Here is a 115,343-nt window from a genome sequence, read left to right as displayed (position 1 = left end):
GCGATGTTCGAAACAAACACGTTGCCCGTAAATACAAGGATAAGGAAAGCGCCAATGGACGCAGTCTTTCTCGATAATAAAAGTAAACCAAACGTTGTTTCGACAAGGCCGAGGAAAAATTCATAGGAAGGAACAATGCCGAGGCTTAGGGAGAACAATTTCCACCTGTTGAAATCTCCGTAAGCCGTGTTCAAATTACTGAGTGAAGGATAAGGAGACTGCAGATTGAAAACTTTCAGTAGCCCGTAAGCGACAAGGGCTATGGCCAAACGATAGCGCACAACGGTTCGTATCCAGTAGTAAAGACGATCATAATTTGTTGTACGATTCTTATCGGTGATGGTCCACGCCGTTGCGCCTATAACGGCAAGAAGAAAAATGAACAACCAGTTGCCAAATCCATCGCCTGTAAATTGTGGCGAATAGTGGGCGAGTGTGAAGATGTCCCCGTAATGAAGCGACGCCCAGTTGATGGAAAAAAGTTGTTGATAAAACTTCCAGTCAACAGGAATGGCTTGTATGAAAAAATAGATGAAGAAGATGCGGAACACGATCTTTTCAACATTCGTCCATACAGGTGAATCAGCAGAAGTGGAGGCTGTAGTCATAATGATGAACTTTTAGCAATTGTTAAGAATATTTGTTTAGTTATAGCCGGGATTTTGTTTGAGTGCAGGATCGAGTAGTACTTGCTGACTTGGCAGTGGCAGAATGTATTTAGTGGTATCTGTCACGCCCAGCACAGCAGCGGCTCTGTTTGTTCTCACAAGATCGAACCAGCGATGAGGTTCAAATGCAAATTCCACACGACGCTCATTCTCTATCGCTAATAATACATCTGCCTGAGTTGTAGCCGTGCTTGCATCAAGGCCAGCCCTTGCACGTACTGCATTCAAGTCGAACAATGCACCGCTTGCTCCGGTAAGAAGATTTTGTTGCGCCCTTGCTTCAGCTCTGATAAGAAAGAGTTCCGCGATCCTTATCACGTATGAAGCGGAGGAAGTAGTGCTCGGGTACAATGTGCCATACCAGCGGTTCTGGTTATCTTTTGCAACAAGCGCACTGCGATTGCCTCCGATGGTAGCATTGTTTGCCAGAGCAACGAATGCATCGTTTGGTGCCCATTGTCTTGTGCCGCCTAAAGTTTGAGGCAACCACTGACCGCCATGGCCGTTGGTTTCTGTGGTTCCATTATAATAGATCTCAAATACTGATTCTACCGTGCCTCTTGCGCCATTCGCAAAAAAAGAATTGTAAGGCGACTTCAATTGATAGTTCGTTACATCGCTGATTACTTTGGTTGCATATGACTCCGCTTTTGCCCAATCTCCCTGGTACAGATAGTAGCGGGATTTCAATGCCCACACAGTTTTTGCCGTAGCACGGTAGCGATTGGTAGAAGCCGGGAGCAATGCTTCTGCTTTGTTTAGGTCATTCAAAACCTGTGCATAGGTTTCCTGTTTAGTGCTTCTTGCAACGCCTGAATTGTCTGTAGCTGTTAATGTCGGTTTCAGGATAAGTGGCACGCCACCCCATGTACGTACGAGGTCGAAGTAAGCGAGAGCTCTTAGAAAATAAGCTTCGCCCAGTAATTGATTTTTATTGTCTTCACTAAAATGAGGGTCTTGCAGTGTAGGCACTTTATCAATCACATTATTTGCACGGTTAATGGCAACATATATTTGGCCCCATGCCGCACTGATTGTGGAGTTATCAGATCTCACATTGTGATTGATGAATTCCTGTACTTGTGATTGTGAACCTGTCCATTGCACATTGTCGCCGGACAGATAGCCGATTGACTGGAAGCTGGTGCCGTAATAACTGCCATTTGCGAATGCGTTGTAAATGCCGCGCACAGCTTCTGTTGCAGAGGTAACATCAAATATTGTCTGTTCATCGGAAACGGATTCTTTTGGCTGTACTTCCAAAAATTTCTGGCAGGAAGCAAGGGAAAGTGAAACAGTTGCCGATAGTATATAATTGCGAAATTTCATGGTCATATTTTTTTACTGGCATGTGCCAGGTGGATATTCTGTTTTAGATGCCTACATTGATACCGAATTGTACGCTGCGTGGTTGAGGTGGCGTACCAAGGTCTATGCCCGGCTGGTTTTGGTTGCTGTTCGCAGCCGATTCAGGATCGGGGCCGCTGTATTTGGTGATGAGGAATAGGTTGCTACCGGTAACGTATACACGAATATTTCTTAAGCCGATGTTCTTAACGAGCGTTTTAGGAAATGAATAGCCAAGTGTAACATTGCGCAGGCGAACGAAGCTGCCATCTTCCAGCCAGCGGCTGCCCGCATCCAGGTAGTTGTTTACGTTTACACCATCAGCTTTAGGAACATCTGTGATGTCGCCCGGTTTTTGCCAGCGAGCAAGATCACTCGCGAAGATTACCCTTGCTGCATCTCTTGCACCGCCGCCTTCACCAAAGAAGCGGTTGTGGTTGTATGTTTTGTTGCCGTATTGGAAGGAGAAGAAGATATTAAAGTCGAAGTTGCCCAGTGTAATATCATTGCCCAAACCTCCGAAGAATTTTGGCCACACACTTCCCATGATCTGTTTGTCACTTGCTTTAGGATTCATACCCTGTGTGCCATCTGCCTTCTGATAAATAGCGTTACCAGTTTGCGGATCAACATACAATTGTTTGTAGAGATAGAAGGAATACATTGGAGTACCCTGCTGCAACAGAATAAGGTTGCGGCTTCCGTATTGCAATGGCGTTGCCAGCTTCTCGATCTTATTGATATTCTGCGCTACGTTAAAGTTGGTGGACCATGTGAAATTCTTTTTCTGGATGTTGATGCTGTTGATCGTAAGTTCAAATCCTTTGTTGCTGATCTCTGCGGCATTGCTCCAGTAAGTGCTGAAACCTGTAGTGGCAGGTCTTGCCAATTGCAGCAATCCGTCGCTGGTGTATTTGTAATAATAGTTTGCTTCCAGTGAAAGTCTTCCGTTGAAAAAAGAAACATCAGTACCAATGTTGAACTGGCTTGTTTTTTCCCACTGCAAATTGTCATTTGCCAATTGTTGAGGTGCAATACCAGCAGTGTCTTTGTAAGAAGAACCGCCTGTCCACAAACCTTGCGAAGCAAAATCACCAATGCCGTTTTGGTTTCCTGTAATACCATAGCTGGCTCTCAATTTGAGGTCGCTGATCACAGCAACATCTCTAAGAAATTTTTCCTGCTTCACGCGCCACGCTGCGCCAACAGAAGGGAAGTATCCCCATTTTCTTTGCGGGCCAAACTTTGACGAACCATCGGCGCGAAGGCTGGCGTTGATGATATACTTGTCATCAAAAGTGTAATCAATTTTTCCAAAAAAAGATGCGAGCGTATTCTGGCTCCAGTTTTGTGTTCCTGTGATTACAGAGGCAGCCGAAATTTTTGTGAACGAGTTATTCGCGAAACCTTTTCCATCGAGGAACGTTCTTTCGAAAGTATTGCTTTGCAATGTATTCCCAACAAGTACACCAAAGTTGTGCTTGCCCAGTTTTTTGCGATAGGTAAGTGTTTGTTCATTCAACCAGCTCGCATTGGCAGATATGCTGGAAGTGGCGTCACCAGAAGGGCTTCCGGCAATCAGCAAACTGTTCCAGTATTCAGATTCTTTGTAGTTGTCATAGTCCACGCCCCAGCTTGTGCGGAATTTCAGATCAGGAAGAATTTGTACATCGGCATATACGTTACCAATATATCGCAAGCTCACAGCATTCACGTCATAGTATTGCAATAACAGCGTGAGGTTATCAAATCCCGCACGTCCCACCAGTACACCCTGGTCATTGGTAGGAGGCAGGTAAGTAGGTGTATGCAAGGCAGCTTGCAGAATACCACCTGCAGGGCCGTCGCCGGCTCTTCCCTGGTTCCTGTGTGTGCGTGTAAGCGTGTTGCTGCTACCTATTTGCACGATAGAACTTATCTTATGATCAATGTTGAATTTGAATGTGGCACGATCAAAACTTATGGGTTTGAGAATGGATTCCTGCTTGTCGTAACCTGCGCCAAGATAGAACCTCGTCGCTTTGTTGCCTGATGCAACAGAGAGGTTGTAGTTGCTAAGGTTGGCAGTCTGGAAAGCTTCATCCAGTCTGTCATAAGTTTTTTGCAAATCGGGAGTGCCGCGACCACTTGATGCCGCAGGATTAAGCACATCGCCGGTGAAAGGTAGTTTTCCTCCAATGTTTGTAAAATATTCATTTACCAGCGTTGCGTGTTCTGGGCCCGTGGTTAATTTCCATAAAGGAGGAGCCCATGCATAGCCATGTGAAGCCTGCGCGTTGATGCGTGTGCCATCGCTGAAATTACCGCGTTTGGTAGTAACAATGATAACGCCATTTGCACCCCGTGAGCCGTACAATGCTGTCGCCTCCGCATCTTTCAGCACTTCAACGCTTTCTATGTCCGAAGGATTGATGTCTGAAATAGGCGACGTTGATTTACCGCCTGTACTTACCGTTTGTAAACTCGTGCTGTTTACAAACACGCCGTCAATTACATATAGTGGCGTGTTGTCTGCATTGATAGACGTTGCACCGCGAAGACGAACTGTTACACTTTCGCCTGGTACGCCCGAAGTGGTGGTTGTTTGCAGGCCCGCTGCTTTACCTTGCAGCTGTGCATCGAAGCCGCCTGCAGGAATGTCTTTGAGTTCACTTGCATTTACTTTGGTTACGGCACCTACCAGGTTCTTTCTTTTTGATGTGCCATAACCCACTACAACAACTTCTTCAAGACCTTTGGATGTTTCTTTAAGCTGGATCTCTATTGTGCTGGAGGTTACGGTAATTTCCTGTGTTTCATATCCTACGTGTGAAACAATAAGTATGTAAGGAAATTTTTGACCCGTTCTGAAATTGAAGCGGCCCTCATTGTCGGCTACCACTTCATGCGTTGTGCCTTTTATTTGAACGTCTGCGCCGCTTAAAGGTAGATTTGTTTTGCGATCCAGTACTCTTCCGTTAAGAGTAGAATTAATAAGAGGTTCAATTTTTTGGGCGAAAATTACCGATAGGACGGACAGGAGCAATAGCCCCGTCAGTACATATTTTTTCATTATGTTTGCTTTGGTTATTAGTAATGAGGCCGCGAAGCCTTGTTATTTCCGGGCCAGGACTGCGCGAACAGTTCCTGGCTTTTTTGTGCGCCTGTCTTTTATGGTCCCGCGCGATATCTTTTATAAGAGAACTCGCATATCCAAAAGCTTTCCGATGATAACCCGCGAATGTTACGCATCGTTAGAGCCCATGAATATTGGTTATATTCCTGGTTCAGCATATTTATGGTGATAATTATTTACCGTTAAAAATAAGAGTGACAATTATTACGGTATAGTATAATCAAGGGTGATAAAGTGCAGCATTAACAGCACGTGCAATCGCAACAGTAGCATGTTGTTACGATTGCCACGGAGTGGGATGGCAATTGATAAAAGTAGCTGGTTAAAATCCTCTTATTGTAGGAACTATTGTGTTTCATAATATAGTTCAGATGACTAATGAATCACAATATTATCTTAAATTGTATAGTCCACCAAATAAATAGACTATTATTTTATTTATCTTTTTTTAAGCACCCGGAAAATTATAAGAAGTACTCTTTGTGCGCTTTTGCATAAGGTTTTATTTACAGTAAATGCCAATCAGGCTCGTTAGAAACTTTTCCTAATGAATTAATCACTATACATACAGGCACTGATGTTGATATCAACGGCCATCTACACACGAGAAGTGTAGTTGGCATTTTCATCAAAAATTGTATAAATTGGCTTATGATCAATTCGATTGTGTCAAAACAATCCAAACAAGGCCGCTTATCCAAGGCAGGTGGTCGTTTCAATAATCTTAAAAATGACTTTTACAGAATACAATTTACTCGGACAGGAAATGATTTACTCCGTTTATACTTTTCCGATTAAGCCAGTGGCTTTCACCGACATTTTCCTGAATCCGGAAAAGTTTAGTAAGATACAACCCTGGTTGGGTGAAATTTTTTCCATTGCCAGTCAGAAACCTTCTATTAATACTTTCCAGTCCAGCAAGGGTTCAAAGGGATATTTGTCGTTTGGGAAAATGGCCATGGATGGGAAAAAAGATTTCCTCTGGCTTGAGAAGTATGTTGGAACAGAGGGCTGGAATCATTGCCATACTGATTTTTGGGTACCACAGAAAACAACTGCGATCAAGAATTATGTTTTTCCGGAGATCGTGGTTTGCATCTATGGTGATGGAAAATTGAGGAGTAATCCCAGCAATGAAAACTTCTACTGCAATAATTTTTCAATCATTATTAAAGATGAGTTATTGCAAGACGAAGCGCGGGAAAAAATAACCGGTGCCGTTGGAAAAATAAAGGAGCAGCTGCATGATTGCTATTACTTCCATTTCAAGGCGCCCTGGGTGAAATGTGATAACGTAATGATATCAGAAACCGGCGCTGCAACATTCATTTTGCGCTACACGTTGGCAAATGTGGATGGTGCATTTTTATCATTGGGTTGCATCGATTATTTTACTGATTGTAAATGGAAAAGCATTTACTGCGACGAGAGCGAGATAATTGAAAAGGCGCTGCTGTAAATAATTTTTGTTAGCTAACTATTTGTTTGGTAGGAAATTGCAACAATAGGTAAATTATAAATATTCAATATTTTGTGTGAGTTTTCGCTTAAACTATTAGTTTCGCGTGTAATGAAATTGTTAACCTTCATAATGGCAATTCTTGTCCTGACGCTAAGCTGCCTGCCTTGCGCTGACTGTGATGCTATTACGAAGGATGGTAAGGCGAAAACGGAGCTCACGAAAACTTCAGACAAAACACATAATGACCACGAGGATTCCTGTTCACCTTTTTGTCATTGCTCATGTTGCTCCATTCATTTAGTAACACAGAGTATTCCTTTCTTTTCTTTCAATACCTTTTCTTCATTTACACATTTTCAATCGTTGATTGAAGACAATTTACTTGAGAGATCAAATCCTGTTTGGCAACCTCCTCAATTGGTGTAGTTACTTCCCGATTTAATTTATTGATTCTTTGTATGCTTAATGCTGAACGCCTAACGCTTAACGCGGGTGGCCTCACATGATGGTATATCTCGCGTTCGGGGCCTCGCGTTAGGCGTTAGGCGTTGGGCGTTCAGCATTTAGCATACTGTTTTCTCTCACAAATCACAACAACAATGCTCAGTAAAATCATTCAATTTAGTATAAAGAATAAATTGGTCATTGGTATTATGACAGTGGCGCTCATCATTTGGGGAATATGGAGTGCTACAAAATTGCCGGTTGATGCAGTACCTGATATTACGAACAACCAGGTTCAGATAATTACTCAAACGCCCACGCTTGCCGCACAGGAAGCAGAACAATTGGTTACATATCCAATTGAGCAGAGCCTTGCTAATTTGCCGGATCTTGTTGAGATGCGCTCTATTTCAAGGTTTGGACTATCTGTGATAACCGTTGTTTTCGACGATGCGGTGGATATTTATTTTGCGCGTCAACTCATTAATGAGAAATTGAAAGAGGCGGAGGAAAAGATTCCGAAAGGTATTGGAAAGCCTGAGCTTGCGCCCGTGAGCACAGGGCTTGGAGAGGTGTATCAGTATATTTTACATCCCAAGGAAGGTGCTGAGAATAAATACACGGCGATGGATCTGCGCACTATGCAGGATTGGATCGTTGCCCGTCAATTATATGGAACACCCGGAGTTGCGGAGGTAAACAGTTTTGGCGGATTGCTTAAGCAATATGAGGTAGCCGTTAATCCGGCGCGACTCAAAGCGATGAATGTTACCATTGCCGAGATATTTTCTGCGCTTGAAAAGAATAACGAAAACACTGGAGGAGCCTACATAGATAAGAAACCAAATGCCTATTTTATCAGGGGTATCGGATTGGTCTCTTCATTAGACGACATCAAGAGTATTGTAATTAAAACAGTCAATGGCATTCCGGTTCTTGTGCGGGATGTTGCAGTTGTTCAGCTGGGCAGTGCGGTGCGATATGGTTCTGTTACGTATAATGGAGAGAAAGAAGTAGTAGGCGGAATCGTAATGATGTTGAAAGGTGCGAATAGCGCAGCCGTGGTAAATAGAGTGAAAGATAAAATGGTAACCATCAAGAAAGCGCTTCCGGCAGATGTGGTGATAGAACCTTTTCTGGACAGAACAGATTTAGTAAGCCACGCTGTTAACACGGTAAAGAAAAATCTGATTGAAGGTGCGTTGATCGTCATATTCGTGCTTGTTTTGTTTTTGGGAAATTTTCGCGCAGGGTTAATCGTGGCTTCTGCTATTCCGCTGGCGATGCTATTTGCGCTTGGTATGATGAATGCGTTTGGCGTGAGTGCCAACCTTATGAGTCTTGGTGCCATTGACTTTGGGTTGATCGTAGATGGAGCGGTGATCATTGTAGAGGCAACCTTGCATCATCTTGCTATAAGGAAATCGAGGCACAGACTTTCGCAGGCCGAGATGGATGAAGAGGTGTATGAATCTGCCTCTAAGATCCGCACCAGTGCCGCTTTTGGTGAGATCATTATTTTGATCGTTTATATTCCCATTCTTACACTTGCCGGTATAGAGGGAAAAATGTTCAGGCCGATGGCGCAGACTGTAAGCTTCGCTATTCTTGGTGCATTGATCCTTTCGCTTACTTACATACCTATGATGTCTGCTCTTTTTCTCCCAAAAAGTTATTCAGATAAAAAGACTTTTTCCGACAAGATGATGGATGTCTTTCTTCGTTGGTATCAACCTTTGCTTAACAAGAGTATTAAATTCAGAAAGTTAATAGTCGCCATTACAGCCATTCTTTTTGGTGTTGCCATTTTCATTTTTACACGAATGGGAAGTGAGTTTATTCCACAACTACAAGAAGGAGATTATGCGTTTCACTGCATTCTTCCGCAGGGGACTTCGCTTTCCCAAAGTGTTGAAACTTCCATGCAGGCGAGCCGGATCGTCAAGACGTTTCCTGAAGTAAAAATGGTAGTGGGCAAAACAGGCTCTGCAGAAGTTCCTACGGACCCAATGCCGCCTGAAGCGACAGATCTGGTCATTGTATTAAAACCAAAGAAAGAATGGAAATCTACCAAGGATTACAATGAGCTCGCAAGCATGATCGAAGAAAAACTGCAGATTATTCCGGGTGTATTTTTTGAAATAAATCAGCCGATACAAATGCGGTTTAATGAATTGATGACAGGGGTTCGTCAGGATGTTGCTGTTAAAATTTTCGGAGAGAATATTGATACGCTTGCAGCGCTGGCGCCGAAAGTTGCAGAAATTGTAAAGTCTGTAAAAGGAGCATCTGAGCCGCAGATTGAACGCACCGTAGGGCTTCCTCAGATTACCATACAATATGACCGGGCAAGAATTGCAGCGTACGGAATGAATATACAAGATATCAATCGCACGGTAAGGGCAGCGTTCGCAGGAGAGTCGGCAGGAGTAGTATTTGAAAACGAAAGAAAATTTGATCTTGTTGTTCGTTTAGATAGTGCCAGTCGTTCCTCCATTCAGGATGTATCTGATTTGTTTGTATCAACGCCCGATGGTACGCAAATTCCACTGTCGCAGGTAGCGGTCGTATCTTTTAAAGAAGGTCCTGCGCAAATTAGCCGTGAAGAAGGCAAACGAAGAATAGTAGTTGGATTCAACATAAAGGAACGGGATGTCGCAAGCATTGTAGAAGAAATACAAACAAAATTATCAAAAGCCAACTTGCTTCCATCGGGTTATTACTACACCTATGGTGGCACATTTGAAAATTTGCAAAAAGCATCGGCTCGTTTACAAATAGCTGTGCCCGTTGCATTGGCACTTATCTTCTTGTTGCTGTTCTTCACATTCGGTTCGCTGAAAGAATCGCTACTAATTTTTACCGCTATTCCAATGAGTGCAATTGGCGGCGTTTTCGCATTGTTGCTGAGGGACATGCCTTTCAGCATTTCCGCGGGTGTTGGTTTTATTGCTTTGTTCGGCGTAGCAGTGCTTAACGGTATTGTGTTGATCAGTACATTCAACCAACTTGAAAAGGAAGGAGTAAGCGATGTTTTGGAACGTGTGAAACAAGGAGCCAGCCTGCGGCTAAGACCAGTGTTGATGACAGCGCTGGTAGCCTCCCTGGGCTTTATACCCATGGCGCTTTCTAACAGTGCAGGGGCAGAAGTGCAAAAGCCATTAGCAACAGTAGTGATCGGTGGTCTTATAACCGCAACGTTTCTCACGTTGATCGTGCTGCCTCTGTTATACATTCTTTTTTCAACCAAGACCAAAATTAAGATGAAGCCGGTTGTAACAATTATTCTTCTGTTGGTATCTACTTTCTCTTTCAATTCAACGTGGGCGCAACAGCCTGTGAGCAAGCGTTTGAGCATTGATGAAGTACTGACTTCTTCAAAAGCAAATCTGCAGTATGAAGTAAATAAGCAGCAGATAAACAAAGGGCAGTTGCTTATTAAAAGTTCCGGCATGCTGCCAAAAACAGGCGTGTTTGCCGAGAATGAAGACCTGAGGCCGAGTGATAAAAGCGGCATATTGAAAATAGGATTATCACAAAGTGTAGCATGGCCTGGACTGTACAAAGCACAAAAGAATTACTACACGGAGCAGCTAAAATATTTTCAAACAAGAACTTCCGCGATTGATGCAGAACTCAAAAAGAATGTGAGGGATGTGTACTATCAGCTTTGGTATTTAGAAGATAAACAAAAACTGTTTTTATCGCTCGATAGTATTTACAGATCGCTTTTGGATGCCGCCGTTTTAAAAGCAAGAACGGGTGATAGTCCGGGTTTGGACAGCATTGCAGCAAATGTTCGGTTAAGAGAATTGCAGGCAATGTTACAACAGAGTTATAGTGAGCAAAAAATACAGCAACAACTTTTAATGCAGTTGCTGAATAGCGAACAGGCTATACTTCCACAAAACAAAGCATTGGAGAAATTGGTTTTGCACGCTGCAGCGAACGATTCAACGCACCCGGTCATTCAATTGCAAAATCAAAATATAAAAATTGCGCAAGCCGCAGTGAATGTTACCAGGAATGAAAACAGGCCGGAGTTTTCGGGGCGTTTCTTTAGTCAAAGATTGTATGGACTAAGCGATCCGTACTCAGGATTTTCTGTGAGCGCAACTTTTCCCTTGTTTGGCATGAAGGCTTATGGTAATAAACTGAAAGCATCTCAAGCAGAAGCAAACGTACAGCAAACACAATATGAGCTGGACTCGCAGCTATTTGCTACGGAAAGATCGCAGGCAGAAAAAGAGGTGGAAAAGAACAATGCGCTTCTGGATTTCTATGAGTCAACAGGTCTCAAACAGGCAAGTGAAATCATCAAAGCTTCAACGTTGGCATATCGTTCGGGAGAAATCAGCTTTGCTGAGCTATCGCAATTTTTAACACAGGCCATCGATATCCGGCGCAATTATCTCGAAAACCTGAATTCATATAATCATTCAGTTATTCAATATTATTATTTCATCAATCAATAAATAAATCAAAGGGATGAAAAAGTTTTTATTCATTATACAAGGGGTGTTCATAGCGGCAGCGTTTGCTTCTTGCGGCAACAATAGAAATGAGGAGGCAAAGCAAACCGAAGCAGATACTCACATTGAAGCAGGGAAGGAAAATACCGCAACGCTCACGGAGGCGCAGATAAAAGCAATTGGCATAGAAACAGGAACAATAGAAAACAAACAATTGACATCGTCACTGAAAGCAAATGGAGTACTGCAAGTGCCCAATCAAAACAAGGCAAGTATTAGTTCAGTGTATAGCGGTGTTGTAAAATCGTTGCTCGTTCAGCCGGGTAATTCGGTTACGAAAGATCAGATCATCGCAACCATTGCCAACCCGGAATTCATACAATCACAGGAAGAATACCTGAGCCTTGCACCAAAGATTGTATTGGCAGAGCAGGAGTACAGCAGGCAAAAGGAATTGAATGAAGGTAATGCCGGTGCATTAAAAAACCTGCAGGCCGCAGACGCACAGCTTAAAGCATTAAAGACACGTAAAGCCGCACTTGCCAGCCAGATCCAGTTAATGGGCATTAATCCCCAGAGCTTAACCAGTGATAAGTTGAATTCTGTTTTAGCAATCAGAAGCCCAATTGCCGGCGTGGTAAGCGATGTAGTGGTTAAGATTGGCAGCTTCGTTAGCAACGGCACAAGCATTGCTGATATTGTGGACAACAGTCACTTACATGTTGACCTGTTCGTGTATGAAAAAGATCTTTCGAAGTTGCGCGAAAACCAGGTCATTCATTTTACGCTAACCAACAATCCCGGTAAAGAATATGATGCAGAGATATATTCACTGGGTTCATCTTTTGAAGGAGAAAGCAAAGCCGTTACCGTTCACGCTCAGGTGAATGGCAATAAAACAGGACTAATTGACGGTATGAATATTACTGCGGTGATTAGTCTTGACAAGAACACTGCGCCTGCCGTGCCTTCAGACGCAATAGTTACGCAACAAGGGCAGGATTACATTTTCATTGTTACGGGTGAAAGTGAAAAGCCGGAGAAAATGGTGACTTTTGAAAAAGTACCTGTAGCTAAAGGAACGACTGATGTAGGATATACAGCGATTACGCTTTTAAAACAAATTCCGGTGGAGACAAAAGTGGTAACCAAAGGTGCGTTTTTTGTTTTGGCAAAAATGACAAACACTGGTGAGCACGAGGAGTGATTGTAAGGTATGACAACAAACGCAAATAAGTGATAGTGGATTTCTATTATCACTTATTTGCAGTACAATCGATGAACAACTGAAATGGATTTCCTGGCAAAAGTTTTATCGGTCATACTAAGCCTTATTGTTTACTTAGTTTCAAAGCATTCCCAGACAACACAATTGCAGAAGTGTCTTGAATCTGCAACTGCAGGTTTTGAATTTGTGCATGTCCAATATCGAGGATTGAATGTCCCTTTATGTCGGCAGTCACTGAACGAATCGTCATGCCTCCGTTATAATCAGTGGGAGGTGCAGTAATTTCAGCAGATCGGACACCAGCTATATTATGAACAACAACTTTGCCTTTGGGTTGAGCATCTGGCGATGATTTCCTGTAATCAGTCGACATTTCAAATACGACTTTGGTTGAATCCCTTTGTGTAATGTTGATTGAATCCATGTCGGGCCAAAGGCTTTCAACTTCAAACCTGGAGTGGCCACTCATATTTACGGTAAGGGTTTTCTGCCTGAGCTTTTGCATCTCAAAATTTGTATTGTTGCCTGTAACTGATAGAAGTTCCGGAGAAAAAATTCGCACCGGTTCTGCATTTTGCAGCCAAAACTTTTCGAATCCGTTTGCGGGTGACTGGTCGAAACTCAAAAACAAAGTGTCGTTTTTTACTTCTGCTTTTATATGGCCGCCATGATAGTTGACCCAATCACGAGAAACGCGCACGGAAGGTTTTTCGCTTTGCTCGTAGTAGATATTAGTGCTGTTTCCTCCTGTTATTTTTAGATGCCTGAAAGGACTCTCAAGTATTTTATCGTAGGTCCAGTAGATGTCCGATTTGTCAATCTGGTCATATTGTTTTTTTAAAATCATGTTTGAGGAAAGAACGGCGGCGATCATTAATAAAAAAGTTGCCAGCAATATTTTTGACGAAAGTTTCATGAGCTATTTTTTAAAATTATCTTTTACAAATTGGTCGTAGATTTTTTTGATTTCAGTGAAGTCGAGCTTTAATAGAAAAATGTTACGCATGAAAACCGGCAATTCGTTTTCTATAAACTGTTCTCTTCTGAAATCAAGGATACGCTCCATCGCGTCATCATCTGTGAAATAACCAATGCCTCTCTTGTTAACAATGATGTTTTGTTGCTGCAAAAGATCGTAGGCCCTTTGAACAGTATTGTGGTTTACTTCCATTTGCACCGCCAGATCCCGGATACTAACAATCTTTTCGCCGAGCTTCCATTTCTTCAACAGAATTTGTTCGCAGACGTATTCTGCTATTTGTATGTAAATCGCCGGATTATCTTTAAACTCCATCTGAATGATTTAAAATTCTTTTTCTCTCAATCTAAGTAGTGGTGAAAGCCATAACACAGCCGGCAGAAAATAGGCAATACCGGTTCGAAAAAAATGCTCTATGCCGGCAGGTAACAATATCACACCTTCGGCTTTGCCAACCTCAAGTGTTACATGATCATAGATTCCCGCCTCTTTGATTGGGCCAAAAAACATTATGCCTGTGAACCAGTTTAATCCTAATAGAATAGCCAGGAAAATGCAAATGGCAATAGCTGTTTTTACCAACGCAGTTTTGTTAAAATACAAGCCACCTATCAGCATGAAGCCGGTTAACATTGCAAACATGAAATACACTTTCCATGCAAGTATGCCGTCCAGGTCAAACGTAAACACGCTATCATATTGTTGCCGGTAAAATAAAGAATTTGGGTCGAGGCTGCTGTGATAGGCTGCCACAAAAAGCACGTCCATCAAATGATAGAAGAGCAGGAAAATAACCGGATAAAAGACGCCAGCAATCAAAACACCGCAAAGCCATTTTTCGAAATATGAAGCGGGTAAAGTAAGGTAAGAGGAGCCACTGGCATTGCTATTAAAATAGTTGAAAACAAATGAAGCCAGGAAAAAGCCGCCTCCCGCCAAACCCCAGACGAAAGTGAGATTCTGTGCCGCATTGAAGCCGATTATATTTTTAGCAACAATGTACAATGTGAGTGAAAGAATGAGTAAAAGCGCTGTCACGCCTATTGTTTGGGTTGGCCGCTCTGTGATTGTTTTTTTCAACAATAACCCAAACCTTTTCAGGTTGAATGTATCGCTCATAAAATTTATTTTGTCTTGAAGATTACTTTTGATTTTTCAGGATTGCCTGTTATGGCATTGAACAGAAATTCAAGATTGACTTTTGATTCATCGCCTGTTGTATTTTCGGTTACAATCGCGTGTCCTTTCAGTGACGGCTCACTATATAGTACCGCACTTTCATTATCAATGGTATCAACCATCTTAAAAGATAGTTTTTGCGCAATTTCAGTAAGTGACGCTTGCATTAACAATTCGCCATTATCAACTATAATTACATTATCAATTAAGTTTTCCAAATCACGTATCTGATGTGTTGAAATGAAAATCATTTTGTCATCTGTAAAAACAGATGATATAAGTTTCCGGAATTTTATTTTGGAAGGAATGTCCAGGCCATTGGTTGGTTCATCGAGCAATAAAATCTTTGTGTTACAAGCCAGGGCAAAAGCGATTACGAATTTTTTTTGCTGGCCGAATGATAGCGTGCTTAGCTTGCCTTTATCATGTACATCGAGAAAATCCAGATAATGATAAAACTGTTCCTCGTTAAATAAAGGATAGAATGGAGCGAATAATTTTTTGTATCCTTCCGCTGTTAAGGAGGGTACATATACTTCTTCAGGAATGAAATAGATTGTTTGCAAAAACGAGGGTAGTCGTTTCTTTGGATCAAATCCGTTTACTTGCAGGGTTCCGCTTTTCGGAAACAGCAAGCCGGTAAAATTTTTGAGCAGCGTCGATTTACCTGCTCCGTTTTTTCCAAGTAAGCCATAAATACTTCCCACCGGTAGTTGCAGAGTGAGGTTGTTATACAACGGCTTTCTTTTTTTATATCCGAAGGATAAATTAGTTACTTCGATCATTAGTGTACTAGTTGTGTGGTACACTGTAAAAGTAGCACTAATATTTACAAAGTCAAATATTGCCGAATATTTTTTTATCGACAGCCTGCATTAACAAAAGGAGTGTGCGGTTATTATGGTAATCCCTGTTTTGGCCCGCGCGAAATAATACAGGAAAAAATATGTGTCGTGTAACTTGCACGAAAGATTATTGTATTTATTTTTATTGCTAGGTGAAAGTAAGCTCTGGGGGATGCTTCCATGACTGTATTTTAAAATCTCCACGGGAAAATCATTCTCGGTATAAAGTATTACTTTTAGCGCCAGGAATTTTTTGCCAATTCTATTTTGCTATGAGACGTTTTGCTTTGATCATATTGTGTACTTGCTTTGTTATTAGTTCGTTTGCCCAAACTTATGGGCTTAAGTTTAACAGCCACGAAACCTCTCTCGAAAAAAGAACAAGTTTACAACTTTCGGATTCCTTAAAATTTTCAAATAATCTTAAGGTAGATTTTGACATGGCCTTCGTCAAAGGATACCATGTTTATTTCGGTTACATACTCCGGGTAATTAACGGAAAGCAAAATATCGATTTGCTGTACGATCAAAAGACGTTAAATTTTACAGTCATAATAGGCGAAAAATTATCAGGCATATCATTTACGCTTGATTCTTCCGCGCTATTTGACAATTGGAACACGATCAGCCTGCAAATTGCGCCGCAGAAAAAGCAGCTGCAAGTGTTTGTGAACCATAAACAAATTGGGAGCGCCCCAATCAGTTTTAACAGCAGTTATTATCAATTCTTATGGGGTGCCAACGATCTTGAGCGTTATCAAACCAGGGACCTGCCTCCAATGCGCATAAAAGATATAAAGCTCTTTGATGATAATAACCTGGCGTACTACTGGCCCCTGGATGAAATTAAGGGCGACATAGCAACTGACAGGATAAAAAGAGAGACCGCTTTGGTTAAAAATCCAAAATGGGTGAAGCCGGCATACCAGGACTGGACGCTTGAGAAGACATTTGTTACAAAGGGAAATGCCATTTGTTCTTTCGATAAAAAAGCTGAGATATTATATATAGTTAGCCCTGACTCTGTCACGGAATTCAACGTAAAGAATATTGACTCACGCTGGAAGCAATATGCTTTCAATCGCACCAATATTATTATAGGAACGCAGGGTATTTTTGACCCCTTTACCAATAAGATATACAATATTCTGGTTGACAAAAAGAAGGCTATATCATACGCGCCCGGCAACAAAGCATGGGATGGTGAGTTTAGAGACACCGTTCTTACTGAATATTGGCACTCCAATAAGTTTTTATCGCCGGTTGATACATCTATATATATAATAGGAGGGTATGGCCAGTTAAAATATAAAAATTCGGTTGAGCGCTACTCAATACCGACTGCAACATGGGATTCTGTTCACACGGGAGGAGATTTTTTCCCGCCAAGATACCTTGCTGCTTCGGGTGTGAACGAAACGGGGGACACTGCATTTATAATAGGAGGTTACGGAAGCTCTACGGGAAACCAGATACTAGACCCGGTAAGCTACTCGGATATGTACGCTTTTTCTGTACGCTCGAAAACTTTCAAAAAGCTATTTGATTTTAAAGACAGCCATACAAAATTCACGTTTGCCAACAACCTTATTGTTGATTCAAAGAACCAGGTATATTATGGTTTGCTTTTTTCAAATGATAGTTTTAATTCAAGCCTTCAGTTGGTTCAGGGTTCTTTAAAAGATCCATCCATCAAATTGTTGGGAAATAAAATTGCCTACCCGTTTTATGACATCCAATCATACAGCGATTTGTACTATTCACCAAAGGCGGGCAAATTAATTGCAGTTACCTTCTTTTATTCCAATTTCGATTCGCCTGAAAAATTTACGACCGTAAAGGTTTATTCAATTGATTTTCCGCCGCAGGCCATTTCTCCGGGCGGTGAAATGGATGCACCCGAACCTTTGCCGTATAAAAAATATGTGTGGATGGCATTAGCGGTCGCTGTTTTGGCAGCTATTGTATTTTTCATTTCAAAGCGCCGTTTGCCTCAAGCTGAAAAGCAACTCAGTGCCCGGGAAAATAATAACGGAAGAGAAATCACAGTGACCAGCCCTGTAATCAACGGCGAAGAGCACACAAAAGAAACTTCGTTATTGGCAAGGCTTGCGGAAGAAAAGAAACCGGAAAAATCGGCCATATTTCTTTTTGGTCAATTCCAGGTTTTTGATAACGAAGGGAAGGACATTACCGGTCTGTTTACCCCGTTAACGAAAGAACTGTTCCTTTTAATTATAACCCACACTTTTAAAAACGGACGGGGAATAACTGCCGATAGCCTGAATGAAATATTATGGACAGGCAAATCGTCGAAAATTGCTAAAAACAATTTGTCGGTAAACCTGACCAAGATTAAAAGCATTGTGGAGAAAATCGGTAATTGCACTATTGAAAAGAACCGGGACTTTTTACAGTTTGTTATTCACGACGACAACACGGCTTATGTTGATTACGATCGCTTTATGAAACTGGTCGGCTCCAAGCACTCTATGACGAAGAGTTATATGGAAGAATTCCTGGGCCTTGTTTTTAAGGGAGCTTTTCTAAATCAAACTGAATATAGCTGGCTCGACGATATCAAGGCGCAAATATCCAACCAGGTAATTGACATTTGCCTGGACTACCTTAACCAGCTGAAGGATATTACCGATGACCCTGAAATTGTGATTGAGATTGCCAACTGCATTTTCTATTTCGACCGCCTGAACGAAGATGCGCTTGAATACAAATGCAAAACCCTGATTTACCTGAAAAGGCATGCACTCGCCAACCAGACCTATACCAAATTTATAAAGGAGTATAAGGAAATATACGGCGAGGATTTCAGCCGCTCCTTTCCGGAAATCAGCAAAAATGATCCTCACACTCACCTAAAAATATAATTGTTCTTAAATTATTCTTTTTTTTCGTGGAGTGCCATTGTCTGGCAATTATTAGCAAATTAATGGTTTTCGAAGGGGATTGTTAGCGCTAAAGAGCGCTCAATTTTACCTGTTGTACGCCGTTCTGACAAAAAAAAGGATGACTGAAATCCTCCTTTTACCGCGTACACACCAGCTTTATTACCGTCTGGGTACTCTTCGGCACAACTTACTTTCCTTCTTACACTTACGAATTAGGGTCGGCGATTTTACCGCCAAAAATCCCCAACTTTTTTTGGTCATGAGGCCACTTTTTTTGCAATTATTAGCAAATTAAGATTTTTCGAAGGCTATTATTAGCACCCCAACGCTTTATTGCGCTTGTATAAAACACCATGAACATGAAAGCGCATCAATCAAAAAGTCCCCATCCCGAGTAATGCCTTCCCATCCGGAAGCTAACTAATCTCGATTCTAAAACTATTTATTTAAACTAAAGCTTGTGATATGAAAAGACACTGTTTTACAGGCCAATTGACCTTGTACAAAACACCAAAAACAAAAACTTTACTACCATTACTGCTACTTATTTCTTTGACCTTATTATTATTTACACCGGCGCATAGCCAGAACACCCAAACAAAAAAGACTATCAGGGGCCAGGTGCTGGACTCGCTGAATAACAAACCCATCGAAGGCGTTAGTGTTACAGTTGAGGGCTCCAATAAAGGCGTTGCAACTGATAAGCAGGGAAGATTTACTATTGAATCCCAGTCCGACAGCAACAATATTGTGTTCAGCTACGTGGGTTACGAAGACGTGCGCATGAGAGCCGGCCAAAATGGAAATGTAACAGTACGGCTGCAAACTTCCTCCAGCAATTTGAACCAGGTGGTGGTTATAGGTTATGGCACCCAGAAAAGAGCAACCCTTACAGGGGCTGTGGCGGTGGTAACAGGCGGCCAGTTGGTGAAAACAAAAAATGAAAACCTTGTAAACTCATTGGCAGGTAAAGTACCGGGGCTAAGAGTTGTGCAAAAAAGCGGTGAACCCGGCGCATTTAATACCAGCTTTGACATCAGGGGTTTTGGAAATCCACTTGTTATTATTGATGGTATTCCAAGGGATAATATTACTAGGCTCGATCCGTATGAGATCGAAGATATTTCTGTAGTGAAGGACGCTACGGCTGCGGTATATGGGTTCAGGGGTGCAAACGGTGTGATATTGATCACTACAAAAAATGGTAAACGAGGAAAATCCCAGATCACTTATTCGGGCTCTTACGGAGCGCAAAAATATCTCGGGTTCCCGGACCTGGTAAACGCCGTTGATTTCATGAAATTGACCAACGAACACGTGGGCCATAATGTGGATGCTCCCGGCGTTGTGCGTTATTCCGATGCTGAAATTGCCGCGTATGAAAATGGCACCAAAACTTCCACCGATTGGTTCAATCCGGTAATAAAAAAATACACGCCCCAATATCAAAATAATATCAGCGCTGCAGGTGGCAACGACAGAATGAATTATTTTATCAGCATTGGCAATTTATACCAGAACGGTATCTGGAAAACAAATGATCTTAATTATAAGAAGTACAATTTCCGTTCAAATGTTTCTGCAAAAATTTCCAACAGCCTTACAGCTGAAATGCGGTTGTCCGGTATCTCTGATACACGCAATGCGCCGTACACAGATTCATGGGCAATTATAAGAGGTATGTGGCGCGAATTGCCGCTCGATCCTTTATACGCGAACAACAATCCTGCATACCCATACAAAAGCACGGATGTGGCCAATCCATTGGTGACTACCAATTCCGACCTGAGCGGTTATAAAATAAACAAAGGAACATGGCTGCAAGGTTCTGTAAGTCTTGCATGGGACATGCCATTTTTAACCGGGCTGCAACTTAAAGGATTGTTCAGCTACGATTACAATGGTAACGAATACAAAGAGTACAGGAAGACCTATTATGTGTACACCTATGATGCAGCCACCAATACATACCCGGCAACTGCTGCCAACTCACCAACTTCGCTGCAAAGAAATTTTGGAAAAAATACACAAAGCCTGACGCAATTACAGCTTTCGTATAATCACACATTCAGAGCAGAGCACAATGTTAGTTTACTCGCATTGTATGAAGAAAGCGATCGCTACAGCGATAACTTCAATTCTTCCCGCCAGGGTGGATTGCTGGATGCTTTGGATGAGCTTTTTGCAGGCGGTGGTGTAAACCAGGTCGGCTACATGGATGTGAACGGCCTTACACACTACGCAAATAAGGCGTTGGTAGGAAGAGCCGATTACAACTATCTTCAAAAATATCTTTTGGGATTTAGCTTTCGTTACGATGGATCTTCTCTTTTTGCGCCCGGTCATCAGTGGGATTTTTTCCCGGTGCTTTCCGGCGGATGGCGCATGTCTGAAGAAGATTTCTTCAAAAACACCAGAGCACTTTCATTTATCAACAACCTGAAGTTGAGAGCGACTTACGGTAAGACGGGCCAGACTGATTTTGCCGCTTATCAGTTTGTTAGCGGTTACAATTATCCTTCTGGCGGAGCAGGGTTTAATGGCAACTGGGTTAGCGGTCTTGCACCAAAAGGCGCAAATCCAAACCTTACATGGGGTACGGCCAAAACACTAAATATTGGCGCTGATGTGGACATGTGGAAAGGCTTGCTTGGTTTGCAGTTTGATGCCTTTAGCCGCAAGCGTGAAGGTTTGCCTGCAACGAGAACGTTGACGTTACCCGGTACGGTAGGAACAAATCTTCCGCAGGAAAATTTAAACAGCGATCAAACTGCAGGGTTTGAGTTTGTTGTCAACCACCGAAACAGGCTTGGGCAGGTTAACTATAATGTAAGTGCAAACATAGCCTACACCCGCACCAAATGGAAATACGTAGAAAGGGCACAGGCAGGAAACTCTTACGACAACTGGTTAAACAATCTTAATGGCCGATACAATGATATTCAGTGGGGATTGGGATATACGGGCCAGGTGCAGGATTACGGACAGATATATGGCAGCAACATTAACTACGGCGGTGGAAACAGGGGGTTGTTACCCGGAGACTTTTTGTATGAAGACTGGAACCACGATGGCATCATAGATGGCAACGATAACCATCCTCTTGCCGGTTCAAGACTTCCAAACATTAACGACGTTACTACCAACGTTACGCCGCAAATAACTTACGGCGGCAGTATCAACGTTGAATACAAAGGCGTAGACTTTAACGTTCTGATACAAGGTGCAGGCAGATACAATGTTCAATACATTGAAGCATTAAAAGAACCAGGCGCACTGGGCGGAAATATTCTTTCTCAATTTAATGACCGCTGGCATCCTGTTGATCCAAAGGCAGATCCGTATGATCCGCATACACAGTGGGTTTCCGGTTACTATGCTTATACAGGAACAGTTGCCGCAGACAATACAGAACGTTCCATTCAGAATGCAGCTTATGTAAGAATAAAAAGCCTTGAGCTAGGTTATACACTTCCTGTACGCTGGACGAAGAAAGTGGGCATTTCCAACTGCCGCTTTTACGTAAACGGTTACAACGTGGCAACCTTCACAAAACTCAAGTTCCTTGATCCGGAGCATCCGGCTGATTTGTATGGCTACATGTATCCTTTAACTAAAACCTACAATGCCGGATTGAACCTCACCTTTTAAAGATTACACCATGAAACGAATACTATTTTATATACTACCATTATACCTGTTAACTGCCTGCAACAAGCTGGACATTCCGCCTACCAATATCATACAGGATAAAGATGTGTTTTCATCCCCATCCGGTATTGAATCTTACATGGCAACCTTGTATTCAGCACTGCCAATACAGGATTTTAATTCGAATTACCAGACAGGTTTCAACGATTTTCCTTGTTTTCATAGTTACGGATTATTTACTGCCGAATGCTTACAGTCAGACTATGTAGGCGCACGCGGCATAGGCAATGGCAGCTTTGGTTATTGGCCATATGTGAACATAAGAAACGTAAACTATTTCATTGAGACGTTTCCAAAATATGCGGGTTCATTTACAGAAGACAAGGCAAAAGCATGGTTGGGTGAAGCGCATTTTATAAGAGCCTTCTTCTACTTTGCTTTGGTTGAAAGATATGGAGGTGTGCCTATTGTTAGAACGCCGCAATCTTATCCTGAACAAAGCCTTGACGAATTACAAATACCTCGTAACAAGGAAGAAGAAGTGTATAATTTTATCGGCGCAGATCTGGATACAGCCATCAATTATATGCCTGATATCGCAGAGTCCAAATCTGGCAGAGCAAATAAATATGTAGCCGCGGCTTTAAAATCAAGAGCCATGTTGTTTGCCGGAAGTATTGCGAAATATGGAACAGTGCAACTGGATGGTGTAGTGGGCATTCCTGCAGACAAAGCAACAAGCTATTTTCAGCAAAGTTTTGATGCAGCAAAAATGCTCGAAGGCAAATATTCTCTATACCGCGCCAATCCTGATAAATACCAGAATTATGTGAACCTGTTCTTAGACGGAAACAGCCCCGAGAACATCCTGGTAAAACAATATCATTATCCGGAAAAAACACACTCATGGGATGCGTTAAATATTCCTCGTCAACTACAGGGAGGAAATGGTTATTCTTCTGTAATTGATCCAACACTCGACTATGTGGAATTGTACGGCAGCCTGCAAGTGTATAATCCTGACGGAACGCCGATCCGCTTTAGCGATCGGATGGACCTGTTTAAAAATGTAGAACCTCGTTTAAGGGCCACCGTTACATTACCGGGAGATGTTTTCAGAGGTGCGGTAATGGACATGCAAAGAGGCTTGTATGAATCTTACTCAGGAAAACCCAATTCTCCTGAAGCGCCTGAGCACGACGATCCAAACGACAGCAAGCTGCACCTTGCAAGCGACCCGACAGTACAATACAGTGGTAAAAATGTAGTGGGCTTTGCTGGCCCCGGCAGAAGTGAATCTACTTCAACAGGTTTCTACATCAGAAAGTACATGGACCCAACCAAACCCAATTCTGAAATTTTGTTGTGGCAATCATATCAAAACTGGATCGCCATCCGCTATGCAGAAGTGTTGCTGAACAAAGCAGAAGCAGCGTATGAGTTAGGCAAACCTGCAGATGCGTTAACGGCTATCAATGATATTCGCGACAGAGCCGGTGCTTCTGCATTGGGCAATTTGAATATGGATTCCATAAGAAATGAACGCAAAAAAGAGTTGGCCTTTGAAAACTTTACATGGTGGGATTTAAGAAGATGGAGAGTTGCCGACAAGGAATTCAACAACAGGATCTATCGTGTATTGTATCCTTACTATGTATTTGACGAGAAGAAATACATCTACAGAAAAGAGCCTGATATCCAGAACGCAAGATTTACATTTCAACAGGCTTTTTATTATGAGCCTATTCCTGCCGGCGAGATTAACAAGAACCCAAAACTTATTCAAAACCCATTGTACTAAAATCATTATAAAATGAAAAAGATAATAATAGCAATAGCGCTTCTTGGTTTTTTAGTGCTGGGAAATTCTTGCAGCAAAGAAAATGATTCTTACCCGGCACCTTCAGAAACATTAACAGGCAATGTGATTGATTCTGTAACAGGCAAGCCAATTCAAACGGAACAGCCTGATGGCATTCGCCTGCAAATGCTTGAAACAAGCTGGAGCGATAATCCCATTCCATGGTACTTCTGGATAAAACCAGATGGCACTTTCAACAACGACAAAATTTTTGCGGCAACGTACAAAATTACGCCTGTGGATGGACCATTCTTTCCGGTAGAAGGCAAATCAGTTGTGCTGAAAGGCAAAGTAAATGTTGACTTTATCGTAACGCCTTTTTTGAATGTGGAGATTGTTGGAAAGGTTCAGCAAAACGGCAACGACGTTAATTTGAGTTATAAAATTTCGAGAGCAAAAGCTGCTTATAAAATTACAGATGCGAGAGTGTTTGTTTCCAACACACCGTATGTAAGCAACGGCAGCAACGACAATGTATTTTCAACACAAAATAATAATGACTTGAACGGCACGCCGGATGAGACTGTATTGACGACCGTTTACAACGCAAAAATCACAGGATTAAAAAGCGGAAGGACCTATTACGTAAGAGTTGGCGCCAGAACGAATGACAACGTTTCAAAGCGTTATAATTATTCAGAAGAACAGGCTGTGACCATGCCATAACCATGTCGGTTCCTTAAAACTGGAGCTCAGATATTAATGCCCTACGGGCAACATAGCTCCACGGTGCAAATTTCTATTGATATTTTTTCCCTACGGGAAACCAATGCCCGTAGGGCATCAACGTCAATAGAAAATGTAACGCCACGCAAGACATTGTCCGTAGGACATTAATGTGGCAAACGCATGCAACTTAAGGAAACGACATTGATGCCATAACAATAACCTTAGTTTTTATACTTCAAGCAAAAGCACCAGCCGGAAAAGAATTCATTCTATTCTTCATGGTGCTTTTTTTAGAAAATTATCCCGGTACAAATCCATAAAGGATGAAAAAAAACACGAACCGGCGAACGTTCATTTTCCATATAAACAACTAAAATGAAGATTTTTAAATTGCTCACTTTTGTGCTGTTGGCAACAAGTGCACAGGCACAGAAAATTACTTTTACACACGAGTTTGCGCCATCAGAACACTATACCAAATCATCAGAACAACCCTACCGCGATGATATTTGCTTAAATGGTTCCTGGAAATTTTTGCCAATTGAAAACGCAACTGCGCTTACGAAAGAACAGCTTCAGCAGCCATCCGTTCCACAAAACCCGCAATGGGAAACCACTCCTGTGAAAGTGCCTTCGCCGTGGAATGTAAACAGTTTTGCCAAAGAAGAAGGCGGTGGCGATTTCATCACTTATCCATCTTATCCGCAGAAATGGAATGACACAAGAGCAGGCTGGCTGATGCGTTCCTTCTCCGTAAAAAAACAATGGAAAGGCAAACGCCTGATACTGCATTTTGATGCTGTGGCAGGCTATACACAGGTGTTTGTAAATGGCAAAAAAGCCGCGCAAAATTATGAAGTGTTTCTTCCCTTTGAAGCAGATATAACTGACCTGGTAAAACAGGATGGAGAAAATGAATTGATGGTGTATGTAGCAGACGCGGACCTTTTTAACCAGCCGGGTAAATACGGCAACCGTTTATATATTGGTGGTTCATTTTGGGGCCAGCATATAAACGGCATATGGCAGGATGTTTATCTTTTGGTAAAACCGGAAGTCTATGTGAAGAATGCCTACATAAAACCATTTGTTGACAAAGATTTGTTGCAGGTATCTGCTGTTATAAAAAACAATTCCGCAAAAAATCAAAGCATAAATATTGGCGGCGATATTTCTCCGTGGATAAACGTTGCAGGCAAATCAACTGAAGAAGCGCCGGAGCCAAAATGGAAGTTGAACAATGTTGTACTGCAAGTTCCCCGTCAAAACCTGGCGCTTAAGCCGGGTGAAGAAAAAACAGTAACCATTGCCGTTAGTCCTAAACAAAAACTGAAACTCTGGTCGAATGATGATCCTGCACTGTACGCACTGGTGCTGAACATAAAGAAAGGGAAGGACACTCTGGATAAACAATACAACCGTTTTGGCTGGCGTGAGTTTAAAGTGGTTGGCAATAAGTTCTACCTGAATGGCAACAGAGTTATTCTCAATGGCGACTCCTGGCATTTCATGGGCGTGCCGCAAATGACGCGGCGCTATGCATGGGCCTGGTACTCTATGCTGAAAGATGCGCATGCCAATGCAGTGCGCTTACATGCACAGCCTTATCCATCTTTTTATCTTGACATGGCAGATGAAATGGGCATGTTTGTATTGGATGAAACAGGGCTATGGGCAAGTGATGGCGGCCCAAAAGAAGATGCAGAAGAATATTGGACAAATGCAGCAGACCATTTGAGAAGGCTCATTCTTCGTGATAGAAACCATCCTTCAGTTTTTGGCTGGAGCGTTTGCAACGAGAACATTCCTGTTACTGCATACGTACATCAGTCACCCGAAAATCTTGTGAAAAAACAACTCGACGAAATAAACAACTGGGTTGATATTGCGAAACAACTTGATTCAACACGCAACTGGATATCCGGCGATGGCGAAACAGGCAAGCCTACAAACCTACCACTGATCATAGGCCACTATGGCGATGAATACGCTTATAAAGAATGGTCCTCACAAGGAAAGCTATGGGGTGTTGGTGAATGCGGCATGGCATATTACGGCACACCTAAACAAACCTCGGCATACAACGACAACCGATCCTATCAATCGCAGCAAGGCAGAATGGAAGGCGTTGCCGCAGAGGCCACACGTTTGGTAAACGGCATGAAAAAATACGATGCTTCTTATCGTTCCGTTTTTAATATCGTGTGGTATGGATTAAAGCCACTTCCTTTTGGTTTAAAAGATACAACCAAAGCCCCGTCACCGGCTAGTGGTGTATTCTTCGCAGCTTTCCGGGAAAACCAGCCGGGCATGCAGCCGGAAAGATTAGGGCCTTACACCAGCACACTTAATCCCGGTTATGATGCGTCATTGCCTGTATATGAAACATGGCCTTTGTTTGATGCTATAAAAAAATCCTTCGCTGCTAAAGACAGTGTTGCGGAAATACCTAAGCCAGAGGTTGCATTTAATAATGACCCGGTTTCATCGAAATACAACAATCTCCTGTTTTTATCTGCCGATCCTTCCGGAAAGATGGACAGTTTGTTTAAAAATCTTGGATTGAATTTTTCGGCAGGAACGTCCGTCAACAAAAATACTTTGCTGATCATTGATGGTATGTATCCTCCGGTTGACGATGCTTCTGTATCCTTGTGCAAAGCTGTTGCTCAAAATGGCGGTACTGTTTTTATTGCCGGTGCAAATGCTTCATCAAACAATGTCATTAATAAATACCTGCCCTACAGCGCAACGATTGTAAACCGAAGCGCTACATCTTTTACCACAAACGCAAATGATGCGGCTATCACAAACTTGCACAATAGTGACTTCTATTTCAGCGAACTGACCAATGAGTCCATTAGCAAGTATGCGATTGATGGCGATATCATCCAGCATTCCAAAGTTTTACTTACTGCCAGCAATACAAACTGGAAAATGTGGAACAATAAACCGGAATATTCAAAAACGGTTTCTGTTGTAAGAAGCGAACGCGAAAGTAAGGAGGCCGGCAACTCATTTATCAGCCTGCCTTACAACAATGGCAGTTTGTATTTTCTATCTGTCAACCCGTTCAATTTATACAATGCGTCGCCTAATATTTTGTATAAAATGCTCCTTAACATGGGCGTTGAATTTACCGGGCATTTTACCGGAAGGATGCCCGCAATTAATACGGCAGGATTGTTACAAAATGCAATGCTGATAGATTCTGCAAATGGAGGAAAAAATTCCGAAAAGATAATTACAGCAACGAACGACGTCTTGAACTTTAGTGCTGCTAATAATAGTGGTCTCCATTTCTGGCTGTATAGTCCGAGGTCCCTATCGAATTTGCTAGTGGAACCGGATATGCCTGTATTAAATATGAATATAAAAGCTGACCAGGAAACTACAGTTTTTCTTAACAATAGTTTGCTTGGCGCTAAATCATTCAACCAGTTTAATGGGGTGCCGCTTGAAAAGGGTTGGAACCACATTGTGATCAAAACAAAAAGTGGCGATAACAAAATAGGAGTGAGGTTTGAAAGCAGCGACAGGTCATTTTTAAGAAAACTAGAGTCTAAGGTTTCCAACAGGTAAGCTGGTGATCTTAACAAGCCAGGCTGTATCAAAACTTCGATACAGCCTGCTTTTTAAGCTGATCCTGCCATTAATTTTTCGCTTAGGTTCAAATTAATGAATTATTAGCGCCCCTGTTAATGGGTGAAACATATTTTGCCTGTATGCAACATTAAGCATTGCAATCCCTCAACGCATGAATAATTCCACAATTAACAACAAGCTCAAAAGATGATGAAGGCTACAAAAAAAGTATATGCTATTGCAATATCATGGTGCATGTTTTCCTGTGGTTTGTCTCCCAGCGATTCGTTGGCGCCCCGTTCATCTAACGTTCAATATATTAACCCGCTTATCGGGAATGTTGGTATCATGCTGGAGCCCACAAGGCCAACCGTTCAGCTTCCCAATCAAATGATACGCTTTACGCCGCAGCGAAAAGATTATCTTGATGACCAGGTATCAAGCTTCCCGTTAACGGTCGTTTCGCATCGTCTCGGGCAGGTGTTTGCTTTAATGCCAACTGTGCAACCTATACATGCCGGTTCATGGCAAAATAAACTTGCTTACGACCATGACCTTGAAATAAATCAACCATGGTACTATTCAAATTATTTTATTGAAGATGATATAAAAACAGAATTTACGCCTTCTTCCAAATCAGGCATTTTTAAATTCACATTTCCTTCGCACGGCGATGCGGCCCTTCTTTTCAGCACCTATAGTCGTGATAGTGCCGCCTTTCAATTTACCAACGGAAATATTATTGAAGGTTTCGAAACTTATCATGACAGCATCAAAGTTTATGCATACGGCATGTTCAGTGAAAAAGGAACAACTGGTTTTGTAAACAACAATGCCATTCAACAGGGAAACAATACTGCGGGGAAAAATGTCAAAGCGTTTATTCGTTTTGAAAACAATACTAAAAACGTTGAGTTTAAGTATGCCATCAGTTTTGTAAGCCAGGCACAGGCAAAGAAAAACTTTGATGACGAAGTTGCCGGCAAATCGTTTGATGAAACAAAAGAACTGGCAAGAAATGCATGGGACAAAACAATGTCGCAAATTGAAGTGGAAGGCGGGTCCGATGAACAAAGAAAGGTATTTTATACCGCTTTGTACAGATGCTACGAGCGCATGGTAAACATAAGCGAAGGCTCAAATTATTACAGCGGATTTGATGGAAAAGTTCATGCAGATAGCCGACCATTTTATACAGATGACTGGAGTTGGGATACCTACCTCGCATTGCATCCTTTACGAACCATCCTGCATCCGCAGCAGGAAGAAGATATGGTTCAGTCATATGTGCGCATGTACCAGCAAAGCGGCTGGCTGCCTACATTTCCTGTGCTGTTTGGCGATCATGCATGTATGAATGGTTTTCATTCTTCAGAAATTATTTTAGACGCTTACAACAAGGGGTTAAGAAATTTTGACGTTGATGCTGCTTATGAAGGCATGAAGAAAAATTCATTAAGCGCAACAATGTTACCCTGGCGCAATGGCAAGGCAACAAGTCTTGACGATTTTTATTATAACCACGGTTATTTTCCTGCATTGTATAAAGATGAAAAAGAAACGGTGGCTGATGTGCATCCGTTTGAAAAGCGACAGGCTGTTGCCGTTACGCTTGGTGCGAGCTATGATAGCTGGGCGGCGTATAAAATGGCGGTGGCTTTGCACAAATATGATGACACGGCTTTGCTGAAACAGAGAAGCAACGACTACAAAAATCTATGGAACAAAGAGCGCGGGTTCTTTTTGCCAAAAGATGAGAAAGGGAATTGGATAAACATAGACGCAAAATACGATGGCGGCCCCGGTGGGCGCGATTACTATGACGAGAACAATGGCTGGACCTACGTATGGCAGGTACAGCAGGATATTCCGTCGCTAATCAATTTAATGGGTGGCAAACAAAAATTTCAAGAGAGGTTAGATCAACTGTTTCGCGAGGGGATTGATATGGGTAAAAATGTTTTCTGGTATAAATTTCCCGATGCCACTTCACTCGTTGGGCAATATTCAATGGCCAATGAGCCCAGCTTTCATATCCCTTATTTATACAACTATACTGATGCGCCGTGGAAAACGCAGCGGATAATAAGGGCGTTATTAAAAACATGGTTTAGAAACGATGTGTTTGGTATTCCGGGTGATGAAGACGGCGGAGGAATGTCTGCCTTTGTTGTTCTTTCTTCAATGGGTTTTTATCCTGTTACACCAGGCATACCGGTTTATACAATCGGAAGCCCGGTGTTTAGCAAAGTCGTTATCCATCTTGAAAACGGGAAAGATTTTACAGTCGTTGCACACAATTGTTCTGATGTAAATAAATACATACAAAGTGCAAGAATGAACGGAAAAGAATTGAATACTCCATGGTTTACACACGAGCAAATAATGAACGGTGGAACGCTTGAGCTGGAAATGGATTCAAAACCCAATAAGCAATGGGGGCATTAAAATTATCAATTCAATTAAGGTAAACGCAATAAAGTTTTTAAAAAATAAACCACCACTTATGCAAACTATGAAACGATTGATTGCGACAATGTTGCTTTTCTGTTTTTTTATTAAAGTGCATGCGGCCGATAATCCGCTAATGGCCGGCACTTCTAAAATTAACATCACTCCAAAAACGGACGAGCCTGTTCATGACTCGTTGTTTGCGCGTTGCGTTGTTTTGGAAGCGAATGGTAAACGCGTTGCATTTGTTTCTGTCGATCTTGCCATATTTACCAGTGATCGCATAGTCAACGCATGTAAGCAGCAATACGGTATTACGCAGCTTATGTTGTGTTCATCCCATACCCATTCGGAACCTTTATTGTTTGAAAAAATGTCGCCTCAAAAGAAGGCCTTTGCTGCTTTTTATGAGGACCAGATTATTAAGGCAGTTGGCGAATCGGTTAAGAACATGTTTAAAGCAAAAGTTTCCGCCGGACATAAAAGTTTTCCGCAATTGGGATTTAACAGGTTAATAGAAAGAGAAGATGGCCATGCGAGAGAGTCGTGGTTCTCAGACAGTGAGTACACATCCGAGAATCCGGAAAGAATTCCTTTTGGTCCTGTTGATCCTGAAGTGGGTGTAATCAAAATTGAAGACGAGCAGGGACAGCCCCTGGCGATTTTAATGAACTACGCTATGCATGCGGATATCGTTTGCTTTAATTACGCAGTCTCCGCAGACTATCCCGGTGTTGCAAGCAGAAAGGTTGAAGAAGCTTTTGACAATAAAGTAAACTGCCTTTTTATCCAGGGTGCAGGAGGCAATATAGAATCATTGCAAATCAGCTCGCGGCGCAAGGGACCGAACGATACCTTTCAAACCGACTATCTACCGATGGAAAGAACGGGTGAACTACTTGCGAGCCAGGTTATAAAACTCGCAAGATCACTAAAGCCTTCTGAGGAGACGGGCAGCCTTCTTCTGATGACTGACTCACTTCAGTTTACCGGAAGATTTAATAAACAACTGAATATTGATGTGCATATTTCTACCATCATTATCAATAAGGACATTGTTATCGCGGCTTGTCCCGGAGAATTGTTTATCCAGTTGCAGCTTTTGTGGAAGAGCCAGATGTCTTTAGCCGCCGTTAAGCCTTTTCTCTTTGGCTATAGCTGGAGTAGAGGGAAATGGCCAGGTTATGTTGCAGATGTACGTTCCGCCGCATTGGGTGGCTATGGGGCAGATCAAGGCGGGGACTTGATTCAGGTAGGTGCCGGTGAAGCGATAATGACGCGTCATTTGGAAAATTTTTACAAACTAAATGGCCTTATGCGAGCCACACCGGGACCCACAGGTTTTAAGGCCGGATCCCAGTGGAAAGTAATCGCCGTTCCTCCCGCTAAGTAGAATGAGGAAATGTTTTTGATTGGTTAAAATGCGTCCTAAACGTGCTGAATAATCTGTGATTCGTCATTTTGGATACAACGAAACTCTTTTTGGAAACATTGCGTTAACAGTTTCTGAAGACCTTTGTGTTGTAAAATTTAAACAAAGTATGCAAAAGACAATCTTTATTACAGGCGCATCAGCAGGTTTGGGAAAGGCAACTGCTAAATTATTTCAAAGCAAAGGATGGAACGTTATCGCAACGTTGAGAAATCCTGCGAATGAAACGGAACTGACGCAGTTAGAAAATGTTACCGTTTTACCACTTGACGTTACTAATCTGGATCAAATCAAATCGACCGTTGCAAAAGCTATTTCATTACACAATATTGATGTGGTTTTTAATAACGCAGGTTATGGATTGATGGGCGCATTAGAAGGGATTAGCGACGAAAAAATAGTTAAGCAAATCGATACGAATCTATTGGGTGTTTTACGAGTTACGCAAGCATTTATTCCACATTTCAGGGAAAGAAGAAGCGGCGTTTTTATTGCTACTACTTCCATTGGTGGGCTATGGGGCTTTCCTATAAGTTCGGTTTATCATGCTACCAAGTTCGCTTTGGAAGGCTGGTCCGAGAGCATGTCGCATGAATTAGGGACGTTCAACATCAGTATCAAAACCGTAGCTCCAGGCGGAATCGTGACCGATTTTGCGGGCAGGTCACTTGATATGAATTCGGTTTCGGAATACCAGGCAATCGAGAAGAAAATGTTTGATACTTTCGGAGAAGCAATGAAAAACGCTTCGACTGCGGAGCAAATTGCGGACGTGGTATACGAAGCGGCCACTGATGGCAAGGACCAGGTGCGTTACGTGGCAGGTGCAGACGCAAACATGATGTATGCAAGACGTTTAGAGGTGGGTAACGAAGAATTCAGAAAAGAAATCAGAAAGCAATTTGTAGGGTAATTAAAACAGGCAACTGCCTTTCACGAGGCAGTTGCATTTTGTACATTTGAACAGGAAAAACTTGTAATGAATAGCATCAGATCCATATCGGCGTTTCACAAATTATTGTCATTGCCTGAACCATTGCACCCACTGGTAAGCGTAATTAACGTTGCCAACATGCGACTGGCAGAAAATGAAGTTTGGAAAAAGTTTTCAGTGGAGTTCTACAGCATTTCAATGAAAAGAGATGTCCGGGCGAAAGTGAAGTATGGGCAGCAGTACTATGATTTTGACAAGGGAACCATGAACTTTCTGGCGCCAAAACAAATTCAGTCACTTGAAGTGGCCGAAGTAAACAAGATAAACCAGGAATGCGGAGTGGGCTATATGCTGATGGTTCACCCAGATTTTTTGCATGGCCATCCACTGGCAACCTCTATTAAAAATTATGGTTTTTTTTCGTACGCGGTAAATGAGGCCCTGCATCTTTCGGAACGGGAGGAAAAGAACATCATAGAAATTCTCCAGAAAATCGATAGTGAATATCAGCACATCGACCGCCACACGCAGGATATTATTTTGTCGCAAATTGACTTGCTGCTCAATTACAGCAACCGTTTTTACGAACGGCAATTTATAACCCGAAGAGCGGTGAATAATGATCTGCTTTCGAAAATGGCACAATTGCTGAACGACTACTTTGGCCATGACGAACCGCTGAAACACGGGTTGCCAACCGTGGAGTTGGTGGCGGGCAAACTCAATTTGTCGCCCCGCTATTTAAGCGACATGCTTCGTTCGCTTACAGGGCAAAATGCGCAACAGCACATTCATGAAAGATTAATAGAAAGGGCCAAGGAATATTTGTCAGAAACTACTTTGTCAGTATCTGAGATTGCCTATCAATTAGGATTTGAACACTCGCAATCGTTCAATAAATTATTTAAAAAGAAAACTGCTGTTTCTCCATTAGAGTTCAGACAGTCGTTCAACTAAGTTTAGTAACATTTATTCTGACGTTTTGGGTAAAAAAAACAGAATGGTGGGTTGCTGTGAGGGGCCATTAAATTAGGAGTTTACACCTAGTGTAGTGCTGGAAATAGTTCGTTATTTTACGAACTATTCTAAACCGGTAAAAATAGTCACATGCTGCTGTAGCAACATGTGTAAACGCTTTTCTGTTACTATGAAAAAGTTTCTTTTAGCTCTCTTCTTTTTGAGTACTTGTGCACGTCTTTTTTCCCAGGATATTCCTGTATTTATTTTGAAAGATACAACTGTAGTCACTTCCGGATGCTATCTACTTGATCCCGGAGGTCAAAAAAACGGGTATACAAACGGGACCTACACAATTGTGATCAATTCAGCAACATCTTCTCCGTTGGGTATTGCATTTGAGTCATCTTACCTGACAAGTGACGGCGACAGGGTAAATATTTACGACGGTAATTCAACCAGTGCTCCACTAATCACAACAATCATGAACCAATCGGGATCATGGTATGTAAAATCTTCAGGTTCCAGCATGACGATTTCGCTGCAGGTTTGGGGACCAGGTGCAAGTGGCCCTGCTTATGGCTTCAAGGCTCATATATATCCTATTAATCCCAATCCGAAAGCAGCGCAATTTGCAACGGCATTCACCGGGTTTACAGGGGCTAATTTTGATCTTGCCGACTATGATCGTGATGGCGATTCAGATGTCATAAATGGAGGCGTTGTTTACCGGAACGATTCTAAACTTGATTCCAGCTATGTGTTTCTAAAACAATCCACAAATCCCATTGGCCAATGGCAGGACGATGATATGGCAAGTGGAGATTTCGATGGTGATGGCTATAAGGATATTTTCATAATAGGTCGGGACGCTGCGATTCTTGGAAGTCCTGTTTCGGCGCGACTTTATATCAATGACAAAAAAGGTGGTTTTAAACCTTCCTCTCAAGCCTTTACCGGCGCCTTTTACGGACGATGCAAGGTGATAGATTATAACAAAGATGGAAAGCCTGATATTTCCTATGTTGGTGCAGGAAATAATTTTGCCACAACATTTGTTTTTAAATTGTACATCAATAATGGCGACGGCACATTTACAGAGCAAACGACAAATGTTCCAGGCCTTTCAAACGCTTCATTGGACTGGGCCGATGCAGACGGCGATGGCGATCTTGATCTGGTAATGAATGGTGAGCAGGGAGCCAACGCTTACGCAAAATTACTGATCAACGATAAAAACGTATTTACTGAGAAACAGATTGGCCTGTGGACTACTACGACCGGCCAGATTTGTTTTGCAGATATTAATAAGGATGGCAAACCTGACATCTTTAATACCGGCGTTGAAACAGCTATGCACGATAATAGCATTCCCCCGCAAATATTGTTGAATGATGGTAGTGCAAATTTTACCCGGTTTGATAATGATATTCCCTGGATGCGGAAAACATACGCAGAATGGGCTGACTATGATAAAGACGGAGACCTGGATTTACTAATGAGCGGCACTGACCGTTCTTATGCAAGTGGCGCTTACGTTTATAAAAACAATGGAAACGGAACTTTTAAAAGAATAAATCTGGGAGGGATAGAAAGTTTTTCACCTGTTCATTGGGTTGATATTAATAAAGATGGCGTTCTGGATGCTTTTGTTACTGCAAAATCAAACCACAGTTATATTGCCAAAACCATTAACAGCGATTCGTTCGCCGTTGTTACGCTGCCAATGCCTGCCATTTCAAGCCAGGGAGGCGCGGTAATCGACGACTTTAATGGCGACAACACTTTAGACATCATGCTCGCCGGTACAATATCGGATTATGACTGCCTGAGCGGCAATTCATCTGTTTTTATGAAAGGACTGGGCTGGCAATTTTCGCTGGTACCTAAACTCACAAAAGCGATCGATATAAATGCAAGTTTTGGAAATGTACCGGGAGCGCCAATGTGGACCTGGGGAGATTTTGACAGCGACGGTCTGCCGGATATTGCGGCAACGAGCAGCGGGGGTGTTGTGAGACTGTACAAAAATATGGGTGGCAATGTTTTTAAGCCGGTGTTTAACGGCAATCTCGGTTCAGGAGCAAATTCGAAAGTGCGGTTTGTAGATCTTGATAGGGATGGCAAAAACGAAATGGTGATGCCTCCCAATTTGGTTTATAAATGGAATGGCCAATCATTTGACCTTATGTATCCCGGCGACCCTTACTGCTGTGACGTTTTTAATATGGACCTGGGCGATTATAACAACGACGGTTATATAGATATGGTGCTGAGTTTTGGGCAAAAACTTAGAATTTACAAGAATGATAAAACGGGTAAGCTCGTAGATATAAATCCCTATGCGCCGGTTCAAAGTGGTGGCGGGTTTGTAAAGTTTGCTGATATGGACAAAGATGGGGACCTCGATATTGTTGCGACCAATTTTATTCTTGAAAATGCAGGCAATGACAAGTTCATTTACAAGGCTGACTACCATCCTCCCTTTGCTGTGGCTGCCATTGCTGACTTTAACAATGATACTTACCCGGACATATTTGGTCTGCCAACGGGCAACACCGTAAGCCCTTCACATTTATTGTATAGCCAGGGTCCCAATTTTTTTTACAAAGAAAATACGCCTCCGGGATTTCCAAACAGTGCATATGATTCCAACCAGGATGCAGTTGCGTTCGATATAGAAGGGGATGGGGATATGGACATTTTACAATCATCCGGGATCTGTTCAAGCGGATTACTGCTAAACAATAGCAACTTTTTAATGGATGCCTTAAGTTTAGTAACGCCGAAAGGAGGAGAGAAATTATACGCGGGGAATGCTTATGATATAAAATGGACGGGTAATAATATTGGAAATGCCATTTCCATAATGTTCTCTTCGGACAATGGAAAGACTTTCCAACCCTTGCAAGCGGCGGCACCATCCGGAGATCTGAGTGGCAGCTATACATGGACGGTACCAAAAATCAAGTCGGATAGCTGTCTTTTGAAGATTACTTCAACCAACCAGCTTAGCAGGATATCCGGTACAGTGTTTTCTATTACAGACTCATTACCGGAGCCGGTGATAGTGATGACAGATTCTATTTGTAAAAATGCCAGCGTTCAAAATGTTGTTGTTAAGAATAGTCCGGAAAACAATAGTGGCGTCTCAGTTTCTGCAATGATAGACGCGAAACCTGTTTCAGTTACAGCAAATCAAAATATTCAGTTTTTGCCAGATACACTGGCGGAGGGCTCGCATACTTTGACCATAACGTTTACAGGAGCTCTACTGAAATCCGTAAAATCTGCAACCTTTACCATCCGTAAACCTGCGGCTCCGGAAGTAAAACTAGGCGCAAGTACAAACAATGTAGCAGCAACGGCCACAACAATGATTGTTCTGACTGCTACGAACAAAGGCGGCGGAGGTTCTATCCCCAAATTTACTTTTGCGACAGATAGAAATTTCGTGGGAATCGTTCAACAGGAAGGCACGGGCAACTCGGCAAACCTGGATCCCGTTTCCTTAAATTTTGGAACCAACCTGTTGTACGTACGCATGAGAACGAGCGATAGCTGTTATGCTTACCAGACAGCGATGGATAGCGTTGTTATTACAAAATCACAACCATCTCCACAACTAGGCGATCTTCCTTCGCCGATCTGTAAAAATGCACAAACACAGTATTTAACGATTACAAATTTTCCTGAGGCAAACAAAGGCCTGAATGTACAGGTAACAATAGACACAATACGGACTACTGTTTTGCCAGATCATCGTATTGCGTTTTCTCCTGACACACTTAAAGAAGGTGCGCATACTTTAACTGTGAAATTTATTAGTAACTCAACAACGACATCAGCCGAACTGACATTTGCAATTACCAAACCTGTGCTGCCAGCGGTTTCCTTAAGTGCAAGTCAGATTAGTGTAATAAATCTGTCGGCACCGGTTGTACTTACTGCAGTGAATGAAAATGGTGGCGGCGCTTCGCCCACATACACTTTTGCAAAAGACAGCAGTTTCTCGCAAATCATTCAACAGGAAAGTTCCAGCAATAAAACAGAAATCAACGCATCGTCTTTAGTATTTGGAAACAACAAATTCTTTGTTATGATGAAAACAAGTGATGGTTGTTTCGTTCGTCCAACCGCTATTGCTGGAGTGACGGTGACAAGAACTTCGGCAACAGGTATTATCGATCCGGATTATCCTGGCGATGTTATTGGTGTTTACCCTAATCCTGTTGGAGATCAGTTAAACATCAATTCATTAAAAGATCAAAAAACTTATCGGATTGATTTAATCAATTCAAACGGTCAGATCGTATATTCAAAAGAACTCGGCAATTCAACGGGTCTGAATATACCAACTGCAATTTTGCCTTCTGGTATTTACGAGTTGAAGATTTACGACAAAACAAAGAATCATTTGTTAGGAGTCATGAAATTATACAAACGATAGGTTCGTTTGATACTAGCACTAAAAAGCCCGCCATTTCCTGATGGCGGGCTTTTTTAATAATGATATCTATCTATCCTTCTACATCTTAAAAAAAATATCGGTATTTGAACCCTCTGCGTGATTTCTTGTTAGAGCAATATTCAGCTAAGATTGCATTAACCGCAAAGCTGACATAAAACTGATCGATATGAAAAAAGTGTTTTTTCTTTTTGTCATTGCCTGTTTCTTCACACATTGTAACCAGCCCGCCACAAATAATGCGCCTGCATCTTTACCAGATTCGGTGAAAGCTGTTAGCAGCGAGCCTGTACAAAAGCTGCCGCCGGGCCCTGATCTAAACATGAAAATTACACCAGAGTATGCTGCATCTGTTGCCAGGGACGCCTATTTCTGGACATGGCCGATGGTGAATATATACAACCGCCGCCTCGCTTTTGAGCAGGTGCCTGAACCCGGGCGTACAGGTGGACTGGTTCCCGCCGCCCCTTTAAACAGGCTTTCAATGATGAGCAACTATATAGAACCCATGGAACGTATAGTGGCATGCCCCAACCAGGATGTAGTGTATGGAGGCGGCATTGCTGCTTTCGACAAAAGCCCTGTGGTGCTGCAGGTGCCTGAGTTTGGCAACCGTTTCTGGGTGTATCAGGTAGTGGATTTACGCACAGATGGCTTTGCCCCACTGGGTGCCATGTACAATTCAAAACCTGGCTTCTATCTTTTGGTAGGGCCGGATTGGAACGGTAAAGTGCCCGATGGCATTAATGAAGTCTTTCACTGTCCAACCAGTACAGCATTCATTGTTCCCCGTGTTTTTCTCTCCGATGCTCCGGGAGATTTGGACGAAGTGCAAAAGCTCACGCAAGGTATTAATATGTATCCGCTTGCTGAATACGATGGTAAAATGAAAATAAAGGACTGGAAAACCTTGCCGAATTTCCCCGCTCCAGCAGGAAGCAGCGAAGAGGTTCGTTGGGTATTTCCTGAAAAAATTTTTGATGAGTTACCGGTCGTATTGAAAGATGCACCTCCGCTCCGCGGTGAAGAGGCTCGTTATGCCGAATTGCTTGCTGTAATAGATGCGGCAAACAAGGATCCTAAAATAAAAGAAGCCATGGTAAAAGCGGCTAAAGAAGCGGAAGAGCAAATTGTGAAACCTGTATTTGAGTTTCGTAACTGGGGTGTGCAACTGCCATATCACTGGAGTACAATGCTTAACGGCGCTGCTTTCGGAACCGATTATTTTACCCGCACAGCTGTTGCCAAATCAAACATACTTGTTAACGCACCTAAGGAAACAAGATATTTTTACCAGGACCTCGATTCTGCGGGCAGCCGCCTCAACGGAGCAAATAAATACACAGTAACTTTTGCAAAGGGGCAAACGCCACCGGTAAATGGTTTTTGGTCGCTCACCCTTTACAATCGCTTCCACTTTTTCGATGCCAATGAAATCAAACGATATTCTTTGGGCACAAAAAATCAATCCATGAAATATAATGCGGATGGCTCGCTTACACTATATGTTCAGTCAACGCCTCCGGCAGAAGAATGGAGGAATAACTGGCTGCCTTCTCCAAAGAAGGGAGAGTTCTCGCTCTACATTCGCGCTTATGGACCAAAAGATGAAACAATAAATGGCACCTGGACACCGCCTGCTGTTGTGAAGGTGAAGTGATTGCTCTACTTCTTAATCAACCAGGCTTCCACTGCCCGCGAAAAATCTGCTACATCAATCGGATGCCTGCTGGTAATAAGATTGCCATCGGTTACCACGGCTTCATCTGAAACCGTGCCACCTGCATTCTTTAAATCCGTTTGAATGTTCCAATAGCCGGTTAATTTTTTCCCTTTTAAAATATCTGCAGAAGCCAGTACAACCGGCGCATGGCAAATAGCCGCAATTAATTTACCCGTTTGATTAAAGTCACGGATAAATTTGATCACATCTTTATCAAAGCGCAGGTTGTCCGGGTTCCAGGCACCACCGGGAATGAAGACTGCATCGTAATCACTTACTTTAACCTGGTCTGCTGTCCGGTCAAATTTCAACCAGCCAACAGGCTGCAAATACTGTATCGCCATGATATGTGTCTTCGCCATTTCAGGATACACCAGGCCATATCTTTCCGGTGCAGGATTGTATTTCGGTGCAACAATATCAACTGTAGCGCCCAGTTTTCTAAAATACCATACAGGGCCTAAAAGCTCAATCTCTTCAAAACCATCGGCGACAAATGCTGCTATTCTTTTACCTTTTAAAACAGTGGTATCTTTTACAGGTGTAAAAAAGAAAGCTCTCAAAGCTTCATTTCCCGGAGCATTTAGTAATTGCGATACCGGCATATTCACTACTACGGAAGGAGAGCCCAGCTGGTTCAATACAGAAAGTTCATAACTGTTCATTTCTTTTGTTTTTATGGTCACCTGGCTTGTTGCATTCCATACACTAAGTATGCTTAATGCACCTGCCAGGATTAGTTGCTTGGTTGGTTTCATTTTATAAGTTTTATTATTAAAAAGCTTTGATGATGCTGTTTGATAAATTTCATTTTACAGGAGCAAATTCTATCAATCTATGAAGCCCAGCCTGGAAAGGTTGTTGTTTGATGCTGGTGTTCAGGTAATCTATTACCGGTTGTATTGGAGGAAACTTGAGGTGATATTGAAACGCATCTTCATTTCTGAATTTTTCGTACGTAACAAACTGCGTACTGTCATTTTCCAGTTGCGAAAGCTGGTAATTAATGACACCGGCTTCACTGCGGAACTGTGGCATCGCGGTGTGATAAACGTCTTTGAACCGATTCTCTGTTCCCGGCTTTGCATTCACAAACAACATAATGGTAAGTGGATTGTCTTTCTTGTCAGGCAGCCGGCGCCACTGTTGTTTATTAAGAGGCTCCAGGTCTTGTATATATATGATCGTTGACGGCTGTACCAATGCATTTGCAGCTAAAGACTGTATGGCTTTGTATGAAGTGCTTTCTGCAACTTTATTTAAGTCATCTTTATCGGTCCATCTTTCCATGAGCCATAAAACAGCAGTAGTGTCCTGCTCAATATATGCCTCAGACATGATGTTGGCCTCACTGTGAAGTGACTGCAGCACATAGTCGCTCAGTACTTTCTGGAAAGCTGTATTGTAGGCCGGTTTCACTTCATAGCGGGTTAATCTTGCAACGTTTCTTTTTTCATCTGACGCATTGTTTTGCGCTTTGCCATAATCAGTAAGCATGAATAATCCGGTAACAGAAAGAAAAAGGATTTTAGATATCATGATCATTTGTTGCATTGTCATTTACTGTTTATAGATTATTGACTTTTCCTACTCCGCAATTTTTAGCAACAAATCAGAAACTGCCTGCGGCTGAGATAGGAAAGGAGAATGACTTGTATTCAACTCATACACTTTTTTTATACCTGCGGCTGCAATCATGCGGTCTTGCAGGGCCGGGCTGATTACAATATCCTGCAACGTTTTGATGTACACTTTATCAACGGTACCAAAGTTTTTATTGGTTAGTGTAACCTTGTTGCCAAAAGGTATAGCCGGTTCTGCACGATAGTTATTCAACACGCTTTGTTTGACTGCGTCTGAACCATCGTTGATGAAGAGATGAGTAAGGTTTTCGTGTTTTACATCAAGCGTAAGATGATCGGCTGATTCTATTAATGAAGGTCCTAGTTGAGAAGCTGCATCCTGAATGGCAAGGTCCGCAATCGCCTGTCCCGATGCAGGAAGGAATGCACCTATGTATACCAGTTTGCTGATCTTAGATGGAATTTTTTCAGCCACACTCGTTACTACCATGCCACCCATGCTATGGCCGACAAGTATCACTTTGCCATCAACTTTTGAAATGGGATCTGCTACTTTATCGCGGTACACATCCAGCGATAACAAATAGGGCGCTGTAGTGTCACTTCCATGACCAGGAAGTTCAACCACAATAACTTTGTTGCCTTTTGCTTTAAGATTTGATGCCACTGCATCCCATACATAAGGCGCTTGCCAGGCGCCATGTACCAGTACATAGGTATTGGTTACAGTCGGTTTTTCTTCATCATCTGAACATGCTGCAAATGCAGCAAAAGCAACTGCTGCAGACAGCAGTAGGGAGACTATTTTTTTCATTATTAAATATTTAGTAGTTGATGTTTATTAAATCGAGCCGTTTGGAAATGCGCACGGCGCAGGCATATCAAATCCATTTAAAATGATTGCAATCATACAATAGCCTGCAATCAGAAAGTATAATTCCGCCACACCGTCTTTTCCCAAAATTTCTATTGCCTGGTGATATGTTGAATCGTGTATTGTATGGCCAGATACCAACGCATGGGCAATAATGTGAGCAATGTTTTCCTGCTCATTTAAGTTATGTGGATGTCCACCTGCGACAAGTGTCGCGATAGTGTTTGCGGGTAAGCCAACGGCACTTGCCGTAATCTGGTGCGCATACAATTCGAAGCGGGCGTCGTAAGCTGCGCCAACGGTAAGGATGACCACTTCCCGCACACGTTTATCCAATGTTGCCCTTGTGTCCAATGTTCTTAAAAAACTTAATGCCGGTATGCCGAAATGAGGGTAGTGCAGCATGGGGGCAAATGGCCCTAACAGTGCGCCATTTTCGTCCATCATTTTCACGAGGCTTTGGCTACTGCCAACAAGCTTTGCGATTTCTTCATGCACATAGCGGACTTCGTCATTCATGCTCTCCGGCGGTAATGGTTTAATACGCATGTTCAGGTGTTTTAAGCGTGATTAAATTCATTGGAAAACTCGCCGTCAATCAATATAAAGGCCATGCGGCAGGCCTTGCCGGATCGGTTTGCCCAAGCATGATTGGTGCCGCTTTGAACCACGATATCACCTGCGTAAATCGTTGTTTCGGCGCGATCAAGTACGAGGGTTATTTCGCCTTCCAGCACAATTCCGTAATCAACAGTTTTGGTACGGTGCATTAGCGGATGCGGCGGTGGTTCACCTGCCGAGGATGTTTTTTCAGAGCCCATTGATTTGAACTCCGCGGCAGTATCGGCGGACATTAATTTTCGAAAATCTTCACCTTCCGGCGGAAACTCAATAATGCGTAGTCTTGTTCCGTTTTTTGGTGGCGGCAATACCAATCCATTCTCTTCCGGTTCGGAGGGTTGCAAACTAATGAGTGCAGGCGTTTTCAAGGTGTGCCACACTTCAAAAAAAGTTGGCCCGCCGGGCCCGCCCACAAGTTGCGGATGTACGGGAGGTGCATCCGTAATAACAATGGCCTTGCCATCCGCATCGTGACCTGTCACAATGCGCCTGAATGTTTTTTGTTCCTGTTGCATGGATTATGATTTAATAGTTCTCCGTTTTGCGAAAAACATAAACGCCCAGGTAATGAAACAACACACCAACGCCCCAGGCGAGTGTGGACCATAACGCCCAGGGATAAGTTCTGTCGGTGAGATACCAGACAACCCACATTACCGGAATTGCTAACAAGAAAACAAGCAGATGTATTCTGAAACCTTTTCGGGGATTTATGGTGGCGGTCGTGCCCCATTTAGTTTGGTCAGTCATAAATTCAGTTTCAATGGCTATGTCCATTTACATGCCATTGAGATGCAGCAACGGAAAATATTTTGCAATGGATTGAAGGATAGTTTGTTGGATGGAGGATGATGAAAAAAACAAAACGAAGTATGGTAGTTTGGCTCTGAAATTTTCAGAGTTATTGGCTAAGAACTACGAAATTTTCAGAGGGACCAAAAAGATTTCGATAAGCGAACAGAACCTCGCCGCAGTTAAATACCAGGCTAACGTTAAGTGATCCACGCTAAAACTTATCTTCCTGTTTCTTAATGCCCAATTTTGCCATTTTTGATTCCAGCGTAGTGGGATTGATGTTTAATAATTCGGCGGCGCCATTGGCACCGCGTATCCTGCCTTTTGTTTGTTTAAGAACGGAGATGATATAATCTCTTTCTGTCTCCCGCTGAATATGCTTTACATCTTCGAGTGTTTGTATGCGTTGTTTTTCGACAGTTGGTGATGTGGTTAACTTTCTTTTTAGTTCCAATGGCGAAGTGCCATTGTTTAATACGACTGATTGTTCCAGCACATTTTCCAACTCGCGGATATTGCCCGGCCAGTCATAGGCAAGCATGGCGTCCGCCATGGATATACCAATGCCATGAAAGGGTTTATTGGTTTCTTTACAAAACTTTTCGGCAAAATATAAAGCCAGTAATTCTATGTCGCTTTTCCGTTCGCGCAAAGGTGGCAGCGTTAGCGGAAACACACTGAGGCGATAATAGAGATCAAGCCTGAAATTGCCGTCGGCTACTTCCTTTTCGAGGTTCCGGTTAGTAGCCGCAATAATGCGAACGTCTATTTTGATGGTGACATTGCCGCCCACATGTTCGATCTCTTTTTCCTGCAACACACGCAACAATTTACCCTGCATCGACAGCGGCAATTCACCAATCTCATCCAGGAAAATAGTGCCGCCATCTGCCTGCTCAAATTTGCCTTTTCTTTTTTCGAAAGCGCCCGTAAAAGCACCTTTTTCATGACCGAATAATTCTGATTCAATCAACGTAGGTGGAATAGCCGCACAGTTAATTTTTATAAAAGGTTTATGCTTTCGGGGTGAAAGTTCATGAATGCAGTGCGCCACCTTTTCTTTGCCCGTGCCGCTCTCTCCAAGAATCAATATGGAGGTGTTGTAAGGTGCGGCTTGTGCAGCAAGGTCCAATGCCGACAGTAACAAATGATGATTGCCAATGATGCCATCAAAGATCGTATTAGCCGGTGCATCGCGCTTGTTTGCAGCTATGGGTTGATGATGATCGGTAGTCGTTGGTTTTGTTAGATGATTGGTACTATCTGCCAGTTCCTGCAAAGATATTTTCAGGCGGTGCAGTAAAGTAATATGTTCATTGTTATACACATCTGCTTTACGGCTGTAAAAGAAATAATGAAGCGCTAAGCCATAACCGAGTGCAACCGGAAATACAAGGCATGATTCCATCCGGAGGCAGTTCATAATAATGTTTTGCAACGATTCGTCTTTACGCCTGCCATTCACTTCATTGTTTTGGATATGGGCTTTATTGTTGGCAGGAGTGCTGTTGATGATTTGAGTAAAAGCGCTTTGCTGCAATCCTGATATGTTTCTTAATTCCTTTTCGCCAATAAATTGATACTCATTAAAACCTGTGCGTAAATAGCCAATATCTGTAAACTGCTCAGCGCTTAACGGACGGACGCCGGAAGCAATAAAATCAAATGGAATAAACGACTGCAATATGCCAGCAAGCTTTAATAATTTTTGTTCAGCATTTAAGGTTTCGTCCCGAATGTCATCCAGCTTTTTTCTTAGCTGCTCGTCCTGTCGCAGCTTTGACTCTAGGCTGTGCTGATGGCGATACCATGCAACGTCAAGGGCTACCAATAAATCTTTTTCCCGAAACGGTTTTACCAGGAAGCCATCGGGATCGGTAGCTTTTGCTTCTTCCAAAATTTTCTGACTGGAATTGGCAGATAGATAGATGAAAGCAATATTATCGGCCCGCAACTTTTTTGCAATGTCAATGCCGGATAGCTTGCCTTTCAGGCGTATATCAAGCAAAACAATGTCTGGTTTTTTGTTGATGTATTCAGCAGCTTCTTCCGCCGAAACAGCAATACCCATAACGCTATAGCCGGCTTTCTCCAGTATCAGCTGAAGGTCGTTGGCTATAATAAATTCATCTTCTACTATGAGTAATTTTTTATGCATGCGCCGTTATTTCTTTATTTGAAACCTGCAGGGGAGCAGCAATAAATTTAACCGTTATTTCCAACCCGTTATCGATGTTCAAAAGAAGACTGCCATTTAATTGGTTTGCTAAACCCTTCATTAAATTAAAGCCTAAGGAATTATGTGATGACACATCAAGACCGGCCGGTAAGCCAATACCATTATCCGATATTTTCAGCAATAAAAAATTATTCTCCTTACGCTGCAATTGAATACTCAAGATGCCTTTGCGCCCGTCTGGAAATGCATACTTAAGTGAATTTACAATGCTTTCATTAATAATTAAACCCAGCGGAATAGCCTGTGATACATCCAGTTCAATCGGTTCGATTTTTTGTTCAAATGTTATCCGGTTATCTGTATCAAAGCTATCCTGCAAGTAGCTTACAAGCTCGTTGATATATTGCGGCATGGCGATGGAAGAAACATTTTCCGATTGGTAAAGCTTTTGATGAATCAGCGAGATGGTATGCACTCTGCGCTGACTGTCGTGAATGGCTGTTAAAGCTGCATCGTTATTGATATACACGGACTGGGAATTCAGTAAGCTCATAATGATTTGCAGATTGTTTTTTACACGATGATGTATTTCTCTTAACAGCCATTCTTTATCGTTGACGAGTTGCTGAAGTTGTTCATTTTTATGCGTGATAACGGCGTTGTTCTTTTTTCTGTTGCCGCTCTGCCGGTATAACAGAACAGCAATGATAATTACAGCAGCAATGCCTCCAAGTGTCAAATTTTTTACAAGTAACGTTTGTTTCGCCTGCTTGTTTAATAATGCAATTTGATTTTCTTTTTCGTGTGTTTCATACATTACCTGCAGCTCTTCTGCCTGTCTTACTTTAGTTACTCTAAAATTGGAGTCAAGCAACTCTGTATATTTTTTATAGTGGTACATGCCTGACGCATTATCTCCAAGCGCAGAATCTGCAGCAATGAGTGAACGGTATGTGCTTAGATCATTAGCCAAAGTACGTTGCCCATATGAACGAGTCGTGAATTGTTTTTCAAAGCATTCCCTTGCTTTTTGATATTGGCCACGCTTAAAAAACAGATGACCATAAGTGTCAGTTACTATGCTGCGGCTAAGCGGTCCCCGGATCATCTCTGCTTTCGTTTCCAGAGAATCCATTGTTTTTATATGCGCCTCCGCCTTGTCCAGCCAGTTGAGACTTAAATAGCATCCCGCGAGTGTATAATGGTAGACAAGCATTTCTGAAAAAGTTTTTGCCGGTCCTACAGCTTCGGAGGTTTTCTGCACGAGTTCAAGTGCTTCTGTAGCGCGACCCTCACCACACATTTGTTGAGTTACTATGCTAAGGATATTGTACACCGACGGATTACGGGAATCTATGAACCGCCTTATTGCCTTTTGCGCCATATTCATGCTTTCTTTTTTCCTTCCCTCAGCATCATACAGAAACGCCAACCGGCTATAAAAAAAAGCCCACCCAATGCTGTCACGTACACTTTCTGCCACTTTGATGGTCTGAAGCGTATGCCGAAATGGTTCACCAAATTTGCCCTGGTAATTGGTCACCATGGTAAGCGCATCGGTAAGGTAATGAGTATAAGGGTAGTGAATGTCTTCAGCCAAAGCAAGTGCTTTTACAAAAAGCTCATATGCGGCTTGAAACTGCCCCGTTACAACCAGCATATAGCCCCGGTCTGCTAAAACATTAATTTCTCTTTCTGTATTTCCAAGATCATGATACAAGCCGGATGCAGTTTGCAGGTCAGTTATTTTTTGCTGAAAGGTTGATTGTGTTGGGGCAGTGTATATGCCGCGATAAGCCACAGCCCGGGCTTCCGTTTCTTTATCACCGGCTTTCCTGGCCTGATTAATGACCTCATTAAAAATAGAATCGCCTTTACTATTGTTTGCCTGTACATATATCTTACCGAGAAGGCAAAGGGCTTGTCTGCCCAGTTTTTCTTCCTTCAATAAGCTGCTTTCTTTTATCGCTTTGTTTAAAAAATATTCCACGCTGTCCCTGTACTTGTAATAACTACCTGGTTGAAATGCATAATAGGAGCCCAGCAATATCAATAACTCAAGATGTTTCCTGCCCGTTGCCTTAGAAAGCAATTCGATACCAATGCGCGGCTGCTCCAGGTCAATCCATTTTGATTGCGCAGGCAGTTCACGATCGCCAATACCTTCTGCCATTACCGGAAGCCTGCTTAAGCCCAGGGAACGGGCGGCGATATACAAACAGGTGTCATGGTCAACCTGTCCTTCCTTTACAACAACGATATAAGTAGAGCTAAGCAACAAATTCAATCGTTGGAAAGATAGTTTGTCCTTGGAAGGTGAGTGGTAAGAATAGTTGGCATTGCCTGCTGAAATATTTTGTGATTTTGCTCCCAGGAACATCAACAGGTAAAAGAGAAGATGTATATAATTAACTCTGTGCATGATGGGGTTCTGCATTCACTAAATGTAATAAAATAGCTGCAGAATTTTAAGCACTCAACGAATTAATACCAGCATAAAAAAATGTCCCGGCATAGCCGGGACATTAAAATACAAACACACATATCAACAGGACGAACTATTTGGATTTAACAGCAGAATGGTAAAGCCCTTTTGATTCAAGATATTTTTTTAGAAGGGCAGGTTGATCCGTTTGAATAATGTTGGCTCCGTTTTTCAATACTTTTTCGAAAGCAGTAATATTGCCTGCAACCACTTCTGCATCTACATCACCCAGTGCATTGATCCATACGCGGCCGTTGTTGCTTTTTACAGTGCCTGTAACACCGGTTGTGTAATGGCTTGGATCGATGTGTACTACCTGGGGAACAGTGATTTTGTAACAGCTGTCAACCTGGTTCGCATTTTGGGTGCGAACCATCGTGTAAAATTTGTTGTTACGATCTTTGATGATTTTCGCATATTCTGGTTTGTAAACAAAGAAGATTACATTTTGCTCCGTATGCGTGCGTGCAGTCAACGCAATGATCGAATCAACACAATCTCTCTCTTTGATGTCCAGGTCTATCAATACTTTTCCTTTTGTAATTGCGAGTGCTTCTTCCAGTGTAGGCACTACTTCCTGCGTTACGGAATCTTTAATACGCAAACGCAATTTTCGCAGCTCTTCAAAGGTATAGTCAGATACACGTCCTTTACCTGTGGTAGTTCTGTCTACGGTTTTGTCGTGCATCAGTACCAGCTTTTTATCGCGGGTCAAACGGATATCCAGTTCCACGATGTCTATACCCAGGTTAACGCCTTCCTTAATAGCAGGTATCGAGTTTTCAGGATATTTCAAATGAGGTCCTCTGTGGGCGGCAATCATTACCACGTTATTGTTGGTATGCGTAAATGATTGCTGAATTTGTTCGAAGTTGTTTTGAGCTTTGGCTGTCACAATAGCGGCCAGTAGTGCAAGTGAAAGAGATAGCTTCTTCATTTTTTTAATTTCTTCTTTAAGTGTTGATGTATGGGTGATATTCGGTGTTACGGTTTGTATCAATAGTATCCAGGATTCTGTTCCTCTGAAACAGGTAATTTCGGGTTCAATCGATCTATATGTGTTTGCGGAATAGGACGCAGCACATGGTAATCACGGATATTCTGTGCATCCGGATTGTACAGTTTAACGCGCTCTACCAATTTTTCACAACGATCAAGATCTTCCCAGCGGTTAAGTTCACCAAGCATTTCACGGCCCCTTTCTTCGAGGATGAAGTCCACAAAATTCTGACTGATCTGTCCGGCTGTTACCTGCATTTCAGCTGTGTTGTCTTTTGTGCGGTCAGCATAGTCTCCTCCTTCAAATGTCCAATACTGTACTGTTTTCATTTCACCTTGTTTGTAAGCGGCACGTGTACGAATCATGTTGATGTAATTTGCCGCGGTGTTGAAATCGCCTTTTCTGCCATACGCCTCCGCCAATATCAGCAAGGTTTCGGCATATCGATACATAACCCAGTCGCGGCCACCATTGGTTTCGTTAGTGGTGGGTCTTTGAGAATCGAGCCATTTGCTAAGCCCCGGGAAAATATAATTTTTTGAAAAGGGCAGGTAAGAGTTTAGCGGCATATACACGGCAAAGCGACTGTTTTCCTGCATCAGTTTTGCAGAGTCGGTAGCGTTGTTGTATTGGACGGGGCTGAAATAAATAGCGGTGTCGCCCACTTTTACATTGATGGTATTGCCGGCACTGGTCTTGATATTATTGGCTGCCTGGTTGGCGATATAGCCCCAAATAAATGACTTGGTAAAACGAGAGTCGTATTTGCGTGTAGTGCCGAACAAGCCGTTATACACATATGGGGTAGGGCGTACCCTGCGGTACGGGCGACCATATGGAATGGAGCGCACCAGTATCTTTGTATTTACAGCATCATACTGTGGCACATGATACAAATGCTGCTGGTTGCCACTGCCATTATTGCTAAGTGTATTGGTAAATTGTACAGCAAAAATCACCTCGCTGTTTACCTGTTTATTAATGTCAAACAGTGCTGCGAAATCCGGAACCAAAGAGTATGCGCCTACTTTCTGCGATGCAATGGTTCCTGCATAAGCAATCACGCTATCAAGATCAGAGGGCTGTGTGCCGCGAATACCGCGTTGTTCAGCCGATGTGGCACTTGCCCTTGCAAGGTATACTTTCGACAACAAATGAGCAGCAGCAGCCTTGTTAACACGACCTTGTGCCTTTCCTGTTTGTGGAAGGAGGTTATAGGCAGATGTCAGATCTCCGATTAGCTGGTTGTAAATGTCTTTTACTTCGGCTCTTTTGAAATCTGTTTTGGCTTCGTCAATCACTTCCAGCACCAATGGCACTTTTCCAAAGTGTTGTACAAGATCGAAATAAAAATAAGACCGGATGAATTTTGCCTCGCCTTCCACTTCCAGTTTGCGTGCTGCGTTCATGCTTACTTTCGGTACATATTGCAACGCGATGTTGCACTCAGAAATTCCTTTGTAATGATAATCCCAATAGTCCGTAGTTTTTGAACTTAAAGGAGACAAGGTGGCAAGGTATTGATTGAATTCGTTATTGCCGTCTGAACCTACAGTAAACAAATCTGTTCCTGCATCGCTAAGGGTAAGCGCTCTTTCGCTGGACACGCCCAGTCGCACAGAGCTGTATGCTGCAGCCAATGCACCTTCTACGCCCTTTTCGGTGTTGTACACACCATATGACACATTGGGGACAGGATTTTCTTCAAGAAATTTTTTACAACCACCGCCGGCAGTAACCATGGCGATAAGTACAATTATATTGCGTAACGTTTTCATTAAAATATTTTTTGATCGTTTATAGATTTATAGCGACAGGTTTAAGCCAAACGTGAATGTTTTTACACTTGGATTGTTGAAGCCGGTAGCGCCTTCAGGATCAGTTCCGGGGAATTTGGTGAAAAGAAAAGGATTCTGCGCGCTGGCATAAATGCGAAGCTTCTCCAAATGTATTTTTCTTAATGTGGCAGGCGACAAGCTATAACCCAATGCAATATTTTTCACTCTAATAAAATCACCGGAATAGTAGTTCATGGTGTTGAGGTAGTTCACGCTGGCCACATTCAGCAACGGGCGTGGTGCTACATTGCTGGGATTCTCAGGCGTCCAGTAATTCAATTTTGGCTGGTTGTAACGGCCATCAAATCGCATATCCAGATCGTGATTCAGCGTTTGGCCAAACATGCCCACAAGAAAAATACTTGCGTCAAAATTGTTGTACACAAAACTGTTATCTAAACTGAATGTCCATTTAGGATCTGCCTGGCCAATGATATAACGGTCGCCATCATTTATTTTGAAGTCCCCGTTTTTATCAAGCGGGCGAATATCTCCCGGTTTGAACGTAGCGCCATTGGAGTTGAACTTAGCCATGGCATCCAGGTCGTCTTTGGTGTTTTGCCAAATACCATTAAATCCAAGATCATAGTAAATGTTTACCGGTTTTCCTATGAACCATTTGGAACCGACGTCATCATTTTTGCCGTTCCATAATTCCACAATTTCTTGTTTGTTAGCAGCAAACTGAATGTTTGATCTCCATTGAAAATGCGCGTTCCGTATGTTGACAGTGTTAAGCGACAGCTCAATACCCTTGTTGCTTGTTTTGCCTATGTTTGAAAGAATGGATCCAAATCCTGAAGCCGTTGGCAGTTGACGATTCAACAGCAGGTTATGCGTGTTTTGCATATACACATCCAATGCGCCCGTGATCCTGTCATTAAAGAAACCGAAGTCAAGCCCTGCATTAAACTGATCAGTAGTTTCCCATGTTAAATTAGGATTGATCATTTCAATGGGAGTGAAGCCCAGTATATTGGTTTCGCCAAACACATAACGGTTGGTTCCTACACGTCCCCATGTTTTGTATGGATCAATACTGGTGTTACCTGTTTTGCCATAGCCAACGCGCAGTTTTAATTCGCTTAAAGCCCTGGCACTGGACAGGAACGATTCTCCTTTTAGTCTCCAGCCAAGCGCCATCGAAGGGAACAGCACCCACTTTTCACCCTCGGCCAGCCTGGAGGAGCCATCATAACGGGCAGATATAGTTGCAAGGTATTTTCCCTTGAAGCTGTAGTTAACACGACCCATGAAAGATGAGAGTTTCCAATCAGTCAACCCCGTACCTACGCTATTGATGGTAAGCGCAGAACCCATGTTATAATATCCCAGGTCATCATAAGGAAGGTCCTTTACAGAGATATTGTTGGATTCAGCTTTTTCCTCCTGTATTGATTGCAACATGGTCACATTAAGATTGTGATCTTTTGCGAAAGAATGTTGGTAAGTCAGCAGGTTTTCCCAGGTGTAGCTGAATTTTTTGACATTGCTGTTCGCAGCACTTGAGGGCGTATTGGCGCCGCCCGAAGACTCTGTGTTTTCTGCATTGAAGTCATAGTTTTGGTACAAGCGCAAATCAAGCCCAAGATTGGAGCGGAAACTAAGACCCGGTAAAATTTCAGCCTCTGCATAATAACTGCCTAGGTAACGGTTTTGATTGCGGTCCCTTTTTGTTTTTCCAAAATCGGTGATAGGGTTGGGAGTGCGTGTGTTGTTGGTTGGATAAATAGCCAGCGTGCTGTCATCGTTGTACGGTGATGCAAGCGGGTTGAAACTTTTTAAACCGTAACCATCAAACACTCCATAACCGGCTTGCTGTGCAGATGCAGTGAAAACAGAGTTTGTTCCCAACTTGATTTTGTTCGTTATATTATGTTCAAGATTTAACCGCACGTTGTAACGCTTAAAGGATTGATCAACTACCACTCCTTCGTTGCTTAAATAATCGCCGGAAACCATGAACCTTGTGTTCTCACTGCCACCACGCAGGTTCAGGCTGTAATTCTGGATGTTTCCTGTGCGCAATCCGTAGTCGATCCAGTTAGTGCTTACAAGTTTACTTGGGTCGTAAGTACCGCTTGCCCAGGCGCGTTCCATGTTGCGAGACATGTATGGCGTAGCCACCAGCTGATCATTTTGAAAGTCGAGTGTTTTATTTGGTTTTGAATCGTAGGTTCCGCCCAAAACGTTGCGCTGAGCCTCACGGGAATATTCTACAAATGAAGCAGCATCCATCAACTCCGGCATCGTCCTATTTTTCTGAATGCCGTAATAGCTGTTGAAATCAATAATGGTTTTACCTTTTCGTCCTCTCTTAGTTGTAATCAGTATAACGCCATTGGCGCCCCTGTTACCGTAGATGGCCGTAGCGGACGCATCTTTCAATACCTCTACCGATTCAATATCATTTGGTGATATCTGGTCCAGCGCATCAACGGTAGGAATACCATCTATTACATACAAAGGGTTGTTGTCTGCATTAATAGAGCGATTGCCGCGAACGCGGATCTGTCCGGAAGAACCGGGCGCCCAGCTGGTCGTTTGTACCATTACACCTGCTACCCGGCCTTGCAAGGCATCTACCATGTTAGTCACAGGAAATTCTACAATCTTGTCTGACTTCACAGAACTTACTGCGCCGGTTACATCACGCTTTTTCATTTTTCCATATCCTACAACAACCACTTCATCCATTCCTTTGGAAGCCTCTTTCATCCGGATGATCAGTTTGTTGCTTTCGCCCTGTTGTATATGCAACACCGGTAGGTTGTAGGCTTCATAACCCACATAGGTAAATACAAAACGATATTTTTTTCCTACTTGCAGATTGCTGATCACAAACCGGCCGTTCTCACCAGATGCAGTTGTGGTGGTTACATTGCCGGGCACAACATTGTATACGATGGACACACCCTTCAGAGGTTCTCCTGCTTCGTTGCTGATAACTCCTTCTACTTTAGAAAGAGCCTGGGAAAAACCCGGCAGCAACGCAGCGGAAAATAGCAAAGTGAGTAGTACACGTTGCCAGCCGTTAATTTGCATGATTTTCATAATTTTTTGATTTGTTTTGACAAAAGGGTCCCGTACAATCCAGATCACTGAATTGCCGCTTTACTTATTTGGTATTTAATGATGATATTTAGTTTGGCCGAACCTGTATCCGACGTTCTCCCTCTTTTTGGAAAGAGACGGGCGCAATGGCTTCAATAGTGTTTAAAATATTTTCGATGGAATCAGCTTTAGGGAAGGCGCCGGTTACCTTGATGTTTTTATCTAATTTTTCAAGGTTCACGAACTGAATATTATTTCTTTTGCCAATTGCTTTTAACAGGTTTTGCAAAGGTTGTTTGTAAACGGAAATATCTCCATTGTCGTTATTGAAACCGACGGTATCTTCAGGATTATCAACGGAAGAGCTGCTTCTTTTTTTCGAAGAATTATCGACCGTGCTGCACAGGCTAAATTGATTTGCCCTGGCATCTACCAATACTTCCTGACCAGGCGACAGGTAAACATTTTTTTGTTCGTCCATCTCTTTGCCAAGGCTTACTTTCACTTTGCCTTCTACCAGCTGCACAAAAACTTTTTCGTTTATTTCTTTAACGAGAAACTGTGTGCCCAAAGCCGTTGTTACCGTTCCATTGGTCAACACACTGAAAGGACGTTTATCTTTTTGCACTTTGAACCAGGCTCTGCCTTTGAGTTTTATATCTCTTTTTCCTGAAATGAATTTATCGTCCCATTCCACGCTGCTGTTGGTTCCCAGCATTATTTGAGATCCATCCGATGTCCAGATTTCTTTATAGGATTTTCCGCCATTCTCTATAAAATGAATGGCAGGTGTATTTGTATTTGCAACAACGTTTGCTACTTGTTTCTTTTGCTGATGATTTGTAGTTAGTGTATACCAGAGAGAGAATACCAGGAAAGGAATTAGTACTGCGGCTATTCGCAATAGAGTTCTAAGGGTGCCACTCGTATTCTTTTCAAACATCACTACCTCGCCAGACGCTGTTGTTTTGGCCGCTATTTTTTGGTGCAGTTGGCGCAATATTTCCGCAGATTGTTCTTCTGGCAAATATTGCTTACCGTTTTGCAGATCTTCCCAATATGATTGTTGTTCTTCTTTCATCTGCTATAAATACCCGCAGGAAAGAAAAAGGTGATGAGATTCTGTGTTACGAAATCATTAACAGATTTGTTACTGAAAAAAACGGATAAGTAAAGGAAGGATAGCAAATGTTTTCGCCACATTTTGCTGCATGATGTAAGACTTTAAATACTTATTGGATTGCTTAAGATAATCCTGCACCGATTGAACGCTGATATTCATTCTGGAAGCGGCTTCTTCCAGTGATTTTCCTTCCACGCGACAAAGGCGATAAGCTTCTTTTATGCGCGACGGCAAGTGTGCAACCGCTACTTCAATCATTTTGATCTTTGCTGTATAACCGGCTTCGAATTCTGCTGAATGTTCCGCTTCTTCAAAAATATCATGTTGGTTGTGTTCGGCGATTATGGGCATTCTTTTCACCTGGTGCAAATACTTAACAGACTTATTATAGCTGACTGTAAATAACCATCCTCCCACAGATTCAGGAACGAGTGATAGCCTGTTTTCCCAATAGGCGAGAAAAACATCCTGCAAAATATCTTCTGCATAGATAGCATCTTTCACTATTCGCAGAATATTTCCATAGACCGCGTTGTGATAGTAGTTATAAATTTCATCGAACTCCGTCAGTTCCGTGTTGCGTGCCATAAAAGTTTTGTTGCTAAGCGGGCACGAAATTACCAGTCGAAGGAAGTTGTAAACCATTAAATAATTGTTACGTCCCCAACAATACATTCAATTACACTTTACAAATAAAATATCAAGTATTTCAGGTACACAACATTATCTGGTTGATTTGTGCTTCCCTGCACTTTTAAAAAAAGTACTTCAAGGCCAGAAACTAACAAAGCGAAATAATCACAACATATCGTGTAATCAGCTAAACAATCCCGCCTTGTTTCTGTTTCATCTTTGTCTTGTCAATTCAACACAAACAAATTAGAATCAAAAAAAATGGCGACTCAAACAAAATCACAGGCAGTAAAAAATATCGTTTTAGTGCATGGTGCCTTTGCAGATGGCTCCGGTTATAGAGGCGTTTTTGAAGCTTTAACCAAACAGGGTTATCGCGTAACGGTTGTGCAAAATCCGTTGACTTCTCTTGCAGATGATGCGAAAGCAACAAAAGTTGCCCTGGACAATGTAGATGGCCCGGCTGTTCTTGCGGGTCACTCCTGGGGCGGAGCTGTTATTGCCGAGGCGGGCAACCATCCTAATGTTGCGGGACTGGTTTATATCGCCGCATTCCAGCCAGATAATGGTGAATCTGCCTTGACATGGTTCCAGAGTGCGCCACCCGCTGCCGAAAACGGTGTGCTGCCTCCTGATGAAAAAGGCATTGTTTATTACGATGAAGCAAAATTCCATGCTGGTTTCTGTGCAGACTTAACCAGAAAAAGTTGCCGCATTTATCGCGGGTGTTGCTACAGAACTTTCTGCAGAATAATTATAGGTTCTGGTAGATCATAAGCCTCGTTTACTTAACAAGAGTAAACGAGGCTTTCTTCCTGCAAAACATCTCTGTTCCATTGTAAAGCAAAAAGGCACTCGAAAGCCCGGGCACCGCTTGTTTTCATCAATTCCTCATTTTAATGTAGCTTGCGACTAACCAAAACTGTCAATCTGACCAACGAAAACAAGCATATTGATCAAAATTCCGCATTCCCTGATGAAGCTGCACTTATAAACCAGGCCTCGGAGGGAAATCAACATGCTTATGGTCAACTGTACTCACATTATTTTCCAAAGCTTTATTATTCTATTTCGTTTATCTGCAAAGACCAGGCAGAAGCTGAAGAAATAGTACAGGAAGCCTTTCTGCGGGTTTGGGATAAAAGAGAACAACTTTTCCTTGTGCGGTCATTTGAAGACTATGTTTACCGCGTTGCCAAAAATATACTGTTTGATGTCCTTCGCAGAAATAAGGTCAGGCAAAAAGTAATGGATATTATCATCGCAGAAAACCAGGTACTGCAGGAGCATCCTGAACTGCAACTTCAATACAAACAATATTTCAATACAGCCGCACGTGCCATTGATCAACTAAGTGATCAAAAAAAAGAGATTTTTCTCCTGCGTACACAAAGCGATAAAACCTTTAAGGAAATTGCAGAGCTTGTTAACCTTAGTGTGGCTGGGGTAAAAAAGCATTTTTACCAGGCTGCAAATCAGGTAAAAGAATCATTGCAGCAAAACGATGAATTGCTATCAGCCATCATCCTTCTGGGAATTTTTTTAAAAAAATAGAAAAATAAGGTAGTCACTTCTGTAACTCGTTCGTCTATAACATAACCCGTTATTTTATGACAGACAACGAGATCATTGCTCTTATAGAAAAATTTCACACTGACACGCTTACTGAAGAAGAAGCGCTTATTTTTTTCCGGTGGTACAATACTGCAGAAAAAAGTGAGTTCGACAGGCTTACGGCTATGTCGGCAGTAGCGCCCTTGCCTTTACCGGAAACCACGGACCACACGCAAAAATTCATGCAGAAACTTTCGCAGCGCTCCCTGGAAGAAGAGGCAGAAAGTACGGGAGGCAAGCTTGTACGATTCAATCGCCGCTGGTGGATGGCTGCCGCCGTGTTCACACTGGTTGCAACCGGAGGCGTGCTTGGCTTCCTGCAATGGAAGCAACACACACAAAACAACACAACGTCAAATGTAGTAGCAGCGCCAGTTCCGGGCAGCAACAAGGCGACACTAACACTGGCGGATGGCTCGAGCATAGTGCTGGACCAGGCAGGGCAGGGAGACATTGCGACGCAGGGTAACGTAAAGATTATAAAGCTCGATAGTGGAAGCCTTGCCTATAAAGGCTCTTCGCAAAGTGATGGCGGGTTCAATACGCTCACAACGCCGCGCGGCGGCCAGTTCCAGATAACACTGGCAGATGGCACGAAGGTTTGGCTCAACGCGGCATCTTCTCTAAAATATCCTGCTGCCTTCACCCAAAACACGCGAACAGTGCATCTTACTGGTGAAGCATATTTTGAAGTGGCGAAAAACAGCAAGCAACCTTTTGAAGTAAAAACCGATAAAATGAATGTGCAGGTGCTAGGAACCTCCTTCAATATAATGGCATACGATGATGAAGCAGAAACTCGTACAACGCTGGTAGACGGTGCGGTAAATACCCTAAGCGGAAGTTCGGTAACGCCGCTGGCTCCCGGCCAACAGGCTGTGGTTGCGGGTTTGGGCCGCATCAGCAAAGCATTGCATCCCGATATGGAGAGCGTGCTGGCGTGGAAAAAAGGAGAGTTCAGGTTTGATGGTGCCAGCATTACCACTATCATGCGACAAGTAGCAAGATGGTACGACGTAGAAATTGTATATGAAGGCAAGATGCCGGCAAATGAATTTTACGGAGTTGTATCGCGAAAAGACAATGTGCAGCAATTGCTGGAAGGGCTTGAGATTCCGGGCACTGTGCATTTTAAAACAAACGGAAAGACCATTACTGTAATGTCCGGACCGGCAACAAAAAAACCATGATCAACATACTTTAAAAAACTTAAAACACTCAACATGTAAAATCAGACAGCGCATCAGGGAAACTAAATAAAAAAACCGAAAGCGAATTTCGACCCTCACTTCCGGTTGTCATTGGGTTTACCCTGTAAAACCAGCCTTGCTTAATTGGATGATCAACATCAAAACCCAAATTCTAACAAATTTATGGAACTAACTGCTATTTGCAAAGCTCCCATATACGGGCTTGCTTTGCTTCAATCCTTCACCCCGAAACATGGAAAACGCTTCCATTTACAACGGTGGAGAAAATTGTTACTGATTATGAGGTTAACGGCTTTATTGTTGCTTATCGGAGCCTTGCATGTATCTGCAAGTTCCTATTCGCAAAACGTAAGCATATCAGGAGAAAAACTTTCGCTCCGTTACATTTTTGAATCCATCAAAAAACAAACCGGCTACGAATTCATATTCGACAAAGCATTGGTGGACAAAACCGATCCCGTAACCATGCATGTTACCAATGTGCCGCTAAAAGATGCGTTGGACATAGCTTTGAACAAACAGTCACTGACCTACGAGATCAGGAACAAAATAATCGGCATTAAAGCTGTTCCTGTAGCATCTGTTTCCGCAAAAGAAATCGTGCAGCCGGAAATGCCGCTTCCGCCGCCAACTGTCACTGTACAAGGCGTTGTTACCGACGAAAGCGGTAAACCATTGCATGGAGTGAGTGTAATAGAAAAAGGCAGGCGCAATGGCGTAAGCACTGACAAAGACGGAAAATTTTCCATTGTGGTGCTGGAAGGTGCAAAACTTGTTTTCTCGTTTGTGGGAATGAATGATAAAGAAGTGGCAGCAAGCAATACTGCTAATTTAAAAGTAGTGCTGGCGGTAAAAAACAATGAGATTGAAAAAGTCATTGTTTCCGGTTATTTCGACAGGTCGAAAAACACATTCACCGGAGCGGCTTCAACGTTCAGCGGAGAAGAGCTTCGCACCATTACCAACCAGAATGTATTGTCTGCATTGTCCACACTGGACCCTTCTTTTAAGTTGAAAGAAAATAACCTGATCGGCTCCGACCCAAACACAATGCCCGATTTCCAAATACGCGGTGCATCCAACATCAACTCATCTCTCGACGAAAAATACAAAGGCAGCCCGAACGTGCCAACATTCATACTGGATGGTTTTGAAGTGAGCCTTGAAAAAGTATATGACCTGGATCCATTGCGCATCAACACCCTCACTATATTAAAAGATGCGGCAGCGCTTGCTATTTATGGTTCACGCGGCGCAAATGGAGTAGTGGTGATTACCACCAATGCTCCTGCTAAAGGTAAGTTACGCACTACATACACCGGCAACCTGGATATGGAAGTGGCGGATCTCTCAGACTATCATTTGCTGAATGCAAAAGATAAACTGGAGTATGAAAGACTCGCAGGCATTTACACACCAAACAGCTATGTAACCACAGGTGAGCAATATAGTTTGTATTACAACGAAAGATTGAAACTCGTGCAGCAAGGCAACAATACTGACTGGATCAAAAAGCCTGTAAAAAAAGTGGGTACCGATTTTAAGAACGCTATCAACATGGAAGGCGGCGACAATACATTCAGGTATGGCGTTGACCTCTCTTATAACCCTACAACAGGCGTTATGAAAGGATCTGCAAGGGATCGCCTGGGTGTTGCTGTCAGGTTAAATTACAATACCAAAAACCTGCGCTTCTTCAACCAGATATCATTTGACAATGTAAAAACAACCAACTCGCCTTATGGTAGTTTCAGCACGTATGCCTATCTCAATCCTTACTACAATCCTTATGATGAAAATGGCAACATAAAGAAAACGTTGTATGTGCTGAAATCCGTTACAAGTGCTGCTGTTAATATTATGGACCCGATGTATAACGCCACCATCAACACCAAGAACGAAAGCAAGTACGACAACTTCATTGACAATTTTGGATTTGAATGGAACATGGGCGCGCATCTTAAATTCAATTCGAAATTTTCTGTCAATAAGAAAACACAAATCGCAGACATCTTCAAGCCGGCTGACCACACAGATTTTGTAAACGCAGCGGTAAAAGGAAGCTATACAAAAACAACCAGCCAGACTACGATGTATGAAGGGACTGCGGGTCTTAACTACAACCGAATGATCAACGGCCACCTGATAGTGCTGAATGCAAATTACAACGTACAACAGGTTAGCAATGATCAGTATACGGTAACAGCTTCCGGATTCCCCAGTGACCTGATGGATCATATAGGGATGGGGCTTCAATACCTTGATGGCACAAGACCTTCTGGCTATGAAGCAACGAGCAGACTGATGGGATTATTGGGCAACCTTAACTATAGTTATCAGAATCGTTTCCTTACAGATCTTTCTATTCGCTACGATGGCTCTTCCCAGTTTGGTAGTAATAAAAGGTGGGGAAATTTCTGGAGCGCGGGCCTGGGCTGGAACCTGCATAAAGAGAAGCTTTTCTCCGGTTTGAGAAATGTTTCTGTGTTGCGAATAAGAGGTTCATTCGGCTATACAGGCAACCAGAATTTTTATCCGTATCAATCTATCATGACCTATGACTATATACCCGACATTACTTATGACGGCTACATAGGTACATTGGCAGACGCTTACGGCAACCCTGATCTGAAATGGCAGCGCACGCAGAAACGAAATGTGGGCATGGACTTTGAATTGTTCAAAGGCAAACTCAGCGGCTATGTTAACTATTACTCTGACTACTCAAAAGATGTATTGGTAGACGTAACGATGCCGCCATCGCTGGGTTTCGACACTTACAAGGCAAACCTCGGTGAAGTAGAAAACAGCGGTTACGAAGTGTCATTGAAGGCAACTGTGTTGTCTTCTCCCAGTAAAAAAATCTATTGGAATGTGGTCGGTTCTGCCGTACACAATAAAAATGAGCTGCGCAAAATATCCAATGCACTGAGTGCTTACAACGATAAAGTAGATACAACTGTTGTAAATAAACCAGTAGTAAGATTTATTGAAGGCATGTCAATGAACACCATTTGGGTAGTAAAATCGCTGGGCATTGATCCGGCAACGGGACAGGAAGTTTACCTCGATAAAAACGGCAACAAAACAAACATATGGAGCGCCGCAGATTATACGCCTTACGCTAAAAAAGATCCAACGCTGGAAGGAACACTGGGCTCCAATGTTGGCTACAAGGGATTTCAATTGAATGTTTATGCGCTGTATAGATTTGGTGGTTACATCTACAATCAAACGCTGGTGGATCGTGTAGAAAATGTGAACCCTAATCAAAACGTTGATAGCAGGGTGTTCTATGACAGATGGAAAGCACCGGGAGACGTTGCTTTTTTTAAAGGCATCACCAATAGAACTACAACTCAACCTACTTCACGTTTTATAGAGAAGGACAATGTGCTGGAGCTGAAATCTATCAATCTTTCGTATACATTCAATCAAACACCTGTGCTCACTCGTATGGGCATTGAGCGGATACGCCTCACGGGCTACTTGAATGATGTGTTTCGCTTATCAACTGTAAAAGCTGAACGCGGTATAGATTATCCATTCGCCAAACATTACGCACTGGCATTCCAGGTAACATTTTAAAATTTAAAGGCAATGAAATCTCTCAGAATAATAACAATAACGCTGTTGGTGACAACACTTACAGCATGCAATAAATGGTTGGATGTACAGCCAAAGACCACCATGAAAGCTGACGTGCTTTTTACCACGCAGGCTGGCTTTAGAGATGCAATCACAGGTATTTATTCCAACATGACCACTGCGTCATCTTACGGAACGGAGCTCACACTTGGATTTACGGATGTGCTGGCGCAAACGTATGACAATGTGCCCACGGCGCTCAATCATAAATACCTCAATTCAGCAAATTATAACTACACAGAAGCCTTTGAGCAAATCAGAATCGCCAAACTATGGACGCAGGCTTACAAATCTATCACAAACGCCAACATTTTACTCTCTTACATTGATGATAAAAAGCAGGTATTTACAGGCAAAAATTATAACCTGATAAAAGGCGAGGCATTAGGACTGAGAGCATATCTGCATTTTGATGTGCTGCGTTTGTTTGCGCCGTCACCTGTAATGGGCGCCGACAGAAAAGCCATTCCTTATGTTGATACTTACACGAATGTGCCGTTTCCTCAATTAAGCACAGCGCAAGTGATGGATAAAATAGCGGGTGATCTTACTGCCGCACAAGCACTGCTAAAAGATGCTGATACATACGGCCCGAACCGTGCTTCATTTGATCTAACAGAAGTTAATGAAATTGCGGGCACACGCAGATATCGGATGAACTACTATGCCGTAACAGCTTTACTTGCAAGGGTTGAGCTATACAGGAACAATAAAACCGCCGCACTTGCCTACGCAAAAGAAGTCATAGACGCAGGTTTGTTTCCGGCTTATTCTCCAAGCGGCCAAACTGCAGCCGGCGACAACGTTTTCCCTTTGGAACATGTGTTTTCACTAACCATTCCAGATTTGAAAACCAAGTATGCGGATGTTTATTTTCTACAGGTAGCGGATGGTCAAAATGTCAATAGCCTTTCGATATCCGCCGACCTGCTTAATACTATTTACCCTTCAGGATTAAACACTGATTATCGAATCAGCTGGTTCCAGGATAATTCTGCTAAGACTAAACGTGTTACAAAATATACTTACAACACTGTAATTCCGTTGCTTAAGATTTCTGAGATGTATCTCATAGCTGCTGAAGCTGAACCTTCTGTCAGCAGCGCAATGGCATATCTGAACGTATTGAGAGCGCATAGAGGCTTATCTCCACTGGATGCCGCGTCGTACACAAGAGAAACGCTTGACAAAGAAATAGGCGATGAATATCGCCGGGAGTTTATAGCAGAAGGTCAGTTGTTTTACTACTACAAAAGAATGAATGCGGACAAGTTACCAACACTCGCTGCATTTAAAAACAAGGAAGCAGTCTACATACTGCCAATCCCGGTAGCGGAAAAAGAATTTGGCAATATTGAATAATCTTCAAACAATAATATTCATGAGATACAAACATATATTACCAGCATTTGTGTCCGTGGTGATCATCGCGGCGGGATGCTCTAAAAATAAAATGGAAACTTATCAGCAGAAACCTGCAGTATATTTTGCAAGTTTTACTGATACCAACGATAGCCTCACACGCTCTCTAGCCGGATCATTAACCGAGTCTGATACAGTCTTCCTGACCATTAATCTTCTTGGCGATAAACTGGCTGAAGACAAAGAGTTTACACTTACCGTAAACCCTTCAAAAACGGATGCGGTAGAAGGGGTCCATTTTGAAAAGCTGAAAGAAAAATATGTATTTCCTAAAGGCGCGTACAGCGTTCAGGTTCCAGTGATATTATATAAAAAAGACGCTGCGCTTGACTCAAAGTATTTTTCATTGGGCCTTACAATTAAAGCGACTGGTGATTTGGATGCGGGCTATCCATTCAAGTTGAATGCAAGGATATTATTTACAAATCAATTAGTGAAGCCAAGTTATTGGGATTCATGGTTGTCACTTTACTACGGTGCCTACTCGCGTGTGAAACACAATGTATGCATCCATTTCCAGGGTGGTGATTTTCCAGCAACGCAAGCGATTGCCACTAAAGCACCATACAACGTATCGTACTGGATGAGCTACGGCAGGGTAGTGTGCCTCTACTTCACCAACAATATTGTGAACGACGAGAATGGCAACAGAATTCTGCCGTGGGCCGCATTCTAAAAATCCATAAACATTGATGACTTAACTATTTAAGATTATGAAACTATCTTCTCTATTTTTAACAACGCTGGGAGGCCTGTTATTGCTGGCTTCCTGCGTAAAAGACAATTCCTCTACATCATTTACACAATTGAATGATGTGACGATCTCTAATATTCCCGATACAACAACAATAGGAGTGGACGAGAAGTTTAACATCGTTCCGTTACTGGCTACAGTTTTGAATGATACATCCAATCTTTCATATGTGTGGTATGCGTTTGATGCGACAACGCAGTATGCCGCAGACACTTTGTCATTTGAGCATAACCTTACTGTGCCAGCTAAAATGGCGCCGGGTTCGTACACGCTTGTGTACAAAGTGACCGACAAAAAAACAAATATCTTTTACAAATCAACCACCAAGCTTGTTGTCGCAAATGAATTTACAACTGGCATAATGGTGTTGGGAAATGACAATGGAAATGCTGTATTGGATTTCTATAATACCGCAACGGGCAAGCTCAGCACAAATATTTATGAAAATGCAAATGGTTCGGAAGCATTGGGAAAGAATCCTGTAAGTGTCTCTTACTACCCTAAAAAATCCTCTATGCCTGCAGAAGTATTAGTATTAAATAAAGATGGCCGTGGTGGCATTTTTGCTGATCCTGTAACTTTTATAAAATTGCGGGGTGTGCGCCAATCATTCTATCTGCCTTTACAAGACGATGGTGATCTGAATGTAACTAAATATGTGGCCCGTTCCACTACAGGGTTGAATGACTATCTCATCATCGGTGGCAAAGTGTACAACCGCTCCGTTAACTCCGGTGAAGTTTTGTACAAGCCAGAAATGCTTGGTGATTTCTCACTGGCGCCTTTTGGCTTCTATGAAACATCTACCAGGGCCACATTTTATGATGACAAGAACAAACGTTTCCTGGCACACAATAATACCGCAGGAGCGTTGAATCCGTTTATAACGGATGCTACAGCTTCGATATTTGACGCAAACAATGTAGGCCTGACAATGTTGTACGGCGGCTGCACAGCCGGTAACAATTTCTTTGCTGTGTGTAAAGATGGAAGTGGCACTCCTTATATTTTGACCTTCCTTGCCAATGCACAGGCACTTACATTTACCGCAAAAGATAAATACGCGCCAACAGCAACTGATTTGCAAAATGCAACTGCATACACGTCAGCTACAACTATTGCTAATTATCTATTCTATGCCGCAGACACCAAAATATACGCGTACAATATTGTTTCGAAATCCGGCGGATTACTAATGGATATTGGCTCTGGGTACAATATCAATTTTCTCGAGCTGAATGGTGCTGAATTAAAAGTTGCCTTTGTGAATGCGCAGGCAACAGGAAAAAAAGCAGGATTCACTACTTACAACATCGGCACCGTTGGTGGATTGAATGCAACTGAAACAAGGCGCAAAGAAGGAATTTGCGATCTGATTGTTGACCTCACTGATAAAAATTAAAACAACAAACAACGATGAAGAAAATAATAATCATAAACATTTTGGCACTTGTAATTGGAATGACACAAGCAGGTGCGCAGGGAATACAATTTTCAAAGATGTCATTTGAAGACGCGAAAGCGCTGGCAGTAAAATCCGGCAAAAACATTTTTGTAGATGTAATGGCTTCCTGGTGCGGACCTTGCAAATTGATGGAAGCAAAAGTTTTTCCCGTAAAAGAAGTGGGCGATTACTTCAACGCGAATTTTGTTTGCTTAAAACTCGACGGCGAAAAAGACACTGCACACGGCGTGTTTAAAAAGAACAAAGCAGGAGCCTATCCAACGTATATGTGGCTTGACAATAAAGGAAATTTATTGGACGTACAAGTTGGCTATATGGACGCCCCTGTGTTTTTAGACAGAGCAAAAAAAGCACTCACTTCCGACGTTGCGAAAAAAGAAGCAGCATATGAAGCAAGATGGAACGCCGGTGAAAGAAATCCACAGATGGTGAATGAATATGTTTTCGGTATCCTGAATAAAGTGCATCCGGAAAAAGTGTACAGCTACGTAGAGCAATATGCAAAAGGATTGTCGGAAGAGCAATTGAAATCAAAAGAAACAGCCATGATCCTTTCCAGGTTCATGTCAAGACCAAGAGATGGTTTTATTTTTCAAACATTACTGAAGTATGACACCGTATATGAAAAGTATGTTGGCTATCCTTTGTACAGCACGAACATGTACCGCATCGTTGTACGTGCGGGCAATGCAGCGCTTGCGCAAAAAGATACCGCAGCATTCAACGCTCATTTCAATGTGATAAAGAAAGCCCCTCTTAGAGAGAAAGATATGTACATGGAAATTATTGATGCAGAGAAAGATCTCAACACTAAAAATTACAACGAAGGCCTGAGAAAGATTATAGCTCTTGGTGGCAAATACGGGGAGAGTCATCCGTATCTGTTTCAGCAATTTTGTTATTCCCTCGTTTCTTCAGAATTTTTCAAAGACGCAAAGATCTCCGACGATGAATCGAAACAAGTGATCACAATTGCGTCGAAAGCATTTGAGCTTGTGCCCACTAAAGAAACTGTTTTATACCTCAGCGCTGCTTACGCAAAAAGCGGAGACTATAAAAAAGCGTACGAAGTGATGACGGCCATTACTTCGTATGAAGATCCTAAAGTGCCCGGTGGTGTAGTGAGAGATTGTCTCGGCGTGCCAATGAAGATAACAACGCCATACGGCTCATCTGAAGAAGGAAAAAAGATGAAAGAGCTGGTTAAACAAAAATATTTTAGTGCAAAAGATGCGGGATAGGCCTACGTTATAAATCGATGTCGTTTTCTTTAGCACATTAATGTCCTACGGGCAATAAGGCTCATTTCCGCTGATTTTCTATTGATATTGTTCCGCTATGCGGAACGTTTGCCCGTAGGGCATTGATATCAATAGAAACTTCCAAAGAAAGGAGACCTTTGTCCGTAGGACATTAACACTACAAAATTCGATTTGCCTAAGGAAACGACATTACCTAAGGAATACAGTTATACATGTCCGGTGCAAGCCGGATTTGTATAAAATCTGTTTTTGTTAATAAAAGCGTTCTTTACTTCTTCAACAAAAACAACAATATTGCGATCTCTGCATAATTGCCCAGTGAAGTTCTCAGCATGCGCAGGGCCTTTCGTTTATGTTGCTCAACAGTGTTAAGCGAAATATCCATTCGCTCAGCAATTTCTTTATCAGATAAAAATTCTTCGCGGCTAAGTTTGAAAACCATCCTGCATTTCTCCGGAAGATTTTCGATTTCATTCTTCAGTAATTGTTCGAGCTCGCGGGTTTCTATATGTTGAGCAGTCGTGTCAACGTGTGTGATTTCTTTCCCGGCAATATTTGCAAAATACTTCTGGCGCACTTTCTCCTTTCTGTAAATGCCTAGTATTTTATTTTTCAGAATCACATACAAATATGACTTGATGGAAGTATCGGAAGAGATGGAAGTCTTGTGTGTATAAAGATCAATAAACGATTCCTGCACGAGTTCCTTTGCAATTTCCCTGTCACCCGTTTTATTATAAGCAATGGAAAGCATAGGCATTAAATAGCGCCTGTAAATGCTCTCAAATGCAGCTTCATCGCCCTGTTGCCAGAGGTTGATGAGGTTTTGGTCGTTATAATGGGAATACGCTTCGATGTTTCAAATCTACAAAATCATTCATTTCGCCAAGTTTTACGGGTAACAAAAAAATAATTTTTCCGGAGTAACGGTAGCGGCTTTGTTGTGCATCTTAACATGGTAACATACACAAACGCATGGAACAAGAACGCCTCAACTTGCTTATTGAAAAATATCACAGCGCCGGTCTTTCAACCGAAGAGAGGGAAGAACTGGACAACTGGTTTCATGAACTGAGCATACCCGGATCAGACATTACTGAATGGATCGCAGAGGCAAACGGCGAAGAAGTGATTGCTAATGAAATGTTTAGCGATTTTATAAATCGAAAAGAGACGCCTCAAAGAACCTCCAGGTTAATCTATTTCAAATGGGCCGCCGCTGCGGTTTTCGCGGCTTGCCTGTTTGGTGCCGGTTATTATTTACTTACATCGAAAAACATAGAGCCTGCAAAACAAACGATTGTTAGCAACGAAAAAAAGATTGTTCCCGGAGGAAACAAAGCAATCTTAACATTGGCAAGTGGTGAAAAAGTTATTCTGGAAGATGTACAAAAAGGCAGCGTTGCAACGCAAGGGGACATTGCCATTAACAAAATAGCCGACGGAAGTATCGAGTATAATGCTTCAGGAAAAAAAGATATTACAGAAGAAATTGCCTACAACGTATTAACGACGCCCGTCGGCGGACAGTATCATATCACACTATCAGACGGCACTGGCGTTTGGTTGAACGCAAGCTCCTCCATAAAATATCCTTCAAAATTTATTGGCAACCAAAGAAAAGTTGAAATTACCGGTGAAGCTTATTTTGAAGTAACCCACAATGAATCTGCACCGTTCAGGGTTTTGGCCGGCAAGCAAATGGTGGAAGATATCGGAACTGCGTTCAACATCAATTCGTACGACAACGAACCTTCTTTAAAAACAACATTGGTAGAAGGCAAAGCCAGGGTAACAAATAATAACGAAAGTTTTATTCTCGATCCCGGACAGCAAACACAACTGAACCCTAATGACCAAAAGCTACGACTGGTGAGCGGTGTAGACGTTGGTGAAGTAATTGCATGGAGAAACGGTTTGTTTAAATTCAACAATGCGAGCCTTCCCGAAGTAATGCGCCAGGTTGCCAGATGGTATAATGTAAAAGTGCAGTACGAGGGAAAATTGGAAAACAGAAAATTCAACGGTGAAATAGCAAGAAAAACGAGTTTACAGGAAATGCTGGAAATATTCAGCTACCTGAATTACGAGTTCATAATTGATCAGCAACAACAAACGTTAACCATTAAACAGCATAATTAATCACTTTAAAACATAGCTTATGTAAGACGCCAACTTGTTTAACAACCATTCCTTTAGCCAAATAAAAAAACGCAAAGTGTTACGACCACTTTGCGTGTATGATTGGTTATCTAAGTGAATGGAAATTACTTTCCGGACGAATTCAATTATCAAACCAAACTAAACAAATGTAATGAATTTTTATTCTCTTACTATTGTCGTGCCCAAATCACGGCTGCTTAAGAAAATTGTTAGGGTTATGAAGGTAACCAGTTTAATACTGCTGATCGGTCTGCTACAGGTAAGTGCCACCGGCCTTAGCCAAAAGATCGATTTAAATGAGAAAAATAGTTCGCTGGAAAAAGTGTTCAAGTCGATTACAGATCAATCGGGCTATCACTTTTTTTACGACAGCAAAGATATTTTCGACCAGAAAATATCAGTGTCGCTGAAAAGCGCCACCATTGATGCCGCTATGGCTGCATGTCTTAAAAATACATCGCTTGCCTATAAAATAATCGGCACCAACGTGATTCTTCGCAAGGAAGAAGATAAAACAATGGATGCACCTAAAGAGGCAAAGCCCGCTGTCATTGCAACCATCACCGGTAAAGTCACCGACACAAAAGGTGCGGCTTTGCAAGGCGTTACCATTTTCAATAAAGACAATAAACGGGCTGCTATAACCCAGGGTGATGGCTCGTTTCAGATTGGAGCGGACAAGGGCGATGTGCTTCAGTTCAGTTCTGTCGGTTATCAGAGCAAAGACGTTACGGTTGGTACTTCTACCAATTATCATGTTGTATTGGCCATCGCCAATTCTCCGATGGAGCAGGTGGTTGTTGTTGGCTATGGTAGTTTGAAAAGAAAAGATCTTACCGGTTCCGTTTCCACAGTGAATGTAGAAGAAGTCAGAGACATTCCATTCACCAGTGTTGATCAGGCGCTGGCTGGCAAAGCTGCGGGCGTGCAAGTAGTACAGGCAGATGGATCGCCCGGTGGCGTGGCAAGCATCAGGGTAAGAGGCGGTACTTCCATCATGGGTGGAAACGATCCGTTGTATATCATAGATGGCGTACAGGTTACACCGCAGGATCGCTATATCAAAACACCCGGTGAAGTAGTTGACCCTGTTGCTCGTGCAGGTGTGGCAGACGATGGCATTTCTTCCATTGGCGGCGGTTTTTCAAGAGGGTTGAATAGTTTGGCGGGATTAAATATCAGCGATATTGAATCCATTGACATTCTGAAAGACGCCTCCGCAACCGCTATCTATGGCTCCAAAGCAGCGAATGGCGTGGTGATCATCACTACCAAAAAAGGAAACTATGATGAAAAACCAATTTTTCAATTGAATAATTACACAGGTTTTTCTGTACCTATAAAAAGCAAATTGCTTAATGCGGATCAGTACAAGATTATCATGAAAGAAGCTGCTCAAAATTTAATTGACGAGCAAACGGCCGCAGGCGAAGTACCCGATGCCACTGCCAGCAGCATTATCAATGACCCAAATTTCTTAGGCACCAAAAACACTGATTGGCTCGATCTTGTATTGAGAAATGGACTTACGCAAAATACCGATATCTCTGTAAGAGGCGGTGGAAAAAAGTCTCGCTATTATACATCAATTTCATACAGCAAACAGGCTGGGGTTGTAAAGAATACAGATTTTTCGCGCCTTTCAGGAAAGATCAACCTTGATAATGAAATCAGCAAAAAGTTCAGATTCAACCTCAATCTTGACTACGGCTTTACCAACAACAACATTACCAACGGTGCTTATTCTCAAGCCTTGTATGCGCCGCCAACGGTGGCTCCGTACAATCCTGATGGTACATACACAAACCTGACAGGAAACGCGCTGGGAGCAACTAACTACAGTGGTTTTCAAAATCCGTTGTTGTTGTTGAATGGTATCAACCTTGGAAAAAATGCCGCCTTCCTCGGATCGCTTGCGTTGGAGTATAAAATTTTGCCCGACCTTAAATTCAGGAGCCAGGCTTCTATGAATTATAATTTATACAGGCAAAGGAACTACACGCCGTCATCGGCATTGGTTTCTACCAGTAGCGGATCGAGTGATTCAAAAGGCGGCGTAGGGTCTCAGGGCCAAACAGAAGCGCTTTCTTATCTGTTTGAAAATACATTGAACTACAACAAAGAATTCAACGCGAACAGCCGTATTGATGTGGTAGCAGGTACTTCATGGCAGTCGGACAAATCATCTTCCTTCCAGGCCTCCGGTCAAACATATCCTGACGACAGAATACTGAACAACCTGGGCGCAGCTGCAGTAACATTGCCCAACACATCATCTTCTTACGAAAGCTCACTGTTAAGTTTTTATTTGCGTGCAAACTACACGCTGAAGGACAGATATATTGTAACACTAACCGGCCGTTCAGATGCATCTTCAAAATTTGCGCCGGATGAGCAGGTTGGTTATTTTCCATCTGCGGGTTTGGCATGGAGAATGTCGCAGGAAAAATTCCTGAGAAACGTTAAATGGCTGGATGAGCTGAAACTAAGAGCCAGTGCGGGTTATACCGGAACACAAAATATTGGCAACTATTTATACAGAACGCTCTACACCACCGGAACCATTAACGGAACGAATGCCGTGATCCCTACACAACTGGGGAATGACAAAATTAAATGGGAAAGCACACTGCAAAAAGATGCGGGCATTGATGTTTCCTTGTTCAAATCAAGACTGAACGCAAGTGTTGGTATTTATGAAAAGCAATCATCAGGATTGTTGTTCACGCAGCCATTGCCGTCCAGTTCTTCTTATTCAACACTCACGGCCAACCTTGCAGATATCAGGAACCGTGGTATTGAAATTGCGTTGCAGGGAACGATCATTCAAACAAAAAACTTTTCATGGAGAAGTGCGTTCAATCTTTCTTCTAACAAAAGTTTAGTTACCAACCTGAACAAGGATTATGTAGATCCAAATCACGGTTCAGTATTAAGTGCGGGTTCTTCCAGCATCATTCTTTCAAACACGGTATTGCGGACGGGCTATCCTGTGGGACAATTCGTGGGCGCAAAGTTTACAGGCATTATACAGGATAAAGGACAATTGGAAGCATATAGAAAAACATATCCTTACTATATGTTCTTTACACCTTACATGAACATAGGTGATCCAATGTATTTTATTCCCGATTCAGGATATGCAGCAGGGTTCCCTGATAACTATCAGTTGATAGGAAGTGCGACGCCAAAGTTTTACGGAGGCTTTACCAATACATTCTCTTACAAGAACATTAGTTTAACGGCATTGCTGACTTATTCTTACGGCGGCAATATTTTGTACATGGCAGATGTACAAAATCAATACGTGTCTGATCTCAGTAACAAAGGTGTTCATATACTTGATCGCTGGACGCCAACGCACACCAACACAGACGTGCCTCGACTCATCTATTCGCAAAATGCATCCGGCCCGTCCAGCAACAACATTTACAGTTCCTCATATTTGAAATTGAAGTCGGTAACACTTAACTATCAGTTCAGTGATAAGCTGATGAGAAAATTGCAAATGCAATCGGCTATGGTGTACGTATCTGCAACAAACTTGTTTACCGTAACAAAGTATCCGGGTCAGGATCCTGAAGTGAGCAACGATCCATATAGTTTGATCAATGGTTACACAGATGCAAATGCGTACCCAAGTGTGAAGCAGTATATTTTTGGTTTGAGGGTAGCGTTTTAAAGCTTAACGCTTAACGCAGAACGCTTAACGCAGAACGCTTAACGCCGGACTTAAACCATTATCAACAAAATTTTAAATGACAATGAAAAAATATTCAGTTTGCTTTCTAAGCATTCTTACTATACTAACACAAATCGGTTGTAAAAAGCAATTGGATGCACTGCCGAAAGATGCATTGGTGGAGGGCAATACCATTGTTGACCAACAAACGGCCACGACTGCATTGCGAGGTGTTTATTATCGCTTCGCCTTTGCGACAAATACCGCCACAAACTGGCTGCCAAATGAATTGAATGGCAACATACTTGCGGGTTTCATGGCAGACGGCCGCAACACCACAAATGATGAAATTAATAAACTCGGCAGCACAAGCATGAATAGTGAGTGGGGCAGAGAATACACTTTGATCAATGCCGCGAATGGTGTTTTATCCGGAGTGAATAAGGTGGGTGACGACAAATTTGCCGATGGAAGAAAACAACAAATACTTGCCGAAGCCGCATTCCTGAGAGCATACGCACATTTTAAATTGCTAAGCTGGTTCGGCCAGTGGTATGATGTAAACAGCAAGTATGGCATTATGCTTCGTAAGGATTTTGTGACCTCAACCAACTATGCACAAGCCCGTGAAAACGTAAAAAATTCTTACGATTTCATTTTACAGGATGTTGACCAGGCCATTAACAACGCCGCAGAAACGAGCCAGAATGTGTATGTAAACAAATGGACGGCAATGGCTTTAAAGATGCGCGTATTGCTACAACGCGGACAGGGCGATGATTATACGCAATGCGCCGCACTTGGCGACAATATTATCTCCAAAGGTCCATATACTTTGGAAAGCAACCCCAAAGATATTTTTTACACGAAGGGATTGACCAGCAATGAGGTAATGCTTGCTGTACAACCGCAGGCAAACCAGGGAAGTTATTATTACAACACATCGGGCAACTATACATCCAGCAGATCCGGTTATTATGTAGCAACAGATAATTTAAAGAATTTGTTGAACAACGATCCAAGGCAGGCGTGGATGATCGGTCCTAAAGGAAAAGCAAACAAAGGTTGGTATTTCATTAAGTACATCCAGGCGGCACAAACAACAACACAACTTTCTGAAGTAGCTTATGCCATCCGTTTATCGGAAGTGTACCTGATGCAGGCAGAAGCAATCATCCGTTCCGGCGGAGATATTGCAAAGGCAAAACAACTGATCAAGACGATAATGTCAAAAGCAGGTATCACAGATTTTTCCGTTATCGACAACACAAGTGATCCGCAGCAATTACTAAAGCAAACTTACTATGAGTATGTAAAGAACTTTGTGGGAGAAGATGGCACCGCTTATTGGGCGCTGTTGAGATTTCCGTTGGAAACAGTTACACAATTGCGACCAACCATAACCAGCAAAGATCAATACATATTACCCATTCCGCACGATGAGTTTGTAAACAATCCTTTGATCGGCGATCAAAATCCCGGCTACAAGCCATAATGGTATTACATCCCGATAAGGCTTCTGTCTTATCGGGATATTTTGAAGTTTTTGGTAGTCAGCTTTAGTGCTACTATCAGACTTCTGTTGCCTGCCCGACTTTGTCATTCAGGCGGGTGTCACTCACTTGTACTGTAGTAATTCTATTGTGCAAAGTGAACCAGCCTTTCTATGTCTTTAATTACTCAATGCTAACAACTATCAACTAACAACTGGAAAAAATGAAACCAATAATATTATGTTTTACACTCACACTAAGCGCATCGGCGTTCGCGCAGTCGAAGAGCAAGCCATTTATATTAAACGGCAGCATTAGCAATGGTAAAAGTGATACCGCCATTATTTCATACACCAATGCAGAAGGAAAATATGTGCATGAAAGTTCGTTGATCAAGAACAATAAATTCTCCTTCAAAGGAAAGGTAGAAGAACCAGGAAGTGCGTCGCTGGTTTTCAGAACGAAAGGACAAGTAATTGATGAAACAAAAAAGGAAAGAGAAAAAGATGTGCGGATATTTATAGAGCCTGCAACAATGAGTGTGGCTGTAAATCTTACTGATCTTGCGCATCCCAAAATGACGGGGTCAAAAACGCAAAAAGAATATGAAGCGTATGAAGCAAGTATTGAACCGGTGAATCAAAAGATCAGAACATTACAGAAGCAGCTTGCCGATGAGAAAGATTCTGTTGCGAGGAAAGCAATTAAATCGCAGATGTCGTCATACTCAGCCCAAACATCAGACCTGACATTTGATTTCATTGCCAAACATCCTGATTCCTACATTTCCGTTTATATGTTTGCTTTCTACGGTCAGCTGAAACCATTTGATACAACAAAAAAAGTATTTGCATCTTTGTCTCCCGCAATGCAGCAAACACGCATCGGCACAATGATTCACAAGCAGATCACAGCAATTGAAGCATCGTCACCCGGCAAAGCGGTAGATAATTTTACATCAACAGATATCAACGGAAAACAATTGTCGTTCGCAGATTTCAAAGGCAAGTACCTGATCATTGATTTCTGGGCGAGCTGGTGCGTTCCTTGCAGAAAGAGCCATCCGCATTTGAGAACTATCTTTGAAAAATACAAATCAAAAGGGTTGGAAATTATTGGCGTAGCTGACGATGACATCAGACCGCAAACGTGGAGAAAAGCTGTAGCACAGGACAGCATTGGCATCTGGCACCACATCTTAAGCGGCTCCGATCAGGATAAAAAAATGAAAGGCATTTCAAATCCCGATGACCTCATGGAACGCTTTGGAGTAACAGGTTTGCCGACAAAGTTCATTGTTGATCCAAACGGAAAGATCCTGGCAAAATTTATTGGCGACGATGCAGAAGGAATTGACAACGAGCTGAAGAAAATATTCAACTACTAAACGAAACAATCAACCTATAAACAATTTATGAAATCGAAAATAACAACGGCGTTGGTGTTAATGTCCGGCATTTCACTTGCGCAGACGAAAACTTTTGTGATCAAAGGGAAAATAGGAACGCTGAATGCGCCTGCAAAAGTATATTTGACCTATAGCCTGAATGATCAGCAGATAGAAGATTCCTCTTTGCTTTCCAATGGCTCGTTTTCATTTAAAGGTAAAATGGATTATCCGGTACATGCGATGCTGCTACTAAGTCACGATGGCAAAAATGTAAAGCAGGAGAGAAGGGCAGATAGAAAAAGTTTCTACATGGATAATGCTGTTCAGTTTACTTCGGCAGACTCCATATCTAATGCAGTTTTAACAGGCTCACTTGTAAATAAAGAAGACCAGGAATTGCAGAAAGCGCTAAAACCGGCTCAGGAGAAAATGAACAAACTCTACACTGAATATGCAGCCGCATCGGAAGAAACAAGAAAGACCACAGCATTTGAAACAGAGATGAATGCAAGAAATAACGAGATTGAAACAGAGAAGAAAAAGGTTGAAAGAGAATTCATCACCGCACATCCAAATTCCATTATAAGCCTTTATACATTGCAGGAATTGGCCGGTCCAATACCCGATAATGTTGATGACATTAAGGGTTTATACAGCTCCTTATCTTCTGCTGTAAAAGCTACCGCGTTGGGAAAGAAATACGAAGCAATGCTGGCGATCCAGGAAAAACTGGCTATTGGTAAAATTGCGCCAGACTTTACCGCACCCGATACAATTGGCAATAGCGTAAGCCTTTCATCTTTTAGAGGCAAATATGTATTGCTCGATTTTTGGGCGTCATGGTGCCATCCTTGCCGCGATGAGAATCCCGTGCTGGTAAAAGCGTACAGCAAATTTCAACCTAAGGGCTTTGAAATACTAGGCGTATCTCTTGACCAGCAAGCAAAGAAAGACGCGTGGTTAAAAGCCATTCACGACGACCATTTATCATGGATGCAGGTATCTGATCTCAAATACTGGAAAAGCGAAATCGCTGCGTTGTATGCGATCCGCGCCATTCCGCAAAACTTTCTCATTGACCCACAGGGCAAAATAATCGCAAAGAATTTAAGAGGTGCTGCTTTGGAAACAAAACTGGCGGAGATATTTAATTAGTTTCAACCACTGAAGTCTGAAATGATTGATATTATAATTGTTGTAAAAATATTTCGAATGCAGTCACCACGACAGAGTGTTTAAATAATTGCAAAACCCGCTACAATAGCGGGTTTTGCAATTTGTCGAAAAGCTTGCGAAGGCTTTCAAGGTTTTTACAATTGGATTGCATGTCGTAGAGCTTAATAGAATTTTCTACTCATAGGACAGCCTCCTGTATTCTTCCCGATCGCACAGCATAAATGGCATATTCTTGCCATTAGGGTTGCTGATAATTGCTGTATTCATTCGTGGTAATCATATCTACAGCGCTACCAAGGATATTTAAATTAATGGAGACTTCTTCTTTTAGAGGAAGGTATCGTTCAATGACCTCATTGTATTGATAGATCACTGTGCTGGCAAGGTAATTAGCTTTAAACATTTTGATCTTGAATGAATTGGTGATGCTGCCTTCTGAACGTAGCAGTTTACCAGTGGTGGCGTCAAAGAACAGTTTTACCAGGCAATCTTTCATGAACTTATTATCATCTATCATTGACGTTTGATCGTATTGAAAACTTACCACCAATTCCTTACCATCATCCTTTACAAGTTTGAAAGTGCTTGTATCTGGCTTTAACGCCGGAATGTGTTGATCATGTTGTTTTTTGAAAGTAGATCGATCAGAACCAGAGGGATTGCCATTATTGACGCTCTGCAAGGCCCAGGCTTCTTCTCCAGTCTTGCTGGCATCATGGTGAGCCTTGTATATCTTTTGGCTGCTCTCTGTCACAATTGTAGTGATAAGGTCAAAATTGAACCGCAGCTCATTGTGTTGGGTCAAAGAGTCGATAGCGATCCTGTTAATATGATATTTATCAAATGCACTTTCCACAGCTGCCCGCTGACAAAATGCATGAACAGTAAATGATAACATCAAACAACTAATTATCAGAATTCTTTTCATTACGGGAATGTATTACTGAATGCAATTGGTCTTTAATTCGCATTTGGCCAATACTGGCCGGATGGTTGTTTCTGCTACAGACATTATTTTTACCTTGTTGTCATAGCCCTTTACAGGAAAGATCTTAATGTAGTAGGATTGACCCGCAGCAACGGAAATGGACAGAGCCTTATTTTGATTTGACAGACTTTTTGAATGCGCTGTTACATTTAGTTGATGGTCACCGGGCATTACAAAGTGCGTCGAATACTGATCGTTATTAAGTACACACATGAGCGTGCTGTCAACGAAACAATGAAAAACGAGCAGTGACCCTTCATAGCCGGTACTACGGACAAAATAAATCTTTGCCATTTGTGTTGTGTCCTGCGCCCCGGCAACAGTTTTAAAACAAGTAACAAGAAAAAGTGCTAGCAGCAATTTTAATGATCGCATAATTTAATTGAATTGGTGAGTAGAGATATGATATAGGGCGCAGAGTGTATAGCAATATAGCTCTTTAAAGGCTTTTGGCAAAAAGCTGAAACGGGTTTTTATTCAAACAAATGCGTGACGTTATAAAAGTCTGCAAAGTCCTTTGGAAAACCTTAACGAGAGCAACTCTTGACATAAGAATAGAACGCATTTTTGATAAATAATAATGATTGTTTTTTTGTTAAAAACCTCCAACTCAAATTGCCGGTTTCAATTTGTATCTTATTTTTGCAGTAATTCAAATCCTACCTCGCGAAAGACGTCAAACTCACCTTTGCATCGTTTACTGGTTGCAAATACACACAACACGAATCTTAAGCTCCTGAATTTTTACACAAACGTTTGCGTTGACTTTTTCAAACACCGTCTACTAATTTTATCGGGTGCACATAAACGTGCCGAAGCCTTATGCCCGACAAAATTTTGTTGCTTACCCATTCTTATAGCATGAATTTTTCAGACACAACCTTTTAACAATCAGAAAATTCACATTGACGAGCAACCGGAATTATTGGAAATAAAAATTCCTGATTTTATCAACAGTAAATTAGTTGCCATGAAACCCATTTTTGCCCGGATACCGGAAAATCTGGAAGACGTATTTGCCGTGCGGGTAACGCACCTTCCCAGTTTCTCAACCGAGTTTCATTTTCACAAAGAATGCCAGCTCGTTTATGTTAGGGAAAGCGAAGGCAAAAGAATCGTAGGGGACAGTGTCGAAACTTTTGCCGGTGATGAAGTAATATTAATTGGTTCGGACTTGCCACACGTTTGGTATAATGACGAGCAATACTTTCGTAAGAATGAAACGCGGCAGGCTTCATCCATTGCGCTGTTCTTTGATCCGAATAAACTTCTCGAATTGATGTCTCATTTTGGATCGGTAAAAAAACTGGAAGCTTTTCTGGCCGAAGCGAAGCGTGGAATTAAATTTACCGGAGCAACAAAAGAGTTACTTAAACAGCAATTGGTTGCTACATTAACGCAGGATAATTTGCAACGGCTGATTTCATTGCTGCAAATTGTTGATGCTGTGGCAAATAGAAGTCATGAGTACGAATTACTTGCCAGTAGCGGTTTTGTGAATAGCTACCAGGAAAAGAACTACGATCGCATTGATAAAGTGTTGCGGCATGTGTTCGATAATTTTACAACGGATATTGAGCTTGACACTGTGGCTGCAATCGCAAACATGAATAAACAGGCATTTTGCCGTTACTTTAAATCACGTACAAAGAAAACGTTCGTGCAATTTGTAAATGAGGTAAGGATCGGTCACGCCTGCAAATTGATTACAAACGGAGAAGGCCGTATTTCCAGCGTGGCATATGATTCCGGCTTTAACAGCCTGTCTAATTTTAATAAAGTTTTTAAAGAAGTGAAAGGCATCACTCCCAAAGAGTATACACGCATGATACAGTCATAGTTTCATCAACATCGTTCTTGCCGGTCTCTCCGGTCTTATCAGACTATTGTTTTTTTTAAAATAATACATAATACATACCGCAATGTTATGTAGCAAATGGCGTGCGTTTATATAGATATGCATTGCCTGCGCCAATACTTGTGCAGGAAAATGCCCGCAAATCTCTTGTTGCTAATATTTAGGAGGCAACTATCAATTTCTCTGTAGTAATCTCATTTGTCAGTAAATAATTTTGTTTCAACCAAATCATTTTTTACAAACCCATACTGACTTATGAAAGAGTTCTTTAAAAACAAATTTTTAAGACACGGGATTTTGTTGCTTGTCGTAATATTTACTTTCAACATTTTTGCTGCGCATGCACAAGCACAAAACAAAATATCCGGCAGTGTACTCAATGCTGCAAAGGAACCGTTACCATTAGTTACCATAACTAACAGAAAGGCCAGCATTGCTGTAACTACAAACGAAAACGGCCAGTTTACAATAACAGCAAAAAAAGGAGATGTTATTGAAGCTTCTATGGTTGGCTACAACTCCCAAACAATAACGATAAAAAACACAAACATTATTGTATTTACGCTTGAGCAGTCCGAAGCAAAAATGAATGAAGTAGTAGTTGTAGGATACGGTACACAAAAGAAGGTGAATGTATCCGGCTCTGTAAATACTGTAAAGGTTGGCAGCCTCATCAATCGTCCGGTAACAGATCTTACTTCAAGTTTGCAAGGGCAGGTTGCGGGTGTAACGGTGGTGGGCCGTCCGGGCGATGTTGGCCAGAACAACAAGAGCATAAACATACAAGGACGAGGAAATCTTGGAGGCTCCGATCCTTTTTATGTGGTGGATGGTGTGCCTGTTACAGTATCTGATTTCAACCGCATCAACCCATCTGACATTGAAAGTATGTCTATTTTGAAAGATGCCGCAGCTTCTTCTATTTATGGATCAAGAGCAGCTTATGGTGTTATTCTTGTTACCACAAAAAAAGGAAAGGAAGGTAAGATGCAGCTTAGTTTCAATGGTTACTATGGCACGCAAACCCCAACAGTACTGCCACATACACTGGATGCAACAAACTATGCTCTGCTAAGAAATGAAGCAGCACAGAATGATGGCAAAGGAGCCAACTATTACTACACCAATGAGGAGATACAAAAATTCCGTGATGGCTCCGATCCGGATAATTATCCAAACACCAATTGGTATGACCTCGCATACAAGAAGAATGCACCAATATGGCAAAGTGAAATAAGCGCCCAGGGCGGTGGCAAAACCCAATACTTTTTAAGTGGTAGCGTAATGAAACAGGGATCACTCGTGCCCGGTAAAGACCTTACACGCTATTCACTTCGTTCCAACACTTCCTCACAGGTGACTAACAATTTTCGCATAGGAAGTAACCTTTCGTATATACGTGATGGATATAATTTTGATGGCGCTCAATTCAGTTACACAACACTTGCCGCAGAAGTGCCGACGATGGTAAACAAACAGAGCGATGGCACATGGGGCACTATGAATGCAGGCGCAGTAGATGCGGGAAGAGCAAAAGGCAATCCTATCAGAACATTGCAGGAAGGCGGGCACAGCAGTTATGAAACAAATCGTTTTATCGGATCGCTCAATGCAAATCTAAGCCCCATCAAGGGTATGAACCTGAACGGCATGGTTTCTTACAACATGTTAAACTACAGGAACTCTTCATTCTCAAACTACATGGACCCTGTCATTAACTGGCAGACAAAGGAACCGATTCCATCAACAGCAAGTTCGTCGCCCAACAGATTATCAGAGAGCTGGGAGAGCAGCGGTAACCTGCTATTGCAGTTCACTGGTGATTATGAAAAAACAATCAAAAATCACAACCTGAAAATATTATTGGGAACATCCTATGAAGACTATATCGACAGAACGCTTGGCGCCTGGAGGCAAAATTTTGTAAGCAATGATCTTAACGTAATTGATGCCGGAGATATCGGAACTACTTCAAATGATCTCGGCAACAATGGAAGCACACAGCAACGAACGTTCAATTCCTATTTTGGAAGATTGAACTACAACTACAGCGAAAAATATTTCGTTGAAGCAAACATCCGTCGCGATGCATCATCACAATTTGCACCCGGGCGCCGCTGGGGAACGTTTCCTTCCGTGTCCGCAGCATGGCGCATTTCAAAAGAATCATTCTTTAGAAATGTAAAAGGCGTTGACGAATTGAAGCTTCGCGCATCATGGGGCAAGCTTGGTAATGTGAACAACGTAGGCTATTATGATTACTTTGACGGCCTTTCCTCAGGCACCGTTGGAGTATTGAACAATTCACTTGTGTCCGGCGTATATCAAACAAGACTAGCCAATCCCAATCTTACATGGGAAGTAGTAGATGTAAAGAACATCGGCCTTGACGGAACTTTCTTTAATCATAAACTAACCGTGCAGGCTGATGTATTTAACAGAATGACAAGCGATATCTTACTGAATCTTCCCGTTCCTTACGAGTGGGGCGTACCAGGAGAAAGCCAGCCACAAAATGCCGGCAAGGTTCAAAACAAGGGTGTTGAGTTAACATTGAACTACAGCGATAATATTGGCGATTTCCATTACAGTGTTGGCGGCAACATGTCGAGAATATGGAATAAAATAATTGATCTGCACGGACAGGACAACCAGATATATTCTGATGGAGAAGGAACTTTCATTTATAAGGAAGGGCAGGCAATAGGATCGTTTTACATGATTAAGTCCGATGGTTTGTTTGTAGATCAGAATGAAATCAATAAGCATGCATTCCAGAGCAGCCTCACAAAACCAGGAGATATAAAATACATTGATCAGAATAAAGACAATACCGTTGACGGCAGTGATCGTGTAATTACAGGTAACAACATGCCCTACTTTACCTACAGTTTTAACCTGTCTTTGAGTTATAAAGGATTTGATGTAAACGCGATGGGGCAGGGCGTTGGTGGCGGAGTTAAAGTATATCTGCAAAATGAAGCATCGTGGGCATTCTTCAATGGTGGTACTGTAAAGGAATACCATCTTGGTCGATGGACACCGCAGAACCCGGACCCTCATGCCATCTATCCGCGCTTATCAGAGAGTTATCCTGAGAACTACGGCAATGATTTCTGGATGTACAATGCAGATTATTTCAGGATTAAAGTATTATCAGTAGGCTACACTTTACCGCAGAATGTTATCAGTAAAATGCATCTGCAAAAACTACGTTTGTATCTCTCTTCAAATAACCTGTTCACTTTTTCATCAGACAAAAGGTTGAAAGATTTTGACCCTGAAGTGCCATCATCAAGAGCTACTTTTCCTCAGTTAAAATCAGTATCAGCGGGTCTGAATGTAATCTTCTAAGTTTCTTAACTAACAAAAAACAACAATGAAGTCAATCAATATATTCGCCGGAACTCTCCTCGCGGTGTTTACGTTTACCGCATGTTCCAAACAACTCGATCAATATTCACAGAGTGAGTTATCCTCCGAAACTTACTGGACAACCGAAACAGAAGCAAGACTTGCTGTAAACTCCTGCTACAGTTTTTTGAGCAACAGCTATGCGATCGGTTCACCTGTTTACAACGCACTATTCAATGAGGCCTTTGCAGACAATGGTTATGGCGTAAACAGTTGGGATAGCGACGCGCAATTAATATCAGCTGGAGCCATAACGCCTGCTGGTATGATATATACAGGGTATGACTATACACGGGTTTCTCTTTGTAATAATGTGCTTACCAATATTTCTAAAGTGCCAATGGATGAAACGCTGAAGAAAAGATACATTGCGGAAGCAAGGGTGTTGCGTGCGTTCTGGTATTTTCTAAATACTCAATACTATGGACCGATGCCATTGGTAACTGATTATACCAGCGATCCTAAAACACTGGACATAACACCAGTATCGCAGGAGAAACTTTTTGATTTCATCACTTCCGAATTGGATGCCGCAAGCGCTGATCTTCCTGATTCTTATTCCGGCTCCGGTGCTGGCAATGAAAAGGGTCGCGTGACAAAATGGGCGGCAATTGCGCTGGAGGCCCGGGCATATTTATACCGCGGTAACTGGCCAAAAGCAGCAGAGCTGTCAAAAAAAATAATAGACGGTGGACAGTTCAAACTTTTCCGTGTGAATGCACTAACCACTGCAGACATGGCCGATGATTATTCTAGCCTTGTAACATTTGCAGATGATAATGCGAAGACAAAATTCTACAAAGGACTGCGCAGTTATGAAAAGCAATTCTGGGCTGAGAATGATTTCAATTCAGAAGTTATTTTCGACGCTGGTTTTGTACAAAATAGTCCGTATAGTTTTTCCACTCCATGTCAGTTAGTATTGCCTCCCTCGTATGTAGGTGGCTGGACAGGAATGTTACCAACGCAGGCGTTGGTGGATGCATACTGGAAGGCAGACGGAACAATGTTTACACCGCCTTCAAATGAGCAACGTGCAAATAATTACAATGAAGGAGCGCCTACTGCGGCATATTTCAACGAATTCAAAAATCGCGATACACGCCTATACGCTTCGGTTGTTTTTCCCGGCAATAGCTGGAACGCATTGATCAAAGATGATCCAGGTGGTTTAGGAACAGGAATTTGTTACTGGTCGCCGGACTACAATCCGCTGGGATACAACTTGCGAAAACTGGTAGATCCTAATTATGTATTGGATTGGACCTCTCCGCAAAACTTTCCGTTGGTGCGGTATGCGGAAATGTTGTTAACTTATGCTGAGGCCCAAAATGAAGCAGCAGGTCCTGATGCCAGTGTTTATGCAGCATTGAACGACATAAGAGATCGTTCAGGAATGCCTTCGGTAACGCCCGGTCTTTCCAAAGATGCAATGCGGGATGTAATAAGAAATGAGCGCAGGATTGAATTGGCAGGCGAAGGTTTTCGTTACGACGACATGCGCCGCTGGTACAAAGGGCAGGAGCAAATAGATAAAATGCAAGGTATATACAGTATTGACAACACCTTAATACAACCAAGAGACTGGCAATTGAAAGATTCGTTGTTACCTTATCCGCAAGACGCGGTGGATCGCAATCCCGCATTAAAGGATGCACAAACAGGCAAAGGATATTAAACGAGGTGTTGGTTTATATTTCTCACGCGCGAATAAAGGTCGCTTCAATTTATTGAAGCGGCTTTTTATAAAGCCGAAGCGAATTATTTTAAGTTTGTGTAAGCAAACAATTTGCACAAAAAATAGCGTTCGATTAATTAGCCGTATAACTAAAGACGTATTTGATTTGAATAATTATAAAATGAGATTGATGAATCGCATTATGCTGTGCATAATCATTTCTGTACTGTGTGTAAGTAATACATATGCTCAGTGGTCTGTTTTAGAAGGAGATCCCCGAATACAGCAAAACAGGAGTGAGCTGTATTTGTACCAGGTCTTTTCAAAGAAGGAATGGAACGCCAGCAACTTCGCTTCTCCCGCAGATATGCGATGGCATGAAATTGCGCGGTATGGCATGTTCATTCATTTTGGATTATCTGCACACGAGAATAAAGATCTGAGTTGGCCAATTGTTTACAATCGTAAGATGCCTGATGCAGGGCATGGTGAATACACCGACAGTGCCTGGCAAAATGTTTGGCCATCTGAATTCAGGCTTGAAAAATTCAATGCCGATGAATGGGTGAACATAGCCAAACGTGCCGGGATGAAATACATCATAGTCATCGCAAAACACCATGATGGTTTTCATATGTGGGATACTAAGTATTCCGATTTTAAAATCACCAATACGCCGTTTAAAAGAGATTATTTAAAAGAACTTGCAGATGCCTGCCACAAAGGCGGTATGAGATTCGGCATTTATTATTCCCAGCGTGATTGGTATCATCCGGACTATGCTCCCATTGATTCGAATACTGTTGACAAAATAAAAGACCCTCCTTATTATAAAGCAAAGCCGGGTACGGAAATTAAACACGGCATTACTCACCAAAAGTATATTGACTATCAATTCAACGTTGTAGAAGAGCTATGTACAAAGTATGGCAAGATAGATGAGTTTTGGTTCGACGCTGTTTATTGGGGTGGCATGTTTACCGCCGATATGTGGGAAAGTGAAAAGCTGACACGCATGATCCGTCTGTTACAACCAGGGATTATTATAAACAATCGCGCAAGTTTACCCGGAGATTTTGATACACCCGAGCAGCGCATTGGCATGTATCAGCGACGGCCGTGGGAAAGTGCGATGACCTTGAACGGAAGCTGGGCCTATTCCCCGGAGCCGGTTAAACCTGTAAAGGATTTATTAAGAGAAATGTTGATGGCTGCCGCGGGCAACGGAAATGTGTTGTTGAGTTGGGGTGCCAAATGGAACGGTGAATTTGACGCTGCTCAAAAAGATAGTTTATTAAAAATTGGAAGGTGGCTAAAGCAATATGGATCGGCATACTATGGCACACATGGCGGGCCATGGATGCCAACCGAAAAAGTCGGAGCCGTATACAATGCAAAAACAGTTTATCTCTATGTTTTCAATTGGAGCGATGAAGGAGTTAAACTTTCCGGGATAGGCGGCAATCCTGTTGTTAGTGCCACTTTGTTAAATGTAAAAGAAAAATTGAAATGGAAAGTCGAAGGCGATAAGATTGTTCTTTCAAAGCCCGGTAGAACAGACAGCATCGTGACGTTGGTCAAACTGGTGATGACCAAGCCTGTCAGGGACGTTAATGCAGCAACGGTTAAATCAATTTTCAGTGATCCTGCTTTCGGTAGAAAAATATTGGTTAAGACGATAGAAAAAACAGAATGGGAAAGTCATTTCTATACAGTTGATTTTGGTGTAATAAAAAATATAACCGGATTGTATTTCCCGGAGAAAAATGCAGCGATACAAATAGATGTTTCGATAGATGGTGTTACATGGCAGGAGATGGGCACTGTAGACGAATCATCAAAAGAAATGGCTTTTACAACATTTATGACCGGCATCAATCTGCCCGGCCGTAAACTGCGATATATACGTTTGCATATCACTGGTGATGCAGCAGACGTAAAATTTGATGTATTTGCGAAATAAGAATTTTTTAATCAAAAATGAAACGGATCGTATGTTGAAGAAAACAGTAGTTGCCTTTCTGTTGATAGGAATTGCTATACAAGTTTTTGCACAGGAGAAAACAAGCAAAGCAGTAATCAAAGGATTTCTGGATAAGCGTTTTGGCATGTTTATCCATTGGGGGCCGGTAAGTTTACGCGGTACGGAAATCGGTTGGTCACGTGGCGAGCAGGTTAATACTGCTGAATATGATAGTTTGTATAAAGAGTTTGATCCTGTTTTATTTAATGCAGATGCCATTGCTAAAGTGGCAAAAGATGCCGGTATGAAATATCTAACGATCACTGCGCGGCATCACGATGGCTTTTGCCTGTGGCCAACAACATTTACCGATTACAACATCATGCATACGCCTTACAAGAAAGATATTGTTGGTGCATTGGCACAGGCTTGTAAAAAGCAGGGATTGAAATTTTGCATTTATTATTCCGTGCTGGATTGGCACCATCCTGATTATCCTTTTCATAAACCTTATTCCAATGAATTTGACACGACGGCAAACATGGAACGTTATGTGATTTTCATGAAGAACCAATTGAAGGAACTTATCACAAAATACGATCCTTACATGCTGTGGTTCGACGGGCAATGGGATTCTGTATGGACCGAGCAAATGGCGCGGGACATGTACGCTTATCTGAAGAAACTCAAACCAGATGTAGTCACCAACAATCGTTTAGGTAAGGTTATGGCAGGAATGGGTAATGAAACATTCGACCTCTCAAAGATGGTGGGAGACTACGATACACCAGAACAAATTGTGGGCAGAATGAACATGACAATGCCTTGGGAAAGCAGCTTTACCATTTGCCAGCAATGGTCATGGAAGCCCAATGATAAAATGAAATCATTGAAAGAGTGTCTTAGCATTCTGTCTCAAACGGCAGGAGGCAATGGCAACTTAATTCTGAATGTTGGGCCCATGCCTGACGGAAGGATTGAAGCAAGGCAAATTACACGACTGCGCGAAATCGGAGATTGGCTGAAAATAAACGGGGAAGCGGTTTATAGCACATTGGGAGGTCCGTATGAACCCAATTCCAATTATGCTGCCACAAGAAAAGACAACAGGGTATATCTTCACGTTATTAAAACGGATACCTCCTTAATTGAACTGAAAAATATTCCGGGAAGAACCATCGTTCGATCATATCTTATCAATGGGCAATCCGTTACAATTGAAAAAGGAAGTGAAACATTCAAGGTTGTACTGCCCGTAGACAGGTTCAATAAAATAGAGTATATTATTGTGCTGGAACTGGACGGCAGTGCAGAAACATTGCCGGTTATTCCCAGATAACAGAGTTGATCTTGCTTCTTGTTAAGAAGTCAGGAACACACAAACTATTTGCTTTTTTAAAAAATTATTATCTAAAATGGAGCGCCGGGCATGAAGAATTATTTTGTTAGAACATGTTTTTTAACTGTATTGTTTTTACCGTTGATCGTTGTAAAAGCACAGGTAAATCCGTCACATAATTTGCGGTTTAAACAACTTGCCCATAAGTGGGATGAGGCAATGCCAATAGGTAACGGAATGCTTGGGGCGTTAATATGGGAGAAGAACGGAAAGCTGCGGCTTTCTCTTGATCGTGCGGATCTTTGGGATGAGAGGAAAGCGCTTGATCTGGGTAAATTCAATTTTAAATGGGTTGAGCAGCAGGTTTTGAAAAATGAATACGATACTGTGCAACGTGTTGGTGATTACCCTTACGATATGTCTCCATATCCAACCAAATTACCTGCAGCGGCGATAGAGTTTAATATCAATTCCTTTGGGAAAGTTGTATCGAATGAGTTGGATATTCGGAATGCGATTAATACCGTTGTTTTTCAAAATGGCACAGTGTTTCATTGTTTTATTCATGCTACGTTGTCACGTGGGTACTTTGCATTTGAAAACATTTCCCAAAGCGATTTCGAGACTGCCATGCCGCAGCTTGTTACTCATGCTTACAATATAGATGCGGTGGAAGATAATAAAGACAATAGCCATGCAGGCAGTAGTCTGCAAAAACTTGGCTATGCTAAGGGTAGACTTACGAAAACTGGCAGCAGTATATGGTACAGACAACCCACATACAGCGGTCATTATTTTGAAGTGCGTGTTGAATGGAAAAGATTCCCAGGCAATAAAATTATTGGAACATGGACCATAACCAATGATACGATGAGTTCTTTTTACAAGTGGCCCGGAGAAGCTTCCGCGGCTGAAAACCTGGCGTCGCATATCAATTGGTGGAAAATGTTTTGGTTGCAGTCTTCCGTATCGTTACCTGATTCTTTGCTTGAGAAACAGTATTATCTTGACCAGTATAAACTAGGGAGCGTAAGTCGTTCCGGCTCTCCGGCTATTACCTTGCAAGCTGTATGGACGGCAGACAATGGAAGTCTTCCGCCATGGAAAGGAGATTTTCACAATGACCTGAATACGCAACTTAGCTATTGGCCATGTTACACAGGCAATCATTTGGCAGAAGGAGCTTCATATATCGACTGGCTCTGGAAAATCAGGCAGAAAAATTTTCAGTATACAAAACAATACTTTGGTGTAAAAGGACTGAATGTGCCCGGCGTTGTAACGCTGAGCGGCGAACCAATGGGAGGATGGATACAGTATTCACTCTCTCCAACAATTGGCGCATGGTGTGCACAATATTTTTACTGGCAATGGAAGTACTCGATGGATGAAAAATTTCTAACGGAAAAGGCGTATCCATATGTGCGCGATGTGGCCACTTATTTGGAAAATATTACGAGCTTAAAAAATGGAACAAGGAAATTGCCACTTAGCTCAAGTCCCGAATACAACGACAATGACCGGAGCGCATGGTTTTTAGACTGGAGCAATTTCGATTTGACGCTTGCAAGGTTCTTGTTCAGTGCGGCTGCGGAATTAAGCAATAGTGCCGGAAAGAAAGAAGAATCAAAACACTGGTTACAAGTATTGGATCAACTGCCGTTTTACGAAGTAAATGAAACCGGCTTTACAGTGGCTCCCGGTCAAAACCTGAATGAGTCGCATCGGCACATGTCGCAGTACATGGCTATTTATCCGTTGGCGTTAATGGACATTAATAATGCGAAGGACAAAGTAATCATCGACAATTCTTTGAAGCGGCTTGAACAAATGGGCACAAGAGCCTGGTGCGGTTATTCCTTTAGCTGGATGGCATGTTTGTATGCAAGGGCACACAAAGCTGACAGCGCCGTAAAACAATTGCAAATATTTGCTTCCAATTTTTGCTCATCAAATAGTTTTCATCTAAACGGCGATCAGAAGGGTGGACAGTATTCGAATTTCACTTACAGGCCCTTTACGCTCGAAGGAAATTTTGCCTTTGCCCAGGGTGTACATGAACTTTTGCTGCAAAGCAAAAATGATTACATCGAAATATTTCCCGCCGTGCCAAACTCATGGAAGAATGTTTCGTTTGCGAATCTTCGTGCCGAAGGCGCGTTTATCATCAGTGCTGCGAAAGAGAATGGAGTTCCGTCTTACGTAAAAGTCAAGGCAGAAAAAGGAGGCTTTCTTCGAATAAAACTTCCATTCAAAACATGGCTTATAAAAAACAATATTTCTAAAAAAGCGGAGAGTAAAGACGGGATTGTTGAAATAAAACTAAACGCATCTGAAACGATCATTTTTGAAAACGCATACGAATAGCAACCGAACAGCTAGTTCAAGTAGCGACGACATTCAGACAAATATTTAATCAGTAAAAAGACTCAGTATAAATCTCATGAAACTATTGAAACTCAAATTTTTTTTTCTGCCTTTGTTGTTATTGGTGCTGAATAATTTTGTTAGTGCACAAATCCAGCAACCATCGGCAAAGCCAAGTGCTGCACAGCAAGCAATGATAAAACGCGGTTACGGGATGTTTATACATTTCGGCGTAAATACATTTACGGACAGTGAATGGAGCGATGGCACAACACCTGTTGATAAATACAATCCCACAAAACTTGATTGTGACCAATGGGTGCGTGTTGCAAAAGATGCCGGTTTTCGCTATGTGCTGCTCGTTACAAAACATCATGATGGATTTTGCCTGTGGGACAGCAAATACACAACGTACGACGTTGCTTCTTCTCCGGTAAAAACGGATGTTGTAAGAGCCGTGTCAGATGCGTGTAAAAAATATGGTCTGCAGTTCGCTGTATATTATTCATTGTGGGACAGGCACGATTCATCCTATACGAATAAAGATCCGCAGGTGTATGTAAACTACATGCTTAAACAGTTAACGGAATTGTTTACCAACTACGGGCCAATAGGAGAGCTGTGGCTGGACGGCGGTTGGGACAGAAAGCCATCTGATTGGGGAGTAGACCAGGTATATGCATTGGTGAAAAAATTGCAACCGATGTGTGTGATGAGTGTAAATCATACTATCGTGAATGAAGAAGGCAAGCGGCATTACACAAGACCTTCGAATATGACGGAGGACAACAAATATTTCTTTCAATACTTTCCTTCAGAGTTCCGGTTGTGGGATCCGGCCATTGTTACAAGGTTTGATAAAAAACAATATTTGCATGAAGGCAAGTCTTACTATTTGCCATTTGAACATACAATATGCTTGAGCAAACGATGGAACTGGTTTGAAAAATCGCAGCCTTTGCCTGCCCGCGACCTCGATGAACTGCAGGAATTATTTTACTGGTGCACTTACAATGACAACTGCCTTGTGGTAGATGTAGCGCCGGATAATACGGGGCGTATTCGTGAACACATGGCAAACACCGTCATTGAGCTTGGAAAAAGAACAGGTATTACGCCGGGCAAGCCTTTGCCACAAAATGGCAAGTTCATTTCATTCAATACTCCGGTCGCTGCAAGCAGCGTTGATACCGCCGAAGGCAAACGTCTGGAAGCAAGTGCGGTAAATGACGGCAAGTTAGATAGCCGCTGGCAATCTGCAGATACATTGGGTTTTGTTGAAATGGAATTAGATGCGAAAGAGTCATTCAACAAGATCACCATTTTTGAATACCAGGACGTAGAGGAATTGCCCGATGGTTTTTCGCAAATACGTAAACCCCGCATACAGCAATACAGTATTGATATTTTAAAAGACGGAGAATGGCAAAGCATTTATCTTGGCGACGAACCCATGAGTGATTGTAAGGTTATCAGGTTTCCCCACAGCTATTCAACATCAAAGTTGCGGTTTAAAGTATTAAAGGCAACCGGTCGTCCATCGATCAATGAAATATGCGTAATAAAAATGCCGTAGAGCATCAACAAGTGGAAATGAGAATGTTCAGAATAATCTAAAAACTACTGATAAGGCGATTGTCCTTTGTCTTGCTGGTGCCGGATTTGCGGGGCAATTTTAGTGTCCCCAAATGTTGCATTGGTTGATTTCACTTCATTCAGTAATACCATAGTACCTTTAGGGCGAGGTCGTCAAATAAAAACATCGAGGTTGTTATTATCTCTGACATTATTTGTAGAAGCAATCGCACCCGACTTCCGTCGCTGTTCTTCTCATAAATTTGAGCTATCTTTATCGGTATTCAATTTTCCCTGATAAATATCCGTACCGCCTAAAAAATCCTATTACAAATAGCCAAATACCATTAATGAAAAATGCCGGAACAAAGGAGAAATTACAACACTCAAATTCTGACGGAAAAGAAAACGATCAGCTTATAGAATCATTTCAGCTGCAAGTTGCTCATTACAAAAAAGAGAAGGACATTTTACTGGCTTTGAGTGACGATATCACCAAGGTCCGCGACAAGAATGACCTTATCACACTTTTTAAGAAACGAATCAAAGGTCTATATCACATTACACATACCATTGTTACGCTGATTGACTACAAGGAAGGTTCCTACACGCCTTTTCTGCTCGACAATGATGGATCACCCATACGTTCACATGACAGGTATAGTGAAATGGTACAATCGCATTTTTCATTGAACGAACCATTTATCCAGACAGTGTTAAAGTCGGATGGCCCCATTTCGTTTGTATTGGAAGATATAATGGACAAGCCTGATAGCCCGCCTTTTCTACGCGTGAATTACGAAAAAGGCGTAAAGTCAATTTTAATGACTTGCCTGATGAAAGAAGGAAAGCCAATGGGTTTTATTCATATTTATTCTGATGATGTTAATGGCTTCAGCGAGGAATTCCGAAGCGTGATCAAAGGTATTGTGCCGCAGATATCCGGCGCCGTATCTAACATTATCAAAAACGAAGAAATACTCAACAAGGAAAAGGAAAAATCTTTTTTGCTGGACTTTAGTAGTGCTATTGCTACCGTTAAAACAAAAGAAGAATTAGCTAGTGCGGTTCACAATGCATTGAGGAAGCTAAGTCCTGAATGCGGTTTTATTATTCGTCGTATTAATGAAGATAACAGCACATTGAGTCCTTATGTTTATCATTTCAATAAGCAGCTCGACAGAAAAATGCTGGCAGCAATGGAGCAGTCGCGCTTTCCTATTAACGATGGACTTCAAAACCGGATTTTGGCCAGCACCATACCTTTATTTTTTAGTGCTGAAAAAGAACTACAACGCGGTAATGCATCAGGCTATGTACAATTTTGGAAAGAGCTGGGCATTAGCAACTTTGTAGGAATTCGCCTTCGCAATGCAGAAACAAATCTTGGAATATTATTGCTCGACATTGAAGATATCAATCTTGAATTGGTGCAGGGCATCTGTTCGCAAATATCGATTGCCATGTCCAATATTATTGCGCACGAGCAGGTAGATAAAAAACAAAATGAACAGGCATTCCTCCTGGGTTTTAGCACTGATATTACTTTGGTAAGAACCAAACAAGATCTGCAAGATGCCATTTTTACCGTACTTGATAAAACAATGCATACGAAGCTTGCCATGATCCGTGTGATAGATGATGATGGTATTCATTTGTCTCCATTTATGTTTGATCGTTCCTTGTTTGACAATGGAAAAAATGATTTTGAGAAAATGTCCTCAATGCGCATAACTGTTGACGAAGCCTATACTGCGCAGGTATTGGCTAGTAAAGACGGTGTAATGTTCAATGTGGAGGAAGAATTAAGGAACGGCAATGACTATGCGAAGTTGTGGAAATCGACCGGGTTGAAAAATATGTACGGTCTGCCATTGCGGGTGAACAACAAACCCATTGGTACGATCTGGTTGTTGGCCAATAAACTGAGCCAGCTAATTGTGAAAGGAATTTGTTCGCAAATATCCATGGCAATTGCCAATATACAGGCAAATGAAAAACTGTTTGCCTACAAGAAAAAACTGGAAGTGGAGAACGATTACCTGAAAGAGCAGATCAAAACCATTTACAATTTTGCAGAGATCATTGGCAGTGGAGAGGAAATGCAAAAAGTGTATCGATTAATGTCACTCGTTGCTGAATCAAATACAACTGTATTGGTACTCGGTGAAACCGGCACCGGCAAAGAGCTGATCGCGAGAGCCATTCACAATTCGTCGCCGAGAAAAGACAAGCTGATGGTGAAAGTGAACTGCGCCGCATTGCCATCAAATCTTATAGAAAGTGAGTTGTTTGGGCATGAACGTGGTGCTTTTACGGGCGCGATAGACAGACGCATAGGTAAATTCGAACTCGCGAATAACAGCACACTTTTTCTTGACGAAATTGGAGAACTTCCATTGGATGCGCAGGCGAAATTATTGCGTGTGATCCAGGAACGCGAACTGGAGCGGATAGGAGGCAAACAGGTTATTAAAATTGATGTGCGCCTGGTAGCCGCGACCAATCGTAATCTTGAAGAAGAAGTGAAAGCGGGTCGTTTTCGCGCCGATCTGTATTTCCGTCTAAACGTATTTCCTATACATTTGCCGCCATTGCGCGAACGCAGTGAAGACATTGAAGCACTCACACATTTCTTTGTTCAGAAATACAGCAGGAACACTGGGCGAAAAATTAAAAAGATTGCGCCAAGAGTGATACAGCAGCTCCGCAGCTACACATGGCCTGGCAATGTAAGAGAGCTGGAACACCTGATTGAACGCAGCATATTACTTTCCACCGACGGCGCTCTTGAAGAAGTATATATCCCTCAAAATACAGATCCGGGAAAGAAAGATGAAGCTCATCTTCTTAATCGTTCTCTTGAAGAAATGGAGCGATCTTACATCATCGATACGCTGAAACGCTGTCTCGGCAAGATTTCTGGCCCCGGCAGTGCCGCAGAAGTATTGCAAATTCCCGGAAACACTTTGCACTCAAAAATGAAGAAGCTCAATATTAATAAGGCAGATTATTTTGGGAATTGAAAGTTCCTGCCCGACTGCGTCAGTCAGGCGGGGAAAATTGAAAATTGAAAATGCCAAAAGGTCGAGCATAATAGACAGTGTTCGACCTTTTGGCATTTTACAAACAGGAGTGTAGCCAAATTTTAGGCACCCCATTTTCAATTTTCAACTTTCAATTTTCAATTAACGAAACCTCCCTGCCCGTAGTGAAATTGTTCATGATTTCACTAAATACAGTGAAAAATTTGATGGTCATTTTTGTGAAGAGTGCTGACAATCAATGGTCTATCGAATTGGCACGTCGTTGGCCTTATCAGGCAAGCACAATCACAATTAAAAAATCAAATTATGAAAATCGTAGTCATTGGAGGTTCAGGCCTCATCGGTTCAAAAGTAGTTGCACAATTAACTCAAAAGGGGCATGAGGTGATTGCAGGTTCTCCTTCTAGTGGTATCAACACCATCACCGGAGAAGGATTGGCTGATGCAATGAAAGGTACTGATATTGTTATTGACCTTGCCAACTCTCCTTCGTTTGAGGACAATGCTGTTATGGAATTTTTTCAAACTGCAGGTCGAAATTTATTGGGAGCCGAAATTACTGCAGGTGTAAAACATCACGTAGCGCTTTCTATCGTTGGTGTTGATATCATGCAAAACATCGGTTACATGAGAGCGAAAAAAGTACAGGAAGATATCATCAGGCAATCTGGCGTGCCATACACCATTGTTCGAAGCACACAGTTTTTTGAATTCGTCGGCGGAATTGCTAACCAGGCAACACAAGGAAACGAAGTGCATTTGTCTGATGTTAAGTTTCAACCGATAGCTTCAGATGATGTGGCTGCGTTGGTAGTAAAACATGCATTGGGAGCGCCTGTTAATGGCAAAGTTGAAATTGCCGGCCCTGAACGTTTTGATATGTTTGAAGTAGCTGCGCGTTATCTTAAATATATTGGCGATACACGCAAAGTTGTACCTAATGGCAGACCTGAATATTTTGGCGGTGAAGTTTCTCACACTGCATTAGTTCCTGCAGGTGAAGCTGAACTGGGTGCTATTAATTTTGAAAAATGGTTGAGTACACAATTACAAAAAGCCTAATCTCCGCGTCTGCCATCTGTTGAAACGAAGACGACGGGTGACAGCTTGCCGAGGCGGTTGTAACGGGAATGCACTTTCCACCTGTTCGTGCATAAGGATATCCCTACGCTGGCGTACGATCCTTACGAAAACCAGTCAACAACACGGCAAGTCAACAGGTCGCAGCAACATTTTTTCCTTTCATTTTTATTGTAAAATCCTTTGTTCGATCCCACCAGCGGATCGGCACAGGCAGGCTTTTGAAAAAAAATAATCACCAGTTAATCTACAATCATGAACAACTTTTTTAAACATCACATTCCAAATCTGGAAGTAGAACCAAATGAACATCCACTGCTTCCGTTGCACGAGCACGAGCATAATACCAGCGAAGGCAGCGAATTTCTTGACGATGCCATACGTATGCATGATCAACCGTTAACAGGTAACGTTGATGCCATTGCTGCAGATGCTGGTGAAAATCTTTTCTGAGACGCATCGCGCCGACAACAACAAACGCTGAGAGTCACTGCCTCACCAATAAATTTTAAAACTTATCAAAAGCATGTTATGAAAAATTATTTATCCCTCGCAGATGCTTTATCCGACCTCAAACAAAGAGGTTACGATATAGATTTCGCAGCAGAAACAGAATCTGTTTGCCTGTACAGTGGAGAGCTTGATATGAGACTGGACCCGGATGAATTTCATGTAGATGAAGTTTACAGATTTGATTGCAATGCTATCCAGGACAACAATTCCATTCTATATGCGATTTCTGCCCCTGTTTCAGGTGTAAAGGGAACGCTGGTAGATTCGATCGGAACATTTTCCTGCAATCTCAGTTTTGTTTTGGCAAGCAAAGTAAACATAACCTATATCAATTCCTGAACACATTGTAACGGTTTAATCGATCACTATTAAAAATAAAAATCATGAAAATCGTAGTAATCGGCGGGAGTGGGTTAATCGGCTCAAAGCTTGTAAATAGCCTCCTTCAGCTTGGCCACACAGTTATACCGGCATCGCCACAATATGGCATCGACACTATTACCGGCGAGGGCTTGGGAGAAGCATTAAAAGGCGCAGACGTAGTTGTAGATGTTTCCAACTCGCCATCCTTTGAAGATCGTGCTGTACTTGGGTTCTTTAAACGCTCCACTGTAAACATTCTAACAGCAGCTATTTATGCCGGCGTAAAACATCACGTTGCAATATCCGTTGTGGGTGCTGATCGATTGCCGGACAGCGGCTATCTCCGCGCAAAGATCGCACAGGAAGAATTGATTAAAGAGTCGGGCATTCCATATACCATTTTGCGATCAACCCAGTTTTTTGAATTTGCAGGTAGAATAGCAGAAGCCGCAACAATAGGCGACGAAGTGTATATTTCACCGGCAGGCTTTCAGCCTATAGCTGCAGATGAAGCTGTGTCTGCCTTAGCAGAAATTGCCGTGAATGCACCAACGAACGATACGGTAGAAATAGCCGGCCCTGTTTGCATGCCAATGTATGAGTTCATTCGCTACTACCTGACAGAAATAGAAGACTCCCGCCAACTGGTGATGGATGAGCATGCCCGCTACTTCGGCGCAGAACTTACTGACGAATCTCTTGTACCCGGCGAGACTGCACTACTCGGCAAGATAAAATATGAAGACTGGTTCCAGAAGCAATTGGAAACAACTTGAAGTTTATAACCACGTAACACGTCAGGGAAAACATTATTTACACAAACATTTTTTCAAACAAAAAAATCATACACCATGAACGAGTTTCTAATCGCGATCCACAGAGATCTTACAAGCCAACATCAAGCACCTTCTCCAGAACAAATGAAAGACGCCTTAAAGCCTTACCAGGAATGGATTGCAGGTATAGCTGCCGAAGACAGACTGGTGGCTCCGCCCAAAAGATGGGATCTGGATGGAAGAGTGATAAGCTCTGCCAAAAAAGTACACGAAGGTCCTTACGCGGAGGGAACAATATCCCTTGGAGGATTGTTCCTGATAAAGGCAAAGGATTATGAAGAAGCCGTGCAGATCGCAAAAGGATGCCCCATCATTAAGTATGGTGCCATTGTCGAAGTGCGTATGGCGATTCCTGCGGCGTAGAAGAAATTGAGAGTTGAGAGTTGAAAGTTGAAAAAGCTTAAACTTTCCATTCTCAACTCTCCACTCTCAACTCTCAACTAAAACTTACATCATGTACATCGGCAAATCCTACAAGCTCTCGGAGTTTCTTTTGTGGACAAGAAAGAGCATATTATGGCTATTGATCGCGGGCATTGTTCCTACTGTACTTTATGAAGTCTTTGACATTAAATGGATTTCGATTCCCTGGGCAGTAGTTGCTTTGCTTGGTACCGCGACAGCATTTGTAGTAGGGTTTAAAAACCAGCAAACCTACAATCGCACCTGGGAAGCAAGGAAGGTATGGGGAGCCGCCATGAGCGCCAGCCGTGCATGGGCCATGATGTGCAGGGATTTTATAGATGATAGGACAATGTCCAAAGAAGTTATTTATCGTCACTTTGCGTGGCTCACTGCTTTACGGTATCAGCTTAGAGCGGATAAAGCCTGGGAAACAACCGGTAAGTCTTACAACAGGGAGTATGCCCAGTATTATACCGTTCCTGAAAAAGAAACACCTATTGAGACAGAGTTGTCAAAATATTTATCCAAAGAAGAACTGGAAACAGTTTTATCGAAACACAACATGGCTACTCAGTTGCTAAGTAATCAAAGTGAAGTGCTAACCAATCTCACAAACAAAGGAACTATTGAAACATTTCGTTTTCTTGAAATGCATGGTGTGTTGCGTGAGTTTTCCAGTCACCAGGGTAAAAGTGAAAGAATCAAGAATTTCCCATATCCAAGGCAGTATGCAACCATCAATACTTTCTTTGTGAGGCTGTTTTGCATTTTACTTCCATTCGCCATGCTGAAAGATTTCAACGAACTCAACAACGTTGTAAACGGCGCATTAAAAGGATACATGATCTGGTTTGTTATTCCATTCAGTGCTTTGATATCCTGGGTTTATACATCACTTGACCAGGTGGGGGAGAGTACAGAAAATCCTTTTGAAGGAAATGCGAATGATGTTCCGATTTCACAAATGAGCCGTGTTGCCGAAATTGATATCAGGGAAATGTTGGGAGAGGCAGATTTGCCTCCGGCATTAAAGCCTCAGAATGATATCGTGTTGTAGCAGCCGCTTGATAAAAAAACAATTTCAATTTCCAGTTTAACACAACTATAAAACAGCATTGGTTAAATGGTTGTACCTGTTTCCAACGACTAAAAAATAAACGTCGTCAACATTATTGCTGTGCTAAAAAAATAAAAGTTGAGAATAAAAAAAAGCATCCTTCACGGCTAAAATTCTCCAATTAAAAAACATAAATCAAATGAATACTTTAAGAAACAATACAGTGCTTGTCACTGGCGGAACGGGATTCGTTGCTGTACACGTTATTTTCAAATTATTGCAAGAAGGATACGTTGTAAGAACCACACTTCGTTCGTTATCCAGAAAAGAAGAGTTGATTGCAGCATTAAGATCAGCAGGGATTAATGACTTTGATAGGCTTAGTTTTATTGAAGCTGATTTGTTAAAAGATGAAAATTGGGACGATGCGGTTGACGGGGCGGATTATGTGCTGCATTTGGCATCGCCATTTCCCGGTAAAGAGCCCAAAGATGAGAATGAGTTGATTGTTCCCGCTCGTGATGGTGCATTGCGGGTGCTGAAGGCAGCCCGGAATGCCGGTGTTAAGCGAGTGGTGTTAACTTCCTCATTTGCTGCTATAGGCTATAGTGTCCATGAAAAGGGACACGTTTTTACTGAAGAAGATTGGACCGATGCCAGTGCAGCTATTCCAGCCTATATCAAATCTAAAACTGTTGCTGAAAAAGCAGCTTGGGAATTTGTTAATACAGAAGGGAACGGGTTGGAGTTTGTAGTAATCAACCCCGTTGGAATTTTTGGACCAGTATTGGGCAATATACTTTCTGCCTCGGTAGATGTTGTGATTAAAGGAATTATAGAAGGCACTACCACCATTAGTCCAGATCTCACACTTGGAGTAGTTGATGTGCGAGATGTAGCCGGTATCCACATTCTCGCTATGACAAATGCTGCGGCTAGTGGTCAACGTTTCCTCGCGGCAGCTGATGGGGTAATGAGTTTCTATGACGTTGCACAACTAATAAGAAAGGAACGTCCTGAACGTGCTTCAAAAATTGCAGATATTAATAAGACCGACGACTCTTTTTATATTGAACTATCAAACAATAAAGCAAAAACACTTCTACATTGGAACCCTCGTTCGAAAGAGGAAGCAATTCTTGCGAGTGTCGATAGTTTGATCCAGAATTAAGTTTATCGACAGGCAATTAATAAGGCAGCAGCAGTGCTGCCTTATTTGTTTTTATGAATTGATGAAAAGCAGATCAAGCGGGTTTGCCAATTGGTTTGGAATACTCGTTCTGTGCAATTCACTTGGGGAATTAAACACCGTCAGCCACTATCGGCTTATAGTCATAAATTATCTGAATACGAGTTCCGTTGTCATTTGTAATATTGAGGGTTCCGCCTAAATCATCTGTGAGACCTTGTAACAATTCCATTCCCATAGAAGCCCCAATCTTATCATTAAAATCACTAGGAAGACCGCTTCCATTATCTGCAATGCTTAACAGAATTTGCGAGTCTGAAATATGAGATAGAGAAATTGAGATTTTTCCGTCTGCTGAATTTGCAAATGCATACTTAAACGAATTGGTAATTGCTTCATTGAGAATCAGGCCCAATGTAATCGCCGAAGCCTGGTTCATTTCAATATTGTCTATCTGTAATGAAAACCCAACGTTTTCGCGGATTGCGTAGCTTTCCCGGAGATACTCTACCAGTTCATATATGTATTCGGGCATATGAATGGTAGACATGTTTTCCGACTGATAAAGTTTTTGATGAATGATGGACATGGAATATATTCTGTGCTGGCTCTCCTTGATTGCAGATAATGCTTCGTTGTTCTTAAGATAGCTTGATTGAATTTCCAGCAGGCTTGAAACAATATGGAAGTTGTTTTTTACACGATGATGAATTTCTTTTACCAGCCATTCCTTATCCTTAACCAGCTGCGCCAACTCGGCGTTTTTTTCATTTATTTCCAGGTTGGTTTTCTGCTTCTCACGATACAGGTAATATACTAACCCGGTCACGATTAACATGACCAGGATCCCCGCTAATGTGATTTTCCTTATCGTATTAGATTGCTGCAACGTTGCCTTCTGCACTATATCCCTTTGCTTTAAAAGTGCAATGTCTTTATCCTTGGCTTCTGTTTCATACTGTACCTGTAGCTCGGAAAACTGTTTCGCTTTTCCAAGACTGTAAATGCTGTCATCAAATTTGGTGTACATCCAGTATTCGTTCAACGCGTTTAAATAGTTGCCGTGAGTGGAATCCAACTTGTACTGCAACCAATGGACCCTCGCCATATTGAATACATCATTGCTATCTATAAATTGTCTTGCCTGCTCCAGATGCTTTTCTGTAGCAGGAATATTTCCCAATGAAAATTGATACCTGGCCATGTCCATATAACCAACAAATACATTGCCCTTTTGGCTGACACGATTCTTGAGTGAATCAAGAAGGGGCAGCATTATTGTATAGTATTTTTCGCATTGCTTATTTTGTCCCAGGGCATGGTAACAATATCCAAGCACATGAGCAACGTTCATTTTATCAGCTACCGTAATTGGCGGATATTCATTGGTAACTCTTAAAATAAAATCAAGCGCCTTTTGTATCGTCCCTAATTTTGCACCAAGTTTTGCGATCTCAAGGCCTATATGGGTAAATTGAGGATACCAGGTTCGTTTGGTCCTGTTAACTGATTCCATCGAAATACTTTTTTCTAACCAGTAAAGAGCCTTATCGTGATTGGTGAAATTGGAATATATCTGCGCCATTGCGCCATATAAAAAGTTGGAAAATGCCAGATCCCCTGTGGATTCCATGATGGTCACAGCGGCGTTGTATTCTGTAAATGCATTGGCCCAGTTGTTTTCTCTCTCTTCCAGGTACCCAAGCACACGATGGTTATAGTGTGTATGCCTGAACCCAATTAAATTTTCAAGCTCCGTTACATGCTTCAATTGTGGTTTAACCGTATCGAATTGTCGACGCACAAAATATATCTCGTATATACGGGTGAGCATTTCAATTTCACCAACTGTGTCTTTGAGTTGGCGTGACAAACTGAGCGCTTCGTTCAGATCTGTTTCTTTTTGATCATCATTATAACTTGCATTCGAACCACGGTTTGCCAATGCTTTGAATAGGAGGGTTGTTTTTTTGGCATTTCTTGCAAGCTCTACTGCCTGAGTGAAATAACTTTTGCTTTTGTCTGCCTCATTGCTTTGCAAATAATATCTGCCGAGTGCAATCAGGGCTGCGTGTTGATAATAAACATCCTTTGCTTTATCCGCTTCCAATTTGGCAGAAAGAAAAAATGGAAGGGCTTTATCCAAATCATTTTTATCAGCGCCAGATTTAAAGAGATAATCATTCCCTTTTTCCAAAGACTGTTTGATGTGATTCTCGGGACCGTCTGCGTAGTCTTCATCATAATAAAGGGAGTAGGGTAAATATTCCACTTCACTTACCATAATGGCCGTGCTGTCCAGATCCAACTGGCCCTGTAAACTAAAATATACAAAGGAGGTAGTTAACTTGAATTGAAGGCGTTGTTTTGGCACCGAATAACCATTCGATGACTGAGATTGGCTTGTCTGACCAAACGAATCCGTCAATGCCAAGTTGCCCGCAATAAAAAAAAGGATGGTAATTAAATATTTTGGACTCATTTTTCCCCTTTTTAATAACAATATACAATTCAATGTCGTTTCTTTAAGAACATTCAATAACATTGTTTCTGTTTAACGAGGCTTCGACAAGCTCAGCCTGACAGCAAAAGCGGGTTGTCAGGCTGAGCTTGTCGAAGCCTTCTCGCTAAGAAACGACGTTGATATACTGTTGTCGGGTGATAGCAATTTCAGGGCAGCAATTCCAGCCATTATTTTTTTTCAATGCCTAATTTTTTGATTCTGGAATTAAGGGTATTGACATTTATATCGAGAATTTCGGCAGCGCCTCCCTTCCCGGATATTTTCCAATTACAGCTTTCAAGTACGGATAAAATGTGATCCCTTTCATTTTCTATCATCGTTTTAAATCCATTCTTGCCGTTCGCTGCAGCACCGACAGCAAGCCTGGAAACTGGTATTTCAAGCGATTCAATAACTGAAGTATTTGTAAGGACTATATTTCGCTGTATGGTATTCTCTAGTTCCCTAATGTTTCCCGGCCAATCATATCGCATGAGCATGTCGTTAGCTTCCGATGATAATGTAGGAACCTGTTTACCTTCTTCCTGGCTATATTTTTTTAAAAAATAATTTGCTAATAGAGGTATATCTGCTTTCCTTTCTCGCAGCGGAGGAAGTAGTAAAGGAAAAACATTGAGCCGGTAAAAAAGATCAATACGAAAACGGCCCGCTGCTACTTCTTCTTCCAGGTCCTTATTGGTTGCAGCAAGTACACGTACATTAATCTTTTTCGGCGTTCCTCCGATTGATTCAATTTCTCTTTCCTGCAAGACACGTAAAAATTTTACCTGTAATTCAAGAGGCAACTCACCAATCTCGTCCAGAAAAATGGTTCCTCCATCAGCCAGCGCAAACTTGCCTTCTCTTTTAGTGATCGCTCCTGTAAAAGAGCCTTTTTCGTGGCCGAACAAATCAGATTCGATGAGATTTGCAGGGATAGCTCCGCAATTAACAACGATGAATGGCTGATAACGCCTGGCAGAAATTTTGTGAATTGAATGAGCAATCAATTCTTTTCCCGTGCCGCTTTCGCCTAATATCAGGACAGAGGTATCTTTAAGACCCACCATTTTGGCAAGCTCAAGTATATCAAGAAATTTTTGACTCTTTCCTATCAGATTGCTGAATTCAGCAGGAAGTATACGCGGTTCGGATTTTTGTGAAGATGTGGTCTGGATTTTCTCAGGCATTCGATGTTTGTGCAGATACAGAGCAACGTCAATCATGATCAATACATCCTTTGCGCGAAAAGGCTTTACCATAAAACCATACGGTTTTGTAGATTTTGCGGATTCCAATATCTGCCTGTTCGAATTGGCTGACAAGTAAACAAACGCCATATTTTTTTCACTGAGAATATGGCCGAGATCAATGCCAGTGCCTTCTCCTTGCAGCATTATATCAACCAACACCAAATCAGGTTTTTCTTTTTCAATGATCGAAACTGCTGTGGTGACTGATCGTGCGATGGTGCAAGTAGAATACCCGGCGTTAGTTAAGATAACGTTGAGACTTTTTGCCTCGATAAATTGATCTTCAACAATAAGAATTTTTGCTTTCAATGAAACTCAATTTGATTTTTACTATTCACGGATAAATTTACAACAGTTGTTTATCTAAACCATAAAACACTCTTTTTCAAAATTATAGTCACGATTTTTTTCAATAATTATTGATATACCAATAATTATTTCAGCCTGCGAAAATTAAAATTCTACAAATCAACCAACTATAATATTGGCACATCAGTTGATTTCCTACGTTACAAATAATTAAAAAATAAAAGGAAAAATGGCAACAGGTTATACAGCGCATAAGGATTGGGGTATTGGTTATGTGTTGAACAAACTGGAAAAGAAGGAATACACACTGAAGCTAAGACGAGAAGCTACCTGCCTTTATTGTTTCGAATTGAATAATTGGATACTGCCGGAAGATTTTATGGTTGACGAATATTATCACTTCGGAGAGGCGGCAGACCCCGATGCAGAACGTATCCTTTACGCTATTTCCTTGTCGAACGGGTTAAGAGGTTTTTTGATAGATAGCTGCAATGCTTATACGGATAATATAAGTCTGCAAATGGTGCTGAAATTTAGATTGAATGATCTGAGAAATTCGGCGGGAGATTATTCAAACATGAATAATGAAGAGCCAACAAAAGCTATCAATTCTGACAATCAAAATTTTTAAACATCATGAATACATATAATTCACTTATAGATGCACTACAAGATATTGGCGGAAGGGGCTATACGCAATATTTTGAAATGGAACATTCGGGAATTTATTGCGACTTTCTGGATCTGCGTTTGCATCCCGAAGAATTCATTGTGGAAGAGGTACATAGGTTCGAAGAAAATTCTGATCCGGAAAACAGCGCTGTCTTATATGTTATTTCATCCACGTCGGGAATTAAAGGCACATTGATCGATGGCTATGGTCTTTATGCAGAGAATTTGAGTTTTGATATGGTCCAAAAGCTACGGACCTCAAATGGCATATAGCACTTATTAAATCTAACAACAAAATTTAACTGAAATGAAAAAAAACATCTTTAAGCAAATCTTCATTTTCTCATTAATCATTTATACAAACACAATCGTTATGGCACAACCACTACAAACTGTAAAAGCAGAAAACGATCCGAACATTTTAAAAGAAATAAGAGCATTTCTGAAAAACTTAAATGCCGGTGATGGTAAACCAATAGAACAATTAAGCCCTGTTGATGCGCGTGCGGTACTAACAAATGCACAAAAGTCTGTAAGCGTTGACTACTCTGGAATCGAAGAATCGGAACTGAAAATTACCCAGGATGACATCTCTGTATCCATCCATGTAGTAAAACCCACAGGCACGAAACCAGGTGCACCAGTCTTCATATTTATTCACGGCGGAGGCTGGGTATTGGGCGATTATCCCACGCATCGACGGTTGGTGAGAGATTTAGTTGTACAGAGCGGAGCGGTGGCAGTTTTCCCTGACTACACGCCTTCTCCGGAAGCAAAATACCCGGTTGCTATCGAGCAGATTTATGCTGCTACGAAGTGGGTATCGAATCATGGAAATGAAATCGGCGTAAATGGTAAAAACCTCGCGGTAGTTGGTAATAGCGTTGGCGGCAATATGACTGCGGCGATAGCACTCATGGCTAAGGATAGGAAAGGGCCATCAATAAAATTTCACGTAATGCTTTGGCCAGTTACTGATGCCAATTTTGAAACGGGTTCTTATACCGCTTTTGCGAAAGAACGGTTCCTTACACGCAGTATGATGATGTGGTTTTGGGACAATTACCTCCCGGACATTCAGAAAAGAAAGGAGCTGTATGCGTCTCCACTGCAGGCAACGCCTGACCAATTAAAAGGATTACCCCCAGCGCTTATTCAAACGGCTGAAAATGATGTTTTGCGAGACGAAGGCGAAGCCTATGCACGTAAGCTAAACGATGCCGGAGTGCCGGTTACACTTACCCGTTATGGTGGACTGATTCACGATTACGGTCTGTTGAATCCAATCGCCAACGTTCCTGCTGTAAAAATGGCGCTCTTACAGGCAGCTGCTGCTATTCGAAATGCTTTAAAGGAATAATTGAGAATACTAATCATTGAACTTAATTCAACGACCTATGATAAAAGGTTCGAATGGCAAATCAGTAAAAGTAAGATAGTTATTGTTTGGGCCATTTGCTTCAAGCCTGTCGTAACGAAGAAGACGGGTGTCAGATCACAGAGGGAGTTGTAAGGGGCGTACACTTTCCACCCGTTCGTGTACGAGACAACCCAAGCCGGCGCGGCGTCTCCGCGGCATCCGGTCAACAACACTGTGATACGATTGGCGGCGAGCATTCATTAAAATCGAATCAAGTCCAGGAAAAACCAATCAAAAAAAATGTCAAATCATTTAAATCAAAAATTATGAAATTAGTTCAACAACTTATGTCAATTGCATGGCTCACGTCAATCACCTTATTCTCCCAGGTTGGTCATGCAAATAACTTACCCGTTCCAAAGGGCGTTAAGAATATTGTATTGGTGCATGGCGCATTTGCTGATGGCACCAGTTGGGCGAAAGTAATTGCACAATTGCAGGAAAAAGGATACAATGTTATTGCTGTTCAGAATCCGTTAACATCGCTTGTTGATGATGTAGCGGCAACCAAACGTGTAATTGAACAGATGGATGGTCCGGTTCTACTCGTTGGTCATTCTTATGGCGGCATGGTTATTTCCGAAGCAGGAAAGAATCCCAAAGTAGCGGGATTACTTTATGTAGCTGCATTGGTTCCGGAAGAGGGGCAGAACGTAAACGATGTAAATGCAGCAATGGCTCCAACTGGCGTTGGTCCTGAGTTTAAATTGAGTCCTGAAGGTTTCTTGTCTTTATCACAGAAAGGAATTAATGAATATTTCGCACAAGACGTTCCTGTACAGGAAAGGAAAATCATTTATGCCACACAGGTGACCTGGGCTGCGTCTGCCACTACAGAGAAAGTATTTCAACCGGCCTGGAAAATCAAACCTACATGGATGATCGTAGCGGCAAAAGATGGAATGATCAATCCGGATTTGCAACGATACAAAGCGAAATTAATCAAGGCTACTGCAATCGAGCTTACATCGGGACATATTCCAATGGTATCTCAACCAGCTAAGGTGACCAATTTTATTATTGCTGCAGCTGAAAAATTGTAACCACGTAACACATTCGGGAAAACACTATTTACACAAACATTCATTTCAAACAAAACAATCAAATTACCATGAACGAGTTTTTAATTGCGATTCACAGAGATCTTACTAGCAAACATCCGTCACCATCTCCAGAGCAAATGAAGGAAGCTTTAAAGCCTTACCAGGAGTGGATTGCCGGCATTGCGGCTGAGGACAGGCTTGTAGCTCCGCCCAAGAGATGGGATTTGGATGGAAGAGTAATAAGCACTGCAAAAAAAGTACACGAAGGCCCTTATGCTGAAGGCACAATATCCATTGGAGGATTGTTCCTGATAAAAGCGAAGGATTATGAGGAAGCAGTGAAGATCGCCAAAGGATGCCCGATCATTCAGTACGGTGCCATTGTAGAAGTGCGCATGGCTATACCTGCTGCCTGATTTTTTGGTTCTGTCGAATGCCTTGTTTTAAGGCATTCGACACAAGAACCGCCGTAACAGAGAATGATAGTCATTTCGAAAGCGAGTGAAAACAATTTTTAAAAGTGAGGTAATGAAAAAACACTGTTATGAACTTTCTATTCTTATATCCAGAAAAAATAGACAGGGAGAATGACGCTGATAAAGATGAGCAGTTTCTAACGAATATCAGCCTTCATAATATTAACGATGGTGTTGAATTTATTGACGATGCCATACGCATGCACGATCAACCTTTTCTTCCGTTAATGCGTACAGAAGAAAGTATAGCCCCTGGTAGCCCCAAGGAATTGTTTTAGCAGGTTGCTTATAAATTCCCCATTTGAATATCGCTAACATTCAGCATTACACTAATGAAGTTTTTATATAATCAAAAACGCATCTTTTTGCAATGGAAAAAATAATCGGCTATCGAGGTATTTTAAGTACTGCTTTCACGTCAGTTAGCACGATGGTATTAATACTTGCAGGTTTGCATAACGGGAAAATTTCAGCGCAAAATCCATCTGCATTCAATAATTCTAATTCAAAAGGAATTTTTGATCAGGTAAAACAAATAGACGCTGGTGTTTTAAATATAGGGTATGTCGAAGCGGGTCCTTCCAATGGCCAGGTGATAATTTTGTTGCATGGCTGGCCTTATGACATACGCAGTTTTACAGAAGTCATCCCAAAGCTTGCGGCAAATAAATACCGCGTTCTTGTACCTTATTTACGCGGGTTCGGAACAACCCGATTTATCTCGAATTCCACGATGCGCAATGGGCAGCAATCGGCACTAGCTTCGGATATTATAGCGTTTATGGATGCCCTTCATATTCAAAAAGCGATCATTGCAGGATTTGACTGGGGTGCACGAACTGCAAACATTATTGCGGCCCTTTGGCCTGAACGGACAAGGGCGATGGTTTCAGTAAGCGGTTATTTAATTGGCAGCCAACAGACCGGCAAAATGCCTATACCACCAGCTGCAGAATTACAATGGTGGTATCAATATTATTTTGCAACGGAACGGGGACGTGCAGGATATGAAAAATATCGTCACGATTTCGCAAAATTGATCTGGCGACTTGCATCACCAAAATGGGACTTCAATGATAGCACATTCGACAACAGCGCAGCTTCCCTTGATAATCCGGATCATGTGGATATAGTCATTCATAATTATCGATGGCGCCTGGGTCTGGCTGACGGTGAGTCCATGTACGATGAATTAGAGAAAAAACTTGCCCAGGCACCAGTTATCACGATCCCTACCATTACCATGGAGGGTGATGCTAATGGTGCACCACATCCGGATAGTAACATGTATGCCGAAAAATTTACAGGTAAATACATTCACAAATTACTTACAGGAGGTATTGGTCACAATTTACCACAGGAAGCCCCACAGGCTTTTGCTGACGCGATTACAGAAGCGGACAGCCTTGCAAATATGAAATAACAGGTTGTGATATTTGCATCATATGAAAGGGAAAAAATATTGAGGTGCGCTATTTAAATTCGGCTAGTGATTGATGTGATAATAATTGCTCAACTTGTTATTTGAGGGAACACTAAATTTCAGTTTATTATAACTGGTTGGTGAAAGAAGCTATGGTAAACAGCTCCTTTATTAAAGATTACCTGCCACTCAAGCCCACACTCCTTAATGCTGTCAAGCACTGTGTTTTGATGTGGTTCCCTTGTTGCAACGATTATCTTTCCTATTTCCAAAGGAATTACATTTTTCAGTTGCAAACTGGAAATAAAGTTGTCAGGAGGAGGTGATGCCAGTAAAATTTCTTCACCGGTTTTTACATGATAAATCAGGGCACCATTTTCTGCGACAATGTGATCAAATACTTCGTAGGTAGGGAATACACGTTTAAGATCATTCAGGCGTCTTCCGGTCACCAAACCAGTACCCGTTCGGTTTGCTTGAGACGTTGCAATACCGCCACAATTTCATCGCTTACTTCTTCGTCATGCGCCATCGTTCCATCATAGTCAGATGCTAAAAGATGATATTGCATAGATTGTTTTAGTATGGTCTTCAAAAAGAAAGCCGCCGTGTAGGTTCTCTTTCGGGTTATAGGAACGAAACTATTTCAAACAGTTTTTTGCTGAAGTACCGAAGCCTGTGTAATTTTTTCATCATTTCAATTTGGCTTAGAGGCTGGCCTCAAGGGTTTCTATGATCTATCACTTTGCTTCTTTTGTCTGAAATATTCCCTTGCTTTTTTTAAGCCGGTTGCAATAGCAATTCCTTCGTCGGAACCATGTAATAAAAGTTTGTTAGCTATTTCAGTGGCTTTATTGCGAATTTCTTCCGGCTGATTTTTGTAAGAAGGCGGATAATCTCCATTATACCAGGGCATAATCATCAGGTTTTATAAAAAAGAAAATTTATGCGCACATTGGTTGAAATGTTCAAATTCTGCGCCATGTACAAAACAAGTTGGAACCCATTAGTAATAATGGTTAGCTGGCGGTTCGAACCCTTAGGTCATTCCCTCTTGTTGCAGTAATCGTAATTAGGCCTGCAGGCATAATAATTTAGGCATCTACCATTTATTATTTATCCATAAAATAATTGTTATGCCAATCAGGAAGAAACCTTCTAATACAGGTAAGATTGAAAATGCCAAGACAAGGGAACTGGCTCAGAATATAGAGACTGGTCAAAACGAAACACTCAATACGAATCAAGGTGTAAAAGTAAATGATGACCAAAACTCGCTCAAGGCCGGGAATAGGGGCGCGACATTAATGGAAGATTTTATTCTTCGTGAAAAAATTACCCATTTTGATCACGAGCGCATACCGGAAAGAGTAGTGCATGCACGCGGCGCCGGAGCGCATGGAACTTTTCAATTGTATAAATCACTGGCAAAGTATACCAAAGCAAATTTTCTAACTGATGTATCAGCAGAAACACCTGTGTTTGTGCGGTTTTCAACGGTGGCAGGCTCCAGGGGATCGAGTGATCTTGCACGAGATGTAAGAGGTTTCGCTGTAAAGTTTTACACGCAGGAAGGCAATTTTGATTTGGTGGGAAACAATATGCCTGTATTTTTTATACAGGATGCCATCAAGTTTCCTGATCTTATACACGCGGTAAAACCAGAACCGCACAATGAAATTCCGCAGGCGGCTTCGGCACATGATACTTTCTGGGATTTTATTTCACTTATGCCGGAGTCCGCACACATGATCATGTGGGTCATGAGCGACAGGGCCCTTCCGCGCAGTCTCCGTATGATGGAAGGTTTTGGTGTCCACACCTTCCGGTTGATCAATAAAAAAGGTGACTCCCACTTTGTAAAGTTTCACTGGAAGCCATTGCTCGGCGTACATTCGGTGGCATGGGACGAGGCTCAAAATATTTCCGGTAAAGATCCTGATTTTCATCGTCGGGATTTATGGGAAGCAATTGAGAACGGGGCTTTCCCTGAATGGGAACTGGGTGTGCAAATTATACCCGAAGCAGATGAACACAAGTATCCCTTTGATCTGCTTGATCCTACCAAACTGGTTCCGGAAGAAATGGTGCCAGTGCAACGTATTGGAAAATTAACGCTTAACAGGAACCCTGATAATTTTTTTGCAGAAACGGAACAAGTGGCTTTTCATATTGGCAACGTTGTACCGGGTATTGACTTTACGAATGATCCTTTATTACAGGGACGTTTATTTTCCTATACCGATACACAGCTGATCAGGCTGGGCGGGCCGAACTTTCATGAAATACCAATCAACCGCCCTGTTGTGCCCGTTCATAATAACCAGCGCGATGGCTTTATGCGCCAACAGATCAATAGCGGAAGGACGAGTTATCATCCCAATACACTCGGTGGTGGTTGCCCCTTCCAGGCCGGAATGATGAAGGGCGGCTTTACTTCCTATGCGGAAAAAATTGACGCCAGCAAAGTGAGAGAAAGAAGTGAAAGCTTCCGTGATCATTTTAGCCAGGCCACTTTGTTTTATAACAGTCAATCGCAACCTGAAAAAAATCATATCGTAAATGCGCTTTCTTTTGAACTTGGCAAGGTACAGACGGTAGCCATCAGGCAACGTATGCTGGGCATATTGTCGCTGATACATAAGGACCTTGCCGGTAAAGTGGCGTTCAAACTAGGACTTGCAGTATCCAAGCCGGAAAGGCCCATTAATAAAAGTATTCCCGCGGATGCACCGGTGGAGCAATACGAATCCAAAATAGTAAAATCAACGCTCGATAAGTCTGCTGCGTTGAGCATGGCGGGTACGGTAAAGGATACTATCAAAACAAGAACCATTGCGGTGCTTGCTGCAAATGGCGTAAACAATGTTACGCTCGCGACTATGAAAAAAGCATTATTAAGCGAGGGTGCAATGGTCCACATCATTGCTCCGAATTTGGGAAACATCACAAGTGCAACAAAAGAGCAAATACCGGCAGATCAAAGTCTGCTCACGGCAGCATCAGTCCTTTATGATGCCGTATACGTGCCAGGTGGAAAAGGAAGCGTAGCCACTTTACAAAACGATGCCGATGCAATTCACTTTTTAAATGAAGCGTATAAGCATTGCAAAGCCATCGCAGCGGATGCCGACGCCGAAGCAGTTTTAGAAAAGACTAATTTTGGTAAAAATCTCTCAGATAAAAAGGCTACTGCAGAAGGGATATTAATGATGAATGATGTCAGAAAGTTAAGCAAGGAATTTATAAGCGCAGTAGCATCACACAGGTTTTGGGAAAGGGAAGCGGAGCGTAAGGTTCCTGCCTGAACATAAACTTAAAACGGAAGGTAGTGGATTGCTCATTTTAAAAGGCTCCGAGCCATTAGGCACGTCCGTTATAGGCTGATTCCAGACCTGTAAAATTGAAACAAAATGTCACTTTCTATTGCTCATAGTAATTTGTTGCGGAAGGCAAATGAGATTGAAAGACAGGGCGATTTGAATAATGCGGAGAAGCTGTATCTGAAAGTTCTTGAAAAGGATCCTTATACCATTGAAGCCTATAAAAGACTGATGGTCATTTTTCGAAAACAAAAAGAATATTCAAAAGAGTTGCAGGTTATCAACAGGGCAGTTAAAGCGTTAGATGAGCAGGTGCAAACGCAGAAGCAGCGTTGGATGCAAAAGCACAAAAAGATAGCAAGTGCCAGCCTTGCACTGGCTAAAAAAATGGGCATTGCCAATAAGGCTGGGAAAATGATTATCGATTCTCCCTTAATGCTTCAATGGGCAAAGAGAAAAGAGCTGGTAAAGAAGCGTATAAAAAATGGCTGATGTAAACGCTCATGTCGTTTACTCAGCCAAAGTCAATATTTCGTATTAGCAAGTTTGCATTTTATGATGAATGGATACATTCTTCCTGTAATAAATATGCCATCGGCAGGGACGTCTGCCAATACTGTTGTTTAGGAAATAGCTTTCGTGACCTGGATTTCTTATTTGTTTAAGATTAAAAAGAGGATATCATTTGTGGTGTTGTAAAAAACGCGTTGACCGATAAGATAAATAATCTTATATATCTGGTTGGAGTGAGAGGGGATAGATCAGTGCTATAAGCAGTTCTGAAAATATTGGTCGTGCCGATTGTTTGTTGAGGCTATAGATCGAAAATCTATTTACACGCGAGTCAGTTATACTAATAGGTAGCGACCTTTAGATGTGAACATACTTCAGCAGCAAGCTCCTCGTATTCCTTCAATGAACAGGGCTTGGCAAAATAGGCAGCTGCCCCATTGATAAAACACGCACGTATATGTTCGGCGTTGCTGGAAGAACTCCATACAAGCTTCGGTACATTGTATAGCTGAGGATTATTTTTCATGACAGATAAGACTTCGGCACCAGTTGTTGGAGGCATATTATAATCCAAAATAATCAAGCTTGGATATTTGTCGGGGGATTGATGTAGTAATGCGTTTAAAAGCGCGTCACTGTTACGAAAGGTATGTATAACAACAGAGGGTTTGTGATTTAAAATGGCTTCTTCCAACAGAACCAAATCTTCCGGATCGTCGTCGGCAATAAAAATAGTTGTTGGTATCGGGGTAGTCATTGGAGAGGTATTTAATCCGTCAGGCAAAAATACAGAAGTCATTTGGTTTGGTTGTTTTTTATCTAAGGACCCCATACAATCAAAGTCAATCCGCATTTACATTTACTGTTAACTAGTTCTGTGTCAAAGGAAGCTTAA

82 protein-coding genes (2 of these 82 cut by a window edge) are annotated in these 115,343 nt (G+C 42.0%); 52 read left to right on the top strand and 30 right to left on the bottom strand.

Annotated features, from left to right (window positions below):
* The 3 genes in view from KTO63_RS02095 to KTO63_RS02085 are tightly spaced (at most 43 nt apart) and all read right to left on the bottom strand, a layout consistent with a single transcriptional unit that may run on beyond the window.
* Positions 1–608, bottom strand: partial view of a DoxX family protein gene (locus KTO63_RS02095; protein WP_217789465.1) — the beginning only. 739 nt of this gene lie to the left of the window's left edge; only the first 608 of its 1,347 coding nucleotides appear in the window; its start codon is at positions 606–608; its stop codon lies off the left edge, out of view.
* A 36-nt stretch (positions 609–644) separates the two neighbouring features.
* A complete protein-coding gene (locus tag KTO63_RS02090) occupies positions 645–1,997 on the bottom strand; it encodes a RagB/SusD family nutrient uptake outer membrane protein (protein ID WP_232372989.1) in 1,353 nt (450 codons plus the stop codon).
* A gap of 43 nt (positions 1,998–2,040) precedes the next feature.
* Positions 2,041–5,067, bottom strand: coding sequence for a SusC/RagA family TonB-linked outer membrane protein (locus KTO63_RS02085; protein ID WP_217789463.1), 3,027 nt, complete (start codon positions 5,065–5,067; stop codon positions 2,041–2,043).
* 793 nt (positions 5,068–5,860) lie between these two features.
* Between KTO63_RS02085 and KTO63_RS02080 the strand changes: the two genes are divergently transcribed.
* The 4 genes from KTO63_RS02080 (at position 5,861) to KTO63_RS02070 (ending at position 12,715) form a co-directional block, all read left to right on the top strand.
* Positions 5,861–6,589 carry a hypothetical protein gene (locus tag KTO63_RS02080; RefSeq protein ID WP_217789462.1) on the top strand — a complete coding sequence of 243 codons (729 nt, stop codon included), beginning with the start codon at positions 5,861–5,863 and terminating at the stop codon, positions 6,587–6,589.
* 111 nt (positions 6,590–6,700) lie between these two features.
* Positions 6,701–7,018: a DUF6660 family protein gene (locus tag KTO63_RS26500; protein ID WP_394371614.1), complete on the top strand. Its 318-nt coding sequence runs from the start codon at positions 6,701–6,703 to the stop codon at positions 7,016–7,018.
* Positions 7,019–7,191: 173 nt separating this feature from the next.
* Positions 7,192–11,511, top strand: coding sequence for a CusA/CzcA family heavy metal efflux RND transporter (locus tag KTO63_RS02075; RefSeq protein ID WP_217789461.1), 4,320 nt, complete (start codon positions 7,192–7,194; stop codon positions 11,509–11,511).
* 13 nt (positions 11,512–11,524) lie between these two features.
* Positions 11,525–12,715: an efflux RND transporter periplasmic adaptor subunit gene (locus KTO63_RS02070; protein WP_232372988.1), complete on the top strand. Its 1,191-nt coding sequence runs from the start codon at positions 11,525–11,527 to the stop codon at positions 12,713–12,715.
* Between the two features lie 124 nt (positions 12,716–12,839).
* On the opposite strand, the gene KTO63_RS02065 is transcribed toward KTO63_RS02070, so the two are convergent.
* The 4 genes from KTO63_RS02065 to KTO63_RS02050 are packed head-to-tail and all read right to left on the bottom strand — an operon-like array spanning position 12,840 to position 15,679.
* Positions 12,840–13,652 (bottom strand): GIN domain-containing protein, encoded by an 813-nt coding sequence (locus KTO63_RS02065; protein WP_217789460.1) that lies wholly within the window; start codon positions 13,650–13,652, stop codon positions 12,840–12,842.
* A 3-nt stretch (positions 13,653–13,655) separates the two neighbouring features.
* The gene (locus KTO63_RS02060; RefSeq protein WP_217789459.1) at positions 13,656–14,030 is read right to left on the bottom strand and encodes a GntR family transcriptional regulator; all 375 of its coding nucleotides are present in this window, start codon (positions 14,028–14,030) and stop codon (positions 13,656–13,658) included.
* 9 nt (positions 14,031–14,039) lie between these two features.
* Complete coding sequence (locus tag KTO63_RS02055; protein ID WP_217789458.1) at positions 14,040–14,834, bottom strand: hypothetical protein; 795 nt, start codon at positions 14,832–14,834, stop codon at positions 14,040–14,042.
* A 5-nt stretch (positions 14,835–14,839) separates the two neighbouring features.
* Complete coding sequence (locus tag KTO63_RS02050; protein WP_217789457.1) at positions 14,840–15,679, bottom strand: ABC transporter ATP-binding protein; 840 nt, start codon at positions 15,677–15,679, stop codon at positions 14,840–14,842.
* A 500-nt stretch (positions 15,680–16,179) separates the two neighbouring features.
* On the opposite strand from KTO63_RS02050, the gene KTO63_RS02045 reads away from it, so the two are divergent.
* The 11 genes from KTO63_RS02045 (at position 16,180) to KTO63_RS01995 (ending at position 40,313) form a co-directional block, all read left to right on the top strand.
* Positions 16,180–18,624: a kelch repeat-containing protein gene (locus tag KTO63_RS02045; RefSeq protein ID WP_217789456.1), complete on the top strand. Its 2,445-nt coding sequence runs from the start codon at positions 16,180–16,182 to the stop codon at positions 18,622–18,624.
* 486 nt (positions 18,625–19,110) lie between these two features.
* The gene (locus KTO63_RS02040; protein ID WP_217789455.1) at positions 19,111–22,296 is read left to right on the top strand and encodes a SusC/RagA family TonB-linked outer membrane protein; all 3,186 of its coding nucleotides are present in this window, start codon (positions 19,111–19,113) and stop codon (positions 22,294–22,296) included.
* Between the two features lie 10 nt (positions 22,297–22,306).
* Complete coding sequence (locus tag KTO63_RS02035; protein ID WP_217789454.1) at positions 22,307–24,097, top strand: RagB/SusD family nutrient uptake outer membrane protein; 1,791 nt, start codon at positions 22,307–22,309, stop codon at positions 24,095–24,097.
* A gap of 12 nt (positions 24,098–24,109) precedes the next feature.
* Positions 24,110–24,823, top strand: coding sequence for a DUF3823 domain-containing protein (locus KTO63_RS02030; RefSeq protein WP_217789453.1), 714 nt, complete (start codon positions 24,110–24,112; stop codon positions 24,821–24,823).
* A gap of 378 nt (positions 24,824–25,201) precedes the next feature.
* The gene (locus tag KTO63_RS02025; RefSeq protein ID WP_217789452.1) at positions 25,202–28,408 is read left to right on the top strand and encodes a glycoside hydrolase family 2 protein; all 3,207 of its coding nucleotides are present in this window, start codon (positions 25,202–25,204) and stop codon (positions 28,406–28,408) included.
* 210 nt (positions 28,409–28,618) lie between these two features.
* Complete coding sequence (locus KTO63_RS02020) at positions 28,619–30,859, top strand: GH92 family glycosyl hydrolase (RefSeq protein WP_217789451.1); 2,241 nt, start codon at positions 28,619–28,621, stop codon at positions 30,857–30,859.
* Between the two features lie 58 nt (positions 30,860–30,917).
* The gene (locus KTO63_RS02015) at positions 30,918–32,255 is read left to right on the top strand and encodes a neutral/alkaline non-lysosomal ceramidase N-terminal domain-containing protein (protein ID WP_217789450.1); all 1,338 of its coding nucleotides are present in this window, start codon (positions 30,918–30,920) and stop codon (positions 32,253–32,255) included.
* A 148-nt stretch (positions 32,256–32,403) separates the two neighbouring features.
* Positions 32,404–33,207, top strand: coding sequence for an SDR family oxidoreductase (locus KTO63_RS02010; protein ID WP_217789449.1), 804 nt, complete (start codon positions 32,404–32,406; stop codon positions 33,205–33,207).
* Between the two features lie 66 nt (positions 33,208–33,273).
* Positions 33,274–34,185 carry a helix-turn-helix domain-containing protein gene (locus KTO63_RS02005; protein ID WP_217789448.1) on the top strand — a complete coding sequence of 304 codons (912 nt, stop codon included), beginning with the start codon at positions 33,274–33,276 and terminating at the stop codon, positions 34,183–34,185.
* Positions 34,186–34,375: 190 nt separating this feature from the next.
* Positions 34,376–38,635, top strand: a complete 4,260-nt coding sequence (locus KTO63_RS02000) for an FG-GAP-like repeat-containing protein (protein WP_217789447.1) — start codon at positions 34,376–34,378, stop codon at positions 38,633–38,635.
* Positions 38,636–38,822: 187 nt separating this feature from the next.
* Complete coding sequence (locus KTO63_RS01995) at positions 38,823–40,313, top strand: DUF1254 domain-containing protein (RefSeq protein ID WP_217789446.1); 1,491 nt, start codon at positions 38,823–38,825, stop codon at positions 40,311–40,313.
* 5 nt (positions 40,314–40,318) lie between these two features.
* Here the strand turns inward: KTO63_RS01995 and KTO63_RS01990 are convergent, their stop codons facing one another.
* The 13 genes from KTO63_RS01990 to KTO63_RS01930 all read right to left on the bottom strand — a co-directional run bounded on the left by KTO63_RS01990 (position 40,319) and on the right by KTO63_RS01930 (position 56,516).
* Positions 40,319–41,134, bottom strand: coding sequence for a DJ-1/PfpI/YhbO family deglycase/protease (locus KTO63_RS01990; RefSeq protein WP_217789445.1), 816 nt, complete (start codon positions 41,132–41,134; stop codon positions 40,319–40,321).
* 49 nt (positions 41,135–41,183) lie between these two features.
* On the bottom strand, positions 41,184–41,915 hold the full coding sequence (locus tag KTO63_RS01985) for an antibiotic biosynthesis monooxygenase (RefSeq protein ID WP_217789444.1): 732 nt from the start codon (positions 41,913–41,915) through the stop codon (positions 41,184–41,186).
* Positions 41,916–41,963: 48 nt separating this feature from the next.
* Positions 41,964–42,773, bottom strand: a complete 810-nt coding sequence (locus tag KTO63_RS01980; protein ID WP_217789443.1) for an alpha/beta fold hydrolase — start codon at positions 42,771–42,773, stop codon at positions 41,964–41,966.
* A gap of 27 nt (positions 42,774–42,800) precedes the next feature.
* Positions 42,801–43,382: a carboxymuconolactone decarboxylase family protein gene (locus tag KTO63_RS01975; protein WP_217789442.1), complete on the bottom strand. Its 582-nt coding sequence runs from the start codon at positions 43,380–43,382 to the stop codon at positions 42,801–42,803.
* An 11-nt stretch (positions 43,383–43,393) separates the two neighbouring features.
* The gene (locus KTO63_RS01970; RefSeq protein WP_217789441.1) at positions 43,394–43,969 is read right to left on the bottom strand and encodes a cupin domain-containing protein; all 576 of its coding nucleotides are present in this window, start codon (positions 43,967–43,969) and stop codon (positions 43,394–43,396) included.
* A 10-nt stretch (positions 43,970–43,979) separates the two neighbouring features.
* Entirely contained in the window at positions 43,980–44,204 is a 225-nt protein-coding gene (locus KTO63_RS01965) for a 2TM domain-containing protein (protein WP_217789440.1), read from the bottom strand.
* Between the two features lie 256 nt (positions 44,205–44,460).
* Positions 44,461–46,407 carry a sigma 54-interacting response regulator gene (locus tag KTO63_RS01960; protein ID WP_217789439.1) on the bottom strand — a complete coding sequence of 649 codons (1,947 nt, stop codon included), beginning with the start codon at positions 46,405–46,407 and terminating at the stop codon, positions 44,461–44,463.
* Positions 46,400–48,865 carry a tetratricopeptide repeat-containing sensor histidine kinase gene (locus KTO63_RS01955; protein ID WP_217789438.1) on the bottom strand — a complete coding sequence of 822 codons (2,466 nt, stop codon included), beginning with the start codon at positions 48,863–48,865 and terminating at the stop codon, positions 46,400–46,402. Before KTO63_RS01955 ends, KTO63_RS01960 begins: the two co-directional genes overlap by 8 nt.
* Before the next feature lie 121 nt (positions 48,866–48,986).
* Positions 48,987–49,850: a glycerophosphodiester phosphodiesterase family protein gene (locus KTO63_RS01950; RefSeq protein WP_217789437.1), complete on the bottom strand. Its 864-nt coding sequence runs from the start codon at positions 49,848–49,850 to the stop codon at positions 48,987–48,989.
* A gap of 59 nt (positions 49,851–49,909) precedes the next feature.
* Positions 49,910–51,691: a RagB/SusD family nutrient uptake outer membrane protein gene (locus KTO63_RS01945; protein WP_217789436.1), complete on the bottom strand. Its 1,782-nt coding sequence runs from the start codon at positions 51,689–51,691 to the stop codon at positions 49,910–49,912.
* A gap of 27 nt (positions 51,692–51,718) precedes the next feature.
* A complete protein-coding gene (locus KTO63_RS01940; RefSeq protein ID WP_217789435.1) occupies positions 51,719–54,805 on the bottom strand; it encodes a SusC/RagA family TonB-linked outer membrane protein in 3,087 nt (1,028 codons plus the stop codon).
* 88 nt (positions 54,806–54,893) lie between these two features.
* The gene (locus KTO63_RS01935) at positions 54,894–55,886 is read right to left on the bottom strand and encodes a FecR family protein (RefSeq protein ID WP_217789434.1); all 993 of its coding nucleotides are present in this window, start codon (positions 55,884–55,886) and stop codon (positions 54,894–54,896) included.
* 69 nt (positions 55,887–55,955) lie between these two features.
* Positions 55,956–56,516: an RNA polymerase sigma factor gene (locus tag KTO63_RS01930; protein ID WP_217789433.1), complete on the bottom strand. Its 561-nt coding sequence runs from the start codon at positions 56,514–56,516 to the stop codon at positions 55,956–55,958.
* A gap of 306 nt (positions 56,517–56,822) precedes the next feature.
* Between KTO63_RS01930 and KTO63_RS01925 the strand changes: the two genes are divergently transcribed.
* The 8 genes from KTO63_RS01925 (at position 56,823) to KTO63_RS01890 (ending at position 67,916) form a co-directional block, all read left to right on the top strand.
* Positions 56,823–57,338, top strand: a complete 516-nt coding sequence (locus tag KTO63_RS01925) for an alpha/beta fold hydrolase (protein ID WP_217789432.1) — start codon at positions 56,823–56,825, stop codon at positions 57,336–57,338.
* Between the two features lie 129 nt (positions 57,339–57,467).
* On the top strand, positions 57,468–58,115 hold the full coding sequence (locus KTO63_RS01920) for an RNA polymerase sigma factor (RefSeq protein ID WP_217789431.1): 648 nt from the start codon (positions 57,468–57,470) through the stop codon (positions 58,113–58,115).
* Between the two features lie 56 nt (positions 58,116–58,171).
* Positions 58,172–59,365 carry a FecR family protein gene (locus KTO63_RS01915; RefSeq protein ID WP_217789430.1) on the top strand — a complete coding sequence of 398 codons (1,194 nt, stop codon included), beginning with the start codon at positions 58,172–58,174 and terminating at the stop codon, positions 59,363–59,365.
* A gap of 300 nt (positions 59,366–59,665) precedes the next feature.
* Positions 59,666–62,974, top strand: a complete 3,309-nt coding sequence (locus KTO63_RS01910) for a SusC/RagA family TonB-linked outer membrane protein (protein ID WP_217789429.1) — start codon at positions 59,666–59,668, stop codon at positions 62,972–62,974.
* 12 nt (positions 62,975–62,986) lie between these two features.
* Positions 62,987–64,396, top strand: a complete 1,410-nt coding sequence (locus KTO63_RS01905) for a RagB/SusD family nutrient uptake outer membrane protein (RefSeq protein WP_217789428.1) — start codon at positions 62,987–62,989, stop codon at positions 64,394–64,396.
* Between the two features lie 19 nt (positions 64,397–64,415).
* Positions 64,416–65,132 (top strand): DUF4843 domain-containing protein, encoded by a 717-nt coding sequence (locus tag KTO63_RS01900; RefSeq protein WP_217789427.1) that lies wholly within the window; start codon positions 64,416–64,418, stop codon positions 65,130–65,132.
* Between the two features lie 37 nt (positions 65,133–65,169).
* Positions 65,170–66,612, top strand: coding sequence for a PKD-like family lipoprotein (locus tag KTO63_RS01895; protein ID WP_217789426.1), 1,443 nt, complete (start codon positions 65,170–65,172; stop codon positions 66,610–66,612).
* A 14-nt stretch (positions 66,613–66,626) separates the two neighbouring features.
* Complete coding sequence (locus KTO63_RS01890; protein ID WP_217789425.1) at positions 66,627–67,916, top strand: thioredoxin family protein; 1,290 nt, start codon at positions 66,627–66,629, stop codon at positions 67,914–67,916.
* 289 nt (positions 67,917–68,205) lie between these two features.
* Here KTO63_RS01890 and KTO63_RS01885 read toward each other — a convergent pair whose 3' ends face one another.
* Positions 68,206–68,757 (bottom strand): RNA polymerase sigma factor, encoded by a 552-nt coding sequence (locus KTO63_RS01885; RefSeq protein ID WP_317195732.1) that lies wholly within the window; start codon positions 68,755–68,757, stop codon positions 68,206–68,208.
* Positions 68,758–68,912: 155 nt separating this feature from the next.
* Here KTO63_RS01885 and KTO63_RS01880 point away from each other — a divergent pair, with 155 nt between their 5' ends.
* The 5 genes from KTO63_RS01880 (at position 68,913) to KTO63_RS01860 (ending at position 77,820) form a co-directional block, all read left to right on the top strand.
* Entirely contained in the window at positions 68,913–70,079 is a 1,167-nt protein-coding gene (locus KTO63_RS01880; protein WP_217789424.1) for a FecR family protein, read from the top strand.
* 238 nt (positions 70,080–70,317) lie between these two features.
* Positions 70,318–73,782, top strand: coding sequence for a SusC/RagA family TonB-linked outer membrane protein (locus KTO63_RS01875; protein ID WP_232372987.1), 3,465 nt, complete (start codon positions 70,318–70,320; stop codon positions 73,780–73,782).
* Between the two features lie 82 nt (positions 73,783–73,864).
* Positions 73,865–75,277, top strand: a complete 1,413-nt coding sequence (locus tag KTO63_RS01870) for a RagB/SusD family nutrient uptake outer membrane protein (protein ID WP_217789422.1) — start codon at positions 73,865–73,867, stop codon at positions 75,275–75,277.
* 221 nt (positions 75,278–75,498) lie between these two features.
* Positions 75,499–76,662, top strand: a complete 1,164-nt coding sequence (locus tag KTO63_RS01865; protein ID WP_217789421.1) for a TlpA disulfide reductase family protein — start codon at positions 75,499–75,501, stop codon at positions 76,660–76,662.
* Between the two features lie 27 nt (positions 76,663–76,689).
* Positions 76,690–77,820, top strand: a complete 1,131-nt coding sequence (locus KTO63_RS01860) for a TlpA disulfide reductase family protein (RefSeq protein ID WP_232372986.1) — start codon at positions 76,690–76,692, stop codon at positions 77,818–77,820.
* Between the two features lie 259 nt (positions 77,821–78,079).
* On the opposite strand, the gene KTO63_RS01855 is transcribed toward KTO63_RS01860, so the two are convergent.
* The gene (locus tag KTO63_RS01855; RefSeq protein ID WP_217789420.1) at positions 78,080–78,769 is read right to left on the bottom strand and encodes a hypothetical protein; all 690 of its coding nucleotides are present in this window, start codon (positions 78,767–78,769) and stop codon (positions 78,080–78,082) included.
* A 12-nt stretch (positions 78,770–78,781) separates the two neighbouring features.
* A complete protein-coding gene (locus KTO63_RS01850) occupies positions 78,782–79,204 on the bottom strand; it encodes a DUF2846 domain-containing protein (RefSeq protein ID WP_217789418.1) in 423 nt (140 codons plus the stop codon).
* Between the two features lie 595 nt (positions 79,205–79,799).
* Between KTO63_RS01850 and KTO63_RS01845 the strand changes: the two genes are divergently transcribed.
* The 15 genes from KTO63_RS01845 (at position 79,800) to KTO63_RS01775 (ending at position 101,495) form a co-directional block, all read left to right on the top strand.
* On the top strand, positions 79,800–80,669 hold the full coding sequence (locus tag KTO63_RS01845; protein ID WP_217789417.1) for an AraC family transcriptional regulator: 870 nt from the start codon (positions 79,800–79,802) through the stop codon (positions 80,667–80,669).
* Between the two features lie 273 nt (positions 80,670–80,942).
* The gene (locus KTO63_RS01840) at positions 80,943–84,041 is read left to right on the top strand and encodes a SusC/RagA family TonB-linked outer membrane protein (RefSeq protein WP_217789416.1); all 3,099 of its coding nucleotides are present in this window, start codon (positions 80,943–80,945) and stop codon (positions 84,039–84,041) included.
* A 25-nt stretch (positions 84,042–84,066) separates the two neighbouring features.
* The gene (locus KTO63_RS01835) at positions 84,067–85,779 is read left to right on the top strand and encodes a RagB/SusD family nutrient uptake outer membrane protein (protein ID WP_217789415.1); all 1,713 of its coding nucleotides are present in this window, start codon (positions 84,067–84,069) and stop codon (positions 85,777–85,779) included.
* Positions 85,780–85,969: 190 nt separating this feature from the next.
* Entirely contained in the window at positions 85,970–87,742 is a 1,773-nt protein-coding gene (locus tag KTO63_RS01830) for an alpha-L-fucosidase (protein ID WP_217789414.1), read from the top strand.
* Positions 87,743–87,773: 31 nt separating this feature from the next.
* Positions 87,774–89,081 (top strand): alpha-L-fucosidase, encoded by a 1,308-nt coding sequence (locus KTO63_RS01825; protein WP_217789413.1) that lies wholly within the window; start codon positions 87,774–87,776, stop codon positions 89,079–89,081.
* A gap of 90 nt (positions 89,082–89,171) precedes the next feature.
* Positions 89,172–91,448 carry a glycosyl hydrolase family 95 catalytic domain-containing protein gene (locus tag KTO63_RS01820; protein ID WP_217789412.1) on the top strand — a complete coding sequence of 759 codons (2,277 nt, stop codon included), beginning with the start codon at positions 89,172–89,174 and terminating at the stop codon, positions 91,446–91,448.
* Between the two features lie 76 nt (positions 91,449–91,524).
* Positions 91,525–93,024: an alpha-L-fucosidase gene (locus KTO63_RS01815; protein WP_217789411.1), complete on the top strand. Its 1,500-nt coding sequence runs from the start codon at positions 91,525–91,527 to the stop codon at positions 93,022–93,024.
* Between the two features lie 349 nt (positions 93,025–93,373).
* Positions 93,374–96,049, top strand: coding sequence for a sigma-54-dependent Fis family transcriptional regulator (locus KTO63_RS01810; protein ID WP_217789410.1), 2,676 nt, complete (start codon positions 93,374–93,376; stop codon positions 96,047–96,049).
* Between the two features lie 327 nt (positions 96,050–96,376).
* Complete coding sequence (locus tag KTO63_RS01805; protein WP_217789409.1) at positions 96,377–97,132, top strand: SDR family oxidoreductase; 756 nt, start codon at positions 96,377–96,379, stop codon at positions 97,130–97,132.
* 273 nt (positions 97,133–97,405) lie between these two features.
* Positions 97,406–97,603 (top strand): hypothetical protein, encoded by a 198-nt coding sequence (locus tag KTO63_RS01800; protein ID WP_217789408.1) that lies wholly within the window; start codon positions 97,406–97,408, stop codon positions 97,601–97,603.
* A gap of 78 nt (positions 97,604–97,681) precedes the next feature.
* The gene (locus KTO63_RS01795) at positions 97,682–98,002 is read left to right on the top strand and encodes a phosphoribosylpyrophosphate synthetase (RefSeq protein WP_217789407.1); all 321 of its coding nucleotides are present in this window, start codon (positions 97,682–97,684) and stop codon (positions 98,000–98,002) included.
* A gap of 44 nt (positions 98,003–98,046) precedes the next feature.
* A complete protein-coding gene (locus KTO63_RS01790; protein ID WP_217789406.1) occupies positions 98,047–98,802 on the top strand; it encodes an SDR family oxidoreductase in 756 nt (251 codons plus the stop codon).
* A gap of 75 nt (positions 98,803–98,877) precedes the next feature.
* Positions 98,878–99,225 carry a YciI family protein gene (locus KTO63_RS01785; RefSeq protein ID WP_217789405.1) on the top strand — a complete coding sequence of 116 codons (348 nt, stop codon included), beginning with the start codon at positions 98,878–98,880 and terminating at the stop codon, positions 99,223–99,225.
* A gap of 91 nt (positions 99,226–99,316) precedes the next feature.
* On the top strand, positions 99,317–100,324 hold the full coding sequence (locus KTO63_RS01780; RefSeq protein ID WP_217789404.1) for a bestrophin family protein: 1,008 nt from the start codon (positions 99,317–99,319) through the stop codon (positions 100,322–100,324).
* A 199-nt stretch (positions 100,325–100,523) separates the two neighbouring features.
* The gene (locus KTO63_RS01775) at positions 100,524–101,495 is read left to right on the top strand and encodes an SDR family oxidoreductase (protein WP_217789403.1); all 972 of its coding nucleotides are present in this window, start codon (positions 100,524–100,526) and stop codon (positions 101,493–101,495) included.
* A 130-nt stretch (positions 101,496–101,625) separates the two neighbouring features.
* On the opposite strand, the gene KTO63_RS01770 is transcribed toward KTO63_RS01775, so the two are convergent.
* Both KTO63_RS01770 and KTO63_RS01765 read right to left on the bottom strand, forming a co-directional pair.
* Entirely contained in the window at positions 101,626–103,995 is a 2,370-nt protein-coding gene (locus KTO63_RS01770) for a tetratricopeptide repeat-containing sensor histidine kinase (RefSeq protein ID WP_217789402.1), read from the bottom strand.
* A 209-nt stretch (positions 103,996–104,204) separates the two neighbouring features.
* Positions 104,205–105,578, bottom strand: coding sequence for a sigma-54-dependent transcriptional regulator (locus KTO63_RS01765; RefSeq protein WP_217789401.1), 1,374 nt, complete (start codon positions 105,576–105,578; stop codon positions 104,205–104,207).
* Between the two features lie 229 nt (positions 105,579–105,807).
* Between KTO63_RS01765 and KTO63_RS01760 the strand changes: the two genes are divergently transcribed.
* From KTO63_RS01760 to KTO63_RS01730, 7 genes are all read left to right on the top strand, one after another.
* A complete protein-coding gene (locus KTO63_RS01760; RefSeq protein WP_217789400.1) occupies positions 105,808–106,209 on the top strand; it encodes a hypothetical protein in 402 nt (133 codons plus the stop codon).
* 5 nt (positions 106,210–106,214) lie between these two features.
* Entirely contained in the window at positions 106,215–106,523 is a 309-nt protein-coding gene (locus tag KTO63_RS01755; RefSeq protein WP_217789399.1) for a phosphoribosylpyrophosphate synthetase, read from the top strand.
* 34 nt (positions 106,524–106,557) lie between these two features.
* On the top strand, positions 106,558–107,610 hold the full coding sequence (locus tag KTO63_RS01750) for an alpha/beta hydrolase (protein ID WP_232372985.1): 1,053 nt from the start codon (positions 106,558–106,560) through the stop codon (positions 107,608–107,610).
* Positions 107,611–107,936: 326 nt separating this feature from the next.
* Positions 107,937–108,713 carry an alpha/beta fold hydrolase gene (locus KTO63_RS01745; protein WP_217789398.1) on the top strand — a complete coding sequence of 259 codons (777 nt, stop codon included), beginning with the start codon at positions 107,937–107,939 and terminating at the stop codon, positions 108,711–108,713.
* A 68-nt stretch (positions 108,714–108,781) separates the two neighbouring features.
* Positions 108,782–109,129, top strand: coding sequence for a YciI family protein (locus KTO63_RS01740; protein WP_217789397.1), 348 nt, complete (start codon positions 108,782–108,784; stop codon positions 109,127–109,129).
* A gap of 128 nt (positions 109,130–109,257) precedes the next feature.
* The gene (locus tag KTO63_RS01735) at positions 109,258–109,467 is read left to right on the top strand and encodes a hypothetical protein (RefSeq protein ID WP_217789396.1); all 210 of its coding nucleotides are present in this window, start codon (positions 109,258–109,260) and stop codon (positions 109,465–109,467) included.
* 92 nt (positions 109,468–109,559) lie between these two features.
* On the top strand, positions 109,560–110,612 hold the full coding sequence (locus KTO63_RS01730; RefSeq protein ID WP_232372984.1) for an alpha/beta fold hydrolase: 1,053 nt from the start codon (positions 109,560–109,562) through the stop codon (positions 110,610–110,612).
* A gap of 119 nt (positions 110,613–110,731) precedes the next feature.
* Here KTO63_RS01730 and KTO63_RS01725 read toward each other — a convergent pair whose 3' ends face one another.
* From KTO63_RS01725 to KTO63_RS01720, 3 genes are all read right to left on the bottom strand, one after another.
* A complete protein-coding gene (locus KTO63_RS01725) occupies positions 110,732–111,067 on the bottom strand; it encodes a hypothetical protein (protein WP_217789395.1) in 336 nt (111 codons plus the stop codon).
* On the bottom strand, positions 111,061–111,183 hold the full coding sequence (locus tag KTO63_RS26345) for a hypothetical protein (RefSeq protein ID WP_262901944.1): 123 nt from the start codon (positions 111,181–111,183) through the stop codon (positions 111,061–111,063). Before KTO63_RS26345 ends, KTO63_RS01725 begins: the two co-directional genes overlap by 7 nt.
* Positions 111,184–111,342: 159 nt before the next feature.
* Positions 111,343–111,528: a DUF2188 domain-containing protein gene (locus KTO63_RS01720; RefSeq protein ID WP_217789394.1), complete on the bottom strand. Its 186-nt coding sequence runs from the start codon at positions 111,526–111,528 to the stop codon at positions 111,343–111,345.
* 220 nt (positions 111,529–111,748) lie between these two features.
* On the opposite strand from KTO63_RS01720, the gene KTO63_RS01715 reads away from it, so the two are divergent.
* Both KTO63_RS01715 and KTO63_RS01710 read left to right on the top strand, forming a co-directional pair.
* Positions 111,749–113,920 carry a catalase gene (locus KTO63_RS01715; protein WP_217789393.1) on the top strand — a complete coding sequence of 724 codons (2,172 nt, stop codon included), beginning with the start codon at positions 111,749–111,751 and terminating at the stop codon, positions 113,918–113,920.
* Positions 113,921–114,025: 105 nt separating this feature from the next.
* Positions 114,026–114,427 carry a tetratricopeptide repeat protein gene (locus KTO63_RS01710; RefSeq protein WP_217789392.1) on the top strand — a complete coding sequence of 134 codons (402 nt, stop codon included), beginning with the start codon at positions 114,026–114,028 and terminating at the stop codon, positions 114,425–114,427.
* Between the two features lie 361 nt (positions 114,428–114,788).
* Here the strand turns inward: KTO63_RS01710 and KTO63_RS01705 are convergent, their stop codons facing one another.
* Entirely contained in the window at positions 114,789–115,247 is a 459-nt protein-coding gene (locus KTO63_RS01705; RefSeq protein ID WP_217789391.1) for a response regulator, read from the bottom strand.
* 70 nt (positions 115,248–115,317) lie between these two features.
* Positions 115,318–115,343: the end of a sensor histidine kinase gene (locus tag KTO63_RS01700; protein WP_217789390.1), read on the bottom strand. 1,588 nt of this gene lie beyond the right edge of the window; 26 of the gene's 1,614 nt are visible here — the last part of the coding sequence; the start codon falls outside the window, past its right edge — the gene reads right to left on this strand; the stop codon is at positions 115,318–115,320.

The sequence above is a fragment of the Pinibacter aurantiacus genome, assembly GCF_019130065.1.
Taxonomy (GTDB): domain Bacteria; phylum Bacteroidota; class Bacteroidia; order Chitinophagales; family Chitinophagaceae; genus Pinibacter; species Pinibacter aurantiacus.
The sequence above is the reverse complement of the archived record's forward strand: the minus strand, read 5'-3'. Positions and strand labels throughout refer to the sequence as shown.

Bases quoted from the DNA above. Each gene is read 5' to 3' on its own strand.
- KTO63_RS02090 (WP_232372989.1), bottom strand. From the start codon at position 1,997: ATGAAATTTCGCAATTATATACTATCGGCAACTGTTTCACTTTCCCTT.
- KTO63_RS02085 (WP_217789463.1), bottom strand. From the start codon at position 5,067: ATGAAAAAATATGTACTGACGGGGCTATTGCTCCTGTCCGTCCTATCG.
- KTO63_RS02080 (WP_217789462.1), top strand. From the start codon at position 5,861: ATGACTTTTACAGAATACAATTTACTCGGACAGGAAATGATTTACTCC.
- KTO63_RS26500 (WP_394371614.1), top strand. From the start codon at position 6,701: ATGAAATTGTTAACCTTCATAATGGCAATTCTTGTCCTGACGCTAAGC.
- KTO63_RS02075 (WP_217789461.1), top strand. From the start codon at position 7,192: ATGCTCAGTAAAATCATTCAATTTAGTATAAAGAATAAATTGGTCATT.
- KTO63_RS02070 (WP_232372988.1), top strand. From the start codon at position 11,525: ATGAAAAAGTTTTTATTCATTATACAAGGGGTGTTCATAGCGGCAGCG.
- KTO63_RS02065 (WP_217789460.1), bottom strand. From the start codon at position 13,652: ATGAAACTTTCGTCAAAAATATTGCTGGCAACTTTTTTATTAATGATC.
- KTO63_RS02060 (WP_217789459.1), bottom strand. From the start codon at position 14,030: ATGGAGTTTAAAGATAATCCGGCGATTTACATACAAATAGCAGAATAC.
- KTO63_RS02055 (WP_217789458.1), bottom strand. From the start codon at position 14,834: ATGAGCGATACATTCAACCTGAAAAGGTTTGGGTTATTGTTGAAAAAA.
- KTO63_RS02050 (WP_217789457.1), bottom strand. From the start codon at position 15,679: ATGATCGAAGTAACTAATTTATCCTTCGGATATAAAAAAAGAAAGCCG.
- KTO63_RS02045 (WP_217789456.1), top strand. From the start codon at position 16,180: ATGGCCTTCGTCAAAGGATACCATGTTTATTTCGGTTACATACTCCGG.
- KTO63_RS02040 (WP_217789455.1), top strand. From the start codon at position 19,111: ATGAAAAGACACTGTTTTACAGGCCAATTGACCTTGTACAAAACACCA.
- KTO63_RS02035 (WP_217789454.1), top strand. From the start codon at position 22,307: ATGAAACGAATACTATTTTATATACTACCATTATACCTGTTAACTGCC.
- KTO63_RS02030 (WP_217789453.1), top strand. From the start codon at position 24,110: ATGAAAAAGATAATAATAGCAATAGCGCTTCTTGGTTTTTTAGTGCTG.
- KTO63_RS02025 (WP_217789452.1), top strand. From the start codon at position 25,202: ATGAAGATTTTTAAATTGCTCACTTTTGTGCTGTTGGCAACAAGTGCA.
- KTO63_RS02020 (WP_217789451.1), top strand. From the start codon at position 28,619: ATGATGAAGGCTACAAAAAAAGTATATGCTATTGCAATATCATGGTGC.
- KTO63_RS02015 (WP_217789450.1), top strand. From the start codon at position 30,918: ATGCAAACTATGAAACGATTGATTGCGACAATGTTGCTTTTCTGTTTT.
- KTO63_RS02010 (WP_217789449.1), top strand. From the start codon at position 32,404: ATGCAAAAGACAATCTTTATTACAGGCGCATCAGCAGGTTTGGGAAAG.
- KTO63_RS02005 (WP_217789448.1), top strand. From the start codon at position 33,274: ATGAATAGCATCAGATCCATATCGGCGTTTCACAAATTATTGTCATTG.
- KTO63_RS02000 (WP_217789447.1), top strand. From the start codon at position 34,376: ATGAAAAAGTTTCTTTTAGCTCTCTTCTTTTTGAGTACTTGTGCACGT.
- KTO63_RS01995 (WP_217789446.1), top strand. From the start codon at position 38,823: ATGAAAAAAGTGTTTTTTCTTTTTGTCATTGCCTGTTTCTTCACACAT.
- KTO63_RS01990 (WP_217789445.1), bottom strand. From the start codon at position 41,134: ATGAAACCAACCAAGCAACTAATCCTGGCAGGTGCATTAAGCATACTT.
- KTO63_RS01985 (WP_217789444.1), bottom strand. From the start codon at position 41,915: ATGATATCTAAAATCCTTTTTCTTTCTGTTACCGGATTATTCATGCTT.
- KTO63_RS01980 (WP_217789443.1), bottom strand. From the start codon at position 42,773: ATGAAAAAAATAGTCTCCCTACTGCTGTCTGCAGCAGTTGCTTTTGCT.
- KTO63_RS01975 (WP_217789442.1), bottom strand. From the start codon at position 43,382: ATGCGTATTAAACCATTACCGCCGGAGAGCATGAATGACGAAGTCCGC.
- KTO63_RS01970 (WP_217789441.1), bottom strand. From the start codon at position 43,969: ATGCAACAGGAACAAAAAACATTCAGGCGCATTGTGACAGGTCACGAT.
- KTO63_RS01965 (WP_217789440.1), bottom strand. From the start codon at position 44,204: ATGACTGACCAAACTAAATGGGGCACGACCGCCACCATAAATCCCCGA.
- KTO63_RS01960 (WP_217789439.1), bottom strand. From the start codon at position 46,407: ATGCATAAAAAATTACTCATAGTAGAAGATGAATTTATTATAGCCAAC.
- KTO63_RS01955 (WP_217789438.1), bottom strand. From the start codon at position 48,865: ATGCAGAACCCCATCATGCACAGAGTTAATTATATACATCTTCTCTTT.
- KTO63_RS01950 (WP_217789437.1), bottom strand. From the start codon at position 49,850: ATGAAGAAGCTATCTCTTTCACTTGCACTACTGGCCGCTATTGTGACA.
- KTO63_RS01945 (WP_217789436.1), bottom strand. From the start codon at position 51,691: ATGAAAACGTTACGCAATATAATTGTACTTATCGCCATGGTTACTGCC.
- KTO63_RS01940 (WP_217789435.1), bottom strand. From the start codon at position 54,805: ATGAAAATCATGCAAATTAACGGCTGGCAACGTGTACTACTCACTTTG.
- KTO63_RS01935 (WP_217789434.1), bottom strand. From the start codon at position 55,886: ATGAAAGAAGAACAACAATCATATTGGGAAGATCTGCAAAACGGTAAG.
- KTO63_RS01930 (WP_217789433.1), bottom strand. From the start codon at position 56,516: ATGGCACGCAACACGGAACTGACGGAGTTCGATGAAATTTATAACTAC.
- KTO63_RS01925 (WP_217789432.1), top strand. From the start codon at position 56,823: ATGGCGACTCAAACAAAATCACAGGCAGTAAAAAATATCGTTTTAGTG.
- KTO63_RS01915 (WP_217789430.1), top strand. From the start codon at position 58,172: ATGACAGACAACGAGATCATTGCTCTTATAGAAAAATTTCACACTGAC.
- KTO63_RS01910 (WP_217789429.1), top strand. From the start codon at position 59,666: ATGAGGTTAACGGCTTTATTGTTGCTTATCGGAGCCTTGCATGTATCT.
- KTO63_RS01905 (WP_217789428.1), top strand. From the start codon at position 62,987: ATGAAATCTCTCAGAATAATAACAATAACGCTGTTGGTGACAACACTT.
- KTO63_RS01900 (WP_217789427.1), top strand. From the start codon at position 64,416: ATGAGATACAAACATATATTACCAGCATTTGTGTCCGTGGTGATCATC.
- KTO63_RS01895 (WP_217789426.1), top strand. From the start codon at position 65,170: ATGAAACTATCTTCTCTATTTTTAACAACGCTGGGAGGCCTGTTATTG.
- KTO63_RS01890 (WP_217789425.1), top strand. From the start codon at position 66,627: ATGAAGAAAATAATAATCATAAACATTTTGGCACTTGTAATTGGAATG.
- KTO63_RS01880 (WP_217789424.1), top strand. From the start codon at position 68,913: ATGGAACAAGAACGCCTCAACTTGCTTATTGAAAAATATCACAGCGCC.
- KTO63_RS01875 (WP_232372987.1), top strand. From the start codon at position 70,318: ATGAAGGTAACCAGTTTAATACTGCTGATCGGTCTGCTACAGGTAAGT.
- KTO63_RS01870 (WP_217789422.1), top strand. From the start codon at position 73,865: ATGAAAAAATATTCAGTTTGCTTTCTAAGCATTCTTACTATACTAACA.
- KTO63_RS01865 (WP_217789421.1), top strand. From the start codon at position 75,499: ATGAAACCAATAATATTATGTTTTACACTCACACTAAGCGCATCGGCG.
- KTO63_RS01860 (WP_232372986.1), top strand. From the start codon at position 76,690: ATGAAATCGAAAATAACAACGGCGTTGGTGTTAATGTCCGGCATTTCA.
- KTO63_RS01855 (WP_217789420.1), bottom strand. From the start codon at position 78,769: ATGAAAAGAATTCTGATAATTAGTTGTTTGATGTTATCATTTACTGTT.
- KTO63_RS01850 (WP_217789418.1), bottom strand. From the start codon at position 79,204: ATGCGATCATTAAAATTGCTGCTAGCACTTTTTCTTGTTACTTGTTTT.
- KTO63_RS01845 (WP_217789417.1), top strand. From the start codon at position 79,800: ATGAAACCCATTTTTGCCCGGATACCGGAAAATCTGGAAGACGTATTT.
- KTO63_RS01840 (WP_217789416.1), top strand. From the start codon at position 80,943: ATGAAAGAGTTCTTTAAAAACAAATTTTTAAGACACGGGATTTTGTTG.
- KTO63_RS01835 (WP_217789415.1), top strand. From the start codon at position 84,067: ATGAAGTCAATCAATATATTCGCCGGAACTCTCCTCGCGGTGTTTACG.
- KTO63_RS01830 (WP_217789414.1), top strand. From the start codon at position 85,970: ATGAATCGCATTATGCTGTGCATAATCATTTCTGTACTGTGTGTAAGT.
- KTO63_RS01825 (WP_217789413.1), top strand. From the start codon at position 87,774: ATGTTGAAGAAAACAGTAGTTGCCTTTCTGTTGATAGGAATTGCTATA.
- KTO63_RS01820 (WP_217789412.1), top strand. From the start codon at position 89,172: ATGAAGAATTATTTTGTTAGAACATGTTTTTTAACTGTATTGTTTTTA.
- KTO63_RS01815 (WP_217789411.1), top strand. From the start codon at position 91,525: ATGAAACTATTGAAACTCAAATTTTTTTTTCTGCCTTTGTTGTTATTG.
- KTO63_RS01810 (WP_217789410.1), top strand. From the start codon at position 93,374: ATGAAAAATGCCGGAACAAAGGAGAAATTACAACACTCAAATTCTGAC.
- KTO63_RS01805 (WP_217789409.1), top strand. From the start codon at position 96,377: ATGAAAATCGTAGTCATTGGAGGTTCAGGCCTCATCGGTTCAAAAGTA.
- KTO63_RS01800 (WP_217789408.1), top strand. From the start codon at position 97,406: ATGAACAACTTTTTTAAACATCACATTCCAAATCTGGAAGTAGAACCA.
- KTO63_RS01795 (WP_217789407.1), top strand. From the start codon at position 97,682: ATGAAAAATTATTTATCCCTCGCAGATGCTTTATCCGACCTCAAACAA.
- KTO63_RS01790 (WP_217789406.1), top strand. From the start codon at position 98,047: ATGAAAATCGTAGTAATCGGCGGGAGTGGGTTAATCGGCTCAAAGCTT.
- KTO63_RS01785 (WP_217789405.1), top strand. From the start codon at position 98,878: ATGAACGAGTTTCTAATCGCGATCCACAGAGATCTTACAAGCCAACAT.
- KTO63_RS01780 (WP_217789404.1), top strand. From the start codon at position 99,317: ATGTACATCGGCAAATCCTACAAGCTCTCGGAGTTTCTTTTGTGGACA.
- KTO63_RS01775 (WP_217789403.1), top strand. From the start codon at position 100,524: ATGAATACTTTAAGAAACAATACAGTGCTTGTCACTGGCGGAACGGGA.
- KTO63_RS01770 (WP_217789402.1), bottom strand. From the start codon at position 103,995: ATGAGTCCAAAATATTTAATTACCATCCTTTTTTTTATTGCGGGCAAC.
- KTO63_RS01760 (WP_217789400.1), top strand. From the start codon at position 105,808: ATGGCAACAGGTTATACAGCGCATAAGGATTGGGGTATTGGTTATGTG.
- KTO63_RS01755 (WP_217789399.1), top strand. From the start codon at position 106,215: ATGAATACATATAATTCACTTATAGATGCACTACAAGATATTGGCGGA.
- KTO63_RS01750 (WP_232372985.1), top strand. From the start codon at position 106,558: ATGAAAAAAAACATCTTTAAGCAAATCTTCATTTTCTCATTAATCATT.
- KTO63_RS01745 (WP_217789398.1), top strand. From the start codon at position 107,937: ATGAAATTAGTTCAACAACTTATGTCAATTGCATGGCTCACGTCAATC.
- KTO63_RS01740 (WP_217789397.1), top strand. From the start codon at position 108,782: ATGAACGAGTTTTTAATTGCGATTCACAGAGATCTTACTAGCAAACAT.
- KTO63_RS01735 (WP_217789396.1), top strand. From the start codon at position 109,258: ATGAACTTTCTATTCTTATATCCAGAAAAAATAGACAGGGAGAATGAC.
- KTO63_RS01730 (WP_232372984.1), top strand. From the start codon at position 109,560: ATGGAAAAAATAATCGGCTATCGAGGTATTTTAAGTACTGCTTTCACG.
- KTO63_RS26345 (WP_262901944.1), bottom strand. From the start codon at position 111,183: ATGCAATATCATCTTTTAGCATCTGACTATGATGGAACGATGGCGCAT.
- KTO63_RS01720 (WP_217789394.1), bottom strand. From the start codon at position 111,528: ATGCCCTGGTATAATGGAGATTATCCGCCTTCTTACAAAAATCAGCCG.
- KTO63_RS01715 (WP_217789393.1), top strand. From the start codon at position 111,749: ATGCCAATCAGGAAGAAACCTTCTAATACAGGTAAGATTGAAAATGCC.
- KTO63_RS01710 (WP_217789392.1), top strand. From the start codon at position 114,026: ATGTCACTTTCTATTGCTCATAGTAATTTGTTGCGGAAGGCAAATGAG.
- KTO63_RS01705 (WP_217789391.1), bottom strand. From the start codon at position 115,247: ATGACTTCTGTATTTTTGCCTGACGGATTAAATACCTCTCCAATGACT.